This is a genomic window from Serratia sp. Res13-Sevr-LER1-36-b (assembly GCF_015673035.1).
Taxonomy (GTDB): domain Bacteria; phylum Pseudomonadota; class Gammaproteobacteria; order Enterobacterales; family Enterobacteriaceae; genus Chania; species Chania fonticola_C.
The window spans coordinates 230,416-323,216 of the sequence record NZ_JADACK010000038.1; the positions used below are offsets into that span (position 1 = coordinate 230,416).

At 54.8% G+C, this 92,801-nt stretch carries 88 protein-coding genes; 38 read left to right on the forward strand and 50 right to left on the reverse strand.

Going from position 1 to position 92,801, the window contains the following annotated elements:
* Positions 1-15 precede the first annotated feature (15 nt).
* From clpP to bolA, 3 genes are all read right to left on the reverse strand, one after another.
* Positions 16-639 (reverse strand): ATP-dependent Clp endopeptidase proteolytic subunit ClpP, encoded by a 624-nt coding sequence (clpP, locus tag IMQ33_RS23215; RefSeq protein ID WP_021180167.1) that lies wholly within the window; start codon positions 637-639, stop codon positions 16-18.
* Positions 640-1,060: 421 nt separating this feature from the next.
* The gene (gene tig / locus IMQ33_RS23220) at positions 1,061-2,365 is read right to left on the reverse strand and encodes a trigger factor (RefSeq protein WP_024528379.1); all 1,305 of its coding nucleotides are present in this window, start codon (positions 2,363-2,365) and stop codon (positions 1,061-1,063) included.
* A gap of 364 nt (positions 2,366-2,729) precedes the next feature.
* The gene (gene bolA / locus IMQ33_RS23225) at positions 2,730-3,044 is read right to left on the reverse strand and encodes a transcriptional regulator BolA (protein ID WP_021805484.1); all 315 of its coding nucleotides are present in this window, start codon (positions 3,042-3,044) and stop codon (positions 2,730-2,732) included.
* 353 nt (positions 3,045-3,397) lie between these two features.
* Here bolA and IMQ33_RS23230 point away from each other — a divergent pair, with 353 nt between their 5' ends.
* The 8 genes from IMQ33_RS23230 to IMQ33_RS23265 all read left to right on the forward strand — a co-directional run bounded on the left by IMQ33_RS23230 (position 3,398) and on the right by IMQ33_RS23265 (position 12,446).
* Positions 3,398-3,976 carry a lipoprotein gene (locus IMQ33_RS23230; protein ID WP_021180171.1) on the forward strand — a complete coding sequence of 193 codons (579 nt, stop codon included), beginning with the start codon at positions 3,398-3,400 and terminating at the stop codon, positions 3,974-3,976.
* Between the two features lie 53 nt (positions 3,977-4,029).
* Complete coding sequence (ampG, locus tag IMQ33_RS23235) at positions 4,030-5,508, forward strand: muropeptide MFS transporter AmpG (RefSeq protein ID WP_161713404.1); 1,479 nt, start codon at positions 4,030-4,032, stop codon at positions 5,506-5,508.
* 445 nt (positions 5,509-5,953) lie between these two features.
* Positions 5,954-6,907, forward strand: coding sequence for a cytochrome o ubiquinol oxidase subunit II (gene cyoA, locus IMQ33_RS23240; RefSeq protein WP_098928421.1), 954 nt, complete (start codon positions 5,954-5,956; stop codon positions 6,905-6,907).
* Between the two features lie 4 nt (positions 6,908-6,911).
* Positions 6,912-8,903, forward strand: a complete 1,992-nt coding sequence (cyoB, locus tag IMQ33_RS23245; RefSeq protein WP_098928423.1) for a cytochrome o ubiquinol oxidase subunit I — start codon at positions 6,912-6,914, stop codon at positions 8,901-8,903.
* Positions 8,893-9,507: a cytochrome o ubiquinol oxidase subunit III gene (locus IMQ33_RS23250; protein ID WP_024483940.1), complete on the forward strand. Its 615-nt coding sequence runs from the start codon at positions 8,893-8,895 to the stop codon at positions 9,505-9,507. The genes cyoB and IMQ33_RS23250 overlap by 11 nt, the downstream gene beginning before the upstream one ends.
* Entirely contained in the window at positions 9,508-9,846 is a 339-nt protein-coding gene (locus tag IMQ33_RS23255; protein WP_021180176.1) for a cytochrome o ubiquinol oxidase subunit IV, read from the forward strand. It begins immediately after the preceding gene.
* A 17-nt stretch (positions 9,847-9,863) separates the two neighbouring features.
* Positions 9,864-10,754 (forward strand): heme o synthase, encoded by an 891-nt coding sequence (cyoE, locus tag IMQ33_RS23260; RefSeq protein ID WP_196062947.1) that lies wholly within the window; start codon positions 9,864-9,866, stop codon positions 10,752-10,754.
* Positions 10,755-11,081: 327 nt separating this feature from the next.
* Positions 11,082-12,446, forward strand: coding sequence for an MFS transporter (locus tag IMQ33_RS23265; RefSeq protein ID WP_161713405.1), 1,365 nt, complete (start codon positions 11,082-11,084; stop codon positions 12,444-12,446).
* 242 nt (positions 12,447-12,688) lie between these two features.
* Here the strand turns inward: IMQ33_RS23265 and IMQ33_RS23270 are convergent, their stop codons facing one another.
* Positions 12,689-13,180, reverse strand: coding sequence for a YajQ family cyclic di-GMP-binding protein (locus tag IMQ33_RS23270; protein ID WP_024483937.1), 492 nt, complete (start codon positions 13,178-13,180; stop codon positions 12,689-12,691).
* 169 nt (positions 13,181-13,349) lie between these two features.
* Between IMQ33_RS23270 and panE the strand changes: the two genes are divergently transcribed.
* Positions 13,350-14,261 carry a 2-dehydropantoate 2-reductase gene (panE, locus tag IMQ33_RS23275; protein WP_065683923.1) on the forward strand — a complete coding sequence of 304 codons (912 nt, stop codon included), beginning with the start codon at positions 13,350-13,352 and terminating at the stop codon, positions 14,259-14,261.
* Entirely contained in the window at positions 14,224-14,814 is a 591-nt protein-coding gene (gene yajL / locus IMQ33_RS23280; protein ID WP_065683922.1) for a protein deglycase YajL, read from the forward strand. The genes panE and yajL overlap by 38 nt, the downstream gene beginning before the upstream one ends.
* 35 nt (positions 14,815-14,849) lie before the next feature.
* On the opposite strand, the gene IMQ33_RS23285 is transcribed toward yajL, so the two are convergent.
* Together IMQ33_RS23285 and thiI are read right to left on the reverse strand one after the other, a co-directional pair.
* A complete protein-coding gene (locus tag IMQ33_RS23285) occupies positions 14,850-15,641 on the reverse strand; it encodes a DUF4198 domain-containing protein (protein ID WP_065683921.1) in 792 nt (263 codons plus the stop codon).
* Between the two features lie 177 nt (positions 15,642-15,818).
* Positions 15,819-17,267 (reverse strand): tRNA uracil 4-sulfurtransferase ThiI, encoded by a 1,449-nt coding sequence (gene thiI / locus IMQ33_RS23290; RefSeq protein ID WP_024528642.1) that lies wholly within the window; start codon positions 17,265-17,267, stop codon positions 15,819-15,821.
* 284 nt (positions 17,268-17,551) lie between these two features.
* Here thiI and xseB point away from each other — a divergent pair, with 284 nt between their 5' ends.
* The 4 genes from xseB (at position 17,552) to IMQ33_RS23310 (ending at position 21,700) form a co-directional block, all read left to right on the forward strand.
* Entirely contained in the window at positions 17,552-17,815 is a 264-nt protein-coding gene (xseB, locus tag IMQ33_RS23295) for an exodeoxyribonuclease VII small subunit (protein WP_021180184.1), read from the forward strand.
* 5 nt (positions 17,816-17,820) lie between these two features.
* Complete coding sequence (gene ispA / locus IMQ33_RS23300) at positions 17,821-18,723, forward strand: (2E,6E)-farnesyl diphosphate synthase (RefSeq protein WP_196062921.1); 903 nt, start codon at positions 17,821-17,823, stop codon at positions 18,721-18,723.
* Between the two features lie 21 nt (positions 18,724-18,744).
* Entirely contained in the window at positions 18,745-20,607 is a 1,863-nt protein-coding gene (gene dxs / locus IMQ33_RS23305; RefSeq protein ID WP_065683920.1) for a 1-deoxy-D-xylulose-5-phosphate synthase, read from the forward strand.
* Positions 20,608-20,725: 118 nt separating this feature from the next.
* Positions 20,726-21,700 carry an aldo/keto reductase gene (locus IMQ33_RS23310; protein WP_196062922.1) on the forward strand — a complete coding sequence of 325 codons (975 nt, stop codon included), beginning with the start codon at positions 20,726-20,728 and terminating at the stop codon, positions 21,698-21,700.
* A gap of 145 nt (positions 21,701-21,845) precedes the next feature.
* Here the strand turns inward: IMQ33_RS23310 and thiL are convergent, their stop codons facing one another.
* The 5 genes from thiL to nrdR form a co-directional block, all read right to left on the reverse strand.
* Positions 21,846-22,826 (reverse strand): thiamine-phosphate kinase, encoded by a 981-nt coding sequence (gene thiL / locus IMQ33_RS23315; RefSeq protein ID WP_196062923.1) that lies wholly within the window; start codon positions 22,824-22,826, stop codon positions 21,846-21,848.
* 45 nt (positions 22,827-22,871) lie between these two features.
* Entirely contained in the window at positions 22,872-23,288 is a 417-nt protein-coding gene (gene nusB / locus IMQ33_RS23320) for a transcription antitermination factor NusB (protein ID WP_021180188.1), read from the reverse strand.
* A 21-nt stretch (positions 23,289-23,309) separates the two neighbouring features.
* On the reverse strand, positions 23,310-23,780 hold the full coding sequence (gene ribE / locus IMQ33_RS23325; protein ID WP_021805495.1) for a 6,7-dimethyl-8-ribityllumazine synthase: 471 nt from the start codon (positions 23,778-23,780) through the stop codon (positions 23,310-23,312).
* Between the two features lie 120 nt (positions 23,781-23,900).
* Positions 23,901-25,007 (reverse strand): bifunctional diaminohydroxyphosphoribosylaminopyrimidine deaminase/5-amino-6-(5-phosphoribosylamino)uracil reductase RibD, encoded by a 1,107-nt coding sequence (gene ribD, locus IMQ33_RS23330; protein WP_161740055.1) that lies wholly within the window; start codon positions 25,005-25,007, stop codon positions 23,901-23,903.
* 10 nt (positions 25,008-25,017) lie between these two features.
* Positions 25,018-25,467, reverse strand: coding sequence for a transcriptional regulator NrdR (gene nrdR, locus IMQ33_RS23335; RefSeq protein WP_021180191.1), 450 nt, complete (start codon positions 25,465-25,467; stop codon positions 25,018-25,020).
* A 196-nt stretch (positions 25,468-25,663) separates the two neighbouring features.
* Here nrdR and IMQ33_RS23340 point away from each other — a divergent pair, with 196 nt between their 5' ends.
* Positions 25,664-26,206 carry a DUF3251 domain-containing protein gene (locus IMQ33_RS23340; RefSeq protein ID WP_065683938.1) on the forward strand — a complete coding sequence of 181 codons (543 nt, stop codon included), beginning with the start codon at positions 25,664-25,666 and terminating at the stop codon, positions 26,204-26,206.
* Positions 26,207-26,330: 124 nt separating this feature from the next.
* On the opposite strand, the gene ttrA is transcribed toward IMQ33_RS23340, so the two are convergent.
* Genes ttrA through ttrB form a run of 3 tightly spaced genes read right to left on the reverse strand, consistent with a single transcriptional unit; the run spans position 26,331 to position 31,196 of the window.
* On the reverse strand, positions 26,331-29,414 hold the full coding sequence (gene ttrA, locus IMQ33_RS23345; RefSeq protein ID WP_196062924.1) for a tetrathionate reductase subunit TtrA: 3,084 nt from the start codon (positions 29,412-29,414) through the stop codon (positions 26,331-26,333).
* Positions 29,407-30,465: a tetrathionate reductase subunit TtrC gene (gene ttrC, locus IMQ33_RS23350; protein WP_196062925.1), complete on the reverse strand. Its 1,059-nt coding sequence runs from the start codon at positions 30,463-30,465 to the stop codon at positions 29,407-29,409. The genes ttrA and ttrC overlap by 8 nt, the downstream gene beginning before the upstream one ends.
* Positions 30,462-31,196, reverse strand: a complete 735-nt coding sequence (ttrB, locus tag IMQ33_RS23355) for a tetrathionate reductase subunit TtrB (protein ID WP_196062926.1) — start codon at positions 31,194-31,196, stop codon at positions 30,462-30,464. The genes ttrC and ttrB overlap by 4 nt, the downstream gene beginning before the upstream one ends.
* A gap of 171 nt (positions 31,197-31,367) precedes the next feature.
* Between ttrB and ttrS the strand changes: the two genes are divergently transcribed.
* Positions 31,368-33,107: a tetrathionate respiration histidine kinase TtrS gene (gene ttrS / locus IMQ33_RS23360; protein ID WP_230326855.1), complete on the forward strand. Its 1,740-nt coding sequence runs from the start codon at positions 31,368-31,370 to the stop codon at positions 33,105-33,107.
* Complete coding sequence (gene ttrR, locus IMQ33_RS23365) at positions 33,082-33,696, forward strand: tetrathionate respiration response regulator TtrR (protein WP_196062928.1); 615 nt, start codon at positions 33,082-33,084, stop codon at positions 33,694-33,696. The genes ttrS and ttrR overlap by 26 nt, the downstream gene beginning before the upstream one ends.
* Positions 33,697-33,752: 56 nt before the next feature.
* Here the strand turns inward: ttrR and secF are convergent, their stop codons facing one another.
* The 5 genes from secF to queA all read right to left on the reverse strand — a co-directional run bounded on the left by secF (position 33,753) and on the right by queA (position 39,238).
* Positions 33,753-34,721 carry a protein translocase subunit SecF gene (gene secF, locus IMQ33_RS23370; RefSeq protein WP_065683913.1) on the reverse strand — a complete coding sequence of 323 codons (969 nt, stop codon included), beginning with the start codon at positions 34,719-34,721 and terminating at the stop codon, positions 33,753-33,755.
* Between the two features lie 10 nt (positions 34,722-34,731).
* Entirely contained in the window at positions 34,732-36,579 is a 1,848-nt protein-coding gene (gene secD, locus IMQ33_RS23375) for a protein translocase subunit SecD (RefSeq protein ID WP_024528656.1), read from the reverse strand.
* 25 nt (positions 36,580-36,604) lie between these two features.
* Positions 36,605-36,937: a preprotein translocase subunit YajC gene (yajC, locus tag IMQ33_RS23380; RefSeq protein ID WP_021180200.1), complete on the reverse strand. Its 333-nt coding sequence runs from the start codon at positions 36,935-36,937 to the stop codon at positions 36,605-36,607.
* A 33-nt stretch (positions 36,938-36,970) separates the two neighbouring features.
* Positions 36,971-38,095 carry a tRNA guanosine(34) transglycosylase Tgt gene (gene tgt, locus IMQ33_RS23385; RefSeq protein WP_021805505.1) on the reverse strand — a complete coding sequence of 375 codons (1,125 nt, stop codon included), beginning with the start codon at positions 38,093-38,095 and terminating at the stop codon, positions 36,971-36,973.
* A gap of 72 nt (positions 38,096-38,167) precedes the next feature.
* Positions 38,168-39,238, reverse strand: coding sequence for a tRNA preQ1(34) S-adenosylmethionine ribosyltransferase-isomerase QueA (gene queA, locus IMQ33_RS23390; protein ID WP_065683911.1), 1,071 nt, complete (start codon positions 39,236-39,238; stop codon positions 38,168-38,170).
* Positions 39,239-39,355: 117 nt separating this feature from the next.
* Between queA and IMQ33_RS23395 the strand changes: the two genes are divergently transcribed.
* The 3 genes from IMQ33_RS23395 to ggt all read left to right on the forward strand — a co-directional run bounded on the left by IMQ33_RS23395 (position 39,356) and on the right by ggt (position 42,761).
* Entirely contained in the window at positions 39,356-39,937 is a 582-nt protein-coding gene (locus tag IMQ33_RS23395; protein WP_161740186.1) for an ACP phosphodiesterase, read from the forward strand.
* Positions 39,938-40,167: 230 nt separating this feature from the next.
* Positions 40,168-40,770, forward strand: coding sequence for a peroxiredoxin C (locus tag IMQ33_RS23400; RefSeq protein WP_037375265.1), 603 nt, complete (start codon positions 40,168-40,170; stop codon positions 40,768-40,770).
* 227 nt (positions 40,771-40,997) lie between these two features.
* Positions 40,998-42,761, forward strand: a complete 1,764-nt coding sequence (ggt, locus tag IMQ33_RS23405; RefSeq protein WP_065683909.1) for a gamma-glutamyltransferase — start codon at positions 40,998-41,000, stop codon at positions 42,759-42,761.
* 46 nt (positions 42,762-42,807) lie between these two features.
* On the opposite strand, the gene malZ is transcribed toward ggt, so the two are convergent.
* Complete coding sequence (gene malZ, locus IMQ33_RS23410; RefSeq protein WP_196062929.1) at positions 42,808-44,631, reverse strand: maltodextrin glucosidase; 1,824 nt, start codon at positions 44,629-44,631, stop codon at positions 42,808-42,810.
* Positions 44,632-44,869: 238 nt separating this feature from the next.
* On the opposite strand from malZ, the gene IMQ33_RS23415 reads away from it, so the two are divergent.
* Together IMQ33_RS23415 and IMQ33_RS23420 are read left to right on the forward strand one after the other, a co-directional pair.
* Complete coding sequence (locus IMQ33_RS23415) at positions 44,870-46,135, forward strand: mechanosensitive ion channel family protein (RefSeq protein WP_065683907.1); 1,266 nt, start codon at positions 44,870-44,872, stop codon at positions 46,133-46,135.
* Positions 46,136-46,268: 133 nt separating this feature from the next.
* On the forward strand, positions 46,269-46,544 hold the full coding sequence (locus IMQ33_RS23420) for a hypothetical protein (RefSeq protein ID WP_065683906.1): 276 nt from the start codon (positions 46,269-46,271) through the stop codon (positions 46,542-46,544).
* Positions 46,545-46,732: 188 nt separating this feature from the next.
* On the opposite strand, the gene proY is transcribed toward IMQ33_RS23420, so the two are convergent.
* The 6 genes from proY to phoB all read right to left on the reverse strand — a co-directional run bounded on the left by proY (position 46,733) and on the right by phoB (position 54,294).
* The gene (gene proY, locus IMQ33_RS23425) at positions 46,733-48,130 is read right to left on the reverse strand and encodes a proline-specific permease ProY (RefSeq protein WP_024528662.1); all 1,398 of its coding nucleotides are present in this window, start codon (positions 48,128-48,130) and stop codon (positions 46,733-46,735) included.
* 73 nt (positions 48,131-48,203) lie between these two features.
* Positions 48,204-49,523: a branched-chain amino acid transport system II carrier protein gene (gene brnQ / locus IMQ33_RS23430; RefSeq protein WP_024528663.1), complete on the reverse strand. Its 1,320-nt coding sequence runs from the start codon at positions 49,521-49,523 to the stop codon at positions 48,204-48,206.
* 498 nt (positions 49,524-50,021) lie between these two features.
* Positions 50,022-51,125 carry a cobalamin-independent methionine synthase II family protein gene (locus tag IMQ33_RS23435; protein ID WP_065683905.1) on the reverse strand — a complete coding sequence of 368 codons (1,104 nt, stop codon included), beginning with the start codon at positions 51,123-51,125 and terminating at the stop codon, positions 50,022-50,024.
* A 187-nt stretch (positions 51,126-51,312) separates the two neighbouring features.
* Entirely contained in the window at positions 51,313-52,251 is a 939-nt protein-coding gene (locus IMQ33_RS23440; RefSeq protein ID WP_196062930.1) for a PstS family phosphate ABC transporter substrate-binding protein, read from the reverse strand.
* Positions 52,252-52,263: 12 nt separating this feature from the next.
* Positions 52,264-53,580, reverse strand: a complete 1,317-nt coding sequence (gene phoR / locus IMQ33_RS23445) for a phosphate regulon sensor histidine kinase PhoR (RefSeq protein WP_024528666.1) — start codon at positions 53,578-53,580, stop codon at positions 52,264-52,266.
* Positions 53,581-53,604: 24 nt separating this feature from the next.
* Entirely contained in the window at positions 53,605-54,294 is a 690-nt protein-coding gene (gene phoB, locus IMQ33_RS23450; RefSeq protein WP_021180214.1) for a phosphate response regulator transcription factor PhoB, read from the reverse strand.
* Between the two features lie 202 nt (positions 54,295-54,496).
* Here phoB and sbcD point away from each other — a divergent pair, with 202 nt between their 5' ends.
* The 3 genes from sbcD to licT all read left to right on the forward strand — a co-directional run bounded on the left by sbcD (position 54,497) and on the right by licT (position 60,038).
* On the forward strand, positions 54,497-55,726 hold the full coding sequence (gene sbcD / locus IMQ33_RS23455) for an exonuclease subunit SbcD (protein WP_196062931.1): 1,230 nt from the start codon (positions 54,497-54,499) through the stop codon (positions 55,724-55,726).
* Positions 55,723-58,974 (forward strand): exonuclease subunit SbcC, encoded by a 3,252-nt coding sequence (gene sbcC, locus IMQ33_RS23460; protein WP_196062932.1) that lies wholly within the window; start codon positions 55,723-55,725, stop codon positions 58,972-58,974. Before sbcD ends, sbcC begins: the two co-directional genes overlap by 4 nt.
* 206 nt (positions 58,975-59,180) lie before the next feature.
* The gene (licT, locus tag IMQ33_RS23465; RefSeq protein ID WP_065683901.1) at positions 59,181-60,038 is read left to right on the forward strand and encodes a BglG family transcription antiterminator LicT; all 858 of its coding nucleotides are present in this window, start codon (positions 59,181-59,183) and stop codon (positions 60,036-60,038) included.
* Positions 60,039-60,097: 59 nt separating this feature from the next.
* On the opposite strand, the gene mak is transcribed toward licT, so the two are convergent.
* The gene (gene mak / locus IMQ33_RS23470) at positions 60,098-61,006 is read right to left on the reverse strand and encodes a fructokinase (RefSeq protein ID WP_196062933.1); all 909 of its coding nucleotides are present in this window, start codon (positions 61,004-61,006) and stop codon (positions 60,098-60,100) included.
* A 240-nt stretch (positions 61,007-61,246) separates the two neighbouring features.
* Here mak and rdgC point away from each other — a divergent pair, with 240 nt between their 5' ends.
* Positions 61,247-62,158: a recombination-associated protein RdgC gene (rdgC, locus tag IMQ33_RS23475; protein WP_021805520.1), complete on the forward strand. Its 912-nt coding sequence runs from the start codon at positions 61,247-61,249 to the stop codon at positions 62,156-62,158.
* A gap of 76 nt (positions 62,159-62,234) precedes the next feature.
* On the opposite strand, the gene ppnP is transcribed toward rdgC, so the two are convergent.
* The 6 genes from ppnP to IMQ33_RS23505 all read right to left on the reverse strand — a co-directional run bounded on the left by ppnP (position 62,235) and on the right by IMQ33_RS23505 (position 67,304).
* Positions 62,235-62,525, reverse strand: coding sequence for a pyrimidine/purine nucleoside phosphorylase (gene ppnP / locus IMQ33_RS23480; protein WP_021180225.1), 291 nt, complete (start codon positions 62,523-62,525; stop codon positions 62,235-62,237).
* A 184-nt stretch (positions 62,526-62,709) separates the two neighbouring features.
* Entirely contained in the window at positions 62,710-63,639 is a 930-nt protein-coding gene (locus IMQ33_RS23485) for a DUF1177 domain-containing protein (protein WP_196062934.1), read from the reverse strand.
* A gap of 60 nt (positions 63,640-63,699) precedes the next feature.
* Positions 63,700-65,268 carry an OPT/YSL family transporter gene (locus tag IMQ33_RS23490; RefSeq protein ID WP_196062935.1) on the reverse strand — a complete coding sequence of 523 codons (1,569 nt, stop codon included), beginning with the start codon at positions 65,266-65,268 and terminating at the stop codon, positions 63,700-63,702.
* A gap of 213 nt (positions 65,269-65,481) precedes the next feature.
* Complete coding sequence (locus tag IMQ33_RS23495; protein ID WP_196062936.1) at positions 65,482-66,255, reverse strand: IclR family transcriptional regulator; 774 nt, start codon at positions 66,253-66,255, stop codon at positions 65,482-65,484.
* Positions 66,256-66,661: 406 nt separating this feature from the next.
* Positions 66,662-66,856, reverse strand: coding sequence for a YaiA family protein (locus IMQ33_RS23500; protein WP_021180227.1), 195 nt, complete (start codon positions 66,854-66,856; stop codon positions 66,662-66,664).
* A gap of 58 nt (positions 66,857-66,914) precedes the next feature.
* Positions 66,915-67,304, reverse strand: coding sequence for a nuclear transport factor 2 family protein (locus IMQ33_RS23505; RefSeq protein WP_065683935.1), 390 nt, complete (start codon positions 67,302-67,304; stop codon positions 66,915-66,917).
* 101 nt (positions 67,305-67,405) lie between these two features.
* Between IMQ33_RS23505 and IMQ33_RS23510 the strand changes: the two genes are divergently transcribed.
* The gene (locus tag IMQ33_RS23510; protein ID WP_370573176.1) at positions 67,406-68,125 is read left to right on the forward strand and encodes a helix-turn-helix transcriptional regulator; all 720 of its coding nucleotides are present in this window, start codon (positions 67,406-67,408) and stop codon (positions 68,123-68,125) included.
* A gap of 108 nt (positions 68,126-68,233) precedes the next feature.
* Here IMQ33_RS23510 and aroL read toward each other — a convergent pair whose 3' ends face one another.
* Both aroL and IMQ33_RS23520 read right to left on the reverse strand, forming a co-directional pair.
* On the reverse strand, positions 68,234-68,758 hold the full coding sequence (gene aroL / locus IMQ33_RS23515; RefSeq protein WP_065683895.1) for a shikimate kinase AroL: 525 nt from the start codon (positions 68,756-68,758) through the stop codon (positions 68,234-68,236).
* 119 nt (positions 68,759-68,877) lie between these two features.
* Complete coding sequence (locus IMQ33_RS23520; RefSeq protein WP_065683894.1) at positions 68,878-69,396, reverse strand: GNAT family N-acetyltransferase; 519 nt, start codon at positions 69,394-69,396, stop codon at positions 68,878-68,880.
* Between the two features lie 219 nt (positions 69,397-69,615).
* Between IMQ33_RS23520 and IMQ33_RS23525 the strand changes: the two genes are divergently transcribed.
* On the forward strand, positions 69,616-70,077 hold the full coding sequence (locus IMQ33_RS23525) for a GNAT family N-acetyltransferase (RefSeq protein ID WP_065683893.1): 462 nt from the start codon (positions 69,616-69,618) through the stop codon (positions 70,075-70,077).
* Here the strand turns inward: IMQ33_RS23525 and IMQ33_RS23530 are convergent, their stop codons facing one another.
* The 3 genes from IMQ33_RS23530 to IMQ33_RS23540 all read right to left on the reverse strand — a co-directional run bounded on the left by IMQ33_RS23530 (position 70,078) and on the right by IMQ33_RS23540 (position 72,848).
* On the reverse strand, positions 70,078-70,635 hold the full coding sequence (locus IMQ33_RS23530; protein ID WP_065683892.1) for a class I SAM-dependent methyltransferase: 558 nt from the start codon (positions 70,633-70,635) through the stop codon (positions 70,078-70,080).
* Between the two features lie 234 nt (positions 70,636-70,869).
* Positions 70,870-71,151 (reverse strand): DUF1471 domain-containing protein, encoded by a 282-nt coding sequence (locus IMQ33_RS23535; protein ID WP_098928466.1) that lies wholly within the window; start codon positions 71,149-71,151, stop codon positions 70,870-70,872.
* A gap of 335 nt (positions 71,152-71,486) precedes the next feature.
* Positions 71,487-72,848: an esterase-like activity of phytase family protein gene (locus IMQ33_RS23540; RefSeq protein ID WP_196062937.1), complete on the reverse strand. Its 1,362-nt coding sequence runs from the start codon at positions 72,846-72,848 to the stop codon at positions 71,487-71,489.
* A gap of 425 nt (positions 72,849-73,273) precedes the next feature.
* Between IMQ33_RS23540 and aqpZ the strand changes: the two genes are divergently transcribed.
* Entirely contained in the window at positions 73,274-73,969 is a 696-nt protein-coding gene (gene aqpZ / locus IMQ33_RS23545) for an aquaporin Z (protein WP_065683889.1), read from the forward strand.
* 42 nt (positions 73,970-74,011) lie between these two features.
* On the opposite strand, the gene IMQ33_RS23550 is transcribed toward aqpZ, so the two are convergent.
* The gene (locus IMQ33_RS23550) at positions 74,012-74,782 is read right to left on the reverse strand and encodes a class I SAM-dependent methyltransferase (protein WP_196062938.1); all 771 of its coding nucleotides are present in this window, start codon (positions 74,780-74,782) and stop codon (positions 74,012-74,014) included.
* Positions 74,783-74,901: 119 nt separating this feature from the next.
* Here IMQ33_RS23550 and IMQ33_RS23555 point away from each other — a divergent pair, with 119 nt between their 5' ends.
* Positions 74,902-75,687 (forward strand): helix-turn-helix transcriptional regulator, encoded by a 786-nt coding sequence (locus IMQ33_RS23555; protein ID WP_065683887.1) that lies wholly within the window; start codon positions 74,902-74,904, stop codon positions 75,685-75,687.
* A 34-nt stretch (positions 75,688-75,721) separates the two neighbouring features.
* Here the strand turns inward: IMQ33_RS23555 and IMQ33_RS23560 are convergent, their stop codons facing one another.
* The 3 genes from IMQ33_RS23560 to IMQ33_RS23570 all read right to left on the reverse strand — a co-directional run bounded on the left by IMQ33_RS23560 (position 75,722) and on the right by IMQ33_RS23570 (position 77,745).
* Positions 75,722-75,976: a hypothetical protein gene (locus tag IMQ33_RS23560; protein ID WP_021180237.1), complete on the reverse strand. Its 255-nt coding sequence runs from the start codon at positions 75,974-75,976 to the stop codon at positions 75,722-75,724.
* 179 nt (positions 75,977-76,155) lie between these two features.
* Entirely contained in the window at positions 76,156-76,782 is a 627-nt protein-coding gene (gene ycaC, locus IMQ33_RS23565; RefSeq protein ID WP_196062939.1) for an isochorismate family cysteine hydrolase YcaC, read from the reverse strand.
* 75 nt (positions 76,783-76,857) lie between these two features.
* On the reverse strand, positions 76,858-77,745 hold the full coding sequence (locus IMQ33_RS23570; protein ID WP_024483887.1) for a pirin family protein: 888 nt from the start codon (positions 77,743-77,745) through the stop codon (positions 76,858-76,860).
* A gap of 125 nt (positions 77,746-77,870) precedes the next feature.
* On the opposite strand from IMQ33_RS23570, the gene IMQ33_RS23575 reads away from it, so the two are divergent.
* On the forward strand, positions 77,871-78,779 hold the full coding sequence (locus IMQ33_RS23575; RefSeq protein ID WP_021805533.1) for a LysR family transcriptional regulator: 909 nt from the start codon (positions 77,871-77,873) through the stop codon (positions 78,777-78,779).
* On the opposite strand, the gene IMQ33_RS23580 is transcribed toward IMQ33_RS23575, so the two are convergent.
* Together IMQ33_RS23580 and IMQ33_RS23585 are read right to left on the reverse strand one after the other, a co-directional pair.
* Entirely contained in the window at positions 78,780-79,163 is a 384-nt protein-coding gene (locus IMQ33_RS23580) for a VOC family protein (protein ID WP_196062949.1), read from the reverse strand.
* Between the two features lie 2 nt (positions 79,164-79,165).
* On the reverse strand, positions 79,166-79,948 hold the full coding sequence (locus tag IMQ33_RS23585; protein ID WP_065683883.1) for a DeoR/GlpR family DNA-binding transcription regulator: 783 nt from the start codon (positions 79,946-79,948) through the stop codon (positions 79,166-79,168).
* Between the two features lie 215 nt (positions 79,949-80,163).
* Between IMQ33_RS23585 and IMQ33_RS23590 the strand changes: the two genes are divergently transcribed.
* The gene (locus tag IMQ33_RS23590; protein WP_196062940.1) at positions 80,164-80,769 is read left to right on the forward strand and encodes a hypothetical protein; all 606 of its coding nucleotides are present in this window, start codon (positions 80,164-80,166) and stop codon (positions 80,767-80,769) included.
* Positions 80,770-80,784: 15 nt separating this feature from the next.
* Here the strand turns inward: IMQ33_RS23590 and IMQ33_RS23595 are convergent, their stop codons facing one another.
* The 3 genes from IMQ33_RS23595 to pagP all read right to left on the reverse strand — a co-directional run bounded on the left by IMQ33_RS23595 (position 80,785) and on the right by pagP (position 82,308).
* Positions 80,785-81,045: a DUF333 domain-containing protein gene (locus tag IMQ33_RS23595; protein ID WP_098928476.1), complete on the reverse strand. Its 261-nt coding sequence runs from the start codon at positions 81,043-81,045 to the stop codon at positions 80,785-80,787.
* Between the two features lie 51 nt (positions 81,046-81,096).
* Positions 81,097-81,588, reverse strand: coding sequence for a DUF2501 domain-containing protein (locus IMQ33_RS23600; RefSeq protein WP_161713479.1), 492 nt, complete (start codon positions 81,586-81,588; stop codon positions 81,097-81,099).
* Positions 81,589-81,717: 129 nt separating this feature from the next.
* A complete protein-coding gene (gene pagP, locus IMQ33_RS23605) occupies positions 81,718-82,308 on the reverse strand; it encodes a lipid IV(A) palmitoyltransferase PagP (RefSeq protein WP_186579605.1) in 591 nt (196 codons plus the stop codon).
* Positions 82,309-82,554: 246 nt separating this feature from the next.
* Here pagP and IMQ33_RS23610 point away from each other — a divergent pair, with 246 nt between their 5' ends.
* From IMQ33_RS23610 to IMQ33_RS23630, 5 genes are all read left to right on the forward strand, one after another.
* Positions 82,555-83,262, forward strand: coding sequence for a DUF554 domain-containing protein (locus IMQ33_RS23610; protein ID WP_196062941.1), 708 nt, complete (start codon positions 82,555-82,557; stop codon positions 83,260-83,262).
* A 70-nt stretch (positions 83,263-83,332) separates the two neighbouring features.
* On the forward strand, positions 83,333-83,575 hold the full coding sequence (locus IMQ33_RS23615) for a hypothetical protein (protein WP_138106248.1): 243 nt from the start codon (positions 83,333-83,335) through the stop codon (positions 83,573-83,575).
* A gap of 75 nt (positions 83,576-83,650) precedes the next feature.
* On the forward strand, positions 83,651-85,330 hold the full coding sequence (locus IMQ33_RS23620; RefSeq protein WP_196062942.1) for an alpha-keto acid decarboxylase family protein: 1,680 nt from the start codon (positions 83,651-83,653) through the stop codon (positions 85,328-85,330).
* Between the two features lie 126 nt (positions 85,331-85,456).
* Positions 85,457-86,059 carry a tellurite resistance methyltransferase TehB gene (gene tehB, locus IMQ33_RS23625; RefSeq protein WP_173409737.1) on the forward strand — a complete coding sequence of 201 codons (603 nt, stop codon included), beginning with the start codon at positions 85,457-85,459 and terminating at the stop codon, positions 86,057-86,059.
* A 111-nt stretch (positions 86,060-86,170) separates the two neighbouring features.
* Complete coding sequence (locus IMQ33_RS23630) at positions 86,171-87,664, forward strand: aldehyde dehydrogenase family protein (protein WP_196062943.1); 1,494 nt, start codon at positions 86,171-86,173, stop codon at positions 87,662-87,664.
* A gap of 72 nt (positions 87,665-87,736) precedes the next feature.
* Here the strand turns inward: IMQ33_RS23630 and tynA are convergent, their stop codons facing one another.
* The 3 genes from tynA to IMQ33_RS23645 all read right to left on the reverse strand — a co-directional run bounded on the left by tynA (position 87,737) and on the right by IMQ33_RS23645 (position 91,731).
* Entirely contained in the window at positions 87,737-90,028 is a 2,292-nt protein-coding gene (tynA, locus tag IMQ33_RS23635; protein ID WP_196062944.1) for a primary-amine oxidase, read from the reverse strand.
* A 167-nt stretch (positions 90,029-90,195) separates the two neighbouring features.
* Complete coding sequence (feaR, locus tag IMQ33_RS23640) at positions 90,196-91,110, reverse strand: transcriptional regulator FeaR (RefSeq protein ID WP_065683875.1); 915 nt, start codon at positions 91,108-91,110, stop codon at positions 90,196-90,198.
* A gap of 294 nt (positions 91,111-91,404) precedes the next feature.
* Entirely contained in the window at positions 91,405-91,731 is a 327-nt protein-coding gene (locus tag IMQ33_RS23645; protein ID WP_139102336.1) for a DUF4762 family protein, read from the reverse strand.
* A gap of 320 nt (positions 91,732-92,051) precedes the next feature.
* Between IMQ33_RS23645 and IMQ33_RS23650 the strand changes: the two genes are divergently transcribed.
* Positions 92,052-92,423 (forward strand): VOC family protein, encoded by a 372-nt coding sequence (locus IMQ33_RS23650; protein WP_196061685.1) that lies wholly within the window; start codon positions 92,052-92,054, stop codon positions 92,421-92,423.
* The last annotated feature ends 378 nt before the right edge of the window (positions 92,424-92,801 follow it).

Consider the following 92,801-nt stretch of genomic DNA (forward strand, 5'->3'; position numbering starts at 1 on the left):
CCTTTGGGTATAGTTTTAGCTGCGGTGCGTCAGAATGCTGTCGACCAGACCGTATTCTACCGATTCTTCCGCGGTCATGAAGCGGTCACGTTCGGTATCACGTTCGATCTGTTCCAGCGATTGGCCGGTATGCTGTGCCATCAACTCATTCATGCGAGCCTTCACCTTCAGGATCTCACGCGCATGGATTTCAATATCCGTTGCCTGGCCCTGGTAGCCGCCCAGCGGCTGGTGGATCATCACTCTGGAGTTTGGCAGGCAGAAACGCTTGCCCTTGGTGCCTGCCGTCAGCAGGAACGACCCCATGGAACACGCCTGCCCCATACAGATGGTGCTGACGTCCGGTTTGATAAACTGCATGGTGTCATAGATTGACATACCAGCCGTGATCACGCCGCCCGGCGAGTTGATATACAGGAAAATATCTTTTTCTGGGCTTTCTGCCTCGAGGAACAACATCTGCGCCACGATCAGATTAGCCATATGATCTTCAACCTGGCCGGTCAGGAAGATAATGCGCTCTTTCAGCAGGCGGGAATAAATATCGTAAGAACGCTCCCCGCGCGAAGTCTGCTCTACCACCATCGGCACCAGTGCCATGTTAGGTGCAAATTGGTCTCGTTCGCCACTGTATGACATTACCGTCTCCTAATAGAAATTGCCTTGGCGCCATTGTCTGTCGATTCTACTTGAGAACGGCCATCATGACTACGTTCAAGCCATCGACAGGCTCCACACTGATTTGACGGCGCTATCATTCCGCCAGGCGGATAAAGCGGCCCATACTGTTGTAGGAATTGGGGGGTCACAGAGCGAATTTCAAGCCCGGTGAACAATTTCACCAACATCCCTGTGTGGCAGGCAAGGTCACAACCACTGGCCTTCCGCCGCCGCCATTCATCCTCGACCCAATAAATATAGTGCATATTGCCACAGTTAAGCCGAGATTAATCAGTCACGTGGCAAAAGAAAAGCCCGTAACCAAAGTTACGGGCCTTGTAAGGAACTCCCAGCTACGGCAATGGACCTGCCATCAGGTCGCTCCTGGCATCAACCAGCATTACGCTTGTTGAGTCTGGTTCATCAACTCGCTGAAGGTAGTGGCTTTTTCAGTCACTTTCGCTTTAGCCAGCAGGGCTTCTACCGCTTGTTCTTCCAGAGCAACGTTACGCATGTTGTTCATCAGCTCTTTGTTTTTGCTGTAGAACTCAACAACTTCGCTCGGATCTTCGTAGGCGGAAGCCATTTCTTCGATCAGGGTCTTAACGCGATCTTCATCGGCTTTCAGATCGTTGGTGCTGATCACTTCGCCCAACAGCAGACCGACCACAACGCGACGTTTGGCTTGCTCTTCGAACAGTTCGCGTGGCAGTTCCAACGCTTGCTTCTCGTTGCCACCAAAACGCTGTGCAGCCTGACGACGCAGAACGTCGACTTCGCCGTCGATCAATGCCGCTGGCACGTCGATTTCGTTAGCGTTGACCAGACCGTCGATAGCCTGAGTCTTGATGCGGTTACGCACGGCGCCTTTCAGTTCGCGCTCCATGTTTTTACGCACTTCGGTACGCAGACCGGCGAGAGAACCATCAGCCACGCCGAAACGCTTGATGAACTCTTCGGTCAGTTCTGGCAGCTCGCGCTGTTCAACTTTCTTCAGCACGATAGCGAACTTGGCTGCTTTCCCTTTCAGGTTTTCTGCGTGGTAATCTTCTGGGAAGTTGACGTCGATGGTGAACTCTTCACCGGCTTTATGACCCACCAGACCTTCTTCGAAGCCTGGGATCATGCGGCCCTGGCCCATAGCCAGAACGAAATCAGCGGCTTTACCGCCTTCAAACTCTTCACCGTCGATAGAGCCGGTGAAGTCAACGGTCACGCGGTCTTCAGCAGTGGCTGCGCCGTCGGTGTCTTTCCAGGTCGCCTGCTGCTTACGCAGAGTTTCCAGCATGGTATCAACATCGGCGTCGTTAACTTCAACCACAGGTTTTTCAACCTCGATGCTTTCCAGGCCTTTCAGCTCAACTTCTGGATAGACTTCGAACTCCACGGTGAAAGCGAAATCTTCGCCTTCTTTATACTCGCCCGGTACGTAGTTTGGTGCACCGGCCGGGTTGATTTTCTCTTTGATGATCGCGTCAACAAAGTTGCGCTGCATCAGATCGCCCAGCACGTCCTGACGGACGGAGGCGCCATAACGCTGTTCGACGATGTTCATCGGCACTTTGCCTTTACGGAAACCGTCGATACGTACGCTTTTAGCTGCGTTGATCAGCTCTTTCTTTACTGCCTGATTGATAACATCAGCGGGTACAGTAATAGAGAGACGGCGCCCAAGGCCTTGAGTGGTTTCTACTGAAACTTGCATCTTGTTACCTCAAAAAAATCACAGTGCTCGGTCAACTCCGTTCCAAGAACCAGGACGGCTACATTAAAAACCGAGTTCCCTGATGTCGAGAGCGTTCCGAAACCATTCCGGAAAAAATAGACGCGACATTATAGCGGCGCAAGCGTAGCTAGTCGAGGATGGCAAGGCAGCACTGGCGCGTTAAAAATCACACTTTTGCCGATTTTTCGCCCAAATACCTTAATGCCATGGCCATCAGAGCTGCAAACGCCTTCGGCTTTGTCGTCGTCAAAAACAGCAACGGCCCGTAGGCCGTTGCAAAATTCGTCAGTAGTAATACCTTAAATACGGGTAAAAGTTCCACTGATACCGTAAATTTTAGGTATTAAGCCAATGTGCCCGCCCCACGACAAGGTGGCGAAGCCGGCACCGTATCCTGCAGCCCTTCCCACTCTTTCAGGGTATAGGTATGCAATGCCAGCGCGTGTACGCCGTTTTCCAGCTCTTCCGCTAACACGCCATAAATGGAGCGATGCCGGGTCAGGAACCGTTCGCCGACAAAGCGGTCGCTCACCAACACCACTTTGAAATGACTTTCGGATCCAGCAGGAACGTTATGCCGATAGCTCTCATCAGTCACTTCCAGATACGCGGGTTCAAACGCCGCCCTTAACTTTGCTTCTATTTGCTCGCGGATCATAGGATCTCCTTACAACACCGGCAGGCTACCAGGTTCTACTTTAATATTAGTCGGTTTTGCCCCCGCCAGAACATGGCTATCGTAAATCACACGACTCAATGCCGAAAAATTCATCAATAAAAGTGGCTCAGTTGAGGTTTATCCGATTGAGCCTCGCGAAAAAGCCTGTTTTTATCCTGGTTGAGGAAAAATTTACGTCACGGCCACCTTCAACACTTCCCCCCGTTGTTGGCAATGCTATGATGGCGGCAATTTATCGTTGACTCTAGCGCTTTGATTATCAAGCACCCACAACCCTGCCCGCGGGCTTGAACAGCACCGGGTATAAAACCACGATTGATGAGACAGTCATAATGTTAAAAAAACTTTGTCTTCCGCTGCTGGCTGCACTGCTGCTGGCTGGCTGTGCCACCAGCACCAATACCCTGAACGTAACCCCGAAGATCGTGTTGCCACAGCAGGATCCCACCCTGCAAGGGATCACCATCAGCATTAACGGTGCAGACCAACGCCCCGATCAGGCACTGGCAAAAGTGAACCGTGACGGCCAACTGATCACCCTGACCCCATCACGTGATCTGCGCTTCCTGCTACAAGAAGTGCTGGAAAAGCAAATGGGCGCGCGTGGCTATATGATTGGGCCATCAGGTGCGGTTGATTTGCAGATCGTGGTCAATACGCTGTTTGCCGACGTTTCCCAAGGCAACCTGCGCTACAACATCACCACCAAAGCGGATATTTCAATCATCGCGCAGGCCAAAAACGGCAACAAGCAGGTGAAGAACTACCGTTCTACCTATAACGTGCAGGGTGCCTTCACCGCCAGCAATGAAAAAATCACCGATGCGGTCAACACCGTGCTGGGTGACGTCATCGCCGATATGGCTCAAGACACCAGCGTCAACGACTTTATCAAGCAAAACGCACGTTAATCAGGCAATGCCTCGCGCTGCTCGGTTAACAGAGCAGCGCAGATCGGGATCTCATGTCGAAACAGTATCTGAATATTTTTACCCAGCGTAATTCCGTCATCCTGTTGGTGTTGGGCTTTGCCTCGGGGCTGCCGCTGGCATTGACCTCCGGCACGTTGCAAGCCTGGATGACCGTCGAAGGCCTCGATCTGAAAACCATTGGTATTTTCTCGCTGGTGGGTCAGGCCTACGTATTCAAGTTCCTCTGGTCTCCGTTTATGGATCGCTACACTCCCCCGTTCCTCGGGCGGCGGCGTGGCTGGCTGTTGATCAGCCAGTTGCTGCTGGTAGTGGCCATCGTGGCGATGGGGTTTATGAATCCGTCACAGCATCTATGGTGGCTGGCCACGCTGGCGGTGGTGGTGGCATTCTGTTCTGCCTCACAGGATATTGTTTTTGACGCCTACAAAACCGATTTGCTGGCGGCCGAAGAACGCGGAACCGGGGCCGCAGTGTCAGTACTGGGTTATCGCCTGGCGATGCTGGTCTCCGGCGGGTTGGCCCTGTGGCTGGCCGATCGCTATTTCGGTTGGCAGGCGACTTACTGGCTAATGGCCGGGCTGATGCTAATTGGCGTAGCCGCTACGCTGATGGCACCGGAACCGGACGACAGCATTCCTGCGCCGCGCACCCTCGAGATGGCGGTAGTCGCTCCACTGCGTGACTTCTTCGCCCGTAACAATGCCTGGCTGATCCTGTTGCTGATCGTGATGTATAAGATGGGTGACGCTTTTGCCGGGAGTTTGAGCACCACCTTTCTGATCCGCGGCGTCGGCTTCGATGCTGGCGAGGTCGGCCTGGTGAATAAAACCCTCGGTCTGTTTGCCACCATCGTTGGGGCCCTGTTCGGCGGCGTCTTGATGCAACGTCTCAGCCTGTTCCGGGCGCTGATGCTGTTCGGCATTTTGCAGGCGGTATCCAACATCGGTTACTGGCTGTTGGCGATCACCGCTAAAAACATCCTGACGATGGGCAGCGCCATTTTCCTGGAAAACCTGTGTGGCGGCATGGGCACCGCAGCCTTTGTCGCCCTGCTGATGACCCTGTGCAACAAATCCTTCTCCGCCACCCAGTTTGCCCTGCTCTCGGCGCTCTCCGCCGTTGGCCGTGTTTACGTCGGGCCGATTGCCGGTTGGTTCGTGACCGCCCATGGCTGGCCACTGTTTTATCTCTTCTCCATCGCGGCGGCGGTTCCAGGCCTGCTGCTGCTGTTAATCTGCCGCCAGACGCTGGAGTACACGCAACGTACCGACAACTTTATGCCACGCACTGAGTTTCGTGCCGCCTATCGCTGGGCATTGCGTCTGTTAGGCGTCGGATGCTCGCTGCTAGGCGTATGGCTGCTGTTGCTGATCGCCAATGCGCTGAATTGGACCAACTGGCCCGACCTTGCTGTGCAGCTGCTGCAAACCGGTGCCATGCTGAGCCTGGTGGGGATTATCATGGGCAGCCTGTTGGACTACCTGGCGTTGCGCCGAACGCAATTAGCATGATTTTTTTGTTGGCCGATAAAATTCGGCCAACAAAAAAGCATCAGAAAAACGAATTTATTTCGTTAAAAATTTAATATTTTTACCAAAGCTATTTTTTTACCCGAGTAAAACGCTCGGAAATAGATTTTAATTCACCTCAACAAAACAAAAATTTTACATTAAATAAACCTTTTTGCGCCTATTCAAACATCGCCACCGCTGACGCGATATCCTGACATACCCTTGGTTTTCCATGACATAGCATCCCCCCGGAACGATTCAGCTCGCCAACGCGTTGTTGCCATTAGTAAATTGTCACCTAACGTTACATGTGTGACCCCCTTAACAGAAAGTGTCAACAAGCCGCTGACACTCTCTTAAGTATGTTTACAGTACTGCAACCTTCCCGTAAAATGCCCGCACACATGAAACGACAATATAGAGCCTTGGTAATTGGGGTCGTTAGATGAGACTTAAGAAATACAATAAAAGTATTGGGATGTTATCCTTAATTGTCGCCACCGTTATGCTAAGCGGTTGCGATATGGTGTTGATGGATCCCAAAGGAGCAATAGGTGTTGAGCAACGAAGACTGATCCTCACGGCAATCGGCTTGATGCTGATCGTTGTGGTGCCAGTGATCTTCATGGCATTTGCCTTTGCCTGGAAGTATCGTGCTTCCAACAAGAGCGCCAAGTACAGTCCGAATTGGTCACACTCCAACAAGATTGAAGCGGTCGTCTGGACCATTCCAATCATTATCATCGCCATCCTTGGCACCATAACCTGGAAAACAACCCACGCGCTGGATCCATTCAAGCCGATTGTCGCCGACAAAAAGCCAATGACCATCGAAGTGGTGTCGTTAGACTGGAAATGGCTGTTCATCTACCCTGAGCAGGGTATCGCGACCGTTAATGAGTTGGCTTTCCCGAAAGATGTTCCCGTCGAATTCAAAGTCACCTCTAACTCGGTAATGAACTCGTTCTTTATTCCTCAGTTAGGTGGGCAGATTTATGCGATGGCCGGGATGCAGACCAAACTGCACCTGATCGGTAACGAGTCTGGGCAGTATAAAGGCATTTCCAGTGGTTACAGCGGTGCGGGTTTCTCCGGCATGAAATTCACTGCGATTGTTACTCCGACCGAAGGCGACTTCGATCAATGGGTTAACAAAGTGAAGGGGTCTCCTAATACCCTTGACACCACCAGCGACTTTAACAAACTGGCCGAGCCGAGTGAAAACAACCCGGTTGAGTACTTCTCCAGTGTCAAACCGAATTTGTTCAAAGAGACTATTGGCAAATTCATGGGTGATATGCACATGCACAAGGGCGCAGAAGCTTCGGCGCACCAGGGCATGGACATGAGCCAGGGTATGGACATGGGCGAACATGCTCACGCCGGAGCCGAGGAATAAACAGATGTTGGGAAAATTAACACTTGATGCGGTTCCGATTCATGAACCTATTGTCATGGTCACCGTTGCTGCCATTATCGTTGGTGGCTTGGCGCTGCTGGCGCTGATCACCTATCTCGGCAAATGGAAGTGGCTGTGGAGCGAATGGCTGACTTCTGTCGACCATAAAAAAATCGGTATCATGTACATCATCGTGGCAATTGTTATGCTGCTGCGTGGTTTTGCTGATGCCATCATGATGCGTAGCCAGCAGGCGCTTGCGTCTGCCGGTGAGGCCGGATTCCTGCCGCCGCACCACTACGATCAGATCTTTACCGCGCACGGCGTCATCATGATCTTCTTCATGGCGATGCCTTTCGTGGTGGGCCTGATGAACGTGGTGGTTCCGTTGCAAATCGGTGCCCGCGACGTTGCCTTCCCGTTCCTGAACTCCCTGAGCTTCTGGTTCTTCGTGGTCGGCGTCGTCTTGATCAACATCTCGCTGGGTGTCGGTGAATTCGCACAAACCGGCTGGTTGGCCTACCCACCGTTGTCGGGTAAGGAATACAGCCCTGGCGTCGGGGTCGATTACTGGATCTGGAGTCTGCAGATTTCCGGTCTGGGTACCCTGTTGACCGGTGTGAACTTCTTCGCCACCATCCTGAAGATGCGTGCCCCTGGCATGCCGATGATGAAGATGCCGGTATTCACCTGGGCAGCACTGTGTACCAACGTGCTGATCATCGTCTCCTTCCCAATTCTGACCGTAACCATCGCGTTGCTGACCCTGGATCGCTATCTGGGTACCCATTTCTTTACCAATGATATGGGCGGCAACATGATGATGTACATCAACCTGATTTGGGCCTGGGGTCACCCAGAGGTGTATATCCTGGTTCTGCCGGTGTTCGGTGTGTTCTCTGAAGTCACCGCCACCTTCTCGAAGAAGCGTCTGTTCGGCTATACCTCACTGGTATGGGCAACCATTGCGATCACCGTTCTGTCGTTTATCGTTTGGCTGCACCACTTCTTTACCATGGGGTCCGGTGCCAACGTTAACGCCTTCTTCGGGATTGCCACGATGATCATTTCCATCCCGACCGGGGTGAAAATCTTCAACTGGTTGTTCACCATGTATCAGGGCCGTATTCAGTTCACCTCGCCAATGCTATGGACCGTGGGCTTCATCATCACCTTCTCCATCGGTGGGATGACCGGCGTACTGCTGGCGGTACCGGGTGCCAACTTCGTGCTGCACAACAGCCTGTTCCTGATTGCCCACTTCCATAACGTGATTATCGGTGGTGTGGTGTTCGGTTGCTTCGCTGGCCTGACCTACTGGTTCCCTAAAGCCTTTGGCTTCCGTCTGAATGAGACCTGGGGTATCCGCGCATTCTGGTTCTGGATCATCGGTTTCTTCGTCGCCTTTATGCCGCTGTACGTATTGGGCTTCATGGGGATGACCCGTCGTATCAGTCAGAATATCGACCCTGAGTTCCACACGTTGCTGCTAGTTGCGGCTGGCGGTGCAGCACTGATTGCCTGCGGTATCCTGTGCCAATTGATTCAGATCTACGTCAGTATCCGCGACCGCGAGCAGAATCGCGATCTGACCGGTGACCCGTGGGGTGCACGTACGCTGGAGTGGTCAACATCTTCACCACCTCCGTTCTATAACTTTGCCGTAGTGCCAGAAATTCACGATCGTGATGCGTTCTGGGACATGAAAGAAAAAGGTGAAGCCTATAAGAAACCCGCGAAATACGAGCCGATTCATATGCCGAAGAATACCGGCGCCGGTGTGATTATTGCTGGCTTCAGCCTGGTATTTGGTTTCGCGATGATCTGGGATATCTGGTGGATGGCGATTGCTGGCTTCGTCGGCATGATCGTGACCTGGATCGTCAAGAGCTTCGATGAAGATGTTGATTACTATGTGCCGGTTGATGAGATCGAGCGCATTGAAAACCAACACTATGAACAAATCAGCAAAGCAGGCGTGAAACATGTCAACTGATACTCTGACCAACCATAGCGCAGCCCATGCCGAGCATGGGCACCACGACGCAGGAGAAACCAAGGTCTTCGGATTCTGGGTTTACCTGATGAGCGACTGTATTTTGTTTGCGAGCTTGTTCGCAACCTATGCAGTACTGGTGAACGGGACCGCGGGCGGTCCCACTGGGAAAGATATCTTCGACCTGAATTTTGTACTGGTTGAAACTTTCCTCCTGCTGTTCAGCTCCATCACCTACGGTATGGCGATGATCGGCATGAACAAGGGTAAGGTAAGCAGCGTTAACACCTGGCTGTTCCTGACCTTCCTGTTTGGCGTCGGCTTCGTGGCGATGGAGATCTATGAATTCCATCACCTGATCGCCGAAGGTTACGGCCCAGACCGCAGTGCGTTCCTCTCCAGCTTCTTTGCGCTGGTAGGTACTCACGGTCTGCACGTAACCACCGGTCTGATCTGGATCATCATTATGATGATTCAGGTGAGCAAGCGTGGCCTGAACCCAACCAATAAAACCCGTCTGATGTGTCTGAGCCTGTTCTGGCACTTCCTGGACGTGGTCTGGATCTGCGTATTTACCGTTGTCTACCTGCTGGGGGTAATGTAAATGAGCCATTCATCCCATGATACCTCTCACGGCGGCGCAAGCCACGGTAGCGTGAAGTCATATCTGACCGGCTTTATCCTGTCGGTCATCCTGACGGTAATTCCATTTGCGATGGTGATGAGCGGCAGCGCCTCTCACTCCACCATCCTGGCGGTCGTGGTCGGCATGGCGGTTATCCAGGTGATCGTTCACCTGGTTTACTTCCTGCATATGAACACCTCATCGGAAGAGCGCTGGAACCTGGTGGCATTGCTGTTCACCGTTATGATCATCGGTATCGTTGTTGTGGGTTCACTCTGGATTATGTACAACCTCAACATCAACATGATGGTCGATTAAGAGCAGAGCTGGACGTGATGATTAAGCAATACCTGCAAGTAACTAAACCAGGAATTATTTTCGGTAATTTAATTTCTGTCGTCGGGGGATTCCTGCTCGCTTCCAAAGGGAGCATCGACTATCCCCTGTTTCTCGCCACCCTGTTAGGGGTCTCGTTGGTGGTTGCCTCGGGCTGTGTATTTAACAACTACATTGACCGCGACATCGACAAGAAAATGGAGAGAACGAAGAACCGGGTGCTGGTAAAAGGCCTGATGGCGCCGAGTGTGAGCCTGGTTTATGCTACCTTGCTGGGTATTGCTGGTTTTGCACTGCTGTATATCGCAGCCAACCCGCTGGCCATGTGGCTGGCGGTGATGGGCTTTGTGGTTTATGTCGGCGTTTACAGCCTGTACATGAAACGCCACTCGGTATACGGCACGCTGATCGGCAGCCTGTCTGGAGCTGCGCCACCGGTTATTGGCTACTGCGCGGTCACTAACGAGTTTGATGCTGGTGCATTGATCCTGCTGGCTATCTTTAGCCTGTGGCAGATGCCGCATTCTTATGCGATTGCCATCTTCCGCTTTAAAGATTACCAGGCAGCCAATATCCCGGTGCTGCCGGTGGTGAAAGGCATCTCCGTTGCCAAAAACCACATTACGCTCTACATCCTGGCGTTTATGATCGCCACGCTGATGTTGACCCTGGGCGGTTATGCAGGCTACAAATACCTGATCGTCGCAGCGGCGGTGAGCGTGTGGTGGTTAGGCATGGCGTTACGCGGCTACAAAGCGGAAAATGACAGCGTCTGGGCGCGCAAACTGTTTGTGTTCTCAATCGTGGCCATTACTTCACTCAGCGTAATGATGTCGATCGATTTCAGTGCCAGTGCCACACCGGAAACCCTGTTAACCTACGCTTGGTAAAACAGCGGTTATCTGCGAATGGGCCGCTTAGCGGCCCATTTTATTTGTTTCGGAGAAAAGCACGCCAACTGTAATATCTGTTAAACAACATTCGATTTACCCCCCCTGCCCTACGCACTAGAATGACGCAACTTTGCCGAGGCGATTCCAACTGGCTAAGTCCCCCGCTTAACCTGTTGGAATAGGTTCGATACCCTATGAATTTCAAGTTGCAGCTAGGCGACAAGCTTGCTCATCCCCAGGAGCTTACTTTTGTAAGTGACTGGGGTGAGCAAGTGCAGCTAACAACGCTGCAACTTGAAAGGCGACGGGTTAACTGAGGTTTACATGAACGACAATATTATGACGCCCCAAGAACGCCGCGCAACCTGGGGCTTGGGTACCGTCTTTTCCCTACGCATGCTCGGCATGTTTATGGTGTTACCGGTCCTGACCACCTATGGGATGGCGCTGCACGGTGCCAGCGAGGCACTGATCGGCCTGGCTATCGGTATTTATGGTCTGGCGCAGGCGGTATTTCAGATCCCCTTCGGCCTGATTTCCGACCGCGTTGGCCGTAAGCCACTGATCGTCGGCGGGCTGTTGATCTTCGCCCTTGGCAGCGTTATCGCGGCCTTAAGTGACTCCATTTGGGGCATCATTCTTGGGCGTGCATTGCAAGGTTCCGGGGCGATAGCTGCTGCGGTAATGGCGCTGCTGTCGGATTTGACTCGCGAGCAGAACCGAACCAAGGCGATGGCGTTTATCGGCGTCAGCTTCGGTATCACTTTTGCTATCGCCATGGTGGTGGGCCCGATAGTGACCCATGCCTTCGGTTTGCATGCGTTGTTCTGGATGATTGCCGTGCTGTCATTAGCCGGTATCGCGATTACCTTGCTGGTCGTCCCTTCTGCCGATGAACACGTGCTGAACCGGGAATCGAGCATCGTACGGGGCAGTTTCAGCAAGGTGCTGAACAATTCGCGGCTGTTGAAACTCAATTTTGGCATCCTGTGCCTGCATATCCTGCTGATGTCCAGCTTCGTCGCCCTACCGCTGGCGATGGAAAAAGCTGGGCTGGCCGCTGCGGATCACTGGAAAGTCTATCTGGTCACCATGTTGGTTTCCTTCATTGCCGTAGTGCCATTTATCATCTATGCAGAAAAATATCGCCGCATGAAGCAGGTCTTTATGGGCTGCGTAGCGGTTCTGTTTTGCGCCGAGGTGGTGCTGTGGTTTTCTGGCCAGCATCTATGGGGCATCATTGCCGGGGTGCAGCTGTTCTTTATGGCGTTTAACGTCATGGAAGCCATCCTGCCTTCGCTGATCAGCAAAGAGTCCCCTGCGGGTTATAAAGGCACGGCGATGGGCGTTTACTCCACCAGCCAGTTTATTGGCGTGGCCATCGGCGGCAGCATGGGCGGCTGGTTATATGGTTTTCAGGGAGCAGGGTTGGTCTTTATCGCCGGTGCGGTGCTTGCCGCCGTCTGGTTTGTGGTCAGCAGCACCATGAAAGAGCCCCCTTACGTCAGCAGCCTGCGTATCACGTTGTCTGAACTGGCGGTAAAAGATTCGGCGTTACAAAGCCGCTTGCTGGCTCAGCCGGGCGTAGCGGAAGCGGTTGTGGTTCCCGAGGAGCGCAGCGCTTACGTGAAGGTAGATACCAAACAGACCAATCGCGGTCAGTTGGAAGCCCTGATCGCAGCGCTTTAAGGATACCCATCTACTTTGGCTTGATCGTCTGTTGTTCCCCCTCACCCCAACCCTCTCCCCAAAAAGGAGAGGGAGCTGGTACGGCATTATAGTCAGGCACAACACTCTGCCTGTAGCATGTTCAGTAAAATATTTGACGTGGGATTGCAGACTGGAACAGACGTAACGTCGTGGCACGATCGGTCCCCTCTCCCTGTGGGAGAGGGTTAGGGTGAGGGGCTATCCCCCCAGATCGGTACTACTTAATCGCGGAAGTTTTTAAACTGGAACGGCTGCCCCAGATCGGCACCACGGATCAGCGCCATCACGCTTTGCAGATCGTCACGCGCCTTACCGGTAACGCGGATTTCATCACCCTGGATCTGCGCCTGTACCTTCAGCTTGCTGTCTTTGATCAGCTTGACGATCTTCTTCGCCATTGAGCTTTCGATCCCCTGCTTGAGCTTGGCATCCACGCTGTAGGTTTTGCCACTGTGGGTCAGCTCTTCCGGGATCTCCAGCGCGCCGCCTTCAATGCTGCGTTTCATCAGTTTTTCGCGCAGGATATCCAGCAGTTGCTGCACCTGGAAGTCAGACTCGCTGGCGACCTTAATGCTTTCGTCTTTCTCGTTCAGCTCAAAGCTGGCCGGTACGTTACGGAAATCCCAACGGGTGCTGAGATCGCGGGTAGCGTTATCAACGGCGTTGCGAACTTCCTGCATATCAATTTCGGAAACGATGTCGAAAGATGGCATACTTCTCTTCCTCCTGAATGGGTGCTGTATGATTTCGTTGCCGTGCATGATACCCGCTTTGCGGTTTCAGGCAAAATTCAGATATACGCCTGAACAAGACGTTCAACAACAGAAAAGCCTATAATCAAAAGGATGCATCAGTGGTCTTTCCGAAAACCAGGGAGATGAAATGAAAATAACCATTCTTGGTTGCGGCGCGCTCGGACAACTGTGGCTAGCCAAACTCTATCAGCAGGGCCACGATGTACAGGGATGGTTACGGGTGCCCCAGCCATTTTGCGCGGTCAACGTCATTGAACCCGACGGCACATCATTTAACCGTAATTTGCCCACCAACGATCCCGAACACCTGCGACACAGTGAGTTACTGCTGGTCACGCTGAAAGCCTGGCAGGTTTCCAGCGCGGTGACGGCATTGCTGCCCAAATTAAACCCTCGCTGTGCCATTTTGCTGCTGCATAACGGCATAGGGACTCAAGAGGAGTTGCCACCGCACAGCCAGCCGGTGCTACAGGGCATCACCACCCATGCCGCACGCCATGATGGTAACACCATTGTGCACGTCGCCAACGGCACCACCCATATCGGCCCAACAACCCAGCAAGCGACCCATCTCAGCCATCTGGCAGAGATTCTGCATCAAGCCCTGCCAGACGTTGCCTGGCATAACAATATTGCTTCGGCCAGTTGGCGCAAGCTGGCGGTCAACTGCGTCATCAACCCGCTAACCGTACTGTATGACTGCCGTAATGGCGATCTGCAACGCTATCCTGAGCAGATAGAGCTTATCTGCCGTGAAGTGGCTAGCGTGATGGAGATGGAAGGTCACCACACCTCGTGCGAAAGCCTGATGTTCTATGTGATGCAGGTGATCCAGTCAACGGCGGACAACACCTCCTCGATGCTGCAGGATATCCGTTCTCAACGGCACACCGAAATCGACTACATTACCGGTTATTTGCTGCGTCGCGGACGCAGCCACGGCATTCCCCTGCCAGAAAATACCCGGCTGTTCGAAATCATTAAACGCAAGGAAAATAGCTATGAGCGCATCGGCATTGGTCTGCCTCGCACCTGGTAGTGAAGAAACCGAGGCAGTAACCACCATCGACCTGCTGGTTCGCGCCGGAGTCAAAGTAACGACCGCCAGCGTTGCCAGTGACGGTGACCTGACCATCGTCTGCTCACGCGGCGTGAAACTGCTGGCAGACGCCCCCTTGGTGGCGATTGTTGACGACCACTTTGACGCCATCGTCTTACCTGGCGGTATCAAGGGTGCTGAATGTTTTCGCGATAGCCCATTGCTGGTGGAAAAAGTCCGCCAGATGCATCTGCAAGGCAATATTGTCGCCGCCATCTGTGCAGCACCGGCCTTGGTATTGCAGCATCACCAACTGTTCCCGATCGGCAACATGACCGGCTTCCCCGGCCTGAAAGAGCAGATCCCGGAAGGGCAGTGGATGGAAAGACGCGTCGTGTTCGATCCACGCGTCAACCTGCTCACCAGCCAAGGGCCTGGCACCTCGATGGAGTTTGCCCTGAAACTGATCGATTTGCTGTTGGGTAAGGCCAAAGCGGCTGAGATAGCGGCACAGCTGGTACTGATCCCCGGCATGTACGACTTCCGCGATTGAATCAATATCGGCAGGCCGGCTGGCCTGCCAATGGCTTATTCGCTGATGGTAAAGGTCAGCGTTGAAAGCAACACGGATTCATCACATTTCGCCTTATCCACATAAGGCAGTTTATGTTCGGTTTCGACTACCCAATATCCTGCCTTCAACGGGTAAACATTGACTTTGCCCTTGCCGTCGGTCTGATTCAAAAAGGCTTTGGCATGACTATGAGTATGCCCGTGGTGCTCATGTTGGTCGCCAAAACCGGCAAACGTCGCCGTCACATCGGCATTCTTTAGCGGTTTCCCGTCATACAATACCTGTATTGGCAACGGCTGCCCTGCCTTGATGGTGGCCGGGTTGGCTAACGGGATAATTTCCAGCTGCAACCCCTGCGGCTGGCTGATGACGGCGGTCTCTGTCGCACCATCGATATTCACAATGGTTTTGCCAAACATGGAAGCCCGCTCGCAGTAGAGCGCGTCTGGCATTTCCGTCCTGCTCTGCTGTTGCCATCCCGCTTTATTTTTCGACCAATAGGTGGGTTTATAGATAGCGATAGCGGCATAGCTGCCCTTGGCTAACGGTTTTTCCGTCACGAACTGGTAATTCTCTTTACCAGGCTTCAGCAGCAGATCCCCATTTTTTCCGATCAGCTGTGCCGGTGCGAAAATGTGCAGGCGATCTTCAGGGATCGCTTCTGCGGTAGGGAACTCATCTCCATAACCGAGCTCTATCGTGCTCTGCCCACCCGCAGCGGGTAGCGCATTAACCCATAAAGAATGGGCCTGAGAATGGCTGACAAACCAAAAAGGCAGTATCACAACCAACTTTTTTAACTGCATTAACCTGCTCCTTTCCCAACCAATAAAAAGATATGTTATAACATAACAATAAATAAACCAAAGTAAGCCACTCTGTCAAAGTTATTCGAGGGGAAAGAGAAAAAAGGAGGGTCAAACAGGGGGAGTGGTTAAGGATAGCAACACCAGAGAAACGGCATTGCTACCCTGCAACACAGATTACGGGCGGTAGACTTTAACGTTAGCGTAGCCCTGCTCCAGCAGGTACAGCGCTTGCAAACGGCTCATCACTCCGCGCTCACAGTACAGCAGATAGGTTTTGCTCTGATCGAGATCGGCAAACTGCGTGCCTAACTTGTAGAACGGCAGCAGTTTGACTTCCACCTGCGCCAGTTGCAGCGGCTTCTCTTCCTGCTCGTCCGCCGAACGGATATCCAGGATCACTTCGTCAGCGCTGAATTCAGCCACGGTTTCTACTTCGGCGACCTGCTGACTGGTTTCTTCTGCGATTGTGCGGATATCGACGTTACGCGCTTCGCGCACCACGCGATCGAGGATCTCGAAGTCAAAGTGCCCTTCTTCCTCTTCAATCCTGGTTTTGATTGCCTTGACCGTCGGGCTTTTTGAGATCACGCCACAATACTCTGGCATGGTCTTGGCGAAGTCTTCAGTGCCGATTTCACGCGCCACGTTGATGATGTGCTCTTTATCATGCGAGATCAGCGGACGCAGGATCAGGGTATCGGAGGCGTTATCGATCAGGCGCAGGTTGGTCAGAGTCTGGCTGGAAACCTGGCCCAGCGCTTCGCCGGTCACCAAAGCCTGTACGCCATAACGTTCAGCAACCTGGGAAGCGGCACGCACCATCATACGCTTGAGCACCACGCCCATCTGGCCGTCATCGACCTTTTCCAGGATCTCACCGACCACCGGTTCGAAATCGATCGCCACAAAGCGCACCTTGTGTGAGCTGCCGAAGCGGTTCCACAGATAGTAGGCAACCTGCTTGACGCCAATTTCATGCGCCGCGCCACCCAGATTAAAGAAGCAATAATGTACGCGACAGCCACGGCGCATCAGCATATAGCTGGAAACACCAGAGTCAAAACCGCCGGAAATCAGTGACAGCACATCTTCCTGGGTGCCGATCGGGTAGCCGCCAATGCCTTCGCGGCGCGCCTTGACCAACATCAGCTTGTCGTCATCGATCTCCAGGTTCACCGTGACCTGAGGGCGAGAAAGTTTGACTCGTGCGCTTTCAATATGCTGGTTCAAACCGCCACCTACGTAGCGCTCAACATCCTGCGAGCTGAACTCATGCTTGCCACGGCGTTTCACCCGTACGCAGAAGGTCTTGCCTTCCAGTTGCTCGCGGTAGGTTTCCAGCGTCTGCTCAAAGATGTGGTGGACATCGGTATAGGCGCGATCTTCCACCTCCAGGATATGGTGAATGCCGGGAATACGCGTCAGGGCATCGGCAATCACCGGGCGCTGATCTTCATCTTTGGCACGCACCTCGATAAAATCCCAGTGACGGACAACCGCCAGAGTTTCATCATACTGCTTCAGGACGTTACGGATGTTGGTAGTCAGGATCTTAATAAAGCGCAAGCGCACAGATTGACTCTTGATGGTGATTTCCGGGAACAATTTAATGATAAACTTCATGGCGGTCTTTATAGTCTGATGAAAATTAGGCAATACCTCTGCCCTACGGGGTTCAGCGGCGGCGGTTAGCTGCCACTGCAAGGCTATTAGGTATACAATGGCGATAAGATTGATAAAATCGCGGGCTGGCCGGGCTTTTATCAATCTTATCTGGGCGCGAAGTATATCACTATCTGCACGCGCGCCGTGCACAAAACCACATAGACGTGCCATGATTTGCTAATCAAGATCCGCTAGGATAGGCTCGGGCCCCACTGTTCACATGATGATGTAAAAAGAAAACTATGGCGAAAAAACCTGCACAATCAGACAGTAAAGAGCAAAGCATCAGCTTTGAGAATTCTCTGAGCGAACTTGAGAGTATCGTAACCCGTTTGGAATCCGGCGAGCTGCCGCTGGAAGATGCGCTCAATGAGTTTGAACGTGGCGTCCAATTGGCTCGCCAAGGCCAACAAAAGCTTCAACAGGCTGAGCAGCGCGTACAGATCCTGCTCAACGACCATAACGACGATGCTGCACTGACCCCTTTTACCCCGGACGCTGAGTAATTACGATGTCTGAGTTCCACGATCAGTTACAGGCCTTCCATCAGCGCAGCGATCGCGCACTGCTTGGTTATATCGCTCCGCTGCCGTTCAATGATGGCAAAATGGTTGAGGCGATGCGTCACGGTGCCTTGCTGGGCGGTAAACGGCTACGGCCTTTCCTGGTTTACGCCACCGGGCAAATGTTTGGCCTGAGCCTGGAGAATCTGGATGCCCCAGCGGCAGCGGTGGAGTGCATCCATGCCTATTCGCTGATCCATGACGACCTGCCAGCGATGGATGACGACGATCTGCGCCGTGGCCAGCCAACCTGCCATATCAAATTTGGCGAAGCCAACGCGATTCTGGCGGGCGATGCCCTGCAAACGCTGGCTTTCTCGATCCTGGCTGACGCCGACATGCCCGATGTGGCAGTGCGCGATCGGCTGGCGATGATTTCCGAACTGGCCAAAGCCAGCGGCGTTGCCGGTATGTGCGGTGGCCAGTCGCTGGATCTGGAAGCCGAAGGCAAGCAGATCGATCTACAGGCACTAGAACAGATCCATCGCCATAAAACCGGAGCGCTGATCCGTGCTGCGGTTCGCTTGGGGGCATTGGCCGCCGGTGAGCCGGGCCGTGCTGCACTCCCTGAACTTGACCGTTACGCGGCCGCCATTGGCCTGGCGTTTCAGGTGCAGGACGATATTCTTGACGTCGTGGGCGAAACCGAAAAAATCGGTAAACGCCAAGGCTCCGACCAACAGCTTGGCAAGAGTACCTACCCGGCCCTACTTGGGCTTGACAGCGCCAAGTTAAAAGCGTGGGATCTCTATCAGGAAGCCTTGGCCGCATTAGACTCGTTGGCCACACAATCTTATAACACCGCACCATTACGTGCATTGGCCAACTTCATTATTGAACGCGACAATTAACTCCTCTGATATGAGTACTGAATGAGTCTTGATATAGCCAAATACCCGACCTTGGCCTTAGCGGAAAATCCTGAAGAACTCCGCTCGTTGCCAAAAGAAAGCCTGCCGAAGTTGTGTGATGAACTGCGGCAATACCTGCTGGACAGCGTCAGCCGCTCCAGTGGCCACTTTGCGTCTGGGCTGGGTACCGTCGAGCTGACGGTGGCACTGCATTACGTCTACAACACCCCTTTCGATCACCTGGTTTGGGACGTTGGCCATCAGGCTTACCCACACAAAATCCTGACAGGTCGGCGTGACCGCATCTCGACCATTCGCCAGAAAAACGGCCTGCATCCATTCCCGTGGCGCGCCGAAAGTGAATATGACGTGTTGTCCGTTGGCCACTCTTCAACCTCGATCAGCGCGGGTCTTGGCATGGCCGTGGCCGCCGCGCGTGAGGGCAAAAACCGCCGCACCGTCTGCGTGATTGGCGACGGTGCCATCACCGCAGGCATGGCGTTCGAAGCCATGAACCATGCCGGCGACATCACCCCGGATATGCTGGTGGTGCTGAACGACAACGAAATGTCGATCTCCGAAAACGTCGGGGCGTTGAATAATCATCTGGCGCAACTGCTGTCTGGCAAGCTCTACTCCACGCTGCGTGAAGGCGGCAAGAAAGTGCTCTCCGGCGTACCTCCGATCAAAGAACTGCTCAAGCGTACCGAAGAACACCTCAAAGGCATGGTAGTCCCCGGCACGCTGTTTGAAGAGCTGGGCTTTAACTACATTGGCCCGGTAGACGGGCACGACGTGCAGGGATTGGCCGCTACGCTAAAAAACATGCGTGACCTGAAAGGCCCACAGTTACTGCATATCATGACCAAAAAAGGCCGTGGTTATGCTCCGGCAGAAAAGGATCCGATCAGCTTCCACGCGGTGCCGAAATTCGATCCGGCCAGCGGCACCCTGCCAAAAAGTGCTGGCGGCCTGCCAACCTATTCCAAGATCTTTGGTGAATGGCTGTGTGAAACGGCGGCCAAAGACAGCCAACTGATGGCGATCACCCCAGCCATGCGCGAAGGTTCCGGCATGGTGCAGTTCTCACGCGACTATCCGCAGCAATATTTCGACGTGGCGATCGCCGAGCAGCATGCGGTGACTTTCGCCGCCGGGTTGGCGATCGGCGGTTACAAGCCGGTGGTGGCAATCTACTCCACCTTCCTGCAGCGCGCCTACGATCAGGTGATCCACGACGTGGCGATCCAGCAGTTGCCGGTGATGTTTGCCATCGATCGCGGCGGCATTGTCGGTGCCGACGGCCAGACCCACCAGGGCGCCTTTGATATTTCGTTCCTGCGCTGTATCCCGAACATGGTGATCATGACGCCGAGCGACGAAAACGAATGCCGCCAGATGCTGTACACCGGTTATCACCATAACGCTGGCCCAAGTGCGGTACGCTACCCACGGGGCAACGGTACGGGGGCAACGCTGGAACCTCTGGCCGCACTGCCGCTCGGTAAGGGCATCGTACGCCGCGAAGGGGAAAAGATTGCCATCCTCAACTTTGGTACCCTGTTGGCGGAAGCCGCTCAGGTCGCCGAAGCGATGAACGCTACGCTGGTGGACATGCGCTTTGTCAAACCACTGGACGAACAGCTGGTGCTGGAAATGGCCGCCAGCCACGAAGTGTTGGTGACGCTGGAAGAAAACGCCATTATGGGCGGCGCTGGCAGTGGGGTTAACGAATTGCTGATGGCCAAACGCCGTGTAGTGCCCGTACTGAACATTGGCCTGCCGGATTACTTTATCCCACAGGGCGGCCAGGAAGAGATCCGCAGCGATCTGGGCCTGGATGCGGCCGGTATTCAGCGCCAGATCGAAACCTGGTTGGCATAAACTAGCTAAGGGCGCCGCACTGGGCGCCCTTATCAATCCCACCCTTCAACGCCACGCCCATCATTTCTGCATCATTTTCCGCTACAGTTATTTTTTGAACGGTACACAGGAGAGAGGCATGAAATATCTACAGCTAGGTAACACCGATCTCAACATTTCCCGCATCTGTTTGGGTTGCATGACCTATGGCGAGCCCTCACGTGGCAACCATGCCTGGACGCTGCCTGAGGAAAGCAGCCGCCCGTTGATCAAGCAGGCACTGGATGCGGGCATCAACTTCTTTGATACCTCCAACAACTATTCCGATGGCAGCAGCGAGGAGATCGTTGGCCGGGCACTGCGCGACTATGCTCGCCGCGACGAGGTGGTGATCGCCACCAAAGTCTATAACGCCATGAGCAACTTGGAACGTGGCCTGTCACGGCCCAAGCTCATGCAGTCGATCGACGACAGCCTGCGGCGTTTAGGTACCGACTACGTCGATTTACTGCAAATCCACCGTTGGGACTATGAAACCCCGATCGAAGAGACGCTGGAAGCCCTGCATGACGTAGTAAAATCGGGTAAGGCACGCTATATCGGGGCTTCTTCTATGTACGCCTGGCAGTTTGCCAAGGCGCTGTACACCGCCGATCTGCACGGCTGGACACGCTTTGCCAGCATGCAGGATCAGTACAACCTGATCCAACGGGAAGAAGAGCGCGAAATGCACCCGCTCTGCGTCGCCGAAGGGATTGCGGTACTTCCCTGGAGCCCGCTGGCACGTGGCAGGCTGACACGCCCCTGGGGCGAAACCACAGCGCGTCTGGTCAGCGACCAATATGGCAAAACCTTGTATGACGCTACCGAAGGGGTTGATGCTCTGATTGCCGAGCGAGTAGCTACTATTGCTGAAGAGCGCGGCGTTTCGCGAGCGCAAATCGCCCTCTCATGGCTGCTGAGTAAACCGGTGGTTACCGCGCCGATTATTGGTGCTTCACGCAGCGAACATTTGATCGATGCCGTAGCCGCCATTGATCTGGAGCTTACATCACAGGAAATTGCAGAATTAGAAACGGCCTATGTGCCGCATCATGTGGTCGGCTTTGAATAGCAGCCAAGCGTAGCCAAAAATACAAAAACCCGACTGCTGAGGTCGGGTTTTTAGGTTTCGGCCAATAACTCAGGCCGGAATAGAACCATCTCTTACTAACAGGATCAGTATGAGCCCAAAAAGACTCATACCACCATACTGATGGCTATTGAGCGCTCCCGAAGTGATCGTAACCACTCCAAGGCAGTTCAACCTCTTGCTGATCGCGGTAGAACTTCATCCCTTCAGACTGCGGGCCAATCTGGCCAATACAGGTGTAATCCGCACCTAAATGGCTTAATGCCACTTCCAGCGCACCCCGATTGATCTCTGGCACGGTGAAGCACAGTTCATAATCTTCACCGCCGGTCAGCGCCCAACGCAGCGCCTGATCAGCCTCGGTATTGCTGGTCAGCGTCTGCGACAGCGGCAACTCATCCAGTTCAATACGGGCACCGCACTCAGAGGCGTTCAGTACGTGTCTCAGATCGGAAATCAGACCGTCGGAGATATCGATCGCCGAACTGGCCAAATCACGCAGCGCCTGGCCTTGCAGCACACGCGGATGCGGACGCAGATGGCGCCCCAATAGATATTCTTTAGCAGCCCGATCGCTCACTTGCAAACGATCCTGCAGGATTGCCAGCCCGGCGGCGCTGTCGCCCAGCGTACCGGTGACGTAAATCCAGTCGCCAATGCGTGCACCGCTGCGGGTTAGCGCCCGACCGACCGGGATATGGCCGTGGATCGTCAACGTCATGCTCAGCGGGCCACGGGTGGTGTCGCCGCCAATCAGCTGCATGCCGTAGTAATTCATCTGTTCGAACAGGCTATTGCTGAACGCCTTGAGCCACTCTTCGTTCACTTCCGGCAACGTCAACGCCAGCGAAAGCCACGCGGGATCGGCGCCCATTGCAGCGAGGTCGCTCAGGTTAACCGCCAGGGCCTTATAGCCGAGATCGGCGGGATCGATATCCGCCAGGAAGTGAATACCCGAAACCAGGGTATCGGTACTGATGGCTAAAAGCTGTTTTTCCGGCACTGTAAGCAGTGCGCAGTCATCGCCAATGCCGAGCTGTACGTCGCGGCGCACACTTTTGAACCGGTCAAAATAGCGGGCAATGAGATCAAATTCGCCACATGCCATAATTCGTCTTCCAAAGAAGTAAGGCCGGTTTCCCGGCCTTATATTTTATTTTTTCCTACGGATGCTGGGGGCTGCTTTATCCAGCACGCCATTTACAAACTTGTGGCTATCTTCTGCGCCGAAGGTTTTCGCCAGTTCGATCGCTTCGTTGATGGCCACTTTGTAAGGGACGTCTTCACGCATTTTCAGCTCGAACAGCGCAATGCGCAGCACGGCTCTTTCCACCTGGCCCAATTCTTCGAGCTGGCGCGACAGGAAGGGGGCCATCAGGCCATCCAGCATACCTGCGTTGACTGCCACACCGGACAGCAGCTCACGAAAATAGGCGACGTCAACATCTTTGACATCCTGCTCCGTCAGGAACTGGTGTTCAACATCGGCAATGTCATTTTTAGACAACTGCCAAGAGTAAATCGCTTGAACAGCGCACTCACGAGCGCGACGACGAGCAGCAGGTTTCACGGAATTCCCCTTAAACTAAATTCAGGCTTTAATAGCTTTGATTACATTAATCATTTCAAGTGCGGTCAGGGCGGCTTCTGCGCCTTTGTTGCCCGCTTTGGTGCCAGCACGCTCGATCGCTTGTTCGATGCTTTCGGTGGTCAGCACGCCAAAGGCAACCGGGATCTCGGTATTCATAGAGACTTGGCCCAGACCGGAGCTGGCTTCGCCCGCCACATATTCGAAGTGCGCGGTGCCCCCACGGATCACCGTACCCAGAGCAATCACCGCATCGTATTTACCGGTGTTAGCCAGCACGCGTGCGGTTAATGGCAGCTCGTAAGCGCCTGGGACCCAAACAACGGTGATGTTGTCATCAGCAACCTGGCCGATACGCTTGAGTGCATCAATGGCACCTTGCAGCAGGCTGTCGTTGATGAAATTGTTAAAACGTGCAATTGCGATCGCCACACGGGCATTTGGAGTAGCAACAACACCTTCGATAACTTTCATGGGCTTTCCTTAAAAATGGGTTCAATACCCCGCAGGGGGGCGGATTCTATCATATTCTTTGCCCGGCTGCGCGGCGCTTTTGTAAAACGCGGCTGCACCGGCAGGCAAAGGTTACATTCTCTATTTGGCGGTTAACCGCAGGCGCAGATCGGGGCCAATCTGGCGTACCTCGCTAAAGACAAACTCAGGAGCATCGGCCAAGTGCGTCAGCCCCGGTAGTTGGCACAGCCCACGGGCATTATCCCCCAATAGTTTGGGCGCGATGTACAAGACGAGCTCATCCACCAGCCCGGCCTGCAGTAGCGCACCGGCAAGCTGTGCGCCAGCCTCGACCCAGATGCTGTTCACCTGGCGCTTGGCCAGTTGCATCATCATTACCACCAGATCGATACCGCCGCCGTGCAGTGGGAAAGATAATTGCTCCACCCCTGCTGGCCAAACCCGATCGTCTGGCTGCTGGCGTGCCAACCAAGTCATACCCGGTTGCTGCACGACCCGGTGCTGAGGCGTGACCCGGTTCTGGCTGTCCAGAATAATCCGTAGCGGCTGGCGCAGGCTGTCACGCGGGTAAATCTGCTGGGTTTCACTGCTCAGTTCATCCCAGCGCACCGTTAGCGAAGGATCGTCGGCCAACACGGTTGCACTGGTGCTGAGGATCGCCGAACTGGCCGCCCGCAACTCCTGCACATCCCGCCGGGCCTGCGGTGAGGTGATCCACTGGCTTTCCCCTGAGGCCATCGCCGTACGGCCATCCAGTGAAGCGCCCAGCTTGAGCTGCACATAGGGAAACCCGGTGCGCATACGCTTGAGGAACCCCAGATTGACCGCTTCCGCCTCTGCCAGCATTACGCCGTGGTGCACTTCGATGCCCGCCTGTTGCAGCTTGTATAGCCCACGCCCGGCAACCTGTGGATTGGGATCTTGCATGGCAGCCACCACGCGGCTGACACCAGCCTCGATCAAAGCGTCCGCGCAGGGTGGCGTACGGCCATGGTGGCTACAAGGTTCCAGCGTGACATAAGCCGTGGCCCCTCGCGCCTTTTCCCCCGCCATGCGCAAAGCGTGTACTTCCGCATGAGGCTCACCGGCCCGCAAATGGAAACCTTCACCCACGATGCTACCATCGCGCACGATCACGCAGCCCACGTTCGGGTTCGGCGTGGTAGTGAAACGCCCCAGACGCGCAAGCTCAAAGGCGCGCGCCATATAAAATTCGTCGTTTTGCATGCGGATCCCGTTAATCCTGCAGTTTGGCGATCTCTTCGCCGAATTCGCGAATGTCTTCAAAACTGCGATACACCGAAGCGAAGCGGATATACGCGACCTTATCCAGCTTCTTCAACGCATCCATCACCAGATTGCCGACCATTTTGGTGGGTACTTCACGCTCGCCGGTGGCGCGCAACTGGGACTTGATGTGGTTGATGGCGTTTTCTACGTCGTCGGAGCTGACCGGGCGTTTTTCCAGCGCTTTCAGCATGCCACGGCGCAGTTTATCTTCGTTGAACGGTTCGCGAACCTCATCACTTTTGATCACCCGCGGCATCACCAGCTCGGCCACTTCAAAAGTGGTAAAACGTTCATTACAGACCAGACATTGGCGACGACGGCGCACCTGCGATCCATCACCCACCAGGCGGGAATCAATCACTTTGGTATCAACGGCAGCGCAGAAAGGGCAATGCATAACTCGTCCTGATAAGCGTTTACATAGTTGGGCACAGTTTACCCCGAACTAACGCCACAACAAAGACCGCCGGGCATTTGTTGCGAATTGCTTCCACGATTGCGCAATAAAGCAGCCATACTTAGTGGTAGACATGACTTTGGCCAGCGATCGGGCTAAGCTGGGAGCCAGTGTTATTGAAGAGGAAATTGCCGTTATGACAATCCGTTATCGCCAGGTTTGTCTGCTCACCGCCATGATCCTGCTGGCCGGTTGCGCACAGAACCGCGAAGTGCCGAAACTCACCAACCAGGTGGTTGAGCTGAAACAGGTGCTGGGGGAGTTGACCGAGCAGGCTACCGCCCTGGAGCGCCAAAACCGGCTTAACCAAAGCTCAACCAGCGGCGTCTACCTGCTGCCCGCAGCCAATAACGCCGCCAGATTACACAGCAGCGTGGGTGAACTGAGCCTATCGCTCAACTATGTGAAGAGCGAGGCCAACGGCAGCCAGGCAATACTGTATGTGCGCACGCTCTCAGGCCAATATCTGCCAGGCTTTACCGCTACGTTGGAGTGGGGCCAGTTGGATGCCGCGACCGGTATGCCTCTGACCGCGCAGGCGCAGTCGCAACAAATTCAGAGCGCCAGCTCACTGCTGCCAAAAACCGAGCAAATCTTTGAACTGCGACTGAGTGGCGTAACGCCATCGCAGTTGGGCTATGTCCGTGTGCATAGCGTCGAGCCCATCGCTCAACGTTGATGCGCTGAATGCTCCACCCCGGTGTCAGGATTGGGGAATCAGATTGCTGACAAACCAGCCACTTGAGATCGCACATATTCCACCGTAGGGCGCCGCATGCTGCGCCCGTTTTAAAGTATCTCAGCTATCCCAAGCGCTGCAACTTCGCTGGTAACCCCTGCCTTACCGCCGCCCCGCTAACCCAGTCCAGCCAGCTATTGCCGACTTCGCGAGTCGGATCGGCCAGCCCCAGATCGTTGAGGTTGATCCCTGCGGCAATGCGTGGATCCGCCGCCAAAGCCTGCCCATCCAGCGAATGAACCCGAGCCCCCATTTCACGATGCCCATAGCCGTGTTCAATGGCAATTACGCCCGGCATGACCCCATCGAGCAAGCTGATTTGCGCTTCCACGCTGCCGCCTGGCGTCTGCAGCCTGACACGGTCGCCATGTTGTAGACCATAACGCTCGGCATCTATCGGGTTGAGCGCGACCAGATTAACCGCCTTCACGGCCCGCAAACGCTCGATAGGGGCGGTAGAGCTGCTCATCAGGTGCGACTTGAACGACATCAGCCGGAACGGCCACGCTTCGCTCGGATAGTGCTGCGCCACGTCGGAACCGTCGGCAAAACGCGGTGGATAATAGGTTGGGCAGCCGCTATAGCGCTCCCCGGTCATAGCATGGCGGTGGCGTGCTACCTCCTCGTTCCAGATATTCAGCCCCTGCTTCCACTGCGGGCCGGTCGCCTCCCCTTGCCAAGCCTGCTCATGGGGCGCGAAACGACCACCACGCGCCAGCATATAGCCCACCCGCAGCCGCTCATCCGGTTTTAATACCTGATTCAGCGCCGGTTGCAGACGATCGACACCGGTCAGGCGTAACTCACTCTCCGTCGCCTCAGGCACTGGCTCACCGGCAAATGCCACGTTGGCTGCTGCGCGCAGGTAGTAATCTTCGGCACAATGCAGCCCGCAAGGGTTACCTTGCGCATCCTGCAACGCCCCGTCGCCGAAGCCCGGCAACCCCATGGCTTTCGAGAGCGCAATAACAAAGCTCTCCAGCGCGATCGGCTGCCCATCCGCCGTCTTGGCTGTGCGCGCCGGCACCACTGGCCAACGAGCGGTACTTGCCTTGACCATTACGCCAGACCAGGGGGAGGTGAATCCCCAGCTTTCAAAGTTGTGGGTATCCGGCACGATATAGTCCGCCAACGCGCTGGTTTCGTTAATAAAGGCGTCAACGGAAATAAACAGCGGCAGATGCTGCGGATCCTTCAGCCTGCTCTCCACCACGTCACGCAACCCAGCGACACCGTAGAGCGGGTTGCCCATGTGATTGATCCAGGCTTTCAGCGGATAAGGGTATCCCATCAGCGCCGGAGCCAGCTGCTCGGTAAACTGACCAGCCACAAAGGGATACCACGGTCCCCGCGCCGGATAAGGATTGACACCTTGTTCCACCTTGCGACGATATTCATCCGACTTTTCGTACGCCTGCTTACTACGCGACAGCACCAATCCTTTCGGCTTCACCATCCCAGGGAAGGTCGCGAGGTTATAGCGTGGCCCTTCGGCAAACTCCTTGAACTTGCCGCCGCCAACCGAGACGCCGCCCTTAAGATTAAGGTTACCGATCAGCGCATTGAGCATCATCACCGCCCAGCTACTGTAGAAACCGTTGCCACTCATCATGCCGCCATGGGAGATCACTGCCGCCTGCCGCTGGTAGGACGTAAACTCCTTAGCCAGCGCCGCAATGGTTTCAGCACTGACGCCACACTGGGCGCTGTATTCCGCCAGCGTAAAGCGTTGTGCTGCCAGTTGCAGACAACGGAAGCTTGAGCGCACCTGCACCGGTGAGCCATCCGCCAGTTGAACCTGCTGCTCAACCAGCAGTTGCCCACGCATGGCCTCGGTGGCGGGCAGTGGTTCGCCTCGCTGTGCGTCCCACACCAAAGCAGGGCTTTCCTCATCACCGCCAGCCCCACCTAACAGATGTGACTTACGCAGGAACTGCCCACACAGGGGATGATCGTCATCGATCACCACCAGATGGGTGGCATTCGACCAGCTTTTTTCACCGGCCGCCTGCATGGCCGCCTCGCCAGGTAACGCCAGATAATCGGCGTTATAACGCTCCTGGTCGATAATCCAGCGGATCATACCCATCGCCAGCGCGGAGTCCGTTCCCGGCAGTACCGGCACCCAGCGGCTGTGATCGTTGGCCAGCGTGGTGGTTAACGGCAATGCCGGGGCCACCACCACGTAGCGGAACTCATCGCGCAGGCGGGCATTGGCTAACTGACGCCCCTGCCGTTTGAACGGATTACCGGACTGTGCGGGTGACGTCCCCAGAAACAGTGCAAAATGCAGATGATCCCAGTCGGGTTTCACATGGGCGTTTTTGTCCAGATCGCCCATCAGCGCCCCGGAACCTGCCCGGTAGGCTAGACCACAGTAAGCGCCGTGATGGCCGAAGTTGCGCGTGCCGAAGGCGTTTTGCGCAAAACGTTTGATAAAGGTATCCCGCCCCTCATCACCTGCGTTGGTGACCAGCAGCTGGTTAGCCTTAGGCCCAAGCGTTGGCTGTGCCGGATCGAGCGGCGTTTGCAGATCGCGGATGGCCCGTAATCCCTCCACTGGCCCTTCACCAAACAGATCGCCGCCTTCAACCACTTCCGTGATCAGTTGTTCAAAACTGATGCGCTGCCACTGCCCTCCACCGCGCGGCCCTACCCGCTTCATCGGTTCAAGCACCCGGTACGGGCTGGTCAGCCCTTCCAGCAGAGTGGCACCGCGAGCACAGGCGGTTGAGCGCTGTTCCAAACCGGCATCACCGCCTAGCCGGTTGAGTGCATCACTCACAGGCAAACGATAAGGAAAATGGTGATCGTGCGACAGCGGGTGATAAGGGTTGCCCGCCACGCGCAGGATCTGATTGCTGTCACGATCGACCCGCACCCGCAGGCCGCACAGCGTCCAGCAGCCAAAACATTGCGTCATGGAAACGGCCTGCTGCGGATTGGCCTGCCAGCCTTCGGGATGTTGGCGGCCTTCTGGCGGTAACGCATTGGCACTGATCCGATCCAGCGTCAGTTTTCCACTGCTGCCATCACGCAGGCCGGTAAACACCTTCTGCACCATTTCGCTGTAGCTGGCACCAAACACGGCCAGCCCACCCAAAGCGAGCCCGCCTTTCAACCACTGACGACGCGTTGACTTAGCCATAGTTTTTTTTCTCCATCAACCCATGCTGTAATTCACGAACCCCGATGATTAATGCCAGCCACAGCCCAAAAGTGCCGAGAATGGCCAATAGCCCCTCGCTGCCGAGCGGTAACACATAGGGGTTGAGCAATATAGTGAACTTGGGCAGCGTCTGGGTTTGCATCAGCAGCATCCAGCGCACGCCCCAACAGAGCAGCAACGCAGCCAAGCATTGTGCTAACAGACCTGTCGCCCCTAGCGCCCTACGACGCGATCGCCAAGCCGAAACTATCAACAGCAGGATCAAAACGGCAAATGCGCTGCCAACCAGAGACCAGGCGCTCCCCTGAACAGGCAACTGACGCAGCGCAGCGGCGGAGTCACTGCCGTCCAACCACCAGCCCAGGCTGGAGAGGCACAACAGCAGCAGAGAGATCCCTTGATAGCGTGCCAAGCGCGATTGCCAGTGAGGTTCATGGCGTAACCAATAGGCCAGCATTGGCGGAACGGCCTGCATAGCAGTAAGCAGCAATAGCCAAGGTAACCACAGGCTGTGCCACAGCGGTTGTGAACGCAGCACGGACACTTCGCGGCCGGTATAGAGCAAGATGCTGACGGCTGAAAGCAGCGTGGCTAATGCCACCCAACGTAACCATTTCTGCTCTTGCCATGCGGGCCAGATTTGTAACCAGCGCGCCCAGAACGGCAGAGCTTTTGCCCTCAGTTGGCAACGCAGCAGCAAAATGAAATAGGCCACTACCAGCAGGGTAAACAGCGGTAAAAACACCGAGCCAAGAGACATCCACGACCAAGGTGCGAAATGGGCATAGAAGTGCCAGATTCGAGCGGGCTGATGTAAATCCGCACTCAGGGCCAACGGGGCCACGGTGCCGCTCACCACCGCCAGCGAAACGGCTGCCAGCTCCAGCCTAGATGCCTCAGACGCTGAACGCCAGCGTAGCCAGGCCGCAATAGCAACGCTGCTACATGCCAGACCGATGAAAAAGAAATACTGTACCGCCCAGGGCAACCAGGCGATCTCCTGCGGGCGAGCCATCACTTCGCGGATCATGAGTGTACCTCCTGCCACAGCGCCGGTTGTCCCCGGACATGGCTGACAAATGCCTCATCCAGCCCCAGATAAAACACCTGTGGGTGCGTCCCCTGCTCGGGTTTCAGCACCTTTAGCTCCCCACGATGCTGCTCCAGCGTACGCCTCAAGGTGCCTTGTTCATCGTTAAGATCGCCGATCATGCGCGCACCGCCGACACAGGATTCAACGCAGGCAGGCAACAGCCCGGCATCCAGGCGGTGGACGCAGAAGGTGCATTTATCCGCGGTTTGGGTTTCATGGTTAATAAAGCGCGCCTCATAGGGGCAGGCTTGCACACAGTAGGCACAGCCGACGCAGCGGGTGTTATCAATCACCACAATGCCGTCCTGACGCTGGAAGGTCGCCTGAACCGGGCAGACCGGCACGCAAGGCGGGTTATCGCAGTGATTGCACAGGCGCGGTAGCAGCACGTTGGTGGGGATGCGCTGGCTATCCGTGACGACCTGATACTGCAGTACAGTGGTGCGAAACTGCCCCTGTGGCAGCTTATTCTCTACCGCGCAGCTAACCGTGCAGGCCTGGCAGCCAATACAGCGGCGCAGATCGATCAACATCGCCATACGCTTTTTGTCGTCGCCTTCACGCCGCTCGGGTTGCAGCTGCCAGCCGGAGTGCGCCAGCGGCACCAACGCGGCACCCGCCGTCAGGACACCGAGGCGTTGTAAAAATTGCCGTTTTCCACTATCCATTGATTTCTCCCAAAAAGTATCAACCGGGGAGCTGATACAAAGGAGTGTAAAAGTGGCGTACGACCGCCCATATTGTGGTTTACCACATTCCCTACTGCGGCTTGATCCAGGACAATTCTGGCGGGCGATCGAGATCATAAAAATGGAGATGATGTGAAAAAAGCAGTGCTGATGATCTTGCTATGCGGCTGGTTGAGCCCGGTCTGGGCAGGGCAATGGACCATCGCCGTGCTGGCATTACGCGGCGATACACATGCCCTGGCCCAATGGCAGCCGTTAATTAACCATCTCAATCGTCAGTTCCCAGACGAAAGCTTTCAACTGTTGCCGCTGAACCTGGCCGATATGGGGGAAGCCGTCAGCAACGGCCAGGTCGATTTTCTGCTCACCAACCCGGCGCAGTATATTCAGTTGGATAATAGTTACCCGTTACGCTGGTTGGTGTCCTTACGCTCCAGCAAAAATCAGCAGAATGCCTCAAACAACGTGATAGGCAGCGTGATATTGGTACGCCGCGATAGCACCGTAACCAAGGCTACTCAGCTCACCGGTAAAAAAGTGGGCGCGGTCTCCCCTGACGCTTTTGGCGGCTATCTGCTGGGCTATAAGGAGCTACTGGCCGCTGGCGTACATCCGGAAACAGATCTGCAACTGCACTTCAGCGGTTATCCCGTGGACGCCCTGCTTTATCTGCTGCGCGATCGGGCGCTGGACGCGGCCATAGTGCCGGTTTGCCTGCTGGAAGAGATGGAGAAAGAGGGATTACTAAAGGCCAGTGATTACCGTGCCCTGCTGGCCAAACCCAGCACGCAGCCCTGCCTGACCAGCAGCGTGCTTTATCCCAACTGGTCATTTGCCGCCTTGAACCACGTGCCCGATCCCCTGGTCGATGAGCTGACCCGCCAACTGTTGCAAATGAATACCCCAGATCTCCCAGCCTGGGGCGCACCCGCCTCATCCCGCCAGGTGGACCTTCTGCTGCGCGATCTGGATCGCCATCCAGCACAGCGTTCACTCTGGCAAGAGATACACAGTTGGGCATTGCAACATCTGCTCCTGCTTGGCGCGCTCGCCGGGGGCATGCTACTACTTGGCGCTAACCATCTGTGGATCGGCCACCTGGTACGCCAGCGTGGGCGCGAGTTGGAACAAATGCATCTGACGTTGCGGGCCAGAGAATCGGCGCTAGCCCGGGCGCAACGCCTCAGCACCCTGGGAGAAATGGCTTCCGGCTTTGCTCACGAACTTAACCAGCCTCTGGCGGCAATACGCCACTATGCCGAAGGCTGCCGTATTCGCCTTGAGCGCAGCGATCCGCAGCACGAGCTGTTACCGATCCTCGAACAGATTGGCCAACAGGCGCAGCGAGGGGCAGAAACCATCGTCAATCTGCGCCAATGGGTCAGCAAAACGCCACACCATGAAAGCGCACAATGGCTAATGCTGCGCCCCCTGGTGGAAAACGTTATCAAGCTGATGCGCATCGAACAGCATTACCCTCAGTGCCGTGTGGTCGTCATCATCGCCCCGAAAAGCCAGTTGTATAGCCAGGCCACGCTGTTGGAGCAGGTGCTCACCAACTTGTTAAGCAACAGCCTGCAGGCCGGTTCCCTGCAGATCACCCTGCGGCTGGAAACCGATGGCGATCGGCAGACGCTGATACTGGAAGACGATGGCGGCGGCCTCAGCGCCGAACAGCTAGCGCAGCCGTTCGTGCCTTTTCGCAGCACTAAATCGGAGGGACTTGGCCTGGGGCTGGTGATCTGCCAGCGGCTGCTAAGGAGCCAACAGGGTGAACTGACGCTGGAAAATTATTCGATATCGCCACAACGGCAGGGGCTACGCGTTACCCTGCACTTCCCTGGGATCAAGAAGGAAACAAGCCATGGCGCTGATACATCTGGTCGATGACGATCTGGCGGTCACCGACGCCAGCCGCTTTTTACTTGAAGGGCTGGACTATCGGGTGAAGATCTGGAACGACAGCCAAACCTTTATCGACCAAGTCGCCCCTTACCAATGCGGCGTCGTAATGCTGGATATTCGCATGCCGGGGATCGATGGGCAGCAAATCCATCAGCGGCTACGCGAGTGTGAAAGTACGCTGGCAGTAGTGATCGTTACCGGTCATGGCGATATCGCTATGGCGGTAGCGGAGATGAAATTGGGAGCGTTGGATTTCCTGCAAAAGCCGATTGCTACCGCACCGCTGATCGACGCACTGGAACGGGGGATCGCCCATTCTCAACGTCAGGTGGAGCGCTACCAGTTACAACAGCGTTTCAGTACGCTGACCTCACGCGAGCGTGATATCGCCAGCGCCGTTGCCGCCGGTATGACCAACAAGGCCATCGCCGATCGTTACTTCGTCGCCGTACGTACCGTAGAGGTACACCGCTCTAAAGTGATGGAGAAGATGCAGGCCACCAGCCTGGCGGAATTGGTGAGCTCGCTGAACCTGTTGGTGGCGCAGGAGCAAAAAAAATGCCGGGCAGAGTAAACTGACCGGCATCTGGTTCAGACGGTGCGTGGCTTATTCAGCCACACACCGGGCAATCACGGCAGGATCGAAGGCTGATCGGCGCCCTCTTTCTCCACTTTCTGCTGCAGCATGTGTTCGCGTTTCATACCCAGTTTCAACGCCAGCGCAGAGGCGACGTAGATAGAGGATATGGTACCGATAGACACACCGATCAGCATGGTCAGGGAGAAGCCCTGCAGCATCGCGCCGCCGAAGATGTACAGCATCAGAACCACCATCAGCGTAGTGGCGGAGGTCATGATGGTACGGCTCAGCGTCTGCGTCAGCGAGACGTTCATGATTTCATAAGGCGTACCGCGGCGGATCTTGCGGAAGTTCTCACGAATACGGTCAGATACCACGATACTGTCGTTCAGCGAGTAACCGATCACCGACATCAAGGATGCCACGATGGTCAGGTCAATCTCGATATGGAACAGCGACAGCACGCCCATGGTGATGACCACGTCGTGCGCCAGGGCGATAACGGCCCCCGCGGCCAAACGCCATTCAAAACGGAAGCCCACGTAAATCAGGATACAGATCAACGCCACCAGCAGCGCCATGCCGCCGGTTTGTGCCAGTTCTGCCCCTACGCTCGGGCCAACGAATTCAATACGCTTGACGGACGCATTCTTATCGACGGATTCGTTAATCACGCCAATAACTTTGTTACCCAGTTCCTGGCCAGCGGTACCAACCGCTGGTGGCATACGCACCATCACGTCACGGCTGCTGCCAAAGTTCTGGATAATCGGGTCCTGGAACCCGGCTTTTTCCAACGTATCGCGCATCAGGTCCAGATTCGCGGGTTGTTCCAGAGTAATTTCAATCACCGTACCACCGGTGAAATCCAGGCCCCAGTTAAACCCACGCACGGACATGGTGGCGATCGACGCTACCAACAGCAACAAAGAGATGCCGAAGGCCACGTAATCCCAGCGCATAAAGTCATAGACTTTACGGCCGTAGTTGAGTTGTTCAACAGTATAATCCTGTGCCACAACGCACTCCTCAGATAGACAGCTTGTTAATGCGCTTGCCGCCGTAAAGCAGGTTGACGATGGCACGGGTACCGACAATCGCGGTGAACATGGACGTCGCCACACCGATTGCGGTGGTAATTGCAAAGCCCTTGATCGAACCGGTACCGACTGCGTACAGAATGATCGCGGTGATCAACGTCGTGACGTTGGCATCAACGATACTGGAGAACGCGCCTTTATAGCCCTCATGGATCGCCTGCTGAATGGATCGTCCATTCTTCAGTTCCTCCTTGATACGTTCGTTTATCAGTACGTTGGCGTCAACCGCCACCGCCAGCGTCAGCACGATCCCGGCAATCCCCGGCATGGTTAGCGTCGCCCCTGGTAGCAGAGACATCACGCCAACGATCAACACCAGGTTAGCCATCAGCGCGGTAGAGGCGATCAGGCCAAACTTGCGGTACCAGACCACCATAAAGACGATCGAAGCCACCAGGCCCCACAGGCAAGCTTCCAGGCCCTGGGTGATGTTCTGTTGCCCCAAGGTTGGACCAATGGTCCGCTCTTCCACGATCTGGATAGGCGCAATCAACGCACCGGCACGCAGCAGCAGCGACAGCTGACGTGCTTCGTTCGGGTTGCTGATACCGGTGATACGGAAGCTGTTACCCAGACGTGACTGAATGTTCGCCACGTTGATGACTTCTTCCTGCTTCACCAGCACGGAACGGCCGTTGGCATCTTTCTTGCCGCTGTCTTTATACTCCACGAACAGCGTTGCCATTGGCTTGCCAATGCTGTCTTTGGTGAAGTTGGACATGGCAGTACCACCAGCGCTGTCCAGCGAGATATTCACCTGCGGCTGGTTGTACTCATCGGTGCTGGAGGTGGAGTCTGTAATGTGGTCACCGGTCAGGATGACGCGCTTGTACAGCACAACCGGTTGGCCTTCACGGGTGTATTTCACCTCGGAGTCACCCGGTACACGGCCATTGGCCGCAGCGGTCGCATCCGCGTTGGTATTTACCAGACGGAATTCCAGCGTAGCGGTCGCGCCCAAAATTTCTTTGGCGCGTGCCGTATCCTGGATACCCGGCAACTCAACAACGATACGATCGGCACCCTGGCGCTGTACTAACGGTTCGGCAACGCCGAGTTGGTTAACACGATTACGCAGGATGGTGATGTTCTGCTGCACCGCATACTCGCGCGCTTCGCTCAGGCGAGCGTCGGTCATCGTTGCTTTCAGGGTGTTGCTGCCATTGGCAGAAAGCACCAGATCGCGCTGACGTGGCGTCATGTAGCTGATGGCCTGGTCGCGAGCGGCGTCGTCACGGAAGCGGACTTCCACGCCGTTGTTGTCCAACTTGCGGATCGCAGCGTAAGGAATGCCCTTTTCACGCAATTCGCTGCGCAGGGTATCCATAGTTTGTTCTTGCAACTTGCTCAGCGCGGTGTCCATGTCGACTTCCATCAGGAAGTGCACACCACCACGTAAATCCAGACCCAGCTTCATCGGCTCGGCGTTGAGCATCGCCAGCCAGGCAGGCGTTGCCGGGGCGAGGTTCAATGCGACGACATATTTGTCACCCAGCTCCGCCATCAAGGCTTCACGGGCGCGCAGCTGAACGTCAGGATCTTTAAAGCGAGCCAGGATGGCGCCGTTTTCCAGCGCAATCGACTTGCTCGCAATGTTGTCTTTTTCTAACACAGTACGGACTTGGTCCAGCGTAGTTTCACTGGCGGCGACTCCGCGCGCGCCAGTGATCTGTACGGCCGGATCCTCTCCGTAAATGTTGGGAAGCGCATATAGCAGTCCGACGAGGATCACCACGATCAGCATCAGATACTTCCACAGAGGATAACGGTTTAGCACGGCAGTTCCCTTAGGGAAAACAAAATTACAGGGCCTTCATAGTACCTTTCGGCAGAACGGCCGCCACGAAGTCACGCTTGATCATCACTTCCGTGGTGTCATTCAGCGCGATGGCAATAATACCGGTATCTGCCACTTTAGTGACACGGCCAATCAGGCCACCGGTGGTCAACACTTCATCACCCTTGCCGATGGAGTCCATCAGTTTTTTGTGCTCTTTAGCGCGTTTCTGCTGTGGGCGCAGGATCATGAAATAGAAAATCAGACCAAACACCACCAGCATAATGATCAAAGAGTACGGGCTACCCTGAGACGGAGCCCCTGCTGCTGCCACTGCATCGGAAATGAAAAAGCTCATTAAAATTCCCTCATTAAATTTTCAATTATTAATTCAAGCGTTTAAAGGTGGTATCGGTTTACCGATCCGACCATAAAAATCCGCCACAAACAGCTCTAATTTACCCTCTTCAATGGCCTGGCGTAAACCCGCCATCAAACGTTGGTAATAGCGCAAGTTATGGATGGTGTTCAATCGCGCACCGAGAATTTCGTTGCAGCGATCGAGATGATGCAAATAGGCACGACTATAATGGCGACAAGTATAGCAGTCGCACTCACTGTCCAGCGTGGAGGTATCATCCTTGTGCTTGGCATTACGGATTTTTACCACACCGTCCGTCACGAACAAATGGCCGTTACGGGCATTACGCGTTGGCATCACGCAGTCGAACATGTCGATGCCGCGACGCACGCCTTCAACCAGATCTTCCGGCTTGCCAACCCCCATCAAATAGCGTGGCTTATCTTCTGGAATTTGTGGGCAAACGTGTTCAAGAATGCGATGCATATCCTCTTTTGGCTCACCTACCGCCAAACCGCCCACAGCGTAACCATCAAAGCCGATCTCCACCAGCCCTTTTACCGATACATCACGTAAATCTTCGTAAACACCGCCTTGGATAATACCGAATAACGCATTGTTGTTATTCAGTTCATCAAAACGCTGACGGCTGCGCTGCGCCCAACGCAGAGACATTTCCATCGAACGCTTGGCATAGTCCCAATCCGCCGGGTAAGGCGTGCATTCGTCGAAAATCATCACGATGTCAGACCCCAGATCGTACTGGATCTCCATCGATTTTTCCGGGCTGAGGAACACCTTATCGCCGTTGATTGGGTTACGGAAATAAACGCCTTCCTCTTTAATCTTGCGCATTGCCCCCAGGCTGAACACCTGGAAACCACCGGAGTCGGTCAGGATCGGCCCGTGCCACTGCATAAAGTCATGCAGATCGCCGTGCAACTTCATGATCTCCTGCCCTGGGCGTAGCCACAGGTGGAAGGTGTTACCCAACAGGATCTGCGCACCGGTATCTTTCACTTCTTCCGGCGTCATGCCTTTGACCGTGCCATAAGTACCCACCGGCATAAAGGCCGGGGTTTCCACTACGCCACGCTCAAAGACCAGGCGGCCGCGACGAGCACGGCCATCGGTTGTCTGTAATTCGTACTTCACAAAACCTCCAGCGTCAGAGATACAGTCTGACGTGATTAAAACAGGGCCACGCATTGTGCGTAACCCGGGAATTTATTCCCCGACGGATTCGCTTTCCGCCAGTGGATTACGGCTGATAAACATGGCGTCGCCGTAGCTGAAGAAACGGTACTGCTCGGCCACCGCCTGATGATAGGCGTTCATGGTGTTTTTATAGCCGGCAAACGCCGAAACCAGCATGATCAGGGTGGACTCCGGCAGGTGGAAGTTGGTCACCAGCGCATCGATCACCTGATAGTGATATCCCGGATAGATAAAGATGCTGGTGTCGCCGAAGAAGGGCGCGATCAGCGCATCCTGGCAAGCATTGGCCGCGCTTTCCAGCGAACGTACTGAAGTGGTGCCCACGGCAACCACCCTTTTGCCCCGCGCCTTACAGGCTAATACCGCATCCACCACATCCTGCGGCACTTCGGCGTATTCCGCATGCATCACATGCTCTTCAATGGTTTCTACCCGCACCGGCTGGAAGGTGCCAGCGCCAACGTGCAAGGTGACAAACGCCATCTCAATGCCCTTGGCGCGCAGCGCAGCCAACAGCGGCTCATCAAAATGCAGGCCCGCAGTCGGAGCCGCTACGGCACCCGGCTTTTCGCTGTAGACGGTCTGATACAGCTCGCGGTCGGCGTCTTCATCCGGGCGATCGATATATGGCGGCAGCGGCATATGGCCCACCGCGTTGAGGATGGTGAACACGTCACGATCGTCGTTAAAGCGCAGTTCGAACAGCGTGTCATGGCGCGCGACCATGGTGGCGGCAATGCTTTCGTCATCACCCAGTAGCAGTTCTGTGCCCGGCTTGGGGGCTTTGGAGGCACGCACATGGGCCAGTACCCGATGATCGTCCAGCACCCGCTCGACCAGCACTTCTATCTTGCCGCCGCTGACCTTGCGGCCAAACAGGCGCGCAGGGATCACGCGGGTATTGTTGAACACCAGCAGATCGCCCGCTTCCAGGTTATCCAGCAGATCGGTGAACACGCCGTGCGTCAGGCCTCCGCTTGGCCCGTCCAACTGCAGCAAACGGCAACCGCTACGCTCAGGCTGTGGATAGCGGGCAATTAAAGACTCGGGGAGCTCAAAAGAAAAATCGGCGACGCGCATGGGTATTCACTTCTTCAGCTAGCTAATTGGGAAAAAACAGGCGGTACAGTCTAAAGCCGCGGGCGACAAGCAGCAAGGAATAAGGAGGAATTGCATGACTTGGGTTATAGTTGGCGGATGAATTTTCTCGCTCATCTCCATTTGGCCCAGCTTGCGGAAAGCTCGCTGCTTGGCAACCTGCTCGCCGATTTCGTGCGCGGCAACCCCGCAGGTGATTACGACCCGGCGGTCGTGGCTGGCATCATGATGCATCGGCGCGTCGATGTTTTGACCGATATCCAACCGGAGGTCAAAGCCTGCCGCGACTATTTCAGCCCGCAATTCCGCCGCGTCGCCCCCATTACGCTCGACGTGGTCTGGGATCACTTTCTGGCCCGCCACTGGCAACAGCTTGAGCCGACGTGCAGCTTACAGAGCTTCACCCAGCAAGCTCGTAGCCTGATCGTGCCGCATCTGCCGCAGACGCCACAGCGTTTCCAGAACCTGAACAGCTACCTTTGGCCCGAACGCTGGCTGGAGCGTTACGCCGAGCTGCCGTTTATCGGCGATGTATTGGCAGGCATGGCTAGCCGCCGCCCACGGCTGGCCGCACTGGCTGGCTCCTTTACCGACGTGGAACGCCAGTATCATCAGCTTGAAACACAGTTCTGGCAGTTTTATCCCCGTATGATGGAACAGGCCAGAAACAAGTCATTGTGATCGCCGGATAAAAAACCCTATTACTCATTTAGTTAACGGAATGTGGCTTTTTGTCCTTGCCCTTTTGTACGAAAAGGTTATTTTGAAAGACTGCTGAATTTATTCTCTCGGTTTGATAGGTGGAAGCTATCTCATTGATTGGTCTTTCACCCTTCCCTCACCGAGTGGTGGCCCTTATACTGGCCCCTGCTTTTACATCAACCCATTGAACTACTATTACAGGAGTAATTATGGTCCTGGTAACTCGTCAAGCCCCTGACTTCACCGCTGCAGCCGTTTTAGGCAATGGCGAAATCGTAGAAAACTTCAACCTGAAGAAGCACCTGAACGGCAAACCAGCCGTACTGTTCTTCTGGCCGATGGACTTCACCTTCGTATGTCCTTCTGAGCTGATCGCTTTCGATCACCGCTATGAAGAGTTCCAGAAGCGCGGCGTTGAAGTTGTAGGCGTTTCCTTCGACTCAGAATTCGTCCATAACGCATGGCGTAAAACCCCTGTCGACAAAGGCGGCATCGGTGAAGTGAAATACGCAATGGTTGCTGACGTTAAGCGCGAAATTCAGAAAGCTTACGGCATCGAACACCCAGAAGCGGGCGTTGCCCTGCGTGGTTCTTTCCTGATCGACAAGAACGGCGTTGTTCGTTCCCAGATCGTGAACGACCTGCCAATCGGCCGTAACATCGACGAAATGATCCGTACCGTTGACGCGCTGCAATTCCACGAAGAGCACGGCGAAGTGTGCCCAGCTCAGTGGGAAAAAGGCAAAGCAGGTATGGGCGCATCTCCAGACGGCGTAGCTAAATACCTGTCTGAGAACGCTTCCAAGCTGTAATTTCAGCCTGTAAGTGTCAGAACCGGTCAGCCCTGCTGGCCGGTTTTTTTTATGCCCAAAATCGGTGCAACCGCCCCCCTCCAGTGCAATATTCCCCTGTTTCGCTTCACATTTTTCACTCCTCCTACCGCCGTATTCCCTATCCATGGCTACTCTTCATAGGTTGGCCTGCGCTTTGCAGCACCTGCGGGACAAATAAAAAAACAGGGATCAACACAGGAGTCGTTATGTTTTTGCAAAAATGGAGTCAACCGCTGACCTTGGCAGCCTTGCTGGTCAGCAGCCAACTGTATGCCGCCTCTAACCCGGCGGTGGAAGCGCAAAATGGCATGGTGGTCACCTCGCAGCATCTTGCCTCACAGGTCGGCGTAGATATTCTCAAGATGGGGGGCAACGCGGTGGATGCTGCGGTCGCGGTTGGCTATGCCCAGGCGGTAGTTAACCCTTGCTGCGGCAATATCGGCGGCGGCGGTTTCATGACTCTGCATCTGGCCGATGGCACCGATACCTTTATCAACTTCCGTGAAACCGCTCCGGCGGCGGCCAGTGCCGACATGTATCTGGATGCGCAAGGCAAGGTGAAAAAAGACGCCAGCCTGTACGGTTATCTGGCCGCTGGCGTGCCGGGAACGGTGCTGGGGATGGAGACCGCACGTAAAAAGTACGGCAAGCTGAGCCGCGAACAGGTGATGGAACCGGCCATCAGGCTGGCCCGTGAGGGCTTTATCCTGACGCGGGCCGATACCGATATTCTCGACACCACCGTCGCACGCTTCAAGCAAGACCCGGAGTCAGCCAAAATCTTCCTGCGTAAAGACGGTTCTGCGCTGCAACCGGGCGATCGCCTGGTGCAAACTGACCTGGCTAACACGCTGGAAGCCATCGCCAAAGAAGGCCCCTCCGCATTCTATCAGGGAAAAATCCCGCAGGCGGTTGAAGCCGCTGCCAAACAGGGGGGAGGCATTCTCACCGCCGCCGACTTCGCCAACTACAAAGTGACCGAGGCTACGCCGATAACCTGTAGCTATCGCGGTTATAAATTCGTCTCTGCGCCACCGCCTAGCTCCGGCGGCGTGACGCTGTGCGAGATCCTCAATATCGTTGAGGGTTACGATCTGAAAAGCATGGGCTTTAACTCGGCTGCGACGATCCACACCATGACCGAGGCGATGCGCCATGCTTATATGGACCGCAATACCTATCTCGGCGACCCTGAATTTATCAAAAATCCGATCGATCGGCTGGTGAGCAAAAGCTACGCCGATGAGATCCGCAAAAAAATCGTCGCCAATCAGGCTACGCCTTCTGTCAATGTACAACCGGGGATGGAGCCGCACGAAAAACCGGAAACCACCCACTATTCGATTGTCGATCATGAAGGGAATGCGGTGTCGACCACCTATACCGTCAACGGCCGTTTTGGTGCCGTGGTGATCGCACCGGGTACCGGCTTCTTCCTCAACGACGAAATGGATGACTTTACCGTCAAGGTCGGTGAGAAGAACCTCTATGGCCTGGTGCAGGGAACGGCCAACGCCATCGCCCCCGGTAAGCGCCCACTATCCTCCATGAGCCCTACGCTGGTGACCAAAGACAACAAAATCTTTATGGTGCTCGGCTCGCCAGGCGGTTCACGCATCATTACCATCACGCTGCAAACCGCGCTGAACGTGATCGATCATGGCATGGCCCCGCAGGAAGCCGTGGATGCCCCGAGGATTCATCATCAATGGTTGCCGGATGAGGTCTATTACGAGCAACGCGGTGTCTCTGCCGATACGCTGAAAATCCTCAAGGAGATGGGCTACAAGATGGTTGAGCAAACCCCTTGGGGCGCTGCAGAGCTGATTATGGTGGGACTGCCAGGCGCGGCGGGTGTCAGCCCGGCCAACTCGGGTAATGATTCTGCCGTTTCTGGACGCGTACGTGAAGGCTACCTGTACGGAGCCAATGACGTACGCCGCCCGGCAGGATCTGCGGTGGGATACTGACGAATCTGGTTTACCCGCCGATTGGCGGGTAAACCTTTAGCAAACTTCAGCTACGTAGCCGCCACACGCTGGCCGACTCGGCTGCCAACTGCAACCGCAAGCCACCTTCTTGCGCAACCCGTTCGCCTTCCCCTTCCACTAGCTGCCATTTACCCTCTCGCAACAGCGGGCTATAAGGCAGTTCAACGTCTCCACTATCGCTGCGCTGCAACGCCACCAGTACCTGCTCCCGCTGGTAAGTACGCACAAACACCAGCGTCTCCCCTTGCGCATACAACACCTGGCAGCCGCCACGGCGTAGCGCCTTACTCTGCTTACGCAGTGCCGTCAGGCGGCTAAACAAGGCCAACAGTGGCCGATCCCATTGGCTTTCGTCCCAAGGAAACGTCTTGCGGCAGAAGGGATCGTTGCCGCCATCCAGACCAATTTCATCACCGTAATACAGGCAAGGCACGCCAATCCACGCCAGCAGCCACACCGCCGCCATCCACATACGGCGCGGATTGTTATCCAGCAAGGTCAAGAAACGCGCCGTGTCGTGGCTATCTAACTGATTGAACTGGATCAGTTGTCGGTTATGGGGCAATCCGGCCCGGTAATCGTCCATCCACTGCGCACAGTCTGCCGCATCCAGCAGCACCGGATGATAAGCCACGTCGACACCGGCCAGAAACGCCCTAACCGGCAAGGCAAAGCCCATATAGTTCATGGCGGCGTCTTCAACCCCGGCATGTAGCCAGCGGCGAGCGTCGCCAAAATGTTCGCCCAGCACATAGGCATCTGGGTTCTCTTGCTTGATTGCCTGATACATTCCGGCCAGGTGATGTAGGTTCCCCGCTGCACCGCCGTTTTCCCCCAGCATATGCACCACGTCCAACCGCCAGCCGTCGATGCTGTACGGCGGGCGTAACCAATGGCGTACCACGCTGTTGTCCGCCCGATAAATAGTATCGACCACCTGCGGTTCGGCAAAGTTGAGCTTGGGCAGATTGGTATTGCCCTTCCAGCTCAGCACGTTACCGTCCGGATAGAAGTTGAACCAGCCACGATACGGGGAATCGGGATGATGGCACGCTCCCCCCTCTGCCTGTTGATAACGATCGAACCACGGATGGGAATCTCCGGTGTGGTTAAATACGCCGTCCAGCACCAGTTTCATTCCCACCTTGTGAGTGCTTACTCGCAAACGCAGCAAGGCGTCATTACCGCCAAAATAGGGGTCGACCTGATAGTAATCTTCGGTATCGTACTTATGGACGCTGGGTGAGGTGAAAATCGGGTTCAGATACAGGGCGGTGACACCAAGCCGCTGCAAGTAGGGCAGCTTCTCGCTGATGCCATCCAGATCGCCACCATAGAAAGTCGAAGCAGCGTGCTCATCCTCAAGCGGATGTTGCCAGTCACGACGTATCACATCACTTCCGGCGGCATGATGGTGATAACTGCCACTCTGGATGCCATGCTCCCCGCCGCTGCTGGCAAAGCGATCGGGGAAAATCTGATAAAACACCTGATCGGCCACCCAGCCTGGGCTGCTATCTGGCTCATCTACGGCAAACTGTGCCAGTTGCCCCGGAGGGGTCAGCGACCAGCCCTGCGGGCCAAACCATTGCTGACGATCGGCCCACAGCAGTTTAAAACAGTAGCGCCGTACCTGCTCCCCTTCGTGCAGCGTCAGGCTGGCCTGGTAGCGCCAGAGCCCCTCTACCGCCTTAGGCTTCATGATCAGCAACCACTCTTCATTGTCCGGCTCGACGCGAAGAAAGACCTGTTCAGGCAACTCATCACTTTGCAACCACAAAGCGATCTCCAGACGCTGCCCCTTATTCACCACGAAAGGTGGAACCGGCTGATGCCAGGCATTTAGCATGAATTTTCTCCTGATGTAGCAAACCAAATCGACGACGAATGCAATGCCACGCACCATGCCACGTTGAGCGCCGTTCTCCCTCATCTTTCAGTGATAAACTCGGGGATGAGCCGAGGGGTGGAGATGCTGATTTACAATGTAAAAGTGGGTAAACAGACACATATCATGCCCGATAACCTTTAGGCTAACGGGTTTTAGATTTATTGGATGTTTTTTAAGTACTTTGGAGGGAGCGAGCATGCAACAACAAATAAGGCAATGGCTGGAAAGCATTGGGCTGGAATTCACCGACATGATGTCACTGGCGATGGTGCTTGGGCTGATTGCACTGATTTCCGTGGTGATCCATCTGGTGCTGCACCGCGTGGTGCTGACCGCTATCCAGCGCCGTGGCCAGCATTCACAACGTCTCTGGCAGCAGGCTATCACCCAACATAAACTCTTCCAGCGTGCCGCCCTACTGCTGCAAGGGGTGATCATCAACGTGCAGGCGGTGCTGTGGCTGCATAACGGCAGCCAGACTCAGGCAATTATCGTCACTGCGGCGCAGGTGTGGATCCTGTTATTCTCCCTGCTGACGTTGTTCTCACTGCTCGACACGCTGTTGGCTCTGATGCGCCAAAGCCCGCTTGCCAATCAGCTCCCGCTGCGTGGCATCTTTCAGGGTGTGAAACTGGTCGCCGCCATTTTTATCGGCATCATGATCATCTCACTGCTGATGGGCCGTTCACCGCTACTGTTACTCAGCGGTTTAGGGGCCATGACGGCCGTCTTGATGTTGGTGTTTAAAGATCCCATTCTTGGCCTGGTCGCCGGGATCCAGCTTTCCGCCAACGATATGTTGAAAATCGGCGATTGGCTGGAGATGCCTAAATACGGTGCCGACGGCGCGGTCACCGATATCGGCCTGACCACGGTCAAGGTCAGAAACTGGGACAACACCGTCACCACCATTCCCACCTATGCGCTGATCTCTGATTCGTTCAAGAACTGGCGTTCGATGTCTGAATCCGGTGGCCGCCGCATCAAGCGCAGCATCAATATCGACACCACCAGCGTCCACTTCCTGACGTCGGAGGAACAGGAACGCCTCAACCGCAACCCCCTGTTGCAACGCTATCTGAACGATAAAACCCAGGAGCTGGGTAAATACAACCAGCAGAGCGAGGTGGATCTCAGTTCGCCGCTTAATGGCCGCCGCCTGACTAACGTTGGTACTTTGCGCGCCTATCTGGTGGCTTATTTACGTTCGCACCCGGGTATCCACCAGAATATGACGCTGATGGTACGCCAACTGGCCCCTACGCCGGAAGGGTTGCCGCTGGAGATTTACGCCTTTACCAACACCACGGTGTGGGCCGAGTACGAAGGTATTCAATCGGATATCTTCGATCATCTGCTGGCGGCGATCGGCGAATTTGATCTGCGCATCCACCAGACGCCAAGCGGCAACGACATGCGCAGCATGCTGGCAAACCTGCAGCCCGCGCCCAACAATCCCTGACGTAACCTGACGAAATTATTTCTGTTGGTAATTATCTTCAACCGATTGCCAACAGATATCTCCTGCGACTTTCTTTCTGCCGCCGAATGGCTATTAATACCCACACGCCATTTTATCGTTCGGAGCAGGCATCTTGTTAACATCGTCAAAACACCGTCTGATCACCCTCTTGGCCACGCTGATGTTTGCTGGCTACCTGCACAGCGCCACGCTGGACGAAAGCCAGATGAGCCGCACATTGCAACCGGAGCTCAGCGCCTTGAGCAGCAGCATGATGGATATTCGCGAAGTGCTTGTGCGCTGTTCCGGAGAAGGGAAGGAAGAACGGTTATGCGAAAGCAATCTGGTGATGGAGGCCAGAGCGGCCGGTGATGGCGATACGGAAGAGGAAAACATATTAATACGGTAGTGAGGAGCGTTGGCTTCAGTCTACTCCTCTCACCCTCTCCCAATGGGACCGATAGGGCTAGTTGATTGCTTTGCGTAATGTCTTGCCTTTCTTGTTCTTACCCTCTGCTTTCCGAAACCGCACGGGCTAACTACGCGCTCAGGACAGCTCCCTCTCCCTGTGGGAGAGGGTTGGCGTGAGGGACAATCTTACTGCGTCAATACGGCTCGCTTTTTCTGGCGGTTCACCTTGATGTAGTAGCCGAGCAACAGCACCGCGACCCACACCAGACCGGCATACAGGGAAATACGCGTCGTTGGGAAGTAACCGATCAGGCCGATGATAAACACCAGGAAGATGATGGCAACCACCGAGGTGAATACCCCACCGCGCAGTGGGAACGCCAGCTTGCTGACCTGATCCTTGCTCAAGCTGCGGCGGAAAGCGATCTGCGAGAACAGGATCATGATCCACACCCACACGGTGGCAAAGGTCGCCAGTGAAGCAATCACCAGGAACACGCTTTCCGGCATGATGTAGTTGAGATACACGGCGATCAGCATGGCCGCCATCATCACCACTACAGTCACCCACGGAATACCACGTTTGGAGATTTTGCTGAACACCTGCGGGGCATGCCCCTGCTCTGCCAAGCCATGCATCATACGGCCAACGCCGAACACGTCGCTGTTAATCGCCGACAGTGAGGCGGTGATCACCACGAAGTTAAGGATACCTGCCGCAATGGTGATCCCCATATGCTGGAAGGTCAGCACAAACGGGCTACCGTTGGTCCCCACCTGGTTCCACGGATAGATAGACATGATGACGAACAGCGTCCCGACGTAGAACACCAGGATACGCCAAGGTACCGAGTTGATGGCCTTGGGGATCGACACTTTAGGATCTTTGGCTTCACCGGCAGTAATACCGATAATTTCAATCCCACCGTAGGCAAACATCACCAGCTGTAGCGACAGGATCATGCCAATAAAGCCGTTGCTGAAGAAGCCGCCGTTAACCCACAGGTTGTGTATCCCGGTCGGTTGCCCCCCGTTGCCGATACCCCAGACGATGATACCGATACCGGCGACGATCATGATGATAATGGTCGCCACCTTGAAGAACGAGAACCAGAACTCCAGTTCACCGAACACCTTCACGCTCATCAGGTTGATGGCACCGATAATCAGCACCACGCTCAACACCCAGATCCAATGCGGCACTTCCGGGAACCAGACGCCCATGTAGATGCCGAAGGCCGTCACGTCGGCAATGGCAACGATCAGGATTTCAAAGCAATAGGTCCAACCGGTAATGTAACCTGCCATCGGCCCAAGATAATCCTGGGCATAGCGCGAGAACGAGCTGGCCTGCGGGTTATTCACCGACATTTCGCCCAGTGCGCGCATGATGATAAAGGCAATGATACCGCCGATCAGGTAAGCCAGCAGGACGCTGGGGCCAGCCATTCTGATGGCCTCTGCGGAGCCGTAAAACAGACCGGTACCGATGGCCGAACCTAGGGCCATAAAACGAATGTGGCGCGTGCTGAGGCCGCGCTTGAGCTTATTGGCTGGAGCTGCGGTGGGTGACTGTTGTTGCATGAAAATGACCCGTCTTTATTTAAACGTAAAAAAGCCACGGACAAGTCCGTGGCCTAAAATTCAGACCGTAGGTTTAAGGGTGAGCAGTCACTTGGCTGCGTGCAAAAACCCGATCATAAATCGCGACCAGTACCAGCATCAGCAGCGAAGGTGGCAACCATGCCAGCCCCTGCGCCGCCAGCGGCAGGTGATTGGTCCATTCTGGCATCAAATGCTGGAAGTTGGACGCTTTCACCGCATCAAGGATACCAAACAACAGGCTGACTAACATCACCGGCGCAACAATACGTGATGCACTGCTCCACCAACGCAGGGTGAAACTCAGCAGCACCAGCACGATGCAAGGCGGATAGATCGCAGTCAGCACCGGGATCGAAATCTGGATCAGGTGGCTCAGGCCGAGGTTGGACACCACCATCGAGAACAGGCCGAGAATGAATACCAGCGTTTTGTAAGAGAACGGCAGGTATTGCTCGAAGAACTCCGCACAGGCACAGGTCAGGCCCACCGCGGTCACCATACAGGCGATGAAGATCAGCGCCGCCAGGAAGAAGCTGCCCAGGCCGCCGAAGGTATTTTGCACGTAGGCATGCAGCACTACCGCGCCATTAGTCGCATCCGGCGTCAACACGCCGCTGCCGGAGCCCAGCTTGAACAGGCTCAGGTAGACCAGCGTCAGACCCACACCGGCGATCAAACCGGCCAAGATGGTATAACGAGTCAGCAGACCTGCGTCCTTCACCCCACGAGAACGTGCGGCGTTAACGATCACGATACCGAACACCATGGCGCCCAGCGTATCCATCGTCAGATAGCCGTTAACAAAGCCGGAAGAGAACGGCACGGTTTGGTAGGCATCTACCGCAGGGATTGGTGCCCCTGCTGGCCACATCACTGCGGCAATACCCAGCACGGCCAGCGCCACGATCTTCAACGGTGCCAGAATATGGCCCACGGTATCAAGCAGGCGGCCCGGATAGAGCGAGATGCCAATCACCAGCGCAAAATAGACCAGGCTATAGATGAACAGCGGCATAGCACCGTCACCGGTCAACGGCGCAATACCAACTTCAAAGGAAACGGTCGCGGTGCGCGGGGTGGCAAACAACGGGCCAACGGCCAGGTAGCATACCGTTGCCAGCAGCAGACCGGCGCTACGGCCAATCGGTGAGCTTAATGCATCAACGCCGCCGCCAACGCGAGCCAGGGCAATCACGGTCAGAACCGGTAGACCCACGGCGGTGATCAGGAAACCAATTGCCGCAGTCCAGACGTGTTCGCCAGACTGCAAACCCACCATCGGCGGGAAGATGATGTTCCCGGCTCCGACGAATAAGGCAAAGGTCATAAAACCCAAAGCCAGAATATCTTTTGACGCTAAACGATGACTCATAATCTGTTGTGCTGCCTGTTGAAATAAAAAATTGCCGATAAGCATGGTGGCAAAAGTGCCCCACTTCGGTTCGGTTGCCGGCCTGCTCTCTCATCGTGATCCCCATAGGCAACAGACAGCGCGCAATAGCAGCGTCTGACCTTGATAAAGGCGAATACTCATGATGACGAGCAGATTTTTAGACGTTTTTTCCCCTGCTGAATTCCTGGTCGCAATCACCGCAGAAAGCTGGGGAAAATGGAGGTTTAGTCCGGCAATAGGGGGATAGTTAAACGTTTATAGTGCCAAAAGGCAATACGCAGGACGGAAAGCAGAGTGATCGTCCAGATAATATCTCTCATCCAGTCGAACATAGGGGTTATCAATAAATATGCACTACATGATTTGTATTATTTTTGAGCACATCACTCACGAAATGTGAAACAAATGGTTACACGGTGCGTGAAAACACCAATAACCAGATGCTAAACGCGTGTCATGTGCTCATTTTACTGGCGCTTACCAGACCGACGCTGCGATATTGACCACGCTACGCAGCTTATCCCACTGCTGCTGCTCACTCAGGCTGTTGCCCTCTTCGGTAGAGGCAAAGCCACACTGCGTGCTCAGGCATAGCTGTTTAATATCGACGAACTGCGTTGCTTCCTTGATGCGTTGTTGCACCACCGCCGGATCTTCCAGCTCACCGGTCTTGGTGGTGATCAACCCCAGCACCACCTGCTGCTTGCCCGGCTTGATAAAACGCAGTGGCTCAAAACCGCCAGATCGTTCGTTATCATATTCCAGGAAGAAGGCATCAATATTCACCTGGCCAAACAGGATTTCCGCCACTGGCTCATAACCGCCTTCCGAGATCCAGGTGGAACGGAAGTTACCACGGCAAACGTGCAGACCAATGGTTAAGTCTTCCGGTTTACCGGCGATGGCTTTATTCAGAACCTCTGCGTAGGTACGAGCCAATTGCTCAGGATCTTCACCCCGCTCACGGATCTGGCGCTTCTGATCGTCGGAGCACAGATAGGCCCAGACGGTATCGTCGAGCTGCAGGTAGCGGCAGCCTGCGTCGTAAAAGGCTTTGATCGCATCGCGGTAGGTTTGTGCCAGATCGTCAAAGTAGCTATCCAGATCCGGGTACACCAGCGGGTCGATCGCCTTACGGCCACCGCGGAAATGCAGCACGCTCGGGCTCGGGATGGTCATCTTCGGTACTGCATCACCGGCTACGCTTTTCAGGAAACGGAAATCCTCCAGCATCGGATGGTTGCTAAAGCCCAGTTTGCCGGTCACCTTGATGCTGCGGGCCTTGGTTTGCACTCCGTTAAACTGAATGCCCTGCTCCACGTCGTAGCCTTCTACACCATCAAGCCCCTCAAGGAAGTCGAAGTGCCACCAGGCACGACGAAACTCGCCATCGGTCACGACCTGTAAGCCGATCTCTTGCTGTTTGCCGACAATATGGCGGATTTGCTCGTTTTCTACTGCGCGCAGCTGAGCCGCGTCGATCTCACCATTCTGAAACTGCTGACGGGCCGTTTTCAGCGCCGCAGGGCGCAACAGGCTACCGACAACGTCGGCGTGAAAGGCATGGCTGGCTTTGGACATGTTCTGCTCCGATGATGCACTGAGGGCTAGCCGCCATCAGTTCCAATCATTGACAAGTTGAATTATTACGCTGGGTTACAAATAGACATCCAGACGTCTACACCGCTTAAGTGCATCCTTTCATGTCACCGGTTACTCGGCAATGGAGAAATTTTCATTGGTGTTGAATTAAATTCAAGTTGGCAGACTAATCCAGCCCCAGAAGCATGCGGGTTTTGCGCAGCGTAGCTGGCGGTAGCGGCAAATAACCGTCGTGATTAACCAGATCCTGCCCCTGAGCAGACAGTACACGGTCGAGGAATGCCGCCGTCAGGGGTTCCAGCGGCTGGTTGGGAGCTTTGTTGATGTAGATATACAGGTAACGCGCCAACGGATAGCTGCCGTTACGCACGTTGGTTTCGCTAGGTTCAATATAACGGTCACCCGTTTCTGCCAGAGGCAACAACCGCACCCCGCTGGCACGAAAACCGATGCTGGCATAGCCAATGCCGTTTAACGATCCGGCCACCGCCTGCACCACCGAGGCCGACCCCGGAAGTTCATTCACTCGCGCCATAAAATCACCACCGCATAACGCGCGCAGTTTGAAATACCCATAGGTACCCGAGGCGGAATTGCGGCCAAAGCGTTGCAAGGCACGTTGCTGCCAACTGCCCTGCAGCCCCAGCTCTCCCCAGCGGTTAATCGGCGTGTTTTCCCCACAGCGGCGGGTAGCGGAAAAGATTTGATCCAGCTGTTGCAGGTTCAAGCCACCTAGCGGATTGTCCTGATGCACCAGCACCACCAGCGCATCAACCGCGACCGGCACCGCCAGCGGCGCATAGCCATAGCGGTGCTCAAACGCCGACACTTCCGCCGCCTTCATTGGCCGGCTCATTGGCCCAAGCTGCGCCGCTCCTGCGGCCAATGCGGTGGGTGCCGTCGAGGAACCGGCAGCCTGCAGTTGCAGGTTCACGTTGGGATAGTGTCGGCTGAAATCCTGCCCCCATAGCGCCATCAGGTTGGCAAGGGTATCGGAGCCCACGCTGGACAGGTTGCCGGAAAGCATGCCATCCGGAGCAGCCACGGCCCCGCGGCCAACCGACAACAGTAGGCAAAGCAGCAAAGCTTGAGTAAATCGATTCATGGCGGCTACCTGTTAATTTTTCACCGCATTCTCTGCTAAAGCCGCGGGAACAATCAACCGGTTAGGCAAGGTAAAGATAAAACGGGTGCCAATGCCTGGCTCGCTGAGGATCTCCAGCCGTGAATCATGGTGGCTGAGCGCATGCTTCACGATGGCCAACCCGAGCCCACTGCCGCCGGTCTGGCGCGAACGCGCTTTATCCACGCGATAGAAACGCTCGGTCAGGCGCGGGATATGTTCGGCACCAATGCCCGGCCCGTTATCACTGACCTGGAACTGAGCCCCCTGTGGCGTCTGCTGCCAACTCACTTCGATATTGGTGCCCACCGGAGTATGGTTGACGGCGTTGTACACCAGATTGGAAACCGCACTACGCAGTTGATCCTCGTTACCGAACACCTGCAGATTTTCATTCACCCGGAAATTGATCTGGTGATTACCACCGCTGAGCGACTGCGCCTCACGCTGCAACACCCGCAGCATTAACGGAATATCCACCTTCTCGTTCATATCCACGTTTGGTGCAGCCTCGATCCTGGAGAGCGTGAGCAACTGCTTTACCAACCCATCCATGCGTTTGGTCTGCTCTTGCATGGTGCCTAAGGCTTTGCCACGCAGCGAACCATCCAGCTCTTCATCGCTCATCATCTCCAGGTAGCCTTGCAACACCGTTAACGGCGTACGCAACTCATGGCTGACGTTGGCGAAGAAGTTGCGTCTGGCTCCTTCCAGTTGGCGCATCTGGGTCACATCACGTGCCACCATCAGCAACTGGCCTTCGGAATAGGGCATGATACGGAATTCGACAAAGTGCTCGTTATTCAGCTGTAGCGTCAGCGGCCGGGTAAATTCTTGCTGTTGCAGATAATGGCTGAATTCCGGATAGCGCAGCAGGTTGAGAATGTGTTGGCCGTTATCTTCCGGCCAGCGAAAGCCCAGCAGATGCTGTGCCAGGCCGTTGCACCAGAAGATATTGCCCTCAACGGTGGTCATCACTACCGCATCCGGTAAGGATTCGGCCCCGCTGCGAAAGCGTTTGATCAACAGCGCCAGCTCACGGCGGCGGCGGCGGTTACGCTGCTGCATCTGGTACAGGCCATAGAACAGCGGCTCCCAGCTCCAGCGGCCCGGCGGCGGCGTCATGCTGCGATCCACCCACAGCCAGTGGGAAAGTTTGAGTTGGTTATAGAAGTTCCAGGCCAGCGCAGCCAGCACCGAAACCAACAGCAGCCAGGGCAGATAACCGAAAATCAGCCCCAGCAATAAGGCAGGCAGGCAAAAAAGGGCCAGCTCCAGCGCCAGCCTCTTCCACGATAAACGTTCTAGCACGGTAACCTCTCCAGCGCAGTGCGATCAGTAGCGCGTTGAGAACCGATAACCGGTGCCGCGAACGGTTTGAACCATCTTGTCATGACCACTGGTCTCCAGCGCCTTACGCAGCCGGCGGATATGCACATCAACGGTGCGGTCTTCCACATAAACGTTAGTGCCCCAGACGTGATTAAGCAACTGTTCGCGGCTATAAACACGCTCCGGATGAGTCATAAAGAAGTGCAGCAGTTTGAACTCGGTCGGCCCCATCTCCAGCGCCTGCTCATTGGCCATCACCCGGTGCGAGGAAGGATCCAGGCTTAGCCCCTGCATTTCAATCACTTCTTCTACTGCCATTGGTGAAATACGGCGCATCACCGCCTTGATACGTGCCACCAGCTCCTTGGGCGAGAACGGTTTGGTGATGTAATCATCCGCACCAACCTCCAGGCCACGTACCCGATCTTCTTCTTCACCGCGCGCGGTCAGCATCATCACCGGGATATCCCGGGTCATCGCCTCGCGCTTCATATGCTTGATAAACTGAATGCCGGACCCCCCCGGTAACATCCAGTCCAGTAACACCAAATCAGGGAACGGCTCAGACAGGCGCGTGACGGCACTGTCATAATCCTCGGCTTCCAACGGTTGGTAACCATTCTGTTCCAACACAAAGCACACCATCTCACGGATCGGCGCTTCGTCTTCCACCACCAGTATGCGTCTTGCCATCGTCAATCCTGCCAATGTGTTAGCGATCTCAGTTGATTGCGGTCGCCATTATGCGTCAGTTTTGTGACACTTTTATGAAAAAAAAGCCCGGTCGATCGCAGTAAGCATAGCGATTATTCCTGACGTTAAAGAAATATCATCATGCTTGAGTTACGATAAGGCCCGTTTACGCCCTTATCCTCCTGTTAGCGATGGAAGACCTATGCGCCTGATCCATACCTCCGACTGGCATTTGGGCCAGTACTTTTTCACCAAAAGCCGCGCCGCCGAGCATCAGGCCTTCTTACGTTGGCTGATCGAACAGGTGGAACAGCAGCGGGTGGATGCGCTGATCGTCGCAGGCGATTTATTCGATACCGGCTCCCCACCCAGCTACGCCCGTGAACTGTACAACCGCTTTGTGGTGGAGCTGCAACGTACCGGCTGCCAACTGGTGGTGCTGGGCGGCAACCACGACTCCGTGGCCACGCTGAACGAATCACGTGAGCTGCTTTCCTGCCTGAATACCACCGTGATTGCCAACGCGCAAAGCGAGCTTGAGCAGCAAATCGTGGTGCTCAATCAGCTTGATGGCCAACCAGGTGCGGTACTTTGCGCCATTCCGTTCCTGCGCCCACGGGATCTGCTCACCAGCCGCGCCGGTGAGTCTGGCAACCAAAAGCAGCAAGCTCTGCAAGAGGCCATCGCCGAACACTACCAAAACCTGTATCAGGCGGCCTGTACGCGCCGCGATGCGTTGGGTTTGCCACTGCCGATCGTCGCCACAGGCCATTTAACCACCGTGGGCGTCACCACCTCGGATTCGGTACGGGATATCTATATCGGTACGCTAGACGCCTTTCCGGCCCAGGCGTTCCCCCCTGCCGATTACATTGCGTTGGGGCATATCCATCGCGCGCAGAACGTCGCCAAATCGGAGCATATCCGCTACAGCGGCTCACCAATCCCATTGAGTTTTGACGAGTTAGGCAAAGCCAAAAGCGTGTTTCTGGTCGATTTTGCCGACGGTGCGCTGCAACGGATCACACCATTGGAGATCCCCACCTTCCAGCCCATGCAGCTGATCAAAGGTGATTTGCAGCAAATAGAGGCTCAATTGCAGCAGTTTGCCGATTATCAGGGCGAATTCCCGGTTTGGTTGGATATCGAAGTAGCCACTCAGGATTACCTCAGCGATATTCAGCGCCGCATCCAACAGCTGGCGGAAGATTTACCGGTTGAAGTGGTGTTGCTGCGGCGCAGTAAAGAGCAACGTAGCCAGACCATTGCCCAGCAGGATAAAGAAACCTTGAATGAGTTAAGCGTCGGCGAAGTCTTCGAGCGCCGCTTGGCGTTGGAAGCCGAGATGGCCGAACCGCGCCAACAGCAGATGCGGCAGATGTTCCAGCAGGTGGTAGAAACCTTGCATCAGCATGAGGAGCCATCGGCATGAAGATCCTGAGCCTAAGGCTGAAAAACCTCAACTCGCTACAGGGCGAGTGGAAAATCGACTTCACGGCGGAACCCTTCGCCAGCAACGGCCTGTTTGCCATCACCGGCCCCACAGGAGCAGGTAAAACCACCCTGCTGGATGCCATCTGCCTGGCACTTTATCACCAGACGCCGCGGCTGGAAGTCAGCGCCAGCCAAAACGAATTGATGACCCGCCACACCGCCGAATCGCTGGCAGAAGTGGAGTTTGAGGTCAAAGGCGTCGGCTATCGCGCCTTCTGGAGCCAACGCCGTGCGAAAAACGATCCGGACGGCAACCTGCAGGCTCCCAAGGTGGAGCTGGCACTGCGGGCAGACGGCAAAATCCTGGCGGATAAAATTTCCGATAAAAAAGAACTGATTGCCGCAATCACCGGACTGGATTTTGGCCGCTTCACCAAATCGATGATGCTGTCGCAGGGCCAGTTCGCCGCCTTCCTGAACGCCAAGGCCAACGAACGTGCCGAACTGCTGGAAGAACTGACCGGCACCGAGATTTATGGGCGGCTATCGGCACAGGTCTTCGAACAGCACAAACAGGCGAAAAGCGATCTGGACGCTTTACATCACCGCGCCAGCGGGATTGAACTGCTCAATGATGAGCAGCGCCAGGTGCTGGAAAACCAGCTAGGGGAACTGGGGGCTGAAGAGCAGCTTCTTAACCAACAATCACAGCAGCAACAGCATCAGTTGAGCTGGCTACAACGCTGGCAAACCATCCAGCAACAGACTCAGGATTATCAGCAACAGCTGGCTGGTGTGCAGCAGGAGTTCCAACTGTCCGAACCGCAGTTGCAACAGTTAGCTCGCAGTGAGCCTGCCGAGAAACTGCGCCCGTTGCTCAATGAGCGTAATCGTTGTCAGCGGGATCGTTTGGCGTTGCAGCAACAGATCGAACAGTTGGCTCAGCAGCAAGAGCGGCAATTGGCCGAACTAATCCCGTTACAGCAGCAGTTGGATCAGGCGCAAAAGGCCAGGCAAGCCCAGGCGGCACATCAGCAGCAACAGCAAACGCTGATAGATGACAAGGTGTTGCCGCTCGATCATCAGATTGCTCAATCGCAAAACCAACTGGCAGAAGCGCGTAAACAGCATGCGGAGAGCCAGCAGCAAAGCGAAGAGCTGCGGCGTGCGCTGGAACAACTCACCGAAAGACGCGGCCAACTGGCTACCCTGGCGGGTCAATATCAGGCCAGGCAGCTTGAACTCACGGCGGCGCTGGATAGCCAACTCCAGCAGCAAGCCACGTTAGAGGCGCAATCCCCACAGGAGAAACTGCGTCACCGCCAGGCCGAACTGAGTGGCTTGCGCCCGGTTCGTCAACAGTTGTCCAAACTGGCCTTACTGTTCCAGCAGAACCAACAGCGCCTTGAGCAGCAGCGGCTCGAATTCACTACGCGCCAAAAACAGCTGACCGAAGTAGAAACCCAGCTCGATGCGGTGCGCCAGCAGTATAAACAGCAAAAAGCGCATCTGACAGACGTTGAGAAAACGCTCGAACTGGAAAAGCGCATCGTCAGTCTGGAAGCCGAACGGGCGCGTCTGCAAACCGATGCCCCCTGCCCGCTGTGCGGCTCCACGCAGCATCCGGCGATCGAGCAATATCAGGCCGTCAAACCGTCAGAAACGGAACAGCGCGTCGCTCAATTGCGCACCCAAACCGAAGAGCTGCACACTAAAGGAACAGAGCTGCGCGCACGCAGTGAAAGCCTGAAAGAGCAGCAGCAACGCCTGCAAATGCAGTTGAACCAGGAACTTGAGCAGCAGGAAAGCTATCTGCAAAGCTGGCAAACCCTCAGCGCGCCCTTGGCCTTCGACTTTACGCTGCAAGACAGCGCCCGGTTAACCGCCTGGCTGGAGGCTTGCGATAGTGAGGAACAGGCCAGTCAGCAACTGCTGTTGCAGCACGAACGGCTCGCCAAGGCCGTACAGCTTGCGAAGGATGCCCTGAATGCCCTGCAAACTGAACAGCAGAGTTCGCAACAGGAAACGGCGCGGCTGAATGAGCGCTTTGAGCTACTGCAGAAAAGCCAGCAGGAAACCCAGCGCCAATTGGCACAGTGGCAACAGCAGTGCCTGACGAATGAAACTCAGCTGCTGGCACAGCGTAACGAACGCATCGCGCTGTTTGGTGAGAGAACGGTGGCTGAAGCCCGTGAGCAGTTACGCACGGCACAAATCGCCGCAGAGCACGCCTTACAACAGGCTACTGAGCTATTGCACAAAGCCCAGGAGCAGCGCGATCGCCTGGCTGGCCAGTGGGTCGGTTTGCAGCAACAGCAGCAACAGCAAGCCGAACGGGGACAACAGGCCGAGCAACAGTGGCAGCAGGCCTTGGCTAGCAGCACCTTCGACGATGAGGCCGCATTCAACGCCGCGCTACTGGATGACGACGTACGCCAGCGCTTACAGCAGCACAAAGAGCAGTTGCAGGAGCGCCAGGTGCGGGCCACAACGCTGTTGGCGCAGGCCGTACAAGCTCTGGAACAGCACCGGCTAGATCGCCCTGCGGAACTGGATGAAACCCAGGTTAATATTGAGCAACTCACCACCGCGCTCAGCGAACTGGCAGAGCGGCTGAAAACACTACAGCTGCGCCAAGGTGAGGTGCGCAACCAACTGAGCAGCGATGCCGAGCGCCGCCTCAATCAACAGTCCCTGTTCGAACAGATCGCCCAAAGCCAACAGCAGTATGACGACTGGAGCCTGCTCAACCAGCTTATCGGCTCCAAGGAGGGCGACAAGTTCCGCAAGTTCGCTCAGGGCCTGACCCTGGATCACCTGGTGTATCTGGCCAACAACCAGCTTGGCCGCCTGCACGGGCGCTATCTGTTGCAGCGCAAAACCAGTGATGCGCTGGAGCTACAGGTGGTTGATACCTGGCAGGCCGATGCCCTGCGCGACACCCGTACCCTTTCCGGCGGTGAAAGCTTCCTGGTGAGTCTGGCGCTAGCGCTGGCCTTGTCCGATCTGGTCAGCCACAAGACCAGCATCGATTCGCTGTTCCTGGACGAGGGCTTCGGCACGCTGGACGCCGAGACGCTGGATACCGCGCTAGACGCCTTGGACAGCCTTAACGCCACCGGCAAAACCATCGGCGTGATCAGCCACGTGGAGGCGATGAAGGAGCGTATCCCGGTACAGATTAAGGTGAAAAAGGTCAATGGGCTGGGGGTCAGCCGACTGGACGCGCAGTTTCGCATCGAATGACCGCGACTGAGGTTTACGTCAAGAGGTAACTACCACCAGAAGTGTGATCGCGGCGACAGTACAGGCTGAAAAGCATTGAGCCAGAGCCGACAACGGTTATCATGATAATGATTACAGGATTGTCACTGTGCATACAGGCAAAACCTGACCTCCGGGATCGCTCCTGGACGTCGGGTTTTTTCGTTTTCAGCGGGCCGGGAATAGCCATGAAAATCGCTAAAATACTCAATAATAACGTAGTGATTACGCTGAATGACCATCAGGAAGAAACGGTGGTTATGGGGCGTGGCATTGGCTTTCAAAAGAAAGCCGGGGAAAGTGTGGATGAAAGCCTGATTGAAAAGGTGTTCACCCTCAACAGTGGCGAAATGAGCGAACGCTACAAAGAACTGCTGGCGGAGATCCCGTTGGCATGTGTCACCACCGCAGACAAGATCATCACCCTCGCCCGCGAGCGGCTGCCGGGGAAACTGCATAACATTGTCTACATCACGCTGACCGACCATATCCATTTTGCGCTGCAACGCCACGCGCAAGGGCTGGATATCAAGAACGCACTGCTGTGGGAGATCAAGAAACTCTATCCAAACGAGTTTGCCATCGGGCTTGAGGCGTTAACCATCATCGCCCAGCGCCTGGAAACTACGTTGCCGGAAGACGAAGCTGGGTTTATCGCCTTGCACCTGGTCAACGCGCAGCTCAATGACGAAATGCACAACACCCTGCATATCACCCGCGTGATGCAGGAGATCCTCAATATCGTCAAATATCATTTCCGTTTTGACTACAACGAGGAAACCCTCAGCTACCATCGTTTTGTCACCCACCTGAAATTCTTTGCCCAGCGCCTGCTAGGCAAGAATTACGTCAACAGCGAGGACGATTCGCTGTATCAGGTAGTGAAGGAGAAATACCGCGAGTCATTCGCCTGTGCTGGCAAGATCAACCAGCACATCGAGAAGAACTACCAGCACCAGTTGACCAGCGAAGAGATGCTGTTTCTGACCATCCATATCGAGCGGGTACGCAGCGAAAGCGAAAAAGACTACGCGCCAAAGGATTAGGGTTCTCAACGTAGGGGGCTGCAAACTGCCCCCCTACGGAGTAAGGCGCTTGAGGTTTGTTACACCTGAGGCCATAACCAGGCTGCACCGCGTACACCGCTGGAATCACCGTGTATTGCCTTACGGATTGGCGTTTCGCACTCGCCGCCAAATACCCAAGGCTTCACCAGTGACGGCACCGTTTGATACAGCCGCTCCACGTTGCTCATGCCGCCGCCCAGGACGATCACATCGGGATCAAAGAGATTGATCACGTGAGCCAGAGACTTCGCCAGCCGCATTTCGTAACGCTGAATAGCCAACTCTGCCACCGCATCCTGTTGTGCAGCCAGCGCCATAATTTCGTGGCCTTGCAGCGTTTGACCACTCAACCGTGCATAGTCGGTAGCGAAACCGGTACCGGAGATAAAGGTTTCTATACAGCCTTGCTTGCCGCAGTAACAGGGCACTTCGGCGCGAAAACGCAGTTCGTCCTCATCCAACCACGGCAACGGGTTGTGGCCCCACTCGCCGGAAATGCCATTGCCCCCGGAATGCACCTGGCCGCTTATCGCAACTCCAGCCCCACAACCGGTGCCAATGATCACCGCAAACACGGTTTTTTTTCCGGCAGCGGCGCCATCAGTGGCTTCTGATACAGCCAGGCAGTTGGCATCGTTAGCCAGTCGCACTTCACGTTGCAACATTGCGGAAAGATCTTTATCCATCGGCTGACCATTCAGCCAGGTGGAGTTGGCATTTTTTACCAGGCCGGTAAAGGGCGACAGCGTCCCAGGGATCCCCACGCCCACCGAGCCTTGCTGGCCGGTTTTTTCCTCCGCCAGCGTCACCAGCCCGCAGATAGCCTCAAGCGTCAGCTGATAATCATGACGAGGGGTGGCAATGCGATGACGGAACAGCTCCGCTCCATCGTTAGCCAATGCAATCACTTCAATTTTAGTGCCACCCAGATCGATACCAATACGCACAATTTCTCTCCCCAATTCAGCGCGACAACAAACTTGCCGCCCAGTGTAGCGCATAGCCCGGCTCACGCCACGCTCACCGAATGTGACGCCAATGGCAATTCCCCTATCTGGCTGTGTGAAACGCGGCAGTGGACGCAAATCAGCGGGAATGAGGCGATTTTTCAGCGTCAATTCGTTATTATGCCGCCCTGCTTTTGATGAATCTGCGTGCCAAATGCACGCCCAGCCTGGGATAACATTATGCTGTGGTTTAAGAATTTGATGGTTTACCGTTTGAGCCGCGACGTTGCGCTAACTGCGGATGAAATGGAAAAACAGCTCAGCGCCTTTGCCTTCACCCCGTGTGGCAGCCAGGACATGGCGAAAACCGGCTGGGTTTCCCCGATGGGTTCTCACAGCGACGCACTGACGCACGCGGTTAACGGCCAGATCATGATTTGCGCCCGTAAAGAAGAGAAGATCCTGCCCTCTCCGGTACTGAAACAAGAGCTACAGGCCAAGATCGAAAAACTGGAAGGCGAGCAGCACCGCAAGCTGAAAAAAACCGAGAAAGACTCCCTGAAAGATGAAGTGCTGCACAGCCTGCTGCCACGCGCCTTCAGCCGCTTCAACCAGACCTATATGTGGATCGATACCGTTAACGATCTGATTATGGTCGATGCCGCCAGCGCCAAACGCGCCGAAGATATGCTGGCGCTGCTGCGTAAAAGCCTGGGCTCTCTGCCGGTGGTACCTTTGACCATGGAAAGCCCGATCGAGCTGACGCTGACCGAATGGGTCCGCTCCGGCGAACTACCAGCCGGTTTTATCATTCAGGATGAGGCTGAACTGAAGGCCATTCTGGAAGAAGGCGGGGTGATCCGCTGTAAGAAGCAGAACCTGATCAGCGACGAGATTGCCGTACATATCGAAGCTGGCAAGCTGGTAACCAAGCTGGCGGTAGATTGGCAGGAACGCATCCAACTGGTGCTGGCCGACGACGGCTCACTCAAGCGCCTGAAGTTTGCCGATACGCTGCGCGATCAGAACGATGATATCGATCGTGAGGATTTTGCCCAGCGTTTCGATGCCGACTTCATCCTGATGACCAGCGAACTGGCGGCCTTGATCAGCAACACCATCGAAGCCTTGGGTGGCGAAGCACAGCGCTAAAACAGAAGGGGCGCAACAAGTTGCGCCCTCTGAGGAGTGCCGGGGAAAATCTTCATCCCCGGCCAAACTGTACTGATTACTTACTCAGATAACGACACAGGTAGGCCGTCGCATCGGCAACCTGAACGTTGAATTCACTCTGCGCAGGCACAAAGAACTTCTCGCCTGGCGTAAACACCTGCCAATCTGGTGCGCCCGGTAACAGCACTTTCAATGCCCCGGTGATCACCGTCATCTCTTCCGGCTGTGCGGTACCGAAGGTGTACTCACCCTCTTCCATCACCCCGACGCTGGTACGACCGATGCTGCTACTATCGTAACCGATAGACTTCACTTTCCCGGCAAAATACTCGTTCACTTTCAGCATAGACTGGCACCTGCGTAATCATCTTTGAGGGATCTCCATATTGGGGGATGAATCCGGGTCTGTCACTGGTTTTTGATGCGAAATGCGATCGTTACGCACGGCAAAACATGAGCGGGATCAAACAATGAGTTCGGTGACCAACGTTCGGTGTTCTATTGCTCATTCAATCTGGCAGGCATCACGGTTATTTCCGCTGTTGAAAATGGCTCAGGCTGCCATAAAGCGCCAGCAGACGGTCATATTCAGCAGGATCGTAGAAGCTGCAGGTACCACGCCCAAACTCTTTGGCCACTTCCACGGCAAATTTCACCGCCAGCGCGATATCCACTTCATGGCTGGCACCGGTGCCACAGCCCGGCACTACCGACTCAGTACAAATTGCCACACCGACCACTGGCGCTGCCGTAGCCGTTGAAGGTTGCAGGATACTGTTGAGATGATGAACACCATTACCATAGGGCGTAATGTCCTGCATGGTGATCGGGAAGGTCACTGCCGGGCGGCCACTGGTCATTTCCATGAGACGCAAAAGGTCTTCCGACACCCGCAGGATGTAGCCCTGTTTCACCGTCGGTGACAGCGCATAGCCCTTGTGGTTGATAATGCGATTGCCCTTGGTGGTATCGATCGACAAAATGGCATCGGCTTGCGGCACCACTTCGTTATCATTCATCGTGACGTCATCGATGGGTGAATCCATAAAATCGACCGGATCGTGTGGGCGAGTGGGTGCGTTCGGGCAAATATGCGTAGTGATCACCACGTCACCAGGCAGAACGTCACCTTTTCGCTGCATTTCTGCCAGCTTTAGTGCACTGGCGAGCGCCGCAATCGCCCCGTCACCGTCTGACACCAATCCTATGCGCGTGGGGCGAGCTCCAATGCCGCCCAACCGGCCAATAATTCCCAACGTTGGCGCATCACCACCGGATTGCTTGCCTGCACTGCCAGGGATCTCGATGCGGACAAAATCCGTGGTGCCCTTCTCACCGCTGACACGATGAGTGCTGGCCTTGACCGACGGGTAGTGGGCAAACAGATCGACCACGTCCTGCCCTTTGACATAGGCATTATCAATCAGCTCAAAGACCTGCAGCGTTTGTTGCAAACTCATGTTAATCCCTCGCAAATGTTGCCTGATAGGTTTATGCCTCCCGCAATTGCAGGCACGGCGTTATTTTCCCTTGCTGGAAAAGATCGAGTTGAAGAAGTTGTATAGCGCATCACCGGCAATAAACCCGGCAGCCATGATCTCCATCGGCGCGCGGCCTTTATCCCCCCAGCGTTTGATGATCAGAATGCGCAGCGCGATACCGGCAAGCACCGCCCATCCTGCCAAGGCGTTATTAATCAGCAAACCTGTCGCAAGTAGCACGCCGAGCTGGCGTTTAGGCCCCCCAATAAACTGCACTATCGCACCTGGTATAGCCCAAATCAGCAGGCTGGACGCAATACCGGGCTGGGCTCCTGCCTCAATGGTTTTGGCGTATACCCGGGCCACCGGTGGGATCAATTCCTGCAGGAAATAGCTGGTGTACGAGAGATAAACCACGGGAATGGCGATCACAAAAGCAATCATGGCGGCAATCAGCTGAATACGCCGCCCCAGCAGTTCCTGCTGTAAATCCTTACCGTAATCCCGCAGGATAAAACCGGCTTTAAGATCAAAGCCCATATCGGCAAACGCCGGCCCGGTCGCTGCGGTAAATCCGGTGAGAATGCACAGCGCCAGAGGAGGGAAACCAAGCATGATCCCAACGATCAGCGTGATCAGCGCCACCGCAAACGCCGGAAACCAGCCGGAATGCATCGCCGCAATGCCGACGATCAATTCATGTACAAAGGCAGCAAACGCGGCATAGATGACAAACAGCACCAGCATGGTCAGCGACATTTCGCTGTATAGCCCGCCCCCCAAAGCCAGCATCCCGGCAATCACGACATATCCGACAGCCCCCAGACCCAAGGCTTTGCGTACTTCGCTGTCAGGTTGGGTATAGGTAGATGTCGAACTTTGATTTTTGTTGCGGATCACCTGCACCACCTGGATCAATGCCACCAGCCCGGCACCGACCATCACGCCATGCGGAATATAGTGCGCATTGATGTCGACACCGGTCAGCGGCTGGCCATAAGCACGCAGCAGCAGGCCAACACCGAACATGCTCAGCGCCCAGATATTGCCAATAAATGCAGTACCGAAGGCCGCCATGGGGATCTTCAACATCGAGCCTGCAATCCCCACAACAACGCCGACAACCAGCAACCAGGCCTGTTTACCACCACGGTCACCAGCCTTGATAGCCTCCGCCGCCGCGACTCCCGGGGGCCAGGCATTCGCCGCCGGGAACACTTTAGTGTCAAACATCCGGTACAGCAGGTAAGCATCCAGCAGCATCGCCGCCGCTACGCCGCAAAACATCGGCAGGATCAATTGCGGTTGTCCCATGACATAAGGCACGGCAATCGGCATCAGCAGGCTATTGGCCGCCCCGAAGGTGGCTGAGGAAATTACCGTTTGGGCCAGATTCTGAGTGTGTATCGAACGATAGCGTTGGAACATGCGCAGCGGGATCCGGGCCAGCAGCATGGCGATCAGCGCACCGATAATCGAAGTATTAGGCGTCACGCCCAATGTGGTGATCAACTGTACGCCAATTATCGCCCCGACGACGGATAACAGCACCATCACCAGTAACGTACCGATATCTTTCAATGGATTACTCGTTATATCTGGTTTCATAAATCCACCCTGTGAATATCCCTGCTAAATGGCAAAAATAATATTTCTGACACAGATTGCCGATAGAGTTCCATTATTCGAAACCCTATGCGGTGAAATAAATTATTTAGTGCCTGCCTTGGCCACATTAATGGTAGAACGACGCTCTCTACCATTAACTCATCAGCGATATGCCCTGGTGTTGGCGCGCTAATCAAGCCGGTTTACGGTGAGCTATTTGATCTGTTGCCAATAGTCATCACCGAGTTTTTCTGCCAGTTGCCGGGAAACCGTCATTAATGCCTCAAGCACTTGGGGAGAATAAGGCTGGTCCTCGGTCTGCGAGGGGAAAGAGAGGCATAACCCCACCGTCTCACTGCGGTGCTTATTCATCACCGAGGTTGCCAATGAACTGATCCCCGGCAGCGTTTCGTTACGGGCTAATGACCAGCCCTGTTGCCTGATGGTTGCCAACTTTTGCAGCAATGCCTCCAGCGTTTTTGGAGAGTTTGCCGAAGCGACCTGGTAGCCAGCAGCAAAACGCTCACGCACCTGCTCATCACTCTCGCGCGCAAGTATCGCGCGCCCCACAGAAGTTTCTGCCGCTGGCGAATTGGCCCCCACCGGTGTCACCACCTGCAAAAAATGGCGGCCAGGCAGCGTACGCATCACCCAATTCTCCCGCCCCTCCAACACCGATATATAGCCGGTACAGAAGGTTAACTGATTAAGCTGCATCATCGCCGCCGTGGCACTTTCCACCAACGGAGTGGAAAGATAATGGCTAGCCACCCCAAGCAGCAGATAGCCAATATGGTACTGACGGCTTTGCGGATCCCGCTCTAACAGCCCCTGGCTTTCCATCGTTTGTAGCAGGCGCGATACGGTACTTTTTGGCAGCCTCAACCTTTCGACGACATCAGTAAAAGAAATCCCCCCTTGGCCATGCGTTATCTGCCGTTGAGAAAATAGTTTTAATACCGCAGCAGCATTTTCCAAGGTAGTCATGGCTCGTCTTGTTCCACTATATGGAACCCAGTTCCCAATCAATATTTAGAAACCTAAAACCCATTCCACTTATCGTCAAGCAGTTTATTTTTATCACACAGCGAAATTACAGCGAATGATGCTTTAACATTGAGAATACTGCACAGATAGCAAAGTCATTTTCCGAGATAATTGGCATATGTCCGTCTTTCAGCGTCAATATCAGCATAAGCTACCAATATTCGCTAAGTCGTCAGCGCGGTTGATACCGCTATTAAAAGATGGCGTAAGATATACATGGCGAGAGAAGTCTCGGACAGAATGATGGAGATGGAACCAAATGCGGGGAAAAACCGATCGGGGATAGCACAACGCAGTTGAAAAAATGAAGCCGGTTTATACCGGCCACTTGTTGTTACTCCACAGGCTATTCACCCAGGCTTTCATCCTCGTAACGCCGCTTGGCGTCTAACGCTTCCCGCTCGGTTTCATGCTCGCTGATCAGCGTATCGGGTTTGGGGTGATCGGCCCGTAGCTCATACCAACGAACCTGCTTGCCCACTTCGCCCTTGTCTACGGCCTTGATACGCGCCGTTCTCGGGTAGGGAGGTTTACTCGGCATAGTGCTCTCCAATGTGATGACCTGTTGTTAAGTATAGACAACCACACTGAAATGCCAGTTATCGGCGCGACCCCAAATCCCGGTCCTGGTGTTCACCGGCCAGCAACTGTGTCAGTTCAACACAGGATTGGATCTGGCCATCACGCACGGTGAAATGGGCTAACACCCTAATCTGGCTCTGGCTGCCATCACGTTTTTCAATATTCACCCAATGATGGGTGAAGACATTTTCCCCGGCGGCGGCGATGGCGAGGATCTGAAGCTGCATGCTGCAGGTGATCTGTTTAAGCAAGGCCATATGCTGGATAAACTGCGGGTAATCTAGCGTATGACCATCCACCGTCTGGTGATAGTGGCGGCTGAACAGATTGGCAATCAGCTCGGGCTGGTGTTCAGGATTAGCTACAATTTGCTGTAAAGCCGTAAGGACAAGAGTTTGGTGAATCATGCTGTTCTCTCCGGTGTGATAGCGTCCAAAGAGCATAAAGGCAATCAGCAATGGCATAATAACCGTATCAAGCTATTCAATAACGCTAATCGGCCAACCTGATGAAACTGCACAGCGAACGTTTGTTGCACGCTAAAAAACACCTGACGCCTTGGCATCAGCATCAACAGGGGCAGGTCTATCTGTTGACCCACGGCATGATGATGTTAGAAACCGCGGGGCAGCAGTGGGCAATGACTGCCGGTAACCTTGGCTGGCTTCCGCCCCACTGCCCTCATCAGGCACTGGCCTGCGGCAAGGTGATCGGCTGGATCCTTTATTTACCCGAGACCTGCGGCAACACATTGGCGGCAACGCCACGCCTGACCGCCGCCAACGCCTTAAGCTTGGCGCTGGTTGAACGCATTGCACAGTTTTCTGCGCCGCTCGACATGGCGCAACAACGTTTGGTGGAGATTCTGCTCGATGAGATGCGAAGCGAGGAGGCCGAACCGCTGCAACTACCGCTGCCACAAGATGCCCGGTTGCTGAGAATTGCCTATGGCTTATTGAACGATCCCGCCAATGATCGCCAACAAGGTGAATGGGCTGCATGGGCGGGCTTAAGCCCCCGCACCCTTAGCCGACGCTTTATGCAGGAAACCGGCATGAGTTTTTCCCGCTGGCGTCAACAAGCCAGGGTGATCCGTTCGTTGGAGGCGCTATCGGCCGGTATGCCCGTTGCTAACGTAGCCAACGAATGTGGCTATGAGAACGTCAGCGCCTATATTGCCGCCTTCCGTCAGCGATTTGGCATAACGCCAGGGCTTTATTTTACTTAGTTAATCGGCTGCGGCTAAGCGGGCGCAGCATGCGGCGCCCCTACAGCACATAGCGAGTGGGTTGGGATTGGTCAGTGATATCGTGGCACAAGATGTGGCCAGGGAAAATTACTTTACCGCCTCGCCTTGCAAGACCGCCAAGATTTGCTCGACTACCTGCTGGGGATTAGCGGTGCCATCCATAACATGGTGCGCAGCCTCCTGATAGAGAGCCTCACGTACCGCCAATACTTCCAGCATTTCTTCGGCAATGGGACGGCCAGTGAGCGTTGGGCGCTGCCCCTCTTCCGGAAACTCTGCCAGCCGTTGCGCCAATACGCTGGCTGGGGCACGTAGGTAGATCACTGTGCCATGCTGACGCATAAAACGCCGGTTCTCTTCGGCCAGGATCGCCCCACCGCCAGTGGCAACTATGGTTGACGGTTGAGTTACCGCTTGCAGGGTCTGGGTTTCGCGCTGACGAAATCCCTGCCAACCCACCTGTGCGACCATTTCCGCTACGCTCATTTGCGTGGTTTGCTGCATAAACAGATCGGTGTCGATAAACCGATAGCCCAGCGCCTGCGCCAATGCACTGCCGACCGTGGTTTTACCTGCTCCACGAGCTCCTACCATAAAAATGGCTTGTGTCATTACGGGTTGTCCCTTTTGCGGTGACTGAATGCATTAGATTGCCTGCGAACCTGTCCGCAGGTCGATCGAGCGTTGGCGTTGTAACTGCATCATACCGCCCTGAATCTGTATTTCAATCTTTACGATAGTGTAAATTCCATAGCACAGCGGCTATTGGCAGTAAACCCATGTTCTACCTCCTGCGCCAGAAGATGCTGTAGATACGCATCCAACCGTGCAACAGGAATGGTGCGAAAGCCAAGGCGCTGGTAATAAGGTGCATTCCATGCCACTTGCACGAACGTCGTTAGCGTTAACCGTTGGATGCCTTGGCGCAAGGCCAGCCGGGCAATCTCTTCGATCAGGCGCTTGCCCACGCCTTGCCGCTGCCAATTGGCCGCAACCGAAAGCTCGGCGATATGCCAGCTGTGCGGAAATGGCTGCACCGCGATAAAACCGGCGATCTGCTCAGTTGGGCTAGCCATCACCCACTCCTGCTGCTGCTCGATAAAATCGACGTGCTGCCGCGGGCTCATCACCTCACCTTCGGCAATAAACTGTAACTCTGGCTGCTGGCGAAACAGCTGGGCGGCGGAGCGTTCAACCGCGACCAACTGCGGGATATCCTGCGGTTGTGCCAAGCGTAGCTTCAGGCTCATGTCTGGCTCCTGGTTAGCGGCCGGCTATTTAAACAGATTTTGCCGCAGGCAGAAATCACCAATAGCGCCACAAAGTGCTATATGATAATTACTCTCATTTAAATATTCAATCAACAGCGAAGATACGCCCTGAACAATCTCAGCAGATAAAAAACCAAAAGCAGTCGCCACGCTGCGGCCTTGCAGGCTAAATTGGTATCACAACACCGGGGGATAAATATGGCTCAACAGATCGTTACGCTGACAGACTACCCACACTTTGCCGATGTCTGTGCCGCTTGGGCATTCGGCCAATGGGGTTCACAACGAGGCGGCACGCTAGAACGTACCCGCCAACGCTTTGCTTTGTGCAGTAAACCCAGCGAGGATTTCCTGACGCTGCTACTGATTGATGGCGAGCGCCCACTGGGGATGGCCAGCCTGTGGCCAAGTGACGACCATCATCGCATGGACCTCTCCCCCTGGCTGGCCGGTGTCTTTGTACACCCGGATCATCGTCGGCAGGGTATTGCCCAGCGCCTGGAGCAGGCGATCGTCAGCGCGGCACAACAACGCAGCCATCCCGTTCTGCATCTGATCACCGATCACAGCGAGGGGTTGTACGCCGGTTGGGGCTGGCAGACTATTGAACGCCGCCAGCAATATGGCGACGAAGTGGTGGTGATGGAAAAGCGGCTATGATCAGCGCGGGGTACACACATACACCAACGCAGGGGGGAAGTTACGCACCTCCAGCCGCCGCTGCCAATGAAAATAGCGCGAGAGCAGCTTTTCCGAGAGATGGCTGTATTGGAACAGCACCAACGTGCCGTTGTTGGCCCGTAAACGCTGCTGCGCCTGCTGCAAGATACGCACTCTTATCCTGAGCGGGATCGACAGCAGCGGCAGGCAGGAAAAAATAACGTCGTAATCGCGCTCCAGCCTTTCCGCCGAATAGGCCATCACCCGCAGGCGGCCATCATCAATCTGTTGCAGCTTGTGGACGAAGCTGGTTTGAATTTCATAGGCATCCAGTTGAGCATCGGCCCGCATGCGGCCCAGGATCCGTTTGGTCAGCACACCGTCCGCCGCCCCAAGCTCGGCCACCGTCAAGGCTTGCGTCCACTCGATCTGGTGCAACATAGCCTGGCAGAGCCATTGGGAGGAAGGTGCCAATGTGCCCACGGTTCGGGGGGAGACCATAAACTGCTGAAGGTAGGAAAAGTGATGCTTTAGTTGCAGCCGTGTCGCATTTAACATTGAGGCCTCCGTCGTATGAGTTCCCCAATGTGGACTGAATTTCTTAAGGTTTCATTAACCCCATTCCGAAAACTGTCCTGATAGTTGTAATCAAATGCAACCAGGCATCATAAAATAAAAATCCAAAAGGCTGCGATAATAATCAACCAACAAAGTATTGGACAGATTATTATCCGCAGCCGTCTATTATATTGGCCAACCTCATTGGCCACTCAGCTATTTATCGTTGATTAATTAGCGATAAACTTCCGCAGTGCCACGCCAAGCGCTGGAATCCCCTGGATTATCCAGGCCAATGATTCGATAGTGCGTTGCACCGTCTTCAGTCGCTTTTTGTTTCAACGCATGGATAGCGTCATCCGGTGAGCCGCTAATACCGGAAACCGACACCACGCCGATGCTCTGCATGCTGCTGGCTTGAGTGCTATCAACCTGTTTGGCGCCCATGGTTGCGGCCATGGTGGAGAATGAAGCGGTGGCGATCAGTGCTGCTGCGATGCATGGTAATAGTTTCATGATTGACTCCGTTATTTTCATTTGAACTCGTTCTCAGTGAGGTTAATTATGAGTTAACCATTGAAAACAGACGTCATCCAATGTAAAGAAGCTCAATCATTGTGAGCAAAATAAGGAGAAAGTGAGAGTGGGTATTTCCTGATAGCGCATAACTTTATTTATAGCGCAAATTTTACGCTCTATTTGAAAAAATTAATAATTATATTTAGTCAACAGAGATAACCCGGTTTATTTTAAAGCAATTTTCTTTCTCCCTGCCCCCGCTCAACGGATAATTGGGCCAAACCTGGCCCAATTATCCGGCAGACATTCTTCTATCAACTTACTGCACCTGTTCAGCGCAATGGTTCTGGCAGGGTCAGCACCCACAGTTCGCTCAAGGACTCTGGCTGTACCAATGGCCGCAATTCAATCGTCGTGTTTACCGGTTTACCTGCCAAACTCAGCTTTCCTTGCTGATCCAGCTGATAGTCGCCAATCTTCTTCCCTTCAGGCTCAGCGTTGACCAGCTTGGCCTGCAAACCAAAGTCGTTGTCGTTAATCACCGCCAGTGTGCGATTGTCGATCAGCGCCAATCCTTCCACCTTCTCCTGCTGCCAACCCAGTTTACGCAGATCGACCACTTCACGTTTCTGGGCCAGCTTCACCCCACGCTTGGCCAGTTCGCTGGTATCAGCAAATTCCAACGCCTTGCCCTGGCCATCGAACGACGTCAGATCGCTGGCCTCGCTAAGATCAACCAAATAGATCTTGTTCATCATTTGCTTGTCTTTGTCACTGCCCTGTTCGATCAGCAGGATATGTTGATTATCGACCGCCACGATATCGCCAATCTTGGCATCTTTGGCTTTCTGGTAACGGGCGATATCGATCGGATAACCATACATGGCCGTTTTGCCACTGGCAGGATCAAAGCTGACTAAACGGGTAAACTGCGCCTGGTTCTTGCTCTTGCCATCGATATCCAGCGTGCTCTGCACCGCGGCCAGGATCCGCCCATCCGGCAACCGGGTTACGCCTTCAAAACCCCGGTTCGGTTGACGCCATTTAATAATGTTTGGCAGACCGCTAGCAACCGCTTGCTCCCCCGCTAACGGCGTTGGGCCATATTTCGCCAGAATTTTACCCTGGCCATCGATATGGGTCAGGAAGGGGCCATATTCGTCACACAGCCAATAGCCCCCTTTGCCGTCTGGCGTGATCCCCTCGGTATCCAACCCGCGTTTGTCACTCGCCAGCGGCTTGAGCGTATCCGTCAATGCCACTTCATTCGTTGAGCCAATCAGGTTGCCAGGCAACGGCAAGCCGCTAACAGGGCCGTTATCATCGTGCAAAGGACGGGCTTGGGTGGCAATGGCCTTACCGCCACCAATACGGATTTCCATCAATAGGGGAACAAAGGCCGGGTTGGCAAAAATCTTGGCCTCCTGTTTGCCGACTGCTGGCGCATCGGCGTTCGGGCCACGATCGGTCACGGTGGTCAGCAGTAGATCCCCCCCTTCCTGGCCATTAAATACCAGCCCGGAACCAATCCCTACCGGTAGCCCATTGGGAAACTGGCTGGCAAAAGCGCCGGAATAGCCCACTCGATCGCCATCAGGAAAGCTGACGTTGTAACGAGCAACGCCAATATCGGCAGCATGGGACAACAGCGGTAATACAGAGGCCAACAACACGCCAAGCGGTTTGATTCTCATAGCATTAACTCTTTGTAAGGGAAAGTAACAGCCTGAAAGCCTAACCACCAACGGTGACACTTTCATGACAGCTGAGTCTAATTCAGCGGATAACAAATAGAAATAAACAATCAGCCCTTCATTATTGAGTGATAAAAACCAATTGAAAAATAAGAATTTACCCATGCGAAAAATAAAACACGGAATTAATCCTATATAAAATAGGAAAATTACCCATAAGCAAGATAAAAAAACAGCAAAAAATAAGATAATTTCTTAAAATATTCGCTTTCACATAGACAAAATAAAAAGATAGGGCTTTAATACCGGCCGTAATCGAAGGTGTGCGCGAAAATTTATGCTATAGGCCACTACAATATTAAAAAGGTGCTCTATAGTTTTAATGCTAACGTCCGTTAGTTTGTTCCCCCAGCAGGATGGAATCTATGTCAAAGCGACTTTTTGCCGAATTTTTCGGTACTTTTTGGTTGGTGTTCGGTGGTTGTGGTAGCGCAGTGCTGGCCGCAGCCTTTCCTCAATTAGGTATTGGTTTTGCTGGAGTTGCTTTAGCGTTCGGCCTTACCGTGGTCACCATGGCCTATGCTGTTGGCCATATTTCTGGTGGGCACTTTAACCCAGCAGTCACAATGGGATTATTTGCAGGCGGCCGTTTCCCTGCCAAAGATGTTATTCCCTATGTGGTTGCCCAGGTGATTGGTGGTATTGCCGCCGCCGCGGTGCTTTATTTAGTTGCCAGCGGTAAAACCGGCTTTGATGCAACTACCAGCGGTTTTGCTTCTAACGGCTATGGCGAGCATTCACCGGGTGGTTATTCTTTGCAGGCCGCCATCGTTATTGAATTAGTACTGACCGCATTCTTCCTGATCGTTATCCATGGTGCGACCGATAAACGCGCACCGGCAGGCTTTGCGCCTTTGGCCATCGGCCTGGCGTTGACACTGATCCACCTGATCAGTATTCCTGTTACCAATACCTCAGTTAACCCGGCACGTAGTACCGCCGTGGCAATCTTCCAGGGGACCTGGGCGTTGCAACAGCTGTGGGTATTCTGGCTGGTACCGCTGATCGGCGGTGTTATCGGTGGCTTGATCTACCGTTGCCTGTTGGAAGACAAGAAGTAAGTATGGATTTTCAGGGCAGCCCGCAACGGCTGCCCTGAAATTTTAACCTTTTACCGCTTCGAACATCATGATGTCACTGGTAAATGAGCCATCGGTCTGAATGGCAAAGTGTTGGCGAACATCTTCTGCTCCCCCCTGCTGTAACGCACGGATCGCCGTGACAAAATGCTCAGGCGTACGCATCCGGGCCACCCAACTGCTGAACTCCAAATCCAGACGATCGGCCGTGACTTCCCGCACCAGCAACCCCGACTCAGTAAACATGCTCAACCACTCACCCGGTGCATAGTTACGCACGTGCGAAGTATCCCGCAGCACTTCGACCGTTTGCAGATAGATATCCAATAACGGATGCCCAGGGGAAACCACATCCATAAAGATGGCTCGCCCGCCGGGTTTCAATACCCGTTTAACTTCACGCAATGCCCGACCCACATCGTGCCAATGGTGTGCCGAGTAGCGGCTGATCACCACGTCAAAGCTGGCGTCATCAAAGGGTAAGTACTCCGCCACGCCCTGCTGCACCTGAATATTCGCCAATCCCTTTTCCTGTGCCGCGTTGCCGACCACCGTCAGCATCTGCGCCGACAGATCGTACGCCACCACCTGCCCAACATGGGCCGCAGCGGTAAAGCTGGCATGCCCTGCCCCACACCCCAGATCGAGCAAGCGGGCATCGGTACTCCCTGCCAACAGCTTGGCCAGGCGTTGCAGGTCTTTCCCTTGCGCATGTACCGCACTGGTCAGGTAGGCATTGGCCTGTTCGCCAAACTGGCGGTCGACCGCATTTTTATGGCTGTTGCTGATGCTCATAGCTGCTCCCATTATTATCTGGCTTACGCCGGTGCCGAGATGGCTGGTAATGACTATAATCAAGCAGCTATACGGGTACAATATGAGCAGTTATCCTAGTATAAACAGGTACCACCCTAATGGAATCAGACGCAATTTCCAGCCAGAAAGCCCTTGGTGCCTTTTTACGTGCGCACCGCGAGCGGGTCACGCCAGAAATGCTGGGCCTGCCCACCGCCACACGTCGCCGCACCAGTGGTTTACGCCGTGAAGAGTTGGCACAAATCAGTGGCATCAGCGCCACCTGGTATACCTGGATAGAACAGGGGCGCGAGGTGTCGATTTCCCCCTATACGCTGGCACGCATCGCCACCGCGTTACGGCTGGGACATGCCGAGCGGCACTATCTGTTCACCCTGGCACATATCACCGATCCTGAAAAAGAACAGCCGCAGGAAACGATTAATGCCGCCGTACTGCAAAGCGTGCATCAAATGACCGTGCCCTGTTATCTGCTCGATCTCACCTGGAATATGGTGGCCTGGAACCCACAGGCGGAGGAGCTGTTCTGCGATTGGCTTAAGCAGGCAAAAACCCCCAACCTGCTGCACTTCATGTTTTTTCACCCTCAGGCGAAGATGCTGGTCAGTGACTGGGAAAATCGGGCTCGACGAGTGGTGGCCGAGTTTCGTGCAGAAACCAGCCATCATCAGGGAACGGAAGAGATACGTGCCTTTGTGCGCAATATGACCCACAACAGCGACGCTTTTCATCATTGGTGGAAACAGCAGGACGTGATGGCCCGTGAAGGCGGCGAACGTACCTTCAGCCACCCACAGCAGGGGGAGCGGCATTTTCAGCAAGTAACGTTCTACCCGGCGGAGCACAGCGGGTTGAAGTTGGTTATGTTAATGCCGTTACGCTAGCCCGCTAAAAAATTAATGCGCCTGGCAAACGGCGTTAGGGGGTTTGGTCACTGTCAATCTTCGCCAGAACCTGGCGGTAAGCTTTGACTTTCTGGCGTTTTTTCAGCCAGGTAGTGGTTGAAACGACAAAAATGGCGCCGGACATGGCCAATACGCCGGTGGGATGGCCATAAAACGCCATCAGAGCAAAGTAAGCGGCTGAAACAATTGCCACCCATTTCGCCGAATTACCGACGGCATTTTTTTCTAGACTCAACCGACGGAGTGCTTCTTCTTCACTGATTCCCATACGCGCTCCTTGTGAAATTAACACTCCATTATATGTGGAAATACCGCTGAATTTTCAATCGGTTTATCAGTAAAGAAGCGTAAATTTCAATATGTTGCCCGTTGAGCAAAGAGCGGGGATGGGATTTTGGGAGACGTTTTATTGGAACAGGGCGCAGCCTGGTAGCTGCGCCACACCGATCACTTGCCTGAGGTCAGCGCACTGTAGCTGGTCATCAGGTTACGATAGTCTGGAATATGGTTGGCAAACAGCGTCCCCAAGCCTTCGACATCATTACGCCAGTCACGGTGCAATTCGCAAGCCACGCCGAACCAGGTCATTAACTGCGCGCCTTCGGCTTCCATGCGGCTCCATGCGGACTGCCGCGTCAACTCGTTAAAGGTACCGGAGGCATCAGTCACCACAAAGACCTCAAAACCTTCAGCCAATGCCGACAATGCCGGGAACGCCACGCAGACCTCCGTCACCACGCCAGCGATGATCAACTGTTTGCGACCAGTGGCTTTAACCGCCTTAACGAAGTCTTCATTGTCCCAGGCGTTAATCTGACCAGGGCGTGCAATATAAGGCGCATCTGGGAACTGGGCCTTTAACTCGGGCACCAAAGGACCATTGGGGCCAGTTTCAAAACTGGTGGTCAGGATTGTCGGCAGATTGAAGTATTTCGCCAGATCGCCCAGAGCCAATACGTTGTTCTTGAAACGATCGGGATCGATATCGCGTACCAGTGATAGCAGCCCAGCTTGATGATCCACCAGCAGCACGGCGGCCTGGTCTTTATCGAGACGCTTGTAATTTGCTGTCATGTTACAACTCCTTCCTATGGGTAAGTTAAGTAGGTGCCCGATACGGAGAACGTTTTCCGTACCGGGACACAGAGGTTATTGATTGCTGCCTGCGGTAGTCAGCGGCATCGCGCCAAACTGACCGCTGTTGAAATCACGGAAAGCCTGTTGGATCTCCGCCTCGCTGTTCATCACGAAGGGGCCGTAACCGACGATGGGCTCATCGATAGGTTCACCACTCAGCACCAGCAAGCTGACGTCACCATTTGCCTCTAGGGTGATTGAGTCGCCAGCGCGATCCAGCAGCACCATTTGCGTTTCCCGCACAATCTGCTCGCCGTTGACCAGAATCGCCCCATGCAGCATTACCACGGCCAGCGTATGCCCTTCCTCCACCTGCAAAGTGGTGGTATGCCCGGCGTTCAGCTTCATATCCCACACGTTGATCGGGCTGAAGGTACGCGCTGGGCCAGCATGACCACCGTAGTTCCCGGCAATCACCCTGACCTGCCCGGCGTTATCTGCCAGAGGCACGACAGGAATATCCTGGTTCAGCAAAGTCTGGTAACCCGGCGCCGCCATTTTGTCTTTGGCTGGCAGGTTGACCCAAAGTTGCACCATTTCTATGGTGCCCCCTTTCTGCGAAAAGTCTTTGGAATGAAACTCTTCGTGCAAGATGCCCGACGCTGCCGTCATCCACTGCACATCGCCAGGGCCGATCACCCCTCCGCTGCCGGTGGAATCGCGATGCTCTACTTCGCCCTGATAGACGATGGTGACCGTTTCAAACCCGCGATGGGGATGCTGCCCCACGCCACGTCGGCCACTGTGCGAGCGGAATTTGGTTGGCGCAGCGTGATCCAGCAGCAGGAACGGGCTCATCTCTGCACCCAGTTCGTTATATGAGAACAGGGAGTTCACCAGGAAACCGTTGCCGACCCAGTGAGCTTCCGGGCTGTTATAAACACCAAGGATCTTTTTCATCTTAAACTCCTGTTGCTGGCCTCGCGGCCTAACGTTGATGACAGAAGTTTAGTCCAGGGCGATTTGCCGCAGTAGTCGGCAAGATATACACTCAGTGTTCTATAAATAGAACGATAGGGGAACCGATGCAGACAGACCTGAACGATCTGTATTTCTTCGCCAGCGTGGTAGACCATCAGGGATTTGCCCCGGCAGGGCGTGCGCTGGGCATTCCCAAATCGAAGCTCAGCCGCCGCGTGGCGCAGTTGGAAGAACGGCTCGGCGTACGCCTGATCCAGCGTTCAACCCGGCGTTTCTCGGTGACCGATTTAGGGCAAAGCTATTATGTGCACTGCAAGGCGATGCTGGTTGAGGCCGAAGCGGCACAGCAGGCAATCGAACAGACCCGGGCGGAGCCTTGCGGCACGGTACGCATGTCTTGCCCGGTGGCGATGTTGCATACGCGTATCGGTAGCATGGTGGCCAGGTTTATGGCGGATTATCCACGAGTGACGGTGCATCTGGAGGCGACCAACCGCCGGGTCGATGTGGTGGGTGAAGGGTTGGATCTGGCGGTTCGAGTCAGGCCACCGCCGTTAGAAGACAGCGACCTGGTATTGAAAATCCTGGCTCAGCGCAGCTGGTGCATCGCAGCCAGCCCGGCATTGGTACGCACCATCGGCGCTATCGATTCACCCGCTGGGTTGCAGAACTACCCAACGCTCGATCTCGGCCCGGCCAGAACACAGCATCAATGGCAACTCAGCGGCCCGGAGGGGCAGACGTTCCAGTGGGAGCATCAGCCCAGACTGGTCACCGACGACATGCTGATGCTGCGTACCGCGGCAATTGCCGGGGCCGGTATCGTTCAACTGCCGACCATGATGATGCACGACGAGATCCTGCGGGGCGATCTGGTGCAACTGTTACCCGGCTGGCAACCTCAGGGCGGCGTGATCCATATTGTCTATCCCTCACGCCGTGGCATGCTGCCAGCGGTACGGCTACTGATCGATTTTCTGGCTCAGCAGTTTGCCACCCTGGAGGAAGCGTGATCAGGCGGTGATTTCGATCGCGTTGCCGTCTGGATCGCGAATGATGGCCTCATAAAAGCCATCACCGGTCCAGCGCGGTGCCGCCTCCAAAATCCCCTCTTGCTTGGCCCGCTGTGCAAGTTCGTCCACCAACGCCTCGCTGCCAAGCGACAGCGCAATATGGGCCCAACCCACGCGTTCCTCACCTTTCCCCCCCGGCAACAGTCCAGGGACGCACATGATCTCCAACGCGGGGCCATCCGCCAGTTGAACAAAGCGTGAGATAAAGCCTGGGCGATTCTTGCTTACATACTCCTCCCCCGCTACGCCATTGAAATAGCGCTGCCAGAAGCCGACCTGAGCCTCAATATCCTGTGTCCATAGGGCAACATGGGCGATTTTCATCATCACTCTCCATCATCTGCGGGAATATACAGCACGCTGCCACCGCTGAGAGTGACCTGCTGTTCGAGTTGCGCATGGCCGCCACGGGCAATCACCAGATAATCGACCTGGCTGGCGGGCAGTAGCGTATAAGGCGCGTAGGTATTGAACTTGTCACGGGTACACAGCACCGCGACGTTGCCAGCGCGTGCCAGCATCTGCTTCTTGAACTGCGCCTCCTGATAGCGCAGCGCGGTAAAGCCACTGTCGGGATCGTAAGCACAGACGCCGGTAAAGGCGATATCGAAACGAAACGAGGCAATCTCGGCCAATGCCTTGGCATCGACGCTGCCGCCGATTTCTGCATCTACCTCACCGCCTATCAAAATAGTACGGATCCCGGGGCGTTCCAGCAGGCGGCTGGCCACGCTTAACGCATTGGTCACCACGGTGAGTTGCCGATCGCGGGGCAGCAGATCGGCCAGATAAAGGTAGGTGCTGCCCGCATCAAGAAAGATCACCTGCCCGGTTTGGATCAGGGGCAAGGCTGCTTGAGCCAGCCGCTGTTTTTCATCGCCACTTATCTCAACCCGCTCGGCCATGTAGCCACCGGCAGGCGTGAGCGCCAACGCCCCACCATAGATCCGTTTGCACAGGTTTTGCGCCGCCAGTTGGCGCAGATCGCGGCGGATGGTGGCCTCTGTGGTATGCAGTTGCGCCGCCATTTCGATCGCCAGCACTCGCCCCTGCTGTTGCAAGGTGGCAAGGATGGCCTGGTGGCGCTCATTGGGCAGCAGTTTTGACATTCTGAAGGTCCAGCGACGTAACAATGAACATAAATGTATACAAACGAACACAAACGTACAATGGTTTTCTATAAAAAGCGCTTTTGGCGATTTTCGCCGTCAGGATGTTGGCTATACTGGAAAAAGTTACGTTAACGCAGACGTAACGCTCTGATTAAACACCTATTGAAAGGCAAGTTGCGGCTTGAAAGACAGGCGGCCATAAAGGAAAAACAATGCTATTGAGAGTTGCAAGCTGGCTGTTTCAACTACCGGGCAGGCTATTGGCACCGATCTTCCGCAATCGGCTGACCCTGTTGATCTTCTTTTTGCTGCTTGCTGCCGGGGTTTTGCTGGCTAAGCACCACTTCAGTGAAGGAGTACAGGAGGAGAGTTTTACCCTTGCCGCGCCACAGAATTACGTGATCCAACGGGAAGCCCCATTACGGGAAGCACGCCAACACTGCGTTGGGCCGTTGCCAGATAATCAGGGCAGCCCATGGCCCGCTTCGGCAGGTTATCTCCATGAGCCAGATTGGCAAACCGGCAGCAAATTGCAGACGTTAACGCTGGATAATCAGCACAATGAATTTGCCGTGTTGGTCAAACTGGAGAACGCCACCAAGCAACTGCTGGCCGAGGTGTTCCTCCCCGCCGCCAGCAGTTTCAATATCAAGCTGGAGCCCAACGGCCGCTATGTGATGAAGGTGAAAAACATCCACAGCGGTTGTAGCTTCCGTACGGCCCTCTCGGTGGCAGATCGGCCCGATGGCAGGCTACCATTGACCTTTTCAGAGGAGGGGCCAGGCCAATATCATCCGATAAGTGATAGAGAGTTCTAGCAGCGTCCTACCGGGTTATTTTTTCGCCGGATGGTCGCGGCGGAACAGCTCCCAACTTTCAATCTCTTGCCCATCAGGCAAGGTGCAGGTGGAATACTGCCCCTGAGCATTCTGCTTGGGGTTAAGCTTGCCGCCAATCTGGCCGCAATACACATCTGCCGGATTCGCCATGCCAATTACCTTCGGCGGCGCAGGCGCATCATCATTGGTTTTCGCCGTACACCCCTGTAACAAAGCCACACTAGCGAAAAGAGAAAGCATCAGGATCTTGGTCATTGAGATTATCTTCACCGTGAATTGAGCGGGAGCATCGCTCCCCTAAAGGGATCAGGAAATAAAGGACATGCCCTGCTTCAGCACCAGATCGCAGGCTTTCTGCTTCACCTTCTCGGTAATTTGCGAGGTGCCAAGGCTATTCAGATCCAGCGTGTTGCCCTTGCCGGTATTCAGCAGGCCACCCAGTCCTTGCTGATAATCTTCACTGTTGGCATTGGCCGTGCTGGTGATGCCCAGTTTATTCAGCAGTTGGTCTTTCACCGCTTCGGTGCCGTTCGCCGACAGAACGTTATTCTGCACGCAGTATTGCAAGATCCCTGCAGCGTTGGTCATGCTGGAGGAGCTCAACGCTTTATCACCGCCGTTGAGTAATCCGCTAAGCGAAGACAGCGACATGCCACCGTTGCTGGTGCTGCCACCCGATTTGCTCAGTTCTGTGGCAGCACTGCTGAGAGAGTCCATCAACCCGGCGGCCTGGGCGCTGCCCGTAGCCATTACCGTGGTCAAGCTCAGGGCCAACAATAAGCGATGTGTGGTATTCATAACGGTAAGGCTCCTGTGTAACTTCGAAATGACGGCGCAATTAACACCACGCTTAGCTCGGACGCCGTGCCAAGCGACAAGTTCCGTTCATTCGGGCTGTCGCGCATTTTTCAGAATTTCGGCAAGTCATCAGAACTGCCAGCGCAACCAGGCAAAGAACACGTTACCGTTATTGTAGGTACCCGGAATATAGGTGGCCTGGAAGGTCAGTTGCTTATAACCGATCGAGGCCAACGGCAGCGGCGCGGGGATCGGGATATATTTCCAGTTATCACGAGCGGTCACGCTGGCGGTAAACCCCAGCCCCAGACGAAAATCCTCCCCTTCAATCGGCCGCCAGATCTTCTCATAGGCATAACCGCCGATCGGCTCCCACTTGTTGAAGGAGTCCTTGAACGCCATCAGGTAGATCGCGTGCCAATCACCATCGGCATCAAACCGTGAGATGCCATAGCCCGCTCCCCAGGGACGCTCGTTGTACTCGTCGGTCTTTTCCTTATCGTAGGTCCAGCGGTTGTGCCAGGTGATCGCCGGGAGATAGAGCTCCTTATTGGGCGAGTTGTTCCAGGTTTCCGCCACGTTGCCGGTAAAACGCCCCCACCAGCCTGGATCTTCAGCGTGCGCGACATTGCTATTTTCCGCACTAACTTCGGCGTAGGAAGGCAGTGCAGGAAATATCAACGCCACCCCCCCGGCTAACAAGATCCTTTTAACCACCATTTCGCAACTCCTGTAAAAATAAAGCCGGGGATTCTTACCGATCGTCCTATCCTGAGCAAGCCGTATCTCACTGGCCCGATGCTTTTATCACCCCTCGTTGAGAGACGGTTAAGTTTGGTGCCCATTGGCGTACGCGCCCAAGTTATGCGCCTGTACACGCGTTGTCTGTCAGAAAACTCCGGTTATCCTGCTTGCACCTCAACGACTTATGGAGGAACCTTAGGTTTTATTTGCCGAGGGATAGGTATGGTTATTGGTCCATTTATTAATGGTGCAGCAATATTGGCCGGTGGTATTGCAGGGGCAATGTTGGGTCATAGGCTGCCGGAGCGGGTGCGCCTGGCATTGCCAATGACCTTTGGTATTACCTCGATGGGCATGGGCGTAGTGTTGATCGGCAAGGTCGCACATATGCCGGTGATGGTATTGGCACTGGTGCTGGGAGCACTGCTTGGCGAGCTTTGCTACATCGAACGGGGCATCAGCCGCATCGGAGGCTGGGCCCGAAATCTGATGGCCCCCAAAGGCGCTGTCAGAGAGGACCAGAAAGAGTTTCTGGAGGCATATGTCGCCATTATCGTGCTGTTTTGTGCCAGCGGCACCGGCATCTTTGGCTCCATGCACGAAGGGATGACCGGGGATACCAGCGTGCTGATCGCCAAATCGTTCCTCGATCTGTTCACCGCGCTGATTTTTGCTTCCACGCTTGGCCTGGCCGTGGCGTTGATCGCCGTCCCGCAGTTGGTCATCCAGCTAGCGCTGGCGTTTGGCGCCGTGTTCATTTTGCCGCTGACTACACCGGCGATGCAGGCCGATTTTTCTGCCGTTGGCGGGTTAATGATGTTGGCCACCGGCTTGCGCATCTGCGGCATCAAGCTGTTCCCGGTAGCCAATATGCTGCCAGCATTGGTGTTGGCGATGCCGATTTCGGCGGCCTGGATCATGTTCTTCTGAGCGCCACTCCACCACTTTAAATTATCTTCCTCCTGGCGTAGCGAAAAATTGACGCCCAGCCAGGAGAGCAATGACGATGGCGGAAAGTACCCGTCTGGCGTTTCCTTTCTGCCCTTGCCGCAATTTCCTGCGGCCATCAATGCAAGAAAAGTACCGCCCCCTGCGAAAACCGCTGTTGCTACCCCTTTTGGGTCGTAAACTCCTTGATACGATAGGCAATCCTTCCCCAAACCCGCTCAACTTGAACAAGCCGCCACTTTCACCAACTGTTAATGCTGACGCCCTACAAGCGACTCGCATTTTCAACGATTAACCGCGCGACATCGCCAGCCGTTCCCTGCTGCGCCCGGTTAAATAACAATAAATTGACGTGAATGTGGAGCAATCAATGAGGATCACCATAGGTTCATTCATCCTGCAACAACTGCGCGCCCTGAAAGTGGATCGCATCTACGGCGTGCCCGGCGATTACAACCTGGCACTGCTGGAAACCATCGAGCATGATCAAGAGTGCGAATTCATTGGCAACTGTAACGAGCTGAACGCCGCTTACGCCGCCGACGGCTATGCCCGCCTCAAAGGCGCCGGGGCGTTGATCACCACCTATGGCGTGGGCGATCTGGCGGCCCTTTCCGGCATTGCCGGAGCCTATGCGGAATCCGCCCCGGTGATTTGCATTGCCGGTACGCCACCGCTGCACGCCATGCAGGGCAATGCGCTGCTGCACCACTCCCTGGCAGACGGCAATTTTGATAACGTGATGAACTGTTTCCGGCAGTTCACCGTGGCGCAGGCGCTCATCACCCCGGAAAATGCCGCCACGGAGATCCCGCGAGTCATCGCCTGCGCCTGGCAACGCAAAAAACCGGTTTACCTGCAGCTCCCTTCAGACATTTGTGAAGTGGAAATTGAGGTTGCCGATAATCCCGCCCCGTATCGCTTGCCAAGCAGCGATGCCAGCCATCTTCAGCTTGCCAGCGCAGCCCTGCTCGAACGAATTAGCCGTGCTAAACGGCCAATCATCCTGATCGATCAGATGGTCGAACGATATCAGCTTCAAACGCAGGTGTTAGCGCTGGCGGATAAATTCGCTATCCCGTTAACCAATATGCCTACGGCAAAATGTGCGATCTCAGAGAACACGCCGGGCTGGCAAGGTGGTTATAGCGGCGATCTATCTCGCCCCGAGCTGTTCGAGCTAATGGCCCAGTCGGATTGTATTTTAAGCTTTGGCGTACGCCTGGTGGATTCCACTACCGGCTATTTTAGCCAGCAGATCCCAGAGCAGTCGGTGGTAGATATTCAGCCTTTTTCGCTGAAGCTGGATAACCTCTCCTATCCGGCGGTAACGGCAAGCGAGCTGCTGCAAGCTCTACTGGAGAAAGCTCCTGCCACCAGCCAGCCGCCGCTGAAACCACTATCCGGACCGCAGCAGAAACTGGCGCAGCCAAGCAGCGAACCGCTCGATCAGGACTATTTCTGGCAGCGGATACGGCGCTTTATTCAGGCGGATGACGTGCTGGTTGTTGAAAATGGTACTTCTGGTGCAGCGATCGGCGGCATGCGAATGCCAAACGGCGTTACCGTGGTCAACCAACCGATTTGGGGATCGATCGGCTATACCTTACCGGCATTGCTCGGCACGATGATGGCCGCGCCCGAACGCCGGCAGTTGCTGTTTATTGGTGATGGCTCTTTCCAGCTCACCGCCCAGGAACTCTCAACGCTGTTACGCCATGAGCAAAAGCCGATCGTCTTTCTGATCAATAACGACGGTTACACCATTGAGCGCTATATCCTTGGCGAAACGTCGTCTTATAACGATATTGGCTCGTGGGATTATGCCAAACTCCCGGCGGTGCTAAGCCCGCAGACCCAGGCGTTTTGCGTCGCGGTAGAAACCAGCCAACAGCTGGAGATGGCGCTGGAGCAGGCTTCGCGTCAGGACCAGTTGGCGTTTATCGAGGTGAAGTTGCCAATGATGGATTCCCCACCGGCGATGAAAGAGTTCTGCCGCCGCTGCAACAGCTTTAACTTTGGGCTACACAACCCAAGGCGCATTGCCTGATAAAACCAGGGCCTGGCACAGGGATACCGCCAGGCCAAACTGAACGGGTATACTGTGCTCCTCTCAACGGCTAGGCAAAAGGCCATTAAAGATGTATTTTATATACATCAAATATAGAGGAACATCATGATGGATCAGCAGACCACCCTGCCAGAAAACTACTACACCCAAAAATACTCCCTGACGGCCACCCATTCCGAAGTCCTTGAAGCCGCCAAACTGATCGCGCCCGGCAAGACGCTGGATCTGGGCTGTGGCAGCGGACGCAATTCGCTGTATCTCAACCTGAAAGGTTTTGATGTTACCGCCTGGGACAAAAACGCTGCGTCGATCGCCGCGATAAACCAGATCATAGCTACCGAGCAGCTTACACACATCAGCGCCAGCGAGCAGGATCTCAATACTCATCGCTTTAGCGGCCAGTACGACTTTATCTTGTCTACCGTGGTGTTTATGTTCCTGGATCGCCAGCAGATCCCACACATTGTGCGCAATATGCAAGACAGCACGGTTAAAGGGGGCTACAACCTGATCGTCGCGGCCATGGATACGCCAGATTACCCTTGCACGGTGCCCTTCTCATTCACCTTCAAGCCGGATGAGTTAAAAGAGTATTATCGAGATTGGGACATCATCAAATATAACGAGAACCCCGGCGAGCTGCACCGCGTAGATGCCGAGGGCAACCGCATCAAACTGCGTTTCGCCACCTTGTTGGCGCGTAAATAGTCCGCAAGTGTCACGCAGTACAAACCAAATGTCAGGCAGATGAAAACCGCATTGGGCATAACGCTATAGACTGTTAAGGGTAACGATCCGTTTATTCCCTTAGGAGGGCGTATGCCTAATGTGACCATACTGGACAGCGTAGTCCGTTTCCTCGATCGTCAGCACGGCCTGTATATCAACGGCCAGTGGCAAACCTCCCTGGCCGAATCGCGGCTGGCGGTCTATAACCCTGCTGACGGCAAACAGATCTCCTGCACCGCCGATGCCAACGCCGCCGACGTGGAACTGGCCGTCATCTCGGCCCATCAGGCCTTTACCGCTGGCGTTTGGGCACAGCGCCTACCCGCCGAACGTGAGCGCATTTTACTGCGCTTCGCCGATCTGGTTGAGCAACACGCCGAGGAGCTGGCCCAGTTGGAAACCCTGGAACAGGGGAAATCCATCAACATCTCCCGCGCCTTTGAAGTGGGCTGCACGCTGAACTGGATGCGCTATACCGCCGGGCTGACCACCAAGATCGTCGGCCAAACCCTGGATGTCTCCATTCCGATGCCGGCGGGAGCCAAATATCAGGTCTATACCCGCAAGGAGCCGATCGGCGTAGTGGCCGGGATTGTCCCCTGGAACTTCCCGCTGCTGATTGGCATGTGGAAGGTGATGCCAGCGCTGGCTGCGGGCTGTTCTATCGTCATCAAACCGTCTGAAACTACGCCTCTTACCCTGCTGCGTGTAGCTGAGCTAGCCAGCGAGGCAGGCGTACCACCGGGCGTGTTTAACGTGGTGACCGGCAAGGGAACTGTCTGCGGTAAGGCGCTGACGGAACATCCGCTAATCGCCAAAGTGAGCTTTACCGGCTCCACGCCGGTGGGAAAAGGGATCGCACGCGCAGCGGCGGATCGGTTAACCCGAGTCACGTTAGAATTGGGGGGTAAAAACCCGGCCATCGTGCTGAAAGATGCCGATCTGCAACAGGTGATCGAAGGATTGATGGCCGGCAGCTTCCTCAACCAGGGGCAGGTCTGCGCCGCCAGCTCACGTATCTATATTGAAGCACCGATTTACGATCGGCTGGTCGCCGGTTTTGAACAGGCAGTGAAGTCACTTTCTGTCGGGCCGGGGATGGATGGCAACGCCCAGATCAACCCACTGGTGTCCAAAGAGCACCGCAACAAGGTGGCCGCCTATCTGGATGATGCCCGCAACAAACACGCCGAGTTGATCACCGGTGCCGCCGGGCCAGACTTACAAGGCTTCTATATTCCCCCAACGCTGGTGATCAATCCTGATGACAGCCTGAACCTGGCGCGGGAAGAAGTGTTTGGCCCGGTCGTCAACCTGATCCGCGTGGCGGATGCCGAGGAAGCGCTGCAGAAGGCCAACGATACCGACTATGGCCTGACAGCCAGCCTGTGGACCACCAGCCTGCAAGCGGCGATGGCTTATACGCCACGCATTCAGGCGGGCACGGTGTGGGTCAACACTCATACATTAATCGATGCCAACATGCCGTTTGGTGGCTTCAAGCAGTCTGGCAGCGGCCGTGATTTCGGCCCGGATTGGTTGGATGCTTATACAGAATCCAAATCGGTGTGTATTCGTTACTAACCGCGCTGCATCCATTAAAAAGTAGGGGGCGAATTCTCATTCGTCCCCCTGTTTTATGGATAACTCAAAAAACTATTGCTGCTTTTGCCCGTTCAGATTCAGCGTTGGCGTTTCATCGAAGAAGTTCCACGGTTTGAGCAAGGCGTGCACCCACTCGGTTGGCATAATCGGCCACTCTTCCGCTCGCGCCACATGGGTGGTGCCGGTGGTGAGCCAGACCACGTCGTCGGTGTTGTCTATCGGCTGATTATCCGCCGTGTATTGGCCCAGCCCGGTATCGTGGATCGAGCGGTTCGGGTATTTGCCTTCCGGATAACGCTCATTCGGGTTGTAACGGGTTACCCACAGTTGCCGATCCATAAAGCTCAGACGGTGGTAAATCCATTCATCCTTGCCAAAATTGGCCCCCTTGGCGATCGGGTGCGTACCACCCGCATACGGGATCAACTGATAGGAAACCGGGTTACCCATCTTGTTCAACCGGCTCGGGTTGCTGAGCAAGCGGATAGTGGAAGGATCGAATTTCTGTGCCGCCTGCTGTTCGGTAGTGACTTTCACCTGATCGACCTGCATGGTGCTGGTACGCGGGCCGACCCGATCGTTAGGCTTCACATCCGGATTTAACTCCACCAAGCTGTTATTTTCGCCATCCACATCCATATCCAGCCGGAAGTTGTATATGTGCTGATGGGTGGTGCCGACAATGTTGTGATCGATCAGCGTGCCGTATTGCGTATCCTGCTTGGCTGTCGGATCCTGCATGGTTCTGGCTTTCACCCCTTTTACCGCTTCAATACCCGTCGCCCCTGCGTCTATGCCGATGGTGCCATTCTGGTGGAATACCCAGTCGAAGATGTAATCGTAGTTGCCCACCGTACTGATCCAGCGCACTACCAGTTCACGGCGTTCGGTGCTGATATTCGCCTGCCCCATTTCCTGATGCTTGTACTCTGGCCCGGCGTAACGCTCAAAGATGGCGATGGCACGTGGAATAGCGGTCGGCTTACCGGTGTAATCGGCAATGGTCTCATCCAGCAAGACCGCATTTTGCGGCGCATCTTTGCCAAGGGCAATCGGTGAGGTAAGCGTGCCCATGCCGTAATCCCCGGCATCCAGATAGGCTTTGAAATACCAGCCCACGTCCGGATCGCCATAAGGCACGATCATGCCCCCCAATGACCCTTCATACATCACCTTGCGCTTACGGCCATTATCGTTATAGGTCACGGTTGAAATCACTGGCCCGACGCGGGAATTCAGATGCAGGTGGAAATCCCAGTTCTGCCAGTGGATGGTGTTGCCGGTGATGGTGTAGTTTTTGCCTTCCGGCTCTATGATATCCAACGGTTTGATTTTCGGGGCCTTGCGGTCGCGTCCGTCGTACGGCGTTGGCTTCATCGGCACCGGGATCACCGGTCCCTCTTCAATTTTGATGATTTTCTTCTGTTCGAGGTCGACCACTGCTACCAGGTTTTCGATCGGATGAGCCCAGTAGTTGCCATCACCAACGTCGAGATAGCTGACCACTTTCAGCAGGCGTTGGTCCTGCTGCAGGCCATCTTTGCCGTCAAAATAACCCACGGTCAGCGGCGTGGTGATCACTTTGCTCGGGTCCGCAACGCCATGTTTGTTCAGGGCTTCGGCATACTCTTTACTGGCGTTGATAATGCTCTGAACGCTGGCGAAGTCATCCAGCAGCACCATTCCCTGAGCATCTTTGATCGGCTGCCAGGACAGCACCTTTTTCTGTTGCAGATCGACCACGGTTTCAATCACATGTACCCCGTCGAGCAACGTGATGTCGGCCTGCCGGGGCTGCTGTACGTCACGGCCGCTTAGCACGAACTGCCAGACCTGGCTTTTTTCCGGTTCACGCAGCGAGATTTCGGTAAAGCGCACGTTGTTTTTATACTGCGGAGCCGCCTTGATGATGGCGACCGCCGCGTTAATCTCCGCCGCACTCAACGGATTTAGCGGATGGGCCCGGTGCTCTACCGCAAAGGTCTGATCCAGGCCGGACTGGAACACCTCGTTGATAAACTCGTCGGACATATAGGCCGTTTTACCCTTGAACACCACCGGCACCTGTAATCTCAGCGGCTTGCCGTTAACGATGGCTTCGCGGCTATCCGGTTTGACCTTCACATAGGCGCCATCTTTAACGATCACAAACATGCGGGCGTAGTCATCCCACTGCACACTAGCACCAAACTCCTCCAACGTTTTTTGCAAAGGCACCATATGTGCCACGGCACCATGAGCCAACGCAGTTGGCTGCCAACCCGCGCCGATCAGCAAGCCTAACGCCAGCGCAATCGCCGCTGGCAGACGTTTGGTTTTGATTGTTGTTGTGTTAGCTACCATCTTTCCCCCGTCACCCATCAAAGAGATATTACCGCCGTTGTTGTTGTGATGAGCCCGTTTTACGGGGCCCCAATTCACCATAGCAACTCTTCACTGGGGATATTTTGTTGTGCTTGCCATCCGATTTGTCACTCCTGACAATCTGCTGGCAAATCATCCAGGCGGGGTTACAGATACTGCTTGCGGTACGCGCTCGGCGAGACGCCAAAACGGGCCTTGAAAGCGGTGGAGAAATGGCTGTGATCGGTAAATCCCCAGTCATAACCAATATTGGCCAGCTTTTGCCGCTCCTTGGCCTGGCGCAAAACCTGGGCGCAGAGATCCAGACGACGGTTTTTAATGTACTGCGCCACCACCAGCCCCTTGCGGGCAAATAGCCGGTACAGGCTACGCACGGAGACGCCTATCTCACTGGCAACCCATTCTGGGCGCAGCTGTTCGGACTGAATATGCTGATCGATAAACGCCAGCGATCGGGTAAAAATGCGCTCGTGGCTATCTTGCCCCTCATCTTGCTCCATCAAGGCTGGCTGTAACAAGGTGGCCACGGCGTTAAGCACCGCTTCGCTCTCCAGGCGGCTCATCTGCGCATTCTGCATACTGCCCAACACCAACTGCTGGCTGAGCTTAGCCACTGCGTTATCGGCAGCAATACGCCGCGCACCGGGCAGGTCGGTAAAACGCAGTTGCTGCTCGAGATAATTACGCGGCAGCAACAGTGATAACTGCCGGGAACCCTGTTGGTAGGTAAAGCTGCTGGGCTGCGCGGCATCGATCAGGGTGATATCCCCGGCAGACAACACCGCCTGCCGATCGCCCTGCTCCATAACCGACTGGCCACGCAGTTGGAATACGGTAAAAAAGTGGCAACCGTCACTTTGCTCTACTTCGCGGCGGGTGCGATAAAGTCGGGTCTGGGCAGCATCGACTATGCTCAGGCGTAATGCATGGGAGTGGAACTCCTGGATCGCACCGGCAAACCCAGGCGCCAGGGTTTTGGCACAAAACCGGCCACAGGCAGAATTGATTTGGCCTAACCACTGTTCAAAACTGTCATCAGTGAGCCGGGTAGCAACCACCATGATTAACCCCTTGAAACATAAGTAACAAAAGAGAACAGGCTTATCGTACTGAGCAGCATGCCCCGGTAACTGCGGCAAGTTGGACATCAGTCAGAAAATTAACATAACAAACTGATAACATACGTTCAACATTGTTCAGGGGGTTTGATGCCGGGATCACAAACTACAAATAGAGGATAACTGTCATCGCGGGGATAATTGCTATAAATAATCGCAGAAAAAAGAAGAGACTATGGGGAATAAAGGAAAGGTACAACACCATCCATAGTGCCGTACCTTAACGATTACTTGCGATTAAGCACCGCAGCGAGCCAGATCGGCTGGTTCACGAGTCAAAAATTCACCGAACTTGCCTTGGCAGGTGGCAACGCGACGGCAAACGGTTACCGCAGAAGAACCGCTACCTGTGGTTTGACGCTCATAGGTAATAACACAGCCAAGTACATAACCGCCAACAACATTTGAAACTTCAGATGCGTTTAATTTTTTCATAAATATATCCTTATAGTAATTACCAAAATGAATTTGCAATATTTTGCTAGAAAATAACTTTAATTTGATGAGATATACTCGTCTTAAAGCGATTAAATTATAATAATAGAATAAATCCACAGTCAACATTAAAGCCTTACCTACCCCACGTTATGGATTGGTCTCAATTAAAAACAAGAATAATCCACCATTAAAACCCTAAACATACATTCATTATATGATTAATAAAAAAATATCGGATATAAAATATTACAATATCGGCAATAGCAATAAACCCAGCTGACCAGTTATCATCTCATTGGACTTTATTGAATAGAGTTCATCCTGGTAAGTCCCCAACAGCAGACCAAACACGAGTTGATTACGTGATCTATATCACTGTATAAATAAACAGTGCGTATAACATAAACAATCAGGCACAACAAGAATCAATACCACTGGAGAAGACCATGAATAAAAATATCGTTAGCTGGTTTGAAATTTATGTTACTGATATGCCCCGAGCAAAGAAGTTCTATGAGGCAGTATTCAACACGCAGTTAGAAAAACTGGAAACCGAGGGCATGGAATACCTGATATTCCCTTACCAGGAAGGTGGGGAAGGGTCTGGCGGCGCACTGGTTAAAATGGCTGGTGTGCCAGTTGGAGCGGGCGGAACCATGGTTTATCTGTCATGTGAGGATTGCGCCGAAGAAGAAAGCCGCATTGTGCCAAACGGCGGTGAAATCCTGAAAGAAAAATTTGCCATCGGCGAACATGGTTTTATTTCCATCGCCAAAGATAGTGAAGGCAACGTGATTGGTCTGCACTCCATGAAATAATGCCCTCTGGCTATAACAATACGCAAATGATGCCCCTCACCCTAGCCCTCTCCCAGAGGGAGAGGGGATCAGATCGAGTTCATTGATTGCTCTGCATAATCCCCTACCTTGCTTCTTCTTACCCCCTGGTGCGGTTCTGAAAGTTCGGCGACATACCAGGGATAAGGGAGCGATCGAGTTTTCTGAGATTATCTATTTACTTCCAAAAGAGCAGTGCGAGTTCATTGATTGCTCTGCATAATCCCCTACCTTGCTTCTTCTTACCCCTGGGGTGGTTCTGAAAGTTCAGCGACACACCAGGGATAAGGGAGCGATCGAGTTTTCTGAGATTATCTATTTACTTCCAAAAGAGCTGGGGCTATCAGCTCCCTCTCCCTG

Coding starts and splice junctions, on each gene's coding strand:
- clpP (WP_021180167.1), bottom strand. CDS start 639: ATGTCATACAGTGGCGAACGAGACCAATTTGCACCTAACATGGCACTG.
- tig (WP_024528379.1), bottom strand. CDS start 2,365: ATGCAAGTTTCAGTAGAAACCACTCAAGGCCTTGGGCGCCGTCTCTCT.
- bolA (WP_021805484.1), bottom strand. CDS start 3,044: ATGATCCGCGAGCAAATAGAAGCAAAGTTAAGGGCGGCGTTTGAACCC.
- IMQ33_RS23230 (WP_021180171.1), top strand. CDS start 3,398: ATGTTAAAAAAACTTTGTCTTCCGCTGCTGGCTGCACTGCTGCTGGCT.
- ampG (WP_161713404.1), top strand. CDS start 4,030: ATGTCGAAACAGTATCTGAATATTTTTACCCAGCGTAATTCCGTCATC.
- cyoA (WP_098928421.1), top strand. CDS start 5,954: ATGAGACTTAAGAAATACAATAAAAGTATTGGGATGTTATCCTTAATT.
- cyoB (WP_098928423.1), top strand. CDS start 6,912: ATGTTGGGAAAATTAACACTTGATGCGGTTCCGATTCATGAACCTATT.
- IMQ33_RS23250 (WP_024483940.1), top strand. CDS start 8,893: ATGTCAACTGATACTCTGACCAACCATAGCGCAGCCCATGCCGAGCAT.
- IMQ33_RS23255 (WP_021180176.1), top strand. CDS start 9,508: ATGAGCCATTCATCCCATGATACCTCTCACGGCGGCGCAAGCCACGGT.
- cyoE (WP_196062947.1), top strand. CDS start 9,864: ATGATTAAGCAATACCTGCAAGTAACTAAACCAGGAATTATTTTCGGT.
- IMQ33_RS23265 (WP_161713405.1), top strand. CDS start 11,082: ATGAACGACAATATTATGACGCCCCAAGAACGCCGCGCAACCTGGGGC.
- IMQ33_RS23270 (WP_024483937.1), bottom strand. CDS start 13,180: ATGCCATCTTTCGACATCGTTTCCGAAATTGATATGCAGGAAGTTCGC.
- panE (WP_065683923.1), top strand. CDS start 13,350: ATGAAAATAACCATTCTTGGTTGCGGCGCGCTCGGACAACTGTGGCTA.
- yajL (WP_065683922.1), top strand. CDS start 14,224: ATGAGCGCATCGGCATTGGTCTGCCTCGCACCTGGTAGTGAAGAAACC.
- IMQ33_RS23285 (WP_065683921.1), bottom strand. CDS start 15,641: ATGCAGTTAAAAAAGTTGGTTGTGATACTGCCTTTTTGGTTTGTCAGC.
- thiI (WP_024528642.1), bottom strand. CDS start 17,267: ATGAAGTTTATCATTAAATTGTTCCCGGAAATCACCATCAAGAGTCAA.
- xseB (WP_021180184.1), top strand. CDS start 17,552: ATGGCGAAAAAACCTGCACAATCAGACAGTAAAGAGCAAAGCATCAGC.
- ispA (WP_196062921.1), top strand. CDS start 17,821: ATGTCTGAGTTCCACGATCAGTTACAGGCCTTCCATCAGCGCAGCGAT.
- dxs (WP_065683920.1), top strand. CDS start 18,745: ATGAGTCTTGATATAGCCAAATACCCGACCTTGGCCTTAGCGGAAAAT.
- IMQ33_RS23310 (WP_196062922.1), top strand. CDS start 20,726: ATGAAATATCTACAGCTAGGTAACACCGATCTCAACATTTCCCGCATC.
- thiL (WP_196062923.1), bottom strand. CDS start 22,826: ATGGCATGTGGCGAATTTGATCTCATTGCCCGCTATTTTGACCGGTTC.
- ribE (WP_021805495.1), bottom strand. CDS start 23,780: ATGAAAGTTATCGAAGGTGTTGTTGCTACTCCAAATGCCCGTGTGGCG.
- ribD (WP_161740055.1), bottom strand. CDS start 25,007: ATGCAAAACGACGAATTTTATATGGCGCGCGCCTTTGAGCTTGCGCGT.
- nrdR (WP_021180191.1), bottom strand. CDS start 25,467: ATGCATTGCCCTTTCTGCGCTGCCGTTGATACCAAAGTGATTGATTCC.
- IMQ33_RS23340 (WP_065683938.1), top strand. CDS start 25,664: ATGACAATCCGTTATCGCCAGGTTTGTCTGCTCACCGCCATGATCCTG.
- ttrA (WP_196062924.1), bottom strand. CDS start 29,414: ATGGCTAAGTCAACGCGTCGTCAGTGGTTGAAAGGCGGGCTCGCTTTG.
- ttrC (WP_196062925.1), bottom strand. CDS start 30,465: ATGATCCGCGAAGTGATGGCTCGCCCGCAGGAGATCGCCTGGTTGCCC.
- ttrB (WP_196062926.1), bottom strand. CDS start 31,196: ATGGATAGTGGAAAACGGCAATTTTTACAACGCCTCGGTGTCCTGACG.
- ttrS (WP_230326855.1), top strand. CDS start 31,368: ATGATCTTGCTATGCGGCTGGTTGAGCCCGGTCTGGGCAGGGCAATGG.
- ttrR (WP_196062928.1), top strand. CDS start 33,082: ATGGCGCTGATACATCTGGTCGATGACGATCTGGCGGTCACCGACGCC.
- yajC (WP_021180200.1), bottom strand. CDS start 36,937: ATGAGCTTTTTCATTTCCGATGCAGTGGCAGCAGCAGGGGCTCCGTCT.
- queA (WP_065683911.1), bottom strand. CDS start 39,238: ATGCGCGTCGCCGATTTTTCTTTTGAGCTCCCCGAGTCTTTAATTGCC.
- IMQ33_RS23395 (WP_161740186.1), top strand. CDS start 39,356: ATGAATTTTCTCGCTCATCTCCATTTGGCCCAGCTTGCGGAAAGCTCG.
- IMQ33_RS23400 (WP_037375265.1), top strand. CDS start 40,168: ATGGTCCTGGTAACTCGTCAAGCCCCTGACTTCACCGCTGCAGCCGTT.
- ggt (WP_065683909.1), top strand. CDS start 40,998: ATGTTTTTGCAAAAATGGAGTCAACCGCTGACCTTGGCAGCCTTGCTG.
- malZ (WP_196062929.1), bottom strand. CDS start 44,631: ATGCTAAATGCCTGGCATCAGCCGGTTCCACCTTTCGTGGTGAATAAG.
- IMQ33_RS23415 (WP_065683907.1), top strand. CDS start 44,870: ATGCAACAACAAATAAGGCAATGGCTGGAAAGCATTGGGCTGGAATTC.
- proY (WP_024528662.1), bottom strand. CDS start 48,130: ATGCAACAACAGTCACCCACCGCAGCTCCAGCCAATAAGCTCAAGCGC.
- brnQ (WP_024528663.1), bottom strand. CDS start 49,523: ATGAGTCATCGTTTAGCGTCAAAAGATATTCTGGCTTTGGGTTTTATG.
- IMQ33_RS23435 (WP_065683905.1), bottom strand. CDS start 51,125: ATGTCCAAAGCCAGCCATGCCTTTCACGCCGACGTTGTCGGTAGCCTG.
- IMQ33_RS23440 (WP_196062930.1), bottom strand. CDS start 52,251: ATGAATCGATTTACTCAAGCTTTGCTGCTTTGCCTACTGTTGTCGGTT.
- phoB (WP_021180214.1), bottom strand. CDS start 54,294: ATGGCAAGACGCATACTGGTGGTGGAAGACGAAGCGCCGATCCGTGAG.
- sbcD (WP_196062931.1), top strand. CDS start 54,497: ATGCGCCTGATCCATACCTCCGACTGGCATTTGGGCCAGTACTTTTTC.
- sbcC (WP_196062932.1), top strand. CDS start 55,723: ATGAAGATCCTGAGCCTAAGGCTGAAAAACCTCAACTCGCTACAGGGC.
- licT (WP_065683901.1), top strand. CDS start 59,181: ATGAAAATCGCTAAAATACTCAATAATAACGTAGTGATTACGCTGAAT.
- rdgC (WP_021805520.1), top strand. CDS start 61,247: ATGCTGTGGTTTAAGAATTTGATGGTTTACCGTTTGAGCCGCGACGTT.
- ppnP (WP_021180225.1), bottom strand. CDS start 62,525: ATGCTGAAAGTGAACGAGTATTTTGCCGGGAAAGTGAAGTCTATCGGT.
- IMQ33_RS23485 (WP_196062934.1), bottom strand. CDS start 63,639: ATGAGTTTGCAACAAACGCTGCAGGTCTTTGAGCTGATTGATAATGCC.
- IMQ33_RS23490 (WP_196062935.1), bottom strand. CDS start 65,268: ATGAAACCAGATATAACGAGTAATCCATTGAAAGATATCGGTACGTTA.
- IMQ33_RS23495 (WP_196062936.1), bottom strand. CDS start 66,255: ATGACTACCTTGGAAAATGCTGCTGCGGTATTAAAACTATTTTCTCAA.
- IMQ33_RS23500 (WP_021180227.1), bottom strand. CDS start 66,856: ATGCCGAGTAAACCTCCCTACCCGAGAACGGCGCGTATCAAGGCCGTA.
- IMQ33_RS23505 (WP_065683935.1), bottom strand. CDS start 67,304: ATGATTCACCAAACTCTTGTCCTTACGGCTTTACAGCAAATTGTAGCT.
- IMQ33_RS23510 (WP_370573176.1), top strand. CDS start 67,406: ATGAAACTGCACAGCGAACGTTTGTTGCACGCTAAAAAACACCTGACG.
- aroL (WP_065683895.1), bottom strand. CDS start 68,758: ATGACACAAGCCATTTTTATGGTAGGAGCTCGTGGAGCAGGTAAAACC.
- IMQ33_RS23520 (WP_065683894.1), bottom strand. CDS start 69,396: ATGAGCCTGAAGCTACGCTTGGCACAACCGCAGGATATCCCGCAGTTG.
- IMQ33_RS23525 (WP_065683893.1), top strand. CDS start 69,616: ATGGCTCAACAGATCGTTACGCTGACAGACTACCCACACTTTGCCGAT.
- IMQ33_RS23530 (WP_065683892.1), bottom strand. CDS start 70,635: ATGTTAAATGCGACACGGCTGCAACTAAAGCATCACTTTTCCTACCTT.
- IMQ33_RS23535 (WP_098928466.1), bottom strand. CDS start 71,151: ATGAAACTATTACCATGCATCGCAGCAGCACTGATCGCCACCGCTTCA.
- IMQ33_RS23540 (WP_196062937.1), bottom strand. CDS start 72,848: ATGAGAATCAAACCGCTTGGCGTGTTGTTGGCCTCTGTATTACCGCTG.
- aqpZ (WP_065683889.1), top strand. CDS start 73,274: ATGTCAAAGCGACTTTTTGCCGAATTTTTCGGTACTTTTTGGTTGGTG.
- IMQ33_RS23550 (WP_196062938.1), bottom strand. CDS start 74,782: ATGAGCATCAGCAACAGCCATAAAAATGCGGTCGACCGCCAGTTTGGC.
- IMQ33_RS23555 (WP_065683887.1), top strand. CDS start 74,902: ATGGAATCAGACGCAATTTCCAGCCAGAAAGCCCTTGGTGCCTTTTTA.
- IMQ33_RS23560 (WP_021180237.1), bottom strand. CDS start 75,976: ATGGGAATCAGTGAAGAAGAAGCACTCCGTCGGTTGAGTCTAGAAAAA.
- ycaC (WP_196062939.1), bottom strand. CDS start 76,782: ATGACAGCAAATTACAAGCGTCTCGATAAAGACCAGGCCGCCGTGCTG.
- IMQ33_RS23570 (WP_024483887.1), bottom strand. CDS start 77,745: ATGAAAAAGATCCTTGGTGTTTATAACAGCCCGGAAGCTCACTGGGTC.
- IMQ33_RS23575 (WP_021805533.1), top strand. CDS start 77,871: ATGCAGACAGACCTGAACGATCTGTATTTCTTCGCCAGCGTGGTAGAC.
- IMQ33_RS23580 (WP_196062949.1), bottom strand. CDS start 79,163: ATGAAAATCGCCCATGTTGCCCTATGGACACAGGATATTGAGGCTCAG.
- IMQ33_RS23585 (WP_065683883.1), bottom strand. CDS start 79,948: ATGTCAAAACTGCTGCCCAATGAGCGCCACCAGGCCATCCTTGCCACC.
- IMQ33_RS23590 (WP_196062940.1), top strand. CDS start 80,164: ATGCTATTGAGAGTTGCAAGCTGGCTGTTTCAACTACCGGGCAGGCTA.
- IMQ33_RS23595 (WP_098928476.1), bottom strand. CDS start 81,045: ATGACCAAGATCCTGATGCTTTCTCTTTTCGCTAGTGTGGCTTTGTTA.
- IMQ33_RS23600 (WP_161713479.1), bottom strand. CDS start 81,588: ATGAATACCACACATCGCTTATTGTTGGCCCTGAGCTTGACCACGGTA.
- pagP (WP_186579605.1), bottom strand. CDS start 82,308: ATGGTGGTTAAAAGGATCTTGTTAGCCGGGGGGGTGGCGTTGATATTT.
- IMQ33_RS23610 (WP_196062941.1), top strand. CDS start 82,555: ATGGTTATTGGTCCATTTATTAATGGTGCAGCAATATTGGCCGGTGGT.
- IMQ33_RS23615 (WP_138106248.1), top strand. CDS start 83,333: ATGACGATGGCGGAAAGTACCCGTCTGGCGTTTCCTTTCTGCCCTTGC.
- IMQ33_RS23620 (WP_196062942.1), top strand. CDS start 83,651: ATGAGGATCACCATAGGTTCATTCATCCTGCAACAACTGCGCGCCCTG.
- tehB (WP_173409737.1), top strand. CDS start 85,457: ATGATGGATCAGCAGACCACCCTGCCAGAAAACTACTACACCCAAAAA.
- IMQ33_RS23630 (WP_196062943.1), top strand. CDS start 86,171: ATGCCTAATGTGACCATACTGGACAGCGTAGTCCGTTTCCTCGATCGT.
- tynA (WP_196062944.1), bottom strand. CDS start 90,028: ATGGTAGCTAACACAACAACAATCAAAACCAAACGTCTGCCAGCGGCG.
- feaR (WP_065683875.1), bottom strand. CDS start 91,110: ATGGTGGTTGCTACCCGGCTCACTGATGACAGTTTTGAACAGTGGTTA.
- IMQ33_RS23645 (WP_139102336.1), bottom strand. CDS start 91,731: ATGTTGACTGTGGATTTATTCTATTATTATAATTTAATCGCTTTAAGA.
- IMQ33_RS23650 (WP_196061685.1), top strand. CDS start 92,052: ATGAATAAAAATATCGTTAGCTGGTTTGAAATTTATGTTACTGATATG.